This is a genomic window from Massilia sp. TSP1-1-2 (assembly GCF_049896185.1).
Taxonomy (GTDB): domain Bacteria; phylum Pseudomonadota; class Gammaproteobacteria; order Burkholderiales; family Burkholderiaceae_D; genus Telluria_A.
Genome location: NZ_JAFCTU010000006.1, coordinates 115344 through 230686, shown reverse-complemented (window position 1 = coordinate 230686; position 115343 = coordinate 115344). Strand labels below are relative to the sequence as shown.

Genomic DNA, 115343 nt, shown 5'->3' with positions numbered 1-115343 from the left:
TGATCGAAGCGTGCGCGCTTGGCAAACCGGTGCTGACCGGCCCGCACACTTTCAATTTCGAGCTGGTGACGCAGCAGGCGATCGCGGCCGGCGGCGCGGTATGCGTGGCCGATGCGACCGAGTTAGTTACCAAAACTCGTCAACTGCTGGTGGACGACGCGGCGCGCAAGGGCATGGGCGAGCACGCGGCGGCCTTTGCCGAGCGTCACCGGGGCGCGACAGCGCGCACAGTTGGTTTGCTGCGACACATGATTTTCTGACCACTGGTACCATGGCTCCACAATAAAAAGAGGGGATTGTCATGTCGTGGTTTGATCAGAGAACGCAGCTCGGCGACGGTTCACCCGTTGGCGGGCCCCTGCGGCGCGAAAGCGTCGCCAGCACCGCAGTGCGTGGCGACGCGCCTGACTCCGGTGCGCCCGTCGCCGGCCCCGCGCCGCGCGCCGAGGAACTGCATTTCAAGGTACGCTATGCGCTGCCCGAGTACATCAGCTTCATGTGGCAGCACGCCGGCTACCTGATTCGCCGGCGCCGCATCGGGCGCCTGCCCACCTGGTGGCTGCTCGCCAAAAGCACGGCGGCTGCCGCCATGCACTTTGTGGTGCAGGGCCGCTCGCGCCACCTGTATGACTTCCAGATCGACGTTCACGGCATCATCCGCACCAGTAACTCCGGCGTCACGCTGGTGCCGTGGGCGGACGTGAGCGCGATTCGCCGCTATTCGCGCGGCTACATGATGGTCCTAAAGCGCGGCACGCTGCCGATTCCGTTTCGCTGCCTGTCGGGCGCGCAGGCGGGCGTGATGGATGTCTTCGCAGCCGCCATCCGGCCGGCGCGCGGTGCAAGGCCGCTGCGCTAGTGTCCTGAGTTGGAAGTTCGTTACTAATAAATGTTCCGAAATCGCCGAGAGACAAGGAACAAAAGCGGAGCAAGGCCGAGGCATTGCGAGCATTTTTGACGCAGTATCGCGGGGATTCTCGGGATATTTATATAACGAACTTCCAACTCGGGACACTAGGGAAGCACTGATTAATTCATGAGGGCGGACTCGGCCGTGAAAAAAGACGCCCTGCGGCGTTGCAAATTCTCGCAATAGCTAGCTATTGCTGCGAATTTGCGCCTTGCTGGCCGCCTTTTTCACTGGCCGATTCCATCCCTCAGAATAAATCAGTGCTTCCCTAGCTGAAAAGCACGGGCAACTCCTGCGAGCGCGCGCGCAGCGCCTCCTTGGCGCCGTCGTAGTCGGGATAGACCGATGCCACGGTCGCCCAGAAGCGCGGGCTGTGGTTCATTTCGCGCAGGTGGGCCAGTTCGTGCGCCACCACATAGTCGATCAGCGGCAGCGAAAAATGCACCAGACGCCAGTTCAGGCGAATGCTGCCGCCCACCGTGCATGAACCCCAGCGCGTGCCGGCCGACGACAAGGTCAGCGCGCTGTAGTTCACGCCGAGCAGGATCGCGTAGTGGGCGAGCCGCTCGGTGAAAATACGCGAAGCCTCGTCGCGGTACCAGATCTTGACACGCTCCTTGAGCTGCCACTCCTGCAAGCCCTGCACCACCCCCACGCGCAGCACGCGCGCCGGTTCGTCATAGATGCAGTGGCTGCGCGCGGCGCTTTCAAGCCGCAGCGTGATGGCGTGGCCCAGGTAGGGCAGCTGCGCGCCGTCGACCCACTGCACGGGCGCTTTTTCATGGCGCAGCGCGCGCCGTTGGCAGCGTTCCTCAAGCTTGGTCAGGATCCAGCGCTGCTTGGCGCGGATGGCATTGTCGATTTCCACGAGGGTGATGCGCTTGGGCGCAGTCACGCGCAGGCCCTTGTCGTCGATCATGAAGCCGATCGAGCGCCGGGTGGAGCGGCGCAGTTCGAATTCGAGGCTGTGGGCGCCGAGCTGGATGCGGCGCAGTGGAATGCCGTTTGGCTCGCGCGGCGGGGCAGGGGGCGCGGTGACGGTGGGCGCGGTGACGGTGGGCGGGGTGACGGTGGGCGAGGTAACGGCGGGCGGGGTGACAGCGGGCGCAGTGACAATGGGTACGGTGACAGGCGGCGCCCTGAACAACGGCTGCGGCGGCGCCGCCTTGGGCGCCGGTTCGAGCGCGGCAAAGAAGTCTTGCGCGAACAGCTCAAGTTGCGAGCCGTTGATCTTGGGTGACGTCATGTTCTGTTGCGGTGTCGATGCTCGGATCAGGGCGCCAACTTCGCTCAGCCAGCGCTGTAGACGCGGGGCGAAATGACGCGCATTTCTGATTCTATCCACTTTTCCACCTCTTGCATCATGCTGTCAGCGGTGTGGCCATCCGGGGAGATCGGTTTGCCGATCGAGACGGTGATCACACCAGGACGTTTCAGGAAAGACTTCTTGGGCCAGCACTCGCCTGAATTATGCGCGATCGGGATGACCACCGTGTTGGTTTCTACCGCCAGCCGGGTGCCGCCGCTTTTGTATTTGCCCTTTTCGCCGACCGGGATGCGGGTGCCTTCCGGGAACATGATAATCCATTGGCCGTCCACCAGCCTGCGTTTGCCGATTTCAACCACATGCTTGAAGGCGTTCTTGCCATCCTTGCGGTCGATCGGGATCATGCGCAGCAAATACATGGCCCAGCCGAAGAAGGGGATGTACATGATTTCCTTCTTGAAAACGTAGACCAGCGGGCGTGTCAGGTTAGGCAGCAGGAAGATGGTTTCCCATGCCGACTGGTGCTTCGAGAGCACGATCGCCGGCGCGTCCGGCAGGTTTTCGCGGCCCTTGAATTCGTAGCGGATGCCGCAGATGACCTTGGCGCACCAGATGATGAAAACGTTCCAGCGCGACGTCACCCAGAAGCGCTTGTTGTACGGCAGCGGCGCGGCCAAAAAGCAGATACAGGCCCAGACGACGGTGGCCACGATCATCACAAGCATGAACAGCAGGGAACGCAGGAACAGGGTGAAATTACGCAAAAGAGTCTCCGGGTACGGCGCTAAACATGGGAAGGGGGTCAGATCGAAAAATGGGCCGCATGCGCGCCCGTCTTGAGCAGGTCGGCGACCATGGCGGCCAGGTCGGGAAAAATCTGGGTGCCGGGCGGCAGCCCGCCGGTCTCGGATGTCTTCTGGCCCTTGCCCGTCAAGACCAGGTAGGGCGCGCAGCCGCTGATGAAACCGGCCTGCAGGTCGCGCAGCGAGTCGCCCACCGTCGGCACGCCCTTCAGGCTGATCTTGAAGCGTTTCGAGATCTCCTCGAACATGCCCGGCTTGGGTTTGCGGCAGTCGCAGTTGTCAATCGCCGCATGCGGGCAAAAGAAAATGGCGTCGATGTCGGCGCCCACCTGCTGCGCCGCCGTGTGCATCTTGTGATGGATCGCGTTGAGCGTGCGCATGTCGAACAGTTCGCGCGCAATGCCGGACTGGTTCGACGCCACCACCACCCGGTAGCCGGCCTGGTTCAGCTGGGCGATCGCCTCGAGCGAACCGGGGATCGGAATCCACTCGGCCGGCGACTTGATGAAGTCGGGCGAGTCGTGGTTGATGACGCCGTCGCGGTCGAGGATGATCATCTTCATGCTTGGATCCTCAGGCTGCCAGCTTGGATATGTCGGCCACGCGGTTCATCATCGCGTGCAGCGACGAGAGCAGCGCCAGGCGGTTGTTGCGCAGTTCCACGTCGTCCGCCATCACCATCACCCCGTTGAAAAACGCGTCCACGTCGTCGCGCAGCTGCGCCAGCGTCTTGAGTGCGGCGGCAAAGTCGCGCGCGGCAAAGGCGGCGTCGACCTGTGGCCGCACGCGCGTCACGGCCGCGTACAGGGTTTTCTCCGCCTCTTCGTGCAGCAGGGACTCGGACACGGCGCCAATGGCCACCTCGGTCTTTTTGAGGATGTTGGTGATGCGCTTGTTGGCGGCGGCCAGCGACACGCTCTCGGGCAGCGCCGCAAAGGCCTTTACCGCATCGAGCCGCTCGACGATGTCGTGCAGGCGGTCCAGGTCGTCGACCAGCACCGCTTCGACTTCATTCGGTGAAAAACCGCGCTCGCGCAAAATGCCGCGCATGCGGTCGATCATGAAGGCGCGTACGTCCTTGACGGGATCGGTAAAGCCGGCGATGCCGGTGAAATTGGCGGCAGTGAGCGCAAGCAGCTGCGAGATCGACACGTCGATCCGCTTTTCAACCAGCATGCGCAGCACGCCCAGTGCATGGCGGCGCAGCGCGAACGGATCTTTTTCACCCGTTGGCTGCAGGCCGATGCCCCAGATGCCCACCAGCGTTTCGAACTTGTCGGCCAGCGCCACGGCGGTGCCGGTATTGGTGGACGGCAGCGCGTCGCCCGCAAAGCGCGGCTGATAGTGTTCGGTGGCGGTCAGGGCCACTTCGTCGCTCTCGCCGTCGTGGCGCGCGTAGTAGGTGCCCATGATGCCTTGCAGCTCGGGGAATTCGCCCACCATGTCGGTCAGCAGGTCGGCCTTGGATAGCAGCGCGCCGCGTTCTGCCAGCGCGACGTCAAATCCAAGTTCGCGCGCAATGGCGCCGGCCAGCGCCACCACGCGCTTGGAGCGCGCAGCCTGGGTGCCCAGCTTGTTGTGATAGACGACGTTTTCCAGCAGCGGCAGGCGCGCTTCAAGCGACTTTTTCTTGTCCTGCTCAAAGAAGAACTTGGCGTCCGACAGGCGCGGGCGCACCACGCGCTCATTGCCCCCGATGATGTGCTGCGGCTCGTCGGTGGCGATGTTCGAGACGATCAGAAAGCGCGAACGCAGCTTGCCGGCGGCGTCGGTCAGCGCAAAATACTTTTGATTGGTCTGCATGGTCAGGATCAGGCATTCCTGCGGCACGGCCAGAAATTCTTCTTCAAAGTGGCACTCGTAGACCACCGGCCATTCCACCAGCGCGGACACTTCCTCGAGCAGCGCTTCGGGCATCAAGACCTGGTCGGCGCCGGCTTTGGCCAGCAGCGAGGCGCGGATTTTTTCCTTGCGCACGTCCATGTGGGCGATGACCTTGCCTTCATTTTCCAGCGTGCCGGCGTACTGCTCCGCGTGCGCAATGGACAGGTCTTCGCCGTCGGTCAGGAAGCGGTGGCCGAGCGTGACGTTGCCGGCCTGAAGGCCCAGCAGCGTCAGCGGCACGACGGCGTCGCCATGCAGTGCCACCAGCTTGTGCGCCGGACGCACGAACTGCACCGTGGTGCCGTCGGGGCGCTGGTAACTCATCAGCTTGGGAATGGGTAGCTTGGCCCCCGCTTCTTCCAGCGCGCCTTGCAGGCCGGTGATCAGCGCGCTGCCGGCCACGCTGCGGGTGTAGAACAGGCTTTCGGCCTTGCCGTCGACGGCGCGCTCGAGTGCGGCGATGTCCAGGTCGGCCAGGCCCATGGCGGCCAGCTTTTTGGCCAGCGGCGCGGTGCCCTGGCCGGCGGCGTCCAGCGCCACGGAGACGGGCAGTACTTTTTCGCGCACCGATTTGTCCGGCGAGACGCTGCGCACCTGAGTGATGGAGACGGCCAGCCGGCGCGGCGTGGCGTAGGCGGTGGCAACGCTGCCTTCATCGAGGAAGTCGCGCGCCTTGAGGCCGTTATTCACGCCCGCGGCGAACGCGGCGCCCAGTTTGATGAGCGCCTTGGGCGGCAGTTCTTCGGTCAGCAGTTCGACAAGTAAGGTGTGGTTCATGTTTTTCTTCTGTTCGTTCAGGCGGCGATGATCGCTTTGGGGGCCATCGGGAAACCGAGCTTTTCGCGCGAGTCGTAATAGGCCTGCGCGACCAGGCGCGACAAGGTGCGCACGCGGCCGATGTAGGCGGCGCGTTCGGTCACCGAGATGGCGCCGCGCGCGTCCAGCATATTGAAGCTGTGCGAGGCCTTCATGATCTGCTCGTAGGCCGGCAGCGTGAGCTGCAGTGCGATCAGGCGCTTGGCTTCCGACTCGTGGTTGGCAAACTGGGCGAACAGCAGGTCGGTATTGGCGTGCTCGAAGTTGTAGGTCGACTGCTCCACTTCATTCTGGTGGTAGACGTCGCCGTAAGTCAGGTGCTTGGTGACGCCGTCTTCCATCCATTCGGTCCATACCAGGTCGTACACGTTCTCGACCCCCTGCAAGTACATCGCCAGGCGCTCGATGCCATAAGTGATCTCACCGAGCACCGGCTTGCAATCGAGCCCGCCCACTTGCTGGAAGTAGGTGAACTGGGTCACTTCCATCCCGTTCAGCCACACTTCCCAGCCCAGGCCCCAGGCGCCCAGCGTCGGGCTTTCCCAGTCGTCTTCCACGAAGCGCACATCATTTTTTTGCAGGTCCAGGCCCAGCGCCTGCAGTGAGCCCAGGTACAGGTCCAGGATGTTTTCCGGCGCCGGCTTCAAGACCACCTGGTACTGGTAATAGTGCTGCAGGCGGTTCGGGTTTTCGCCATAGCGGCCATCCTTGGGGCGGCGCGACGGCTGCACGTAGGCGGCGCGCCAGTGCTCCGGGCCGATCGCGCGCAAGAAGGTACCGGTGTGGAAAGTGCCGGCGCCAACTTCCATGTCGTAAGGCTGGAGCAGGGCGCATCCCTGCTTGTCCCAGTAGGATTGCAAGGTCAGGATAATTTGTTGGAATGTGAGCATCTTGGGTGCTGCCGCGCGCGCAAAGGCGCGCAAGCAAAAGTGGGTTTGCTAAAACGACCAATTTTAGCGGGTTTTGGCCCGGTACTGGGCCGCTTTGGCGACTTAGGTGGCCACTACGGTGGCAACGATGTCACTTTTGTCCGGTTTTTGCGTACTTTCGGCCCGACCACCATGCAGCGCCGATCGCCAGCGCAGCGAGCAGCAGCATCGTGTAGTTGCCAAAGCGGATGAAAGGCGTCATGCCTCCCATGCCTTGCACCGTCGCGGCCAGCGTGCCTTGCGTGTAGTTGGGGAGCGCCGCGACCACTTTGCCGCGGCCATCGATATATGCCGTAGCGCCGCTGTTGGTGGCGCGCAGCATCGGGCGCCCGGTTTCGATGGCGCGCATCTGCGAAATTTGCAAGTGCTGCGGGATGGCGACCGATTCGCCGAACCAGGCCAGGTTCGATACATTGAGCAAGATCGTGGCGGGGCGCGCGGCGCTGCGCAGCTGCAGCGCGATCTCTTCGCCAAACACGTCTTCGTAGCAGATATTGGGCAGCACCAGCTGGTCCTTGACCGCGAACGCAGGCTGCACCGATGCGCCGCGCGTCATGTCGCCAAGGGGAATTTGCATCATGTCGACAAACCAGCGAAAGCCGGCCGGCACGAATTCGCCGAACGGCACCAGATGCTGCTTGTCGAAGCGGTAGGCCTGGCCGGTCGGGCTGTAACCCTTGATGCTGTTGGCGTACATGCGCGGCCCGTCCGAAATCGGAATCCCGTACAGCAGGTGGCTGCCGGTGGTGTTGGCGTACTGTTCGAGCGAAGGCAGGTAATCGGGCGGTAGATTTTCGGGCAGGGGCAAGGCTGTTTCGGGCAGCGCGATCAGGTCGGCGCGCCCGGCCAGCACCAGGCTGCGGTACATGGCGATGGCACCGGCGACCTGCTCTTTGTCGAACTTGTCTTGTTGCGGCACATTGCCTTGCACCAGGCGCACCGTGATCGGCTGGCCTTGCGGCTGCGTCCACTGCACGTAAGTGAGGCCAAAGCCGGCGGCCATGGTTGCGGCCAGCACGCCAGCGCCCAGCATGCGCCACTTTTGCGTCAGCATGGCGATGCAGCTGGCGCACAGCGCCACGATGACGCCCACGCCGTACACGCCGACCAGCGGCGCGTAGCCGGCCAGCGGGCTGTTGTTATGCGCGTAGCCGGAAGCGACCCACGGAAAGCCGGTCATGACCCAGCCGCGCATCCACTCCGACAGGCCCCAGGCGACCGGCAAAATCAGCAGTAAAAAGCTCTTGACGGGCAGCGTCATGCGGCGCCGCAGCCAGGTCGAAACGCCGGTGGCAAAGGCGCTGAACAAGCCCATGTACAGGCCCAGCAGGCACACCGCGCCCACCGCCATGGGGCCGGGAATGTTGCCGAAGCGGTTCATGGTGATGTACAGCCAGTGCATGCCGGCGACCGACCAGCCAAAGCCGAAGGCCCAGCCGATCAAGGTGCTGCGCCGAATATTGGTGTCCATGCCGACCTGGTAGAACAGGAAGGCGAGCGAGAGTATTTCGACCGGCCACCAGCCGAAGGGGGCGAACGAAAACACGCTCGCCGCGCCGGCCAAGGCGGCAAACAGCATCGGCAGCGCGGTGGTGCGCGGCGCGCGTGGCGCGGCCGGATCGCGCGCGGTAGAACGACGCCACCGCATCAGTCGCGTTCGTCTTCGGCCAGGGGCAGTTTTTCTACCAGCAGCACGTGGACCTGGCGCGCGTCGGCGCGCAAGACCTCGAAGCGCAGGTGGGCGATGTCGAACACGTCGCCCTTGTGCGGCATGCGGCCAAGGTGATTGGCGACCAGGCCGCCGATGGTGTCGACGTCGTCCTCGGGCAGGCTGGTGCCAAGTTCCTCGTTGAACTGGGCCAGTTCGGTGAGGGCCTTGATGCGCCAGCGGGGGCCGAGCTGGCCTTCCTTGATCGAGAGGATATTGTCTTCTTCCTCGTCGAAGTCGTATTCGTCTTCGATGTCGCCGACGATCTGTTCGAGCACGTCTTCGATCGTGATCAGGCCGGCCACGCCGCTGTATTCGTCCACCACGATCGCCATGTGATTGTGGTTGGCGCGAAAGTCGCGCAGCAGCACGTTCAGGCGTTTCGATTCGGGGATGAAGATCGCGGGGCGCAGCATGTCGCGCACGTCGAAGGTTTCTTCGGCGTAGTAGCGCAGCAAGTCCTTGGCCAGCAGGATGCCGATCACCTTGTCGCGTTCGCCCTCGATGGCGGGAAAGCGCGAGTGCGCCGTTGCGAGCACCTGGGGCATCCATTCCTCGATCGGCTTGGAAATGTCGATGACATCCATCTGCGAGCGCGGCACCATGATGTCGCGCGCGGACAGGTCCGAGACCTGGAACACGCCTTCGATCATCGACAGGGCGTCGGCGTCGATCAGGTTGCGTTCGTGGGCGTCGTGCAGCACTTCGAGCAGCTCGGCGCGGTTTTCTGGCTCGGGGGAGATCAGTGCGGTCAGGCGTTCAAACAGTGACCGGTGGGTCTTGGCGTCGGGACGGACGTCATAAGAGTGCTCTGGCATAGTTGGCGTGAGCCGTTGTTGCAATAGGCATAGGATACACCAAAAGTGGATTTGCCCGCTTTTTAGCGGGATTGAGCGCGTTTTTCGGGAAGCCCGCACGATGTCGTGGCGCCATCGGTGCGGATGCCAAAAAAATAATGTTGGTAAGCAAGCGCGGCGCGGAGATAATGGACGCTTGGTAATTACGTGAAGCTGCCGCCCGATGAATGACGAAACTTTCCTCGAACGCCACGGAACCTTGCTGGTCCTGTTCCTGTGCGTGCTGATCCCCCTGGTCCTGTTCGGCTTGCTGGCCGACGAGGTGGCCGACAAGCATCCCTTCTGGTTCGACCAGCCGATCATGGCCGCCCTGCATGCGCGTTCCACGCCGCTGTTCGACAGCATCATGCTGGGCGCCAGCATTGCAGGGTCCACCTACGGCTTGCTGCCGTTTAATCTGGCCATTTTCGGCTTCTGCGTGTGGCGCCGCAAGATGCATGCAGCGACCTTCTGGGTGCTGGCCACCGGCGGCGCCTTGCTGCTCAATTTGCTGGCGAAAGAATTTTTCCAGCGTACCCGGCCAAGTTTCTGGCAGTCGATCGCACCGGAAAATTCGTTCAGTTTTCCAAGCGGGCACGCCATGTGTTCGATGGCCACGGCGGCCGCACTAGTGGTGCTGTTCCGACGCTCCCAGTGGCGCGCCCATGTGACGGCCATTGCGGTGTTGTTCGTGCTGATGGTGGGGATGTCGCGGCCCTACCTGGGCGTGCATTTTCCGTCGGATATTCTGGCGGGGTGGACGGCGGCGCTGGCGTGGGTGGTGGGGCTGGCGCTCAGCGGGGCGCATGCGCGCCGCTGGCGTGAAGGGCGCTTGGTGGGGTGAGGGCGCGGCGACCAAATAGAACCAATGCAGGTGGCAGATTACTCGGCGTACGGATCCGCGTAACCCATCGCCGCAAGAATGTCGCGCTCCAACTGCTCCATCTCCTGCGCCTGGTCGTCGTCATCATGGTCGTAACCTTGCGCGTGCAGCACCCCATGCACGATCAAGTGCGCGGCATGCTCCTCGAGCGTCTTTTTCTGCTCGGTCGATTCCTGTTCCAGCACGTCGGTGCACAAGATGATATCGGCGCGGGTCGGCTCATCGTCGGCCAACTCCTCGCCCTCGTTATAGGCAAAGGTCAGCACATTGGTCGCGTAATCCTTGTTGCGATAATCGCGATTGAGCAGCCGCCCTTCTTCAGCGTCGACAAAGCGCACGGTCAGTTCGGCCGGCCCCAGCAAGGCCGCCTGCACCCAGCGCCGCACCTTCTGGCGCGTGACCGATTCCTGCAGTCGGGCGTCCGGGTACTGGACGGACAAGGACAGCTTATTTTTTATGGACATTTTTGGCGCCGGGTTTGGGCAGTGCGGCCAGTTCTTCGATTGATGCTGCCGTTTCATAGGCGTCGACAATGCGCGCCACCAGCGGGTGGCGCACCACGTCAACACTGGTGAACTGGGTAAAGGCGATCCCGCGCACGTCCTTGAGCACATGCACGGCGTCGATCAAGCCGCTCCTTTGCGTCTTGTGCAGGTCAACCTGGGTCACGTCGCCGGTCACTACTGCCTTGCTGCCAAAGCCGATCCGGGTCAGGAACATTTTCATTTGTTCGACCGTCGTGTTCTGCGCTTCGTCCAGGATCACAAAAGCGTGGTTCAACGTGCGCCCGCGCATGTAGGCCAGGGGCGCAATCTCGATGACCTGTTTTTCAAACATTTTTTGAGTCCGGTCAAAGCCGAGCAGGTCGTACAGCGCGTCGTACAGCGGGCGCAAATAGGGATCGACCTTTTGCGCCAGGTCGCCCGGCAGAAAGCCCAGGCGCTCGCCTGCTTCCACGGCGGGGCGGGTCAGGATGATGCGCTTGACGGCGTCGCGTTCGAGCGCGTCAACCGCGCAGGCGACGGCCAGGTAGGTCTTGCCGGTACCGGCCGGCCCCACGCCAAAGGCGATGTCGTGCTCGAGGATCGCGCGCAGGTAGGCGATCTGGTGCGGGGTGCGCCCGCGCAGGTCGCTGCGCCGCGTTTTCAGGATCGGGCTGCTGATCTCGATCTCGGGCAGGTTGCCGACGGGCTGGTTGTTGTCGCTCTCGGTCTGGGCGTGGGCGTACAGGCCGGTGCGCTGTTCAACCAGCGCCAGCTGCACTTCTTCGATCGGGATGATCTTGTTGGCGACGGCGTAAAAGCGATCGAGAATCTCGACCGCGCGCGCGGCGTTGCTGCCGCTGACGATGAATTTTTCACCGCGCCGGAAGATCGTGACGTCCAGCGCCGCTGAAATCTGGCGCAGGTTTTCGTCCAGCGGCCCACACAGGTGGGCTAGGCGCGTGTTGTCGAGCGGCTCTGGGATGAAATATTCGGGCTGGGTGGGGATCTTGTTTTTCAACTGGCTTGTGCAATCGTATCAAGGCGGGCGACGAGCTCGCCACGCAGGGTGTAATTGAAGCTTTCGGTGATGCGCACGTCAACCATCTGCCCGGTCAGCGCGCCGGCGCTACCGGCGGCGAAGTTGACGACCCGGTTATTTTCGGTGCGTCCCTGGAGCTCGGCGGCGTCCTTCTTGGACGGTCCCTCGACCAGGATGCGCTGCACGGTGCCAACCATCGCCGCGCTGTACTTGCGCGTGTTGGCGTCAATTGCCGCCTGCAGCCGTTGCAGGCGCGCCAGTTTGATGTCGTGCGGCGTGTCGTCTTCGAGGCTGGCGGCGGGCGTGCCCGGGCGCTTGCTGAAAATGAAGCTGTAGCTGGTGTCAAAGCCGACGTCGGCGATCAGTGTCATCATCGCTTCAAAGTCAGCCTCGCTCTCGCCGGGAAAACCGACGATGAAGTCCGATGAGATCGACATGTTCGGGCGCACCGCGCGGATGCGGCGGATGATGGACTTGTATTCCAGGCCCGTGTAGCCGCGCTTCATGGCGCCGAGCACCTTGTCGGAGCCGTGCTGCGCGGGCAGGTACAAGTGGTCCACCAGTTGCGGGATCCGGGCGTAGGCGTCGATCAGGCGCTGCGTGAATTCCTTCGGGTGGCTGGTCACGAAGCGGATCCGTTCGACGCCGGGAATGTCGGCCACGTATTCGAGCAGCAGCGCGAAGTCGGCAATCTCGCCGCCTTCCATGACGCCGCGAAAGGCGTTCACGTTCTGGCCGAGCAGCGTGATTTCCTTGACCCCTTGTGCGGCCAGGCCGGCCACTTCTGCCAGCACGTCCTCGAAGCGGCGCGAGACTTCTTCGCCGCGGGTGTAGGGCACCACGCAGTAACTGCAGTATTTGCTGCAGCCTTCCATGATCGAGACAAAGGCTGATGCGCCGTCGACCTTGGCCGGCGGCAGGTGGTCGAATTTTTCGATTTCGGGAAAGCTGATGTCGACCTGGGCGTCGCCGCTGGCGCGCCGCGCGCGGATCAGGTGCGGCAGGCGGTGCAGCGTCTGCGGCCCGAACACCAGGTCAACATACGGCGCACGCTTGACGATCGCCGCGCCTTCCTGCGAAGCCACGCAGCCGCCCACGCCGATCAGCAGATCGGGTTTCAGCAGCTTGAGTTCGCGCAGGCGGCCCAGGTCGGAAAATACTTTTTCCTGCGCCTTTTCGCGCACCGAGCAGGTGTTGAGCAAAATGACATCGGCGTCTTCGGCAGTGTCGGTGCGCACCATGTCGCTCGATGCGCCGAGCACGTCCGCCATCTTGTCCGAGTCGTACTCGTTCATCTGGCAGCCGAAGGTCTTGATGAATACTTTTTTCTGCATGGAGTGCGTTTCTTTGAGCGAATGACAAGGCGGGACGCCAGTTTATCGTAAATTGCAGCGGCGGTCGAAAAACAGATCCTGAAGCGGGCGTACGGAAGAGAGATCTCGCCAATAAAAAACCTGGTTTTCGGTTGTGCATTGCTTGCAGCTATTACTGCCGGGAATGACTAACACTTTTTAAATTGTGCGCTGCTTGTTTCTCCTTGTAAATCAACGAGTTCCGAATGTATCTTCCAGAGCAAAATTAAAAGGAAAAAACTCTTGCGTGCGCCACAAATTGTCCCCATGTGGTGAAATGACGATGTGACAAGCTTTCCAACAGATAGCTTGATTCTAAACAATGAGCGATATGCGCGAGTAAGTTGTACTTAAGGCATATGAGTCTAGCGGGTTGTTTGGGACCGGGTTGGTTGGGGGCGAGTGGCGCAGAGCGCATACGAACCGGACGCGTTCCCTTACAGGGTTTTTTAGATTCATTTTGTTAAATTTTGCCGTAGGGGCGATGTTCCGGGAACTTATTAAGATGAAACATGGTCTTTAGTAAGTTCGTGATCGGCATTATTTCAACCAACACACCACGAGGTAAATCATGGCACACCATGCTCTTGCATCACAGGAAAGCTACAATCCGAACCACCTGCTCGACATTCTGCTAGGCAAGATGCAGCTGAAGAACGATGCCGCGCTGTCGCGCATGCTCGAAGTCGCGCCACCGGTCATCAGCAAGATCCGCCACCACCGCTTGCCGGTCGGCGCCTCGCTGCTGATCCGCATGCACGAAGTAACCGGCATGAGCATTCGCGACCTGCGCGACCTGATGGGCGATCGCCGCACCAAGTATCGTCTGTCGGACGCCCAGGGCCGTCCAAAGCCAACGGAAGAGAAGGCGGCAACCGACCCTTCAACCACCGGTAACTATGCGCATTAATTGCCCGGGCATGAAGGCGACGCCGCTCATGCCTGTCCAGCAATGCCACTGATACCGCCTTTTCACCCGGTGTAAAAGGCGGGCGTCAGCCCATCAGTATCAGCGTGATTTCCTCGAACTGCAGCTCGGTTTCGCGGAACACGTGCAACCACGCTTCTTCGTTCAATCCCATTGCGGTCCATGCGGCCGATGACACCTCGGGCGCCAGCTCATCTTCTTCCCCGGCAATATCGAGGGCATGAACGATGGCGTTGGCCACGTGAACGATCGACGCCAGCAAACCTGCACCCGGCGCGTCCGGGTCATGGTGATGCGCGATCGCCAGCCGCATCGTCTCTGAAAAATTCCAGTGCTCCGCCAGCGCCATGCCCGCCTGCACATGGTCCACGCCCATGACTGCGCGTTCTGCGTCCAGCACGGCGCTGTCGTTCAGGTCGCGGTAAGCCATGACGGCGCTGTATTGGGCCGGGTAGGTGCTCACCAGCACCAGCCGGCCTATGTCGTGCAGCAAGCCTGCAGTAAAAGCGTAATCCTGGTTAAAGCGTACGCGCCGCGCAATCACCTTGCAGCAGGCGGCCGACGCAATCGAATGGCGCCAGAACGCCTGGTCATTGAAGAGCGGGCATTGGCCTTCGGCAAAGCAGCCCGTGACGGCGGCCGCCGTGATCAGGTTGCGCGTGGTCTGGAAACCGAGGAAGGTGATCGCTTGCTGGATCGTGGTCACTTTGACCTGCAGCCCATAGAGCGACGAATTGGCCAGGCGCAGCGTCTTGGCCGTCAGCGCCGAGTCGTGCGACACTTTTTTGGCCAGCACGGAAATGTCGATGTCGTCCTGGTCGATGGCGCTCAGCAATTCCATGACGACCGCCGGCAGCGAAGGCAAGTCTTCCAGGTTCCTGACCATGTCGTCGATGGCAATGGGGCTCATGGCGCGATCTCCCGCTCGAGGCGGTAGTCAAGCATGTAGCGTCGCAAAATGCCGGTGGCCCAGTCATCGTGATTATCGGGATCGTTCTTGCGAAACAGTTTAGCCAGGCGGCGCTCGATGGTGCTGTGGTCAAGCCGGTCCTGCGCGCCGGGGGCGGCGTCGCCGCACAGCACGGCCAGCATGTCGATCCCGTGGCTGGGCAGCAAGGCGATGGTCTTGGCCGTCAGGACGGCGCCCTGGGGCAGCAATACCTGACCTTGGCGGTCCAGCAAGTCGTCCGATAAAATCATTCCTGGCTTGACGTCTGTCAGCGCCAGGTGCTGGTAAGCTGCGCTCATGCCGGCCTCCTGTGGTTAGTCAGATATTACCATCGCAAAACGGCGCTGTCCTGCTGCCAGGAATCTTTTGATATCTTGCCATTGCGCAGTGCTTACCGTACATTGGGCCTGCCGCGATCGGAGCGGGGAGCGTGGTTCGGGGGAGTGTCGATGTTCAGTATTCAAAACCGGCTAAAACTGCTGTTCGTCGTGATCGTCACGCTCGTGCTTGCCATTTCCGGCAGCTATACCCAATATTCGCTCGGCAAGGACTTGGAAGCGAGCAACCAGCGCTTGCGCCAGGGTGTGCTGACGCGCTTGCAGATCAGCCTACCCTCGGCGCTGTGGGACCTCGACAAATCCAAGGTCGATAGCATTGTGGACGCGGAAATGTTGCCGCCTGAAGTGGTAGCGATCCGCGTCTACGACACTTCGGTCGGCCTGTTCGCCGGCAAGCTGCGCACGCCCAAGGGCCAGCTGTTACCGGTCGAGCAGCAGCCGGAGCCTGCCGGTACTCCCGTGGAAGCCATTCTTGTGTTCCAGGACGGCGGTTTGGCCAGTGCATCGATCAAGCCTGTGTCAGTAGGCAAGGTTGTCATCAACTTCAGCCGGGCACAAATCGACGCGGCCCTGGCGTCGGAACTGATGCGCAAAGTGCTTGAAGTACTGCTGCTCGACATCTTCCTGGTGCTGGCGCTATCGCTGTCGCTGCGCATGGTGTTCGAGCCGCTCAAACAATTGCGTGATGGCTTGTTCGACCTGGCCACGCGCGGCACCGATGAAGTGGAAGAGTTGCCCGACAACCGGCGCGACGAGCTCGGCGACGTGATCCGCGGCTTCAATCAAATCCAGCGCCGCCTGAAGTCCACCATTGTCCGCATCCGCGAAGCCGAGGATGCGGCCCGCCGTTCCGCGCTGCAAACGGCAACGGCGCTGCAAGACTTGCGCCAGACCCAGGAGTCGCTGCTGCAGGCCGAGCGCCTGGCGTCGCTGGGCAGCCTGGTGGCCGGCGTGGCGCATGAAATCAATACGCCGGTGGGCATCGCGCTGACCAGCGCCTCGGTGCTCAAGGCCGCCACCGACGAGATCCTGGAAGCGGTCAATACGGTTGGCCTGAAAAAATCGGCGATCTTGCGCTACCTCGACACTGCCAGTGAAAGCGCGCGCTTGATCATGAACAATGCTTACCGCGCCGCGCACCTGATCCACAGCTTCAAGCAGATCGCGGTGGACCAGACCAGCGAGGCGCGCCGCCCTTTTGGGCTGAAGGACTATATCGAGGAGATCGTTTCCAGCCTGCAGCCGAAACTGAAAAAAACCCCGATCAAGCTGGTGTTGAACTGCTCGCCGGAAATCGTGCTCGACAGCTATCCGGGCGCCTTTGCGCAAGTCATCACCAACCTCACGCTCAATTGCGTGGAGCACGCTTTCGAGCCGGATGCGCCCGGCAAAATCGAGATCAGCGCGCGCCTGGACGGTGACATTGTCGAGCTGCACGTCAGGGATGACGGCAAGGGCATTGCCCCCGATGTGCTGGACCGCATTTTCGATCCTTTCTTCACGACGCGCCGGGGGCAGGGTGGTACCGGACTCGGGCTCAATATCGTCTACAACCTGATCGTCAAGCAATTTGCCGGCACCATCGCCGTGGCCAGCACGGTGGGCGAAGGCACCCATTTCACACTGCGCATTGCCCGCGTGACGGCGCAGGAAGCGGCGGGCGCGGCCACCTTGTCGGGAGTGGGGCAGGCGGTGGCGGCGCGTGTTCGCGTACCCGATTGAGAAGCGCCAAGCACGAACGAAAAATCTATTGTATTCTCGGCATGCCTCAAAAACACCGATCGAGACCTTGCGCGAACCCCTTTTCGCGTCATTACCTTGCAAAGGATCATCATGAAACTGTATTTCAGCCCCGGTGCCTGTTCCCTCTCCCCCCACATCATCCTGCACGAATCAGGCTTGCCGCATACGATCGAGAAGGTCGACCTGGGTAGCAAGAAGACCGCGTCCGGGGCAGATTACGCCGCCATCAACCCCAAGGGCTATGTTCCCGCGCTCGAAACCGACGATGGCGTGCTGCTGACCGAAGGCCCTGCCATCGTGCAGTACCTGGCCGACCAGGTCCCGGCCAAGAACCTGGCGCCGGCAGCGGGCAGCATCGAGCGCTATCAGATGATGAGCTGGCTTAACTTTATCGGCACTGAAATCCACAAGAATTACAGCCTGCTGTTCAACCCGGCAGGCTCGGATGAATCCAAGCAAAACGCCAGGGCCAACCTGACCAAGCGCTACGGCTATGTCGAGCGCATGCTCGAAGGCCGCGAGTACCTCGTTGGCACCGGTTTCAGCGTGGCCGACGGCTATCTGTTCGTTGTCACCAACTGGGCCGGCATGCTGAAAGTCGACCTGTCGGCGTTCCCCAATATTGCCGCGTTCCAGAAGCGGATCGCATCCCGTCCCGCCGTGCAAGCGGCTATGAAAGCCGAAGGCCTCCTCAATTGACCAACCAAGAAAGACCTGCCATGACCTTGATCAAGCGCGCCTTGTGCGCAAGCCTGATGCTGCTGGGCTCGACCGCGTTTGCGGCCGGGACCGCAGATGCCCCTGCCGCCGTCCGTCTGTACGCAATGGATTGCGGCACCATTGCCGTCTCGGACATTTCCGTGTTCAGCCCTGGCGTTGACGCCGGCCAGAAAAAGACGCTGACCGATTCCTGCTACGTGATCGTGCATCCGAAAGGCGTGCTGATGTGGGATACGGGCTTGAGCGACGAACTGGCCGCCATGCCCGACGGTAAACAACTCGGCAAGGAATTTCATGGCAGCCTGAAAAAGACAGTCGCCGCGCAACTGAAGGAAGCCGGCATCGCCCCCGAAAAGGTGACTTTCCTGGGCCTGTCGCACATGCACTTTGACCACATTGGCAACGTGGGCCTGTTCCCGAGAGCGACGCTGCTGATGCAAAAGGAAGAGCTCGCTTTAGCGTTTGGTCCGGACGCGGCCAAGTTCGGCAATGACCCCAAGAATTACCCGACGCTTGCGGCCAACCCGCGCCAGGAACTGACGGGCGACCATGATGTGTTTGGCGACGGTTCGGTCGTCATCAAGCGCGCCATCGGGCATACGCCGGGGCACCAGTCTTTGTTCGTCAAGCTGAAAAAAACCGGCAACGTGGTGTTGTCGGGCGACCTGGCGCACTTTACCAAAAACTGGGAAAACCGCCGCGTGCCATCGTTTAACTTTGATAAGGAAACGTCGCTCAAGTCGATGAACGAGATGGCGGCGTTCATCAAGGAAAACAAGGCGCAGTTCTGGATCCAGCACGACCTGGAGCAAAACCAGAAGCTCAAGCACGCGCCAAAGTTTTACGAATAACTGCGCATGTCACACTGGTGCCGTTCAGTGCAAACTGGACGGCGTTTTTTTTCGCCGTGTTCTTTCACGTGCGCTTACTTGAATTTTTCATCGTTGTCGCGGCTGGCGCGGTAACTGATCAGCACCAGACCTACCAGCATCATCAGCACGACATCGGGCTCGGGCAATTCCGGCAGGTGCCAGCCAGGCGTGACGGCCGGGCCGGGCACGGCGGCCAGCGCAGGACGCTGTTGCGCCACCGCGCTGCTGGCAACTTCCTCAAGTGCACAGGCGGGCGCAACCACTGTACACGCCAGCGCCAGCACGGCAAACATTGCGACAGTTTTCATGACAATCTCCCGTGTTGCAATGCAATAAATATCGCAGCGTCCAGCGAGCAAACCACATCTTTATTTAACCATGCCGGGCTGCGGCGGGCCATCGGGATTCGATTGAATGTCTGGTATTTTCGCCGTTCGTTTCCATGCGTGAAAAGCACGGCGCGTCATGCATGCCACCCATTAAATATATCCGTCTCGCAAGGTTTAAGGATCCTCTAACGATCGGCCTTTACCATGCATGAGTGAACTGCTTGTTGCCGCAGCCGCTACCCAGCGGTCCAGGCAAGGACCTTTTGGCAGCTTGATAACGATACGATTGTCGAGTTGTCTACAGCTGTTGCGTCGCAAAATTTTTTCGACATTTCTTGGTATACCTCCATTTTTTTTGACGGTATAGTCTTCATATTCTTATTGCCTTCAAGCACTAAACTGATGGCAAATGGTCCATGACTGGCTATTGCGCCAACATGTACCCGAACGTAGAGCGACATCGATTGAAGTCCATGGATTGCGGCTCCCATGCTATCGAACGCCGCTGTTTTTGCCAGGCTTAACCTATGCCGCGCAAAACTTACGCTGTTTGACCAGAGCGCAACCATCATTCATAAAGTATCGATATGCCCAACCTTTCCAAACTCCAGATTGCCTTCAAGAATGTCTATGTGCGGCTCGCCGCCGCGCTGCTGCTTGCACTGATGGTCGGCCTGGCAATCTACAAATCCGACGTGCCGCAAGACCCGAGCCCACTCGTGCACTCGCAGGATATTTCCCGCATCACCGCGCTGGCGGCCGACAAGGCTCGCCTGGAATATCTGCTCGTGGCCAAACCGCTGTCGGAGTCGCCGCGCTATGTGTTCAAGTTCAAGGATGCGCCGCAATTGCACGTGGTCAAGGTGCCCAGTACCTCGCACCTGAGCCTGGAGCGCGAAGTCTTGCTCAAGAATGCCATTCCGTATTCGATCGCCAAGGATGACTTTTTGGAATCGCACAAGGCCGTCCTCCTCGATGAAGGCCAGAACCCGGCCACCGCCGAGGCACTCGCGTTTCTGAAACGCCACGCCCTCGACATTTTCGTGATCCTGCTCATTGCCTATGCGATTAAGTTCGGTATCCCGGGCATGGGCATGAGCGCGGCCGTCATCATGCCCGACAAGCTCAAGGGCAGCATGGATGACCTGATCGGCATGGAGGACATCAAGCAGGAAGTGCTGCACCTTGAAGACATGATCCGCAACCGCAGCGAGTACAAGTCGCACAATATCGACAAGCCATTCAACGTGATGCTGACTGGACCTGCCGGCACCGGCAAGACCAAGCTCGTTGGCTACCTGGCCAAAAAGCTCAACGTGCCGCTGATCCAGGCTTCCGGGTCGGCGCTGGAATCGGGATACGTGGGCGGCGGCTCCAAGGCGCTCAACGCGCTTTACCGCAAGGCGTGCGCACGCGGCAGCTGCATCATTTTCCTTGATGAAGCGCAAACCTTGTTCATGCCGCGCGGGCGCGGTGAAAAAAAATGGGAAGACGACACGGCTAATACGCTGCTGGGCCTGCTCGACGGGGTTAAAAGCGACAAGGGCGCGGGCGTGATTTGGGTGGTGGCGTCCAATTTTGATGATGCCTCGTCGGAAATGGATGAAGCGATGCTGCGCCGGTTTTCCGTGAAGATCAATTTCCGCTTGCCGAACAAGGGTGAGCGCGGACAGCTGCTCAAGAGTTTCCTTGGCCGCAAGAAAGATGGCCTGGTTGACTGGAATGATCTTGATCTCGGTCAAGTCGCCGAAATGACCGCCAACCTCAGTCCTGCCTTGCTGGAAACGGTTGTCGAGCGCGCCAGCATGATTTCGATCCAGGAAAAAGCGATCATCAATACCGACCTGATGTTCCGCGCCTTTGAGCGCGCCACGCTGGGCTTGACCGACCGCGCCACCACGGCGGAAAAGCACAAGCAGCGCGAGCGCGTTGCCTTGCATGAGCTGGGGCATTTCTTCATGCAGATCGATCCTTACCTGCGCCAGGGCCTGTCGCTGGCCGAGGTAAAGGAAAAGTCGCACTTGCTTAAGATTAGTACCGAATCGGTGTCGAAGCTTGGCGCGCTGGGCTATGTGTTGCAGTCGGGCGATGATGTGTCGCTGCGCACGCTTGAAGAGCTGGAGCAGGATGTCATCCAGCTGTACGGCGGCGTGGCGGCGGAAGAATTGTTTTACGGCGCGCGGGGTATCTCCGTGGGCAGCCAGAACGATATCGAAAAGGCGACCAAGATGCTCAATCTGATGGTCAATCGGCTCTCGATGTATTCCCGTTCCAAGATCGATTACACGCAGCTCAAGCAGGAGGGCGGCGGCGAGCGCACGGTACGCCAGGTCGAAGAAAAATCCGACGAGCTTTACACCTACACGCTGGGCGCGATTCGCGATTACAAGGCGGTGATCGAGTCGATCAAGGATACGCTGCTCGAGCAGTACGTGCTGTCCAAGGATGCCGTGTTTGCCTTGCTCGAAGAACGGCATGACATGCTGATGGCGCACATTGCGCTGCCGCGCCTGAAGCTGTGCGGCGACGCCATGGCCGTTTGAGCAAGCGCCGGTCGCGCCGGCCCTGACGTCTGCCAACGTTCAGTGGCCGGGTTTTAACTCATCAAGCACATGGCGCGCCATATTGCGCGCCAGCTCCTGCTCTCCCATCAGCACCATCCCCACATTTTCCGACCGCAGCAATTGCGCCTCCTGCTCGTTGTGACTGCGCACCAAGGTCTTGATCGCCGGATTGAGCGCGCGCGCAGTCTGGATCATCGCCCGCACATGAAAGGTGTCGGGCGTGGCAATCACCAGCAATGCCGCATTGGCGATATGCGCCTGGATCAGCACGGCGGGATCGGCGGCATTGCCCGCCACCGCCGCAATATCACGCCAGCGCGACATCGGCGACAAAGCCCGGCGTGGCAGGGCCGATCAGGATGCCGGCCGCCAGGTAGCCAACCAGCACCGGCAGCTTGAGGCGCACGGCGAGCATGCCGAAGATAAGGCCGAAGCCAAGCGCGGCGGCGATGGTGGTGATCAGGCTGATGTTATGGGGCATGCGCTGGCGCTCCTGATGATGGCCGATGCACCAGTATAGGCGAGAGCGACGGCCGGCGAGAGCTACGGCAGGCGAGATCTATGGCAGGCGAAATCTATAGCAGGCGAGATCTATGGCAGGCGAGCGCTATGGCACCGTGGCCAGGGCAAGCAAGACCTTGCGCACCGACGCGCGCACCGCCATGAACTGTTCGCGCCGTTCGGCCTTGCTCAGGCGGAACAGCATCAAGCCTTCGATCTGGGCCACCATCAGGATGGCGCGCTGCATGTATTCGTCGTCGCCGATGGCCGGGTTCAAGCCGCGAATCAGATTGAAGATGGCCTTGCGTTCGCGCCCCAGCATCTTGTCCATCAGGCGCGAAGCGAATTCGTTGCGCGAAGCTAGCGCCCACAGCTCGAAAAAGATCGCGTGCGTGACCGGGTCGGATATTTCTTCCAGAAACATGTCGCAGGTCGACAAGAACTTGTCGATGCGCGAGGCGCTCGTCATGGCCGCCGAGATCGAATCCATCTTGGATTGGAACAAGTTCATTGTGTACAGCAGCAGCGCTTCGAGCAGCGCATCCTTGCTCTGGTAATAGTGCTGCACGTTGGACAGGCTCATCCCCGTTTCCGCCGCCACCTTACGCATCGACAAACCCGCGTAGCCTTCCGCCGCCAGCAAGCCGCGCGCTGCCCGCAGGATGTCGTGCGCCCGTCCCAGCCCCTTTTCAGTGGTGCTGGACGACTTGTTTTTGAGCGAAGTAGGCGTGGTCGGCATGGGCAACATTATCGCATGGGGCTTTAATAAATAGTACGAGTGACCTATAATTGCCAAGTCTAGGTCGAATGACCTAATTAACCAATCTACACTGTGCAATCCTTCAGGAGCCGACAATGAGCCGCAAAGTCTTTGTAACGGGCGTGGGCATGATCCCGTTCGCCAAGCCGGGCAGTAGCGCCCCCTATGACGAGATGGGCGCCCTGGCAACGCGTGCGGCCCTCGCCGACGCGGGCGTGGCCTACGACGATATCGAGCAAGCCTACGCCGGCTATGTATATGGCGACTCGACCAGCGGCCAGAAGGCCCTGTACCAGGTCGGCCTGACCGGCATCCCCATCGTCAACGTCAACAACAACTGTTCCACCGGCTCCACGGCGCTGTTCCTGGCGCGCCAGGCGATCGCCAGCGGCGCCGCCGAATGCGTGCTGGTGCTCGGCTTCGAGCAGATGAGCCCCGGCGCGCTCGGCTCCGTGTTCAACGACCGTCCCAGCCCGTTCGACCCGTTCGACGCCGTCACCGACAAGCTCGTTGGCATGCCCGACATTCCGCTCGCGCTGCGCTACTTTGGCGGCGCCGGCTTGCAGCACATGAAAAAATACGGCACGCCGTTCGACGCCTTTGCCAAGGTCCGGGCCAAGGCCAGCCGCCACGCCGTGAACAATCCGCTGGCACTGTTTCGCAAGGAGGTGAGCACCCAGGACGTGCTTGACGCGCCGATGATCTGGCCCGGCGTGATGACGCGCTTGATGGCCTGCCCGCCCACCTGCGGCGCGGCCGCCGCGGTGCTGGTGTCGGAAGATTTTGCGAAAAAGCACGGCTTGAAAGCCGACGTCTACATCGCCGCACAAGCCATGACGACCGACCGCGCCAGTACCTTCGAGTCGGACGACATGATGCGCGTGGTCGGCTACGACATGAGCCAGGCGGCTGCGGCCAAGGTCTACGCCGAGGCCGGCATCGGCCCCGATCAACTGGACGTCGTCGAATTGCACGACTGCTTCGCCCAGAATGAATTGATCACCTACGAAGCGCTGGGCCTGTGCCCGGAGGGCGGCGCCGACAAATTCATCAGCGATGGCGACAATACCTACGGCGGCAAGGTCGTCACCAATCCATCCGGCGGCCTGCTCTCTAAAGGCCATCCGCTGGGCGCCACCGGCCTGGCACAGTGCTACGAACTGACGCACCAGCTGCGCGCCACGGCCGGCGCCCGGCAAGTGGCAGGTGCGCGCGTCGCGCTCCAGCACAACCTGGGCCTGGGCGGCGCCTGCGTGGTTACCATGTATCGGGCGGCATGATGAGCAGCACCTACAACGTCACGGGAACATCGGCCTGGATGACGGACGAGCTGGAAGGCTTTCGCGATGCTGTGCGGCGCTTTGTCGGCAGCGAGATCACGCCGCACCAGGAGCGCTGGCGCAAGCAGCAGCACGTCGACCGCGCGCTGTGGAACAAGGGCGGCGAGATGGGCATCCTGTGCGCCGACATCCCCGAACAATACGGCGGCTCGGGCGGCAATTTTGCGCACCAGTCGATCGTGTTCGAGGAACTTGGCTACGCGGGCGACATGTCCTTCGGCATCCATGTGCATGCCATCGTGGCACACTACATCCTGAACCAGGGCACCGAGGCGCAGAAACTTAAGTACCTGCCCAGGCTGGCCAGCGGCGAAATGGTTGCCGCCATCGCCATGTCCGAGCCCGGCGCGGGGTCAGACCTCAAGGGCATTCGCACCACCGCCGTCAAGGATGGCGACGGCTACAGCGTGAACGGCTCCAAGACCTTCATATCGAACGGCTACCTGGCCGACCTGGTCGTCGTCGTGGTCAAGACCGATCTTGACGCGGGCCACAAGGGTGTCTCGCTGCTGCTGCTTGAAACCAAGGACAATCCGGGTTTTCGGGTTGGCCGCATCCTGGAAAAAGTAGGGCAGAAAGGGCAGGACACCTGCGAGCTGTTTTTCGATAACGCCCGCGTACCGTCTGAAAACGTGCTGGGCGGCGTCGAGGGCAAGGGTTTTGCCCAGCTGATGACGGAGCTGCCGTACGAGCGCACCATCCTGGGCGTGGCGGGCGTGGCCGCGATTGAACGCGCGCTGCAGCTGACGGTCGACTACACGCGCGAGCGCAAGGCTTTCGGCCAGGCGCTCATCGACATGCAAAACACCCGCTTCGTGCTGGCCGAGGTCAAGACCGAGGCGACGGTGGCGCGCATCTTCATCGACCGCTGCATCGAAGACACCATTGCCGGGCGCATGGACACGGTGCGTGCCTCGATGGCCAAGTACTGGATCTCGGACCTGCAGTGCAAGGTGATCGACCAGTGCGTGCAGCTGTTCGGCGGTTACGGCTACATGCTGGAATACCCGATCGCGCAAATGTACGTGGACGCGCGGGTGCAGCGAATCTACGGCGGCGCCAACGAAATCATGAAAGAAATCATTGCGCGCTCATTGTAAGGGGAACCCATGACCGGACCGCTTGCAGGGATGCGCGTGGTGGAGATGGTCGGTCTCGGGCCCTGCCCGTTCGCCGCCATGATGCTGGCCGACATGGGCGCCGAAGTGATCCGCATCGACCGCAAGGCGGTGCCGGGCGCGCCCAATCCCTTCCCCATGCTGGGCACCCGCTACGACGTGATGGCGCGCGGGCGCCGTTCGCTCGCGCTTGACCTCAAGCAGCCGGCGGCAAAGGAAGTTGTGCTGCGCCTGCTGGACAAGGCCGACATCGTCATCGAGGGCTTCCGCCCGGGGGTGATGGAGCGGCTTGGCCTGGGGCCGGACGTATGCCATGCCCGCAATGCGGCGCTGGTGTATGGGCGCATCACCGGCTGGGGCCAGCATGGCCCGCTGGCGCAGGCTGCGGGGCACGACATCAATTACGTGGCGCTGACCGGCATGCTGCACGCCATGGGCCGCGCCGATGCGCCGCCGACGCCGCCCTTAAACCTGGTGGGCGACTTTGGCGGCGGAGCCATGATGCTGGCCTTTGGCGTGGTCTGCGCGGTGCTGGAAGCGCGCAAGTCGGGCCGGGGGCAGGTGGTGGACGCCGCCATGACCGACGGTGCGGCGCTGCTGGGCGCCATGATGTACGGCTTGCGCGCGCATGGCAGCTGGAGCGACCAGCGCGGCGCCAACATGCTGGACGGCGGCGCGCACTACTACGACACCTACGCCTGCGCCGACGGCAAGTTCATCTCGATTGGCGCGATCGAGCCGCAGTTCTACGCGCTGCTGCTCAAGCTGGCCGGCATCGACGACCCGGCCTTCGACGCCCAGATGGATGCCGCGCTGTGGCCGTCGCTCACCGAAAAAATCGCCGCCGTGTTCCTCACGCGCGAGCGCGACAGCTGGTGCCACCTGATGGAAGGCACCGACGCCTGCTTCGCACCCGTGCTCGACATGGCCGAGGCGCCGCGCCACCCGCACAACGTCGCGCGCGCGACCTTTGCCGACGTCGGCGGGGTGGTGCAGCCGGCCCCCGCACCGCGCTTTAGCCGCACCGCGCCCGAAATCGGCATCATGCCGGCGATACCCGGCCAGCACAGCGCCGCGGTGCTGGGCGACTGGGGCTGGTCGCAGGCCGACGTGGCGGCGCTGGCGCAGCAGGGCGTGATCTGATGGCGCGTGCACCAAAGCGCCTGCGCGAGGAGTAGTATGGGTGCATCAACAACGCCAGGGAGCCGCCATGGAAGACGTACATCGCACAGGACTGCTGGGCATGCTGGAAATCGAGGAAGTGCCGGGCCGCGACCTGTTCATGGTCGGGCGCTACCTTGATCCGATCGAAGCGCACCTGGCGCGCGGCTGCCTGGTCGCGGCCGGCATTCCCGCCGTGGTCGCGGACGACAATATGTCAAACCAGCCCATGGTGCCCGTGATGGGCGGGGTGCGGGTGCTGGTGCCGGAGTCGTTCATCCAGCAGTCGCAGGAAGTGCTCGCTGCCCTGGCGCGCGGAGATTACGCGCTCGGCGACGACGCCGACGTCGGGCCAGCCGAGTAACGGACAGCATTGCTATTCGTGTTCGGGGTATCGCTTCGCCCTATCTGCCTATCAAAAGCGCCGCCTTGCGGGTTTAAACGCGTCGAAAATTTTGATTTATTCACGACCTCGTAGGGCGGAAAAGCCCGTAGGGCGCATTCCGCCATGAGCCGTCGAGACGCTTGGCGGAATGCGCCCTTCAGCTTTTCTCGCGGGGGCGCCGAGCCCCAACCTCTGTCGGCCCTTTTCGCGCCACTGCCGCGTACCGAGCAAAATAACCTGCAGCTGCCTTACAAAATTTTCCGTCATCCCATGCTCCAGCAACGGCTGGTCCGCCGGTAAATCAAGAATATCAATCGCCGCCGCCAGCAAGGTCATCACGATCAATCCGCACACCATCTGCAAACGCGCCGTCGGCAACTCCTCGTACAGCCTATTTCCTACCGCCGTTTCGCCAGTGCGAGTGCGAGCTGGCGCTCAATCACATCGCGGACATCGTGTCCGCACAGCGCCTTGAGCGTCTCACATACCGCATCAGATCGCAGGAAGGTCGTCTGAGCCGTTGTGGGCCGAAAGTCGCTGGCGTCGGTGAGCATCCACGTTTCAAGTTTGTCGCGCAAATACGCGCGGATGTCCAGATTTGCCATGGGCGCTATCCGGGCGACCGCTTCGATGACATTCCAGGCTCCGTTTTCCACCAAGGCGCATCAGCGGCGGCCAGTCCTGCGGACTCGAAAAATGCGTGCAAGCGGTGCTCAAGGGGATGACGGCGCCGTGCCTTGAAACCATCAGCATGGCCAGTTTTTTTACGTTGGGCGCCGGGTCGGCCAGCGCCATCGCCGCGATGTCGTCCTTGCTCGTATTGTCAAGTTTAAGCCAGGCGGTATAGGCGGCTGCACGCATGCGGATGCTCGGGTGTGCAGTGAACGCACGCACCGCTGCAGCGTCATCGGGATGCCGCATGCCTCCCAGCGCGACCACGCAAATCTGGAGTACAGTTGCCGTCGCCGTACCTGCTGCCAGCACCTGCTGGTACGGAGCGGGAGTGTCAAGCTGGTGAGTGATGAGGTAGGAGATCGCCGCGCCCCGCACCGCCGATTGGCGATCAAAGGTGGGCCAGCGCTGTCTCGCGCTTGACGTCGCTGGCCGGACCCCCGAGCACGGCGCTCAAACCAATGGCCCGCACAGCGCCGAATGCCGACCGCAGCATCGCTTGGTAGAGCGCCGGCCGGGTCTCGGCCGGGAGCAGGGAAATCATTGCCGCAGCCTCGTACATCATGACAATATCGCTTCGCGATGCGAATGCTGCGGCGATCAAGTGTGCGGCATCTGAAGGGGCATGCCTGTGCATGATCTGGAAACAGGCGCGTGCGACTTTTGCGTCCGTGCTGCCAATGCCTTCTAACAGGACCTTTGGTGTCAGCTGGGCGATCAGGGCGCGCTCGAACGTATTGACCCACGCCGTGTGATCGTGGCGGCCTGCCTTGCGCAGGTGGACGATCGCGGGGGCGAGGGCGAGCATGGCCTGCGGCGCTGTGGTGGGCAGCAGGGTAATGAGCGCTGCACGGGCTGCGTCCCGAACCTGGGGCACCCAGTCATTGAGACGCGCGGCAATAGAGGGCAAGAGCTCCACGTGGCGAAGCGTGACAGCGCGCGCGATTGCGCCCTGCCGCGTGTAGCCGGAATAGTCGGCCATTGCGGCCGTCAGATCTGGAACCGAATTGCCGGGGGCTGACGCATCGAGGCGCGCGCGCACGGGGACCGGGGCGGTTTCGCCGGTTCCCATTTTTCCAAACAAGAGTGCGATGATGTTCATGCGGGCAGATCGCCTCGCGACGGTTTTTCGCGCCACTGCCCGGCACCGAGCAGAATAAGCTGCAGCTGCTGCACAAAATTCTCCGTCATCTCATGCTCCAGCAACGGCTGGTCCGCCGGCAAATCAAGAATATCAATCGCCGCCGCCAGCATGGTCATCACGATCAATCCGCACACCATCTGCAAACGCGCCGTCGGCAACTCCTTGTACAGCCCCAAGTCCCGGAAATCCTGCGCCATCTCGTTGGTGAAGTGCGTCACATCGCGGCGAATCGCCACGCGCAGTACGCGGCTGCCGCCCGAACGCTCGCTTGAAATGAACAGAAACACCAGCCGATTCGCCTTCACATACTGCTGGTACACCTGCACCGAGCGGCGCAAGATGTCGCCCTTGGACGGGTCGACCTGGCGCGCCTCGCGCAGCAGCCGGCGCAGCGTGATGCCCATTTCCTCGACCAGTTCCAGCCCCAGATTCTCGGGGCTGGCAAAGTGGCGGTAAAAGGCATTGGGCACCATGCCTGCCTGGCGCGCGATCTCGCGCAGCGAAATGCTGGTAAAGCTGCGCCCTTCGCCCACCAGCGTGAGCGCCGCGTGCAGCAGCGCCCTGTGGGAGACGGCCTTGCGTTCGCTACGGCTGTGGACGTCAAGTCGCTGCAAGTCAATATCTGGATTGGGCATGTTGTTCAGTGTGTACGGGTGTTACCGCATTTTACACGTGCGATTGAGGGGCAAACCTCTAAATCCCCGCCAACTTCTTGACTTTGAGTGTACGACTGTACACAATATGATCTGTTGAGATAAAGCAGGGGTTCCAATGACATCGATCCGCAATGCACTTACCAGCCTGGCTGACATGTTCGCCTACCCGCTGCGCCATTCGCACTACCTGGAGCTGGTCAACCCGCTGTGGACCGAGCACGTGCTCAAGGCGCGTGTGGTCGGCGTGCAGGACGAAACAGCCGACACGCGCACGCTGACGCTGCGCCCGGGGCGCGGTTGGCGCAGCCACCGCGCCGGGCAGTTCGTGCGCCTGGGCGTGCCGATTGACGGTCAGCGCCATACCCGCACCTATTCGATTTCGTCGGCCCCGGCGCGCGAGGACGGCTGCATCACCGTCACCGTCAAGACGGTTGACGGCGGGCGCGTCTCGCAGCATCTGGCGCGCCGCGTGGTGGTGGGTGAATACCTGCCGCTGGGCGAGCCGCAGGGCGAATTCGTGCTGCCCGAATCGATGCCGGTGCACCCGCTGTTCATTACCGGCGGCAGCGGCATCACTCCGGTCATGAGTATGCTGCGCAGCTACGTGCTCGAATACGACGTCATTCCCGACACGGTGCACATGCACTACGCGCCACATGTTCAGGACGTGATCTTTGGCGCCGAACTGGGCGAACTGCAGGCCAGCCAGAAGCACTACCAGCTGCACAAGTACTACACCCGCGCCAGTGCGCAGGAGGCCAGCGTCCACTTCAGCGCGCAGCAGTTGGAGCGCGCCTGTCCCGACTGGCGCGAGCGCGAAGTGTGGGCCTGCGGCCCGGCCGCTATGCTCGACGCGGTCGAGGCGCACTGGGAACAGGCGGGCCTTGCGCGCCAGTTGCACACCGAGCGCTTTCACGCCAGGGTGGCGCCGCTGCCGGGGGCCGGCGTGAAGGCCGGGCGCGTGTGGTTTGCCGCCAGCGGCGTACAAGCGCAGTCGGACGGCGCCACCGTTCTATTGCGCGTGGCTGAAGACGCGGGCTTAAATCCTCCGCACGGCTGCCGCATGGGCATCTGCCACGGCTGCAACACAACCTTGGTCAGCGGCTGCGTGCGCGACTCGCGCACGGGTTCCTTGATCAGCGAAGCGGGCGACACCGTGCAGGTATGCGTGTGCACCGCCGTCGGCGACGTCGAACTCGCGCTGTAAATCATTTAACAGGAAACCACCATGTCGATACCCGCCCACCTGACGCTTGACGACATCGCCGGCTTTGGCCGCGAGATTGAAGCGATCCGCAATGAAGTGATGGACAGCCGCGGCGAGCGCGATGCGCGCTACATCTACCGCCTGATCAAGGTCCAGCGCAGCCTGGCGCTGGGCGCGCGCGTTGTCATCTACGCCAGCCTGGCGCTGCTGCCGCAATGGGGCCACGCCTTGGCCCTCTGGCAGCTGTTCTGGCCCGTGATCGGGCTTGGCACGCTGATGCTGGGCTGCGCCAAGATCCTCGAGAACATGGAGATCGGCCACAATATCTCGCATGCCCAGTGGGACTGGCTGCGCGACCCGGCGATCCAGTCGGGCAGCTGGGAATGGGACCACGTGTGCCCGTCGGACCAGTGGAAGCACTCGCATAATGTGAAGCACCATACCTGGACCAATGTGTTCGGCAAGGATGCCGACGTGGGCGGCTACGGCTTGCTGCGCCTGTTCTCGAACCAGCGCTGGAAGCCGTTCAACCTGGGCAATCCGGTGTATGCGCTGCTGCTGGCGCTGCTGTTCGAATGGGGCATCGCCATCCAGGAACTGGAACTGGGGCGCGTTCTGTCGGGCCGCATGACGTGGGCCAGCATCGGCCCGATGTGGCGCAAGACGCGCGCCAAAATGGGGCGCCAGATCCTCAAGGACTATATCCTGTTCCCGCTGCTGGCCGGCCCCTTCTTTTTGTATGTGTGCGGCGCCAATGCGACCGCCAATGTGATCCGCAATCTGTGGACTTACCTGATCATTTTTTGCGGCCACTTCCCGATGGACGTGCACGTGTTCACCAAGGAGGAAGTGGAGAACGAAACGCGGCAGCACTGGTATGTGCGCCAGCTGCTCGGTTCCTGCAATATCGGCGGCGGCAAGCTGTTTCATATCATGAGCGGCAACCTCAGTCACCAGATCGAACATCACCTGTTCCCCGACATGCCGAGCAACCGCTACCCGGAAGTGGCGCCGCGCGTGCGCGCGCTGTGCGCGCGCTACAAACTGCCGTACAACAGCGGCTCGCTCACGCGCCAGTTTGGCACCACGGTATTGCGCATCCTGCGCATGACTTTTCCCGGTTACAGCCCGCTGCTTGACGGGCCGCCGCCGGTACGCGTCAAGGTAGCCTTATAACAGACTGTCGCCGGGATAAAACGCGATGCTGTCGCGCCCGGCCTTTTTGGCCAGGTACATGGCCGCGTCGGCATGCTTGAGCAGCAAATCGGCGCTGCTGCCATGCTGCGGGTAGACACTCACGCCGATGCTGCAGGTGGCGCTAAAGAGTGCATCGCCCAGCATGATCGGTTCGGCCAGCACCTTTTGAATTTTCGCCAGCATTTCGCCGATATGCAGGCAGGTGCGCGCAAAGGCGTCGCTGCCGGCGTCGCAGCTGTGCAACGAGATGAGCACGAACTCGTCGCCGCCCAAACGCGCCACGGTGTCGCACTTGCGCACGCATGATTGCATGCGCGCCGCCACTGACTTGAGCAGGACGTCGCCGGCTTCATGGCCTTGCGTGTCGTTGATGAACTTGAGCCGGTCCAGGTCAAGGAAGGCGACCGCCATCAAAAACCTGCCCCGTTCAGCCAGCGCCAGCGCCTGGCCCATGCGGTCCATCAGCATGCGCCGGTTGGGCAGGCCGGTGAGCGCGTCGTGGCTGGCCATGCGCTCGAGTTTTTCTTCGGAGTCGCGCGCCTTGGTGATGTCGCTCATTGTAAAGACGAAATGCGTGGCGCGCCCCGCCATGTCGCGCACCGGCGCGACCCGCACCTCGTTCCAGAACTTGCCCTTGTCCTTGCGCGCGCTGTGCAGCACGGCGCGCCCGTCGCGCTGCTCGCGCATGGCCAGCAACAGCGCTTGCGGCCCGGCGTGGTCGGCGGGGTCGTCATCATCATGCGCCAGCAAGCGCTCAATGCCGCCGGCAGTCGCTTCGTCGAACGAGAACCCGGTGATCCGTTCAAAGGACGGGTTCACGTACACCACCGGGTTGCCAGGCTTGAGGCAACTGGTGATGACGATCGCGTCCAGGCTCGATTCGATGGCCCGGTTGCGCAGGCGGATTGCCTCGTCGGCGGCCACGCGCAAGGTGACGTCGCGCGACATGCCAACGATGCCGATCACCTGCCCGCCTTCATCCTTGACCGGCACCTTGGTGGTCGAGAACCAGCGGTGCACGCCGTTGTGGTTGACGTTTTCCTCGAGCTGGTCGACCAGGGCGGTGCCGGAGTCGATGATGGCCTGCTCGTCGTCGTAAAACTGGCGGCCGCATTCGCCGGGGAACAGCTGCAAGTCCGATTTGCCGAGCAGGTCGTCGGGCGACGCCACGCCGATGCAGTCGGCGCTAGCGTTGTTGGCAAGAACAAAGCAGCCGGTCGTGTCCTTGACGTAGATCTGGTCGGGCATATTGTCGATCAGGGTGCGCAGCAGGCTGCGCTCGTCGGCCACGTGGCGCGCCAGCGACAGGCGCGCGCCGATGCCGGCCCTGAGCGCCGCGTTCTCGGCCTCGAGTGCGGCAATGCGCGCCAGCGCAGCGTCCAAAGCCGTCTGCGCGTCGGGCGGGTTGTCGATGGGCTGCTCGGATGGTCCGCTGTGCACGCGTGGGTCCCTCAAAAATGGTGCCTGATCGGCAAGTAGTATGCAGTGGTGCAATTGCAGGGCTGCTCAAGAATGAGCGATTTTGGTATAAATCGCAAGTGCCGCAAAGCAAACGTACGCTTGCGGGGTCTGGTCCATCAGCCACCCCGGCCCAGGCGCTCGATCAGATCAAACAGCGCCATCCCCGCCAGCATCGCCGCAGAAAAAATGAGGGGCTTGGCGCCACCGCTGGCGGGCGAGGCCAGCGCCGGGCCCGGGCAGTAGCCGGCCAGGCCCCAGCCGGCGCCAAAGGCGAGGCTGCCCAGCACCAGGCGGCAGTCGATATCGTCCCTTTACGGCAAACGCATGACGTCGCCGAGCAGCGACTTGTCGCGCTTGGACGCGAAGCGGAACGCAATTAGCCCGATCAGGATCGCGCCGCCCATGACGAAGCCGAGCGAAGGATCCCAGCGGCCGGCCAGGTCGAGAAAACCGATGACCTTGGACGGATCGGTCATGCCGGAAATAATCAGGCCTATGCCGAACAGCAATCCGGCCGGCAGCGCGATGATGATATGCACGGTGTGCCCCTTATCCAATATCGTAGCGAACGAGAAAGACGGTAGCCAAGCCGGCCCCCATGAAAGCGAGCGTGGCGGCCAGCGAACGGAGCGAACGGAGCGAACGGAGCGACAGGCGCGACAGACCGCACACGCCGTGCCCGCTGGTGTAGCCTGAGCCGTAGCGGGTGCCCAGGCTGACCAGCAAGCCGCCCAGGATGCCGCTGATGCCCGCAATGCGGCCGTTAAACAGGATCAGCAGCGATGCCGCCAGGCCGATCAAGGCGCCGCCGGCCAGCGAGGCCCACGGCGTGAAGTTTGGCCAATCGATCATCATGTTGTTGCTCCTTCGGCGGTGGCACAATACAGCTGGGACAGCACCTGCATGACTGCCAGCGCTTCGGCACTGGCCATGCTGTAAAAAATTTGCTTGCCTTCGCGGCGGGTTGTGACCAGCGCTTCGTCGCGCAGCACGGCCAACTGCTGGGAAAGTGTGGGCTGTTGAATTCCCGAAATGCTTTCCAGCTCGCCCACGCACAGCGGCCCTTGCGTGAGCTGGCACAGCAACAGCAGCCGGTCGCGGTTGGCGAGTACCTTGAACAGGGTGCAGGCGCGGGTTGCCGCTGCCTGCATGGCGGCGGGGTCGAGCTGGGCGAGGTCGTTCATTGTCGGGCCTGTCCTTGGGGCGTAATGCGCAGAGATATTATCTAATCACACAGAATATAATTCAATAGATTAATGGCGGGCTGGTGGGCGCTCGGCGGCGATGGTTCGAGGAGGCGCCAGGGCGCGTCGACAGCCGCGTGGGGGGAAGGATTTGGCCGCAGGGCGCGGCAAGTGCGCGTAGCGGCCAGGTGTGCCAATTGCCGCAGCGCGGCCGTTGCCGGCGCGAGCCGCGCAGGTGGATAGGTCGTCCCGATTACCTGTACTGGCGCGGCGCGGCCGTCATTTTTTGATAACCCGTGGTTTATCGTCCGGCAGGGCAAGTGCGAATCCCGAACGGCAGATACGCGGGACAAAAGCGGAAGATGCCGGTCGCCAGCGGGACGACGCCGATCCAGCCCCAGGCGCCGATCGCGCCGAACAGTGTTGCGCCGATCAGGCCCAGTCCGGCGGCGATGCGCAAGGCGCGGTCCACATTACCTACATTGGTTTTCATGATGTTCCTTGGTGCTGGTGATGGGTGTGTCAGTGGCGCGCGGCGTTGCGCGCGGGAGCCGGGGCGTGGTCCAGGTCCGGTTTGCGCCACGGATCGATGTGCGTCATGAGCGAGAGCACGCGATGCCGTTCCATTACGTTGCGGCGCGCCGCCACAGCAATGTCATGCCCGGCTTCGACCGGGATCGCGGCGTCCACCTCGAGATGGGCGTCGACCACGATCATGTCGCCCATCTTGCGGGTGCGCACGTCGTGCACGCCCATCACGCCCGGGGTAGCGGTCAGCGTGGCGATGATCGCCTTCAGTTCCTGTTCGTCGACGCCGCGGTCCATCAATTCATGCAGGGCGTCCCACGCGAAGCTCGAACCCATCTTGATGATCATCAGGCCGACGACCAGCGCGGCGATCGGGTCGAGCAGCGGATAGCCGGCCAGGTTACCGGCGATTCCGATGCCTACTACCAGCGACGAGGCTGCGTCTGAGCGGGCATGCCAGGCATTGGCGACGAGCATGCTCGACTTGACTCGGGTGGCAATCCGCAGCATGTAGCGAAACAGGATTTCCTTGGACACCAGGGCCACCGCAGCGACGCCGAGCGCGACCGCGTGGACCACCGGGATATCGTGCGGGTTTTGCAGCTTGTCGATGGCCGACCAGGCCATGCCGGCGCCGACGGCCAGCAGCAGGGCGCCCACCACCAGGGAAGCCGCGTTTTCGAAGCGTTGATGGCCGTAGGGGTGTTCGGCATCGGCTTCCTTGGCGCCGTGGTGGCTGGCAAAGAGCACCACGAAATCGGCCACCAGGTCAGAGAGCGAATGGATGCCGTCGGCCACCAGGCCCTGCGATTTGGCGAGCACGCCGACGGTGATCTGCACGCCGCTCAGCGCGATGTTGACCGCTACGCTGACCCAGGTGCTGCGCGAGGCGGCGGCGGTGCGCTCGGCCGGGGTGTGAGCTTGGTCTTCGGGATCGTCGACAGGGACGTTAAAGTCGGTCAAAGGCACCTCGGTAACACGGTCGCGCTGCGCGGGCCTTCATTTTGGCAGCATCCTGCGCAAGGTGTCGTCGCGCAAAAAATAATGGTGATACAAGGCGGCCGCCGCATGCAGGCCGACGAGGACATAGCCGAGCGTCGCGATGGTCTCATGGATTTCCTTGATCGACTCCGCCAGGTCCTTGCTCTGGCTCAGCAGCGGGGGAAGATGCAGGCCGAAGAAGGGGATGGTCGACCCTTTGGCACTGAGGATGAGCCAGCCCAGTAGCGGCATGGCCAGCATGAAGATATACAGCGCTGCCTTCATCAGCGTGGCGCCGGTAGTTTGCCAAGCGGCGGGGGAGGGCGAAATTGCGGGGGCGGGGCCGCGCAGGTGGACCGCCAGGCGCAGCGAGGCGAGCACGAGCACCGACAGGCCGAGCATGTAGTGCCAGGTTTTCATGGCGTCGCGCTCGGCGCTGCCTTTCGGGAAATAGCCGCGCAGTTCCATGCTCAGGTAGACCGCGACCAGCAGCACGAGCATCAGCCAGTGCAGGCTGATCGCTAGCCAGCCGTAGCGTGCAGGACTGTTTCTCCAATTCATACTTGCTCCAGAATCATTATGCCAGATGAGGTAAATCGCGGCGAAGTCGCGACAGTCTGACTTGCCCGCGCGCGACTACCTGTAGCAAGTGTAGCCAGTGTAGTGAGGGCTAGTCACAAAATCGTTGATGTGCGTCAAATTATACGGGCTGGGACTGAGGCAGGAACCCGTGCGCAAAAAGCCGCAGGTCAACGGTTTGTTGGACGACGCTAACTCCAGCGCAGGAAACTTGGATGCTGCAAATCTATGAGCCAAGCGTGAATGGCACGAACGGCCAGTTCACGCGGCAACACCAGTTCGCTCGACGGGGTGTAAATTGAGCCGTCGTCATCTTTAAATGAGATGGTATTACTATTCGCGGAAATGCTGTCGGGATCGCTCGCATCATGTGAACGATGCTCACCTATTCGTGCAACGGCATATGCCCCAGAACACCATAAGCAAAAGTCGCCCAAGCTATCGGTATCATGCCAAACTGAAGCTTCGATTAGACAGTCACGGTCGGTGGGAATACCAATCCAAGTAGCGGCCGCATTTCCTGAACTAAACGTCTCAGTCACCGGCACTGGGCTGGGGGTGAACCGGATGATCGTTAGTTCGTATTGTCGGCCACTGGAACGTTCCAATACCTCTTCTTTAGCGGAAATGATCCTGCAGAAAATGTGGAAGAAGCTACGGAGGATCTGAGGAAGCGTTTTCTTGCTCATTTAGTTTCTTTGTATATGTGTCCCGGCCGCTCCTGGCCGGTCACTGCCGAGTGTACTCGACGGCACGACAGGGCCAAACGGCTCGGTAGCTCCGCCCCGAATTAGTCATTAGGCACAGTGCATCGAAAGCTCAAAAGCACTTCCCGCCTCACCGGGACGCCAGCCCTGCTGAAGCGCCAGTCCAATGGCGCGCTCTACGATGGGGGGAGAGATAACGCCGGCTGGGGGTTTGCATGCATGAAAGGAAGTATGGATGCAAAAAAGTTGGGAGGTAAATGAATCCAAACGACCAAAAAACAAAAAACCCGCATTCTCACAGGGAGAGATGCGGGTTTCTGTACGTCACTGGACTTCTTGAAACGTGTTCTTGGTGGTGATAGGTGGACTGTAATTGTGGCTTGAAAGCCGCATGTATGCTTAGTCCGGTGCGTTTAGATATCCGATCTGCCCCTAAACATGCCCCGAAAAGTGTTTTCAACGAGCTGGCCAAGCTAGCTATAAGAGACATTAGCTTTGTTAAGAGGTGTTTTGGCGCCTCCCATAGTAGACATGAAGCCTTTAGGTCGTTATTATTTGGCAATAATGCAAGGGGGGGCTTTGTGAGATTCGGATGGAAAACGCGGGTTGGTCTAGTGCTGTCAGCAGTTTGGGTCTGCCTTGTCATTTTGGTCGCGGACGACAATCGCAGCGGTGAAGTCTTGGGGCTCGGGGTCCTTCCGCTCGTTATCCTCTGGGGTCTCGTCTGGGCGGTTGCGGGCTGGCGCGCACAACGCCCGATAAAGTCTGAGATGCCAGAAGCGACGGTTCTGGAAGCGAAACGGAAACGGCGCCATCGTATTCGAACTTTTATAGCGGTCGTAGCGGTCCTAGCAATCGGTTTGTTCGCCGCTACCTGGCAGTTTCACGTTGCGGACAACGAAGCCGGCGGAAACGCTATTTCGTACTGGTTCGGCGAGTGGCTGGTTTACGGCCTCTTCGCATACATGTTGTTCCGCCTTACTCCCCGGCTGCCTCCCGGATACGGCGCCGTACTGGCAGCCCTCGTTGTGGTGGGCGGGGTCAACTACAAGAGTTACGCAACGATCAGAGAAGACCGCCATGCGCTTCTTTCATTGGCGAAGGCGGCCCCGCTCATAAACAAAATGCGGTCCGGCGTACTGGTTAGCGATCAGGAGGTCAAAGATGCTCAGGTCGGAATGATAGAGCCAATAATGCTGGCGGAGGCGGCCTACAGCCGCGACGTGTTAGCGACCACCGCTACATACACTAAAACAATTTCCGGTCTCCATCCAGAACTGATGCTCACGCCTACGTCGCTGGCATCAGCAAGCCTACGGGTCCAAACCCGTGCAACTTTGGAGGTGTGGAAGCAGGCTACCGCCGATTACAAGAATCAGTTGGATGCAGCTACCGCCCGTGGCAAGCTCGGTATTCGGGCGGCGCAGTTACAGTTGCCCGTTGCCATGGCGGCATCGGCTGCAAGCGGGTTCGATGAGTCGTCAGCCCAACTCAGTACCTATCTCGACGCACTCGTCAGTTCCGAAACGGAAGCCAGCGGCACGGTCGAGGGTATTCTCGACTTGATGGACGCCAGCCCGGGCGGTTACGCTGTCGACAAGGGGCCGCCGGTTAACCTGTTGTTCAATGACGAAGCGACTCTGGCGCGTTACCGTCAGTTGGTAAATGCAATGGTGACAGCGAGCCAGCGTGATACGGAAGCGCGGGCTCGCCTGCTCAACTACCAATCTGATAGTACCAAGGAGTTGACTGACCTTTTGAAGCACTGAGGCCGCGACAAACATGTGGGCTGTTGAGGGCACTCAGTTCTTGCCGATGGTGCGGGTAGCTAGCAGCGTGGCCAACTATCAAGGGGGCCTCTCCAAATCCGAGGTCAATGGTCAAGTTTGACACAGGGGCGCGCGGGCCCGGAGGCAGCTTTTGTTTTCTCGAAAATCTCTATAGACGTGTCATTTGGATTTTGATGCCAGTTTGTGAATCGCTGCGATATCGTGTTTGCACGTGCGGCTGCTTTCCTTTGCTTGCGACAGAATGGAAGCAACCTCTTTTTTGAGCGTCAGCATTTGCCTATTGAGTGATCTGGGCTTGTTAGCGTTGCGACTGCTGCGCGCCTTGCCTACGGCCGTCCGAGGGCCTGTGGACCGGTCCCATGGTGTCCATGTAGAGATTTGTATTGCCTGCCTCGCCCTACGCTCCGGCGTCCATCCGTTGGCCATGCTTAGCCTCCAATAGTTCGTTTGATTGATTCGATGGTCTTCCGCGCGCACGCGCACGCGGGGATATTGTGGGTTAGCGATAAAGCGAAGAATACGGAGCGGTGTCCAGTAGGTGGGGCGTAGGCTTTTCAGCCCCCCTCCCGCCCTCCCTCGCCTGCGCGCGTAATGGTCGCTTTATCGTCGCCATTGTTCACTTGCTGCTGATACGCGACATTTTGCTGGCGAACGAAGGTTGCCGCTTTGGGATGCTTCACTTCGGCCAGCGTTTCCAGCGTCGCGCGACATTGTGCCTGCGCCTTGAAGGCCAGCCGTAAATATGTCTCGGTCGCGCTTAGGTGTTCGCCCATGTTCAGCGCGGCCCGTCTCGCCAGCTCATTGAACACGGTGTCGAGCGTCGCCGCCTGCGCGGTCAATGTCGCTTCCACGTCGGACAAGTCGCCGGCCTTCACCCTGGCGATCTTGTCCCGCATCACGCCGACGGCTTCCGATAACTCGACTACGCCAAACGATCCCTGCGCGAAGTTCGATGACGTGACGGCATTGGCGACGGTGGACGATAGTCCGAGTTCTGCTTTCTGGCGTTCGCGGGTTTTTCCATCCTCCTGCGTGACCGTCAGCACATTGGCCTTCGCTGGCGCTGGTGCTAGTGCGGTCAATTTGCGCTTGGTCGTGCTTGCCATAATGTTCGTGCCTTTCATTTGCTCGTTGCCATCCTCGTGCCTTGCTTCCGGTAGGAGATGGTAAATCTATAGAGGTGTACACGTGGCGTACCAGACGAAGGCCAAAAACAGGCCATTTAGGTACACCTGGCGTACCTAAACGGCTTGTTTGTTCATGCGCCTAGTACACGTGGTGTACCTAAATCGCCATTTTTCATCGCGGTAGGTACACGTGGCGTACTGGGCGCTTTTTTTCAAGCGGCTTCGGCGGATCAAGCCAGCCGTTCAGCGGTCGCGTGCCCTTGGCGCTTCGCCATGTCCAGCGCACCGCGTTTCTCGATCTGGCGTAGTACGTCCAGGATGACCGGCGCTTTGATTTCTGCGATAGGGTGCCTGCCGATCAGTGGGAACACGTCCACCTCCAGCCGGTGCAGGATGTTGGTGGCGGTGCGGTCCTGCCACGAAGCGAGCTTGTTGGAGTGCCATTCACGTGCGACGGCTTCAAAGGTATTCGCCGCCACGGTCGCCTTTTGCTGCTTCTCGATGCGCTTGGCCTGCGCCGGGTCCACGCCGACCGCCATCTGCTTGCGCGCCGTGTCGCGTTTGGCGCGGGCATCGGCAAGTGATACCTCATCGTAGGCACCAAAGGCGAGCCGGCTTTCTTTGCCGCTTGCCTGCTTGAACTTCATGCGCCACAGTTTCGCGCCGGTCGGCATCACTTCCAGGTATAGCCCGCCGCCATCGGCCAGCTTGTAGGCCTTGTCGCGCGGCTTGGCGTTCTTGATCGCTTTGTCAGCAAGGGGTAGGACGATTTTGGGCATTTTTTGGGGCATCCAATCTTAGGGGCATCGTTCAGACCCCCAAGACTGCCCCCAAAAAACATAGGTGTCAATGGGCAAACTTTGGCACTACAGGCGTAAAAAAACCCCTAAGCGTTTGATTTCTTAGGGGTTTTTAGGCGAACATCGTTGATGTTTGCCATGTCTTTGGTGGTGATAGGTGGACTTGAACCACCGACCCCAGCATTATGAATGCTGTGCTCTAACCAACTGAGCTATATCACCCAACAGGCGAGCATTATAGGCACCACATTTAAACCTGTCAAGCGGTTCGCGTTACAAGCTTTTTCTGGCAGCAATGTGGGCCAGCATCTTCCCCGCCGTATTGTCAGCCAAACAATCAATCACGAGCCGATCGGGCATCGAACGCAGCCACGTAAGCTGGCGCTTGGCAAGCTGGCGCGTGGCGATGATAACGGTCTCGCGCAGGCCGGCGCGGTCGATCACGCCATCCAGATAGTCCCACGTCTGCCGATAGCCCACGCAGCGCATCGACGGCAGCGCCGGTTGCAGGTCGCCGCGCGCGCGCAGGCGCGCCACCTCGGCCACGATGCCGCTTTCGTCGCTGGCGCCGAGCATCTGGTCGAAGCGATTTGCAATGCGCCGGTGCAGCACGCTGCGGTCCGACGGCTCCAGGCCGAACGACAGCAATTCGAACGGCAGCGCAAGCTTGGGGCGCCCCAGCAGCAGCTCCGACATCGGCCGGCCCGACAGCGCGATGATCTCCAGCGCGCGGTTGATGCGCTGGGCGTCGTTGGGCGCCAGGCGCTCGGCCGTCACCGGGTCGAGTGCGCGCAGCTTGTCGTGCATGCCCGGCCAGCCGATGCGCGCCGCTTCTGCTTCAATCTCGGCGCGCAGGGCCACGTCCGCAGTCGGCAGGTCGTCCAGGCCTTCGCTCAAGCCCTTGTAGTACATCATGGTGCCGCCCACCAGCAGCGCCAGCTTGCCGCGCGCGTTGATTTCGGCCACCAGGCGCAGCGTGTCGATGCGGAACTGGGCCACCGAATACGACTCGGTCGGGTCGATGATGTCGATCAGGTGGTGCGGCGCGCTGGCCAGTTCTTCGGCACTTGGCTTGGCCGTGCCAATGTCCATGCCACGGTAGACCAGCGCCGAATCGACCGAGATGATTTCGGCCGGGAGCTCGCGCGCGATCGCCAGCGCGGCGGCGGTCTTGCCCGACGCGGTCGGGCCCATGATGGCAACGGCGAGCGGCTTCATGACGCCACCGCCGCCGGGTGCAGCGCCAGCAGGCGCACCGAGACAAAAATGCTGGCGCCCAGCGTGCAGGCGATCGCCGCCAGCGGGTACAGCGTGCCGTTGTAGGTGGCGCCAACCGCCGTGCCGACGACGAAAGCGACGCACATGTAGAGCGCCCCCATCAAGCCGGCGGCGGTGCCGGCCTGCTGCGGAAACGGCGTGACCGAACCGGATTGCGAGACCGGGAAATTGACGCCGTGCGCGAGCATCGTCAGGAACATGGCGCCGGTGACCAGCGCCCAGTGGGCCAGCCCAAAGCCGGCGGCGGCCAGGAACAGCGCGCCGGCGCCCACCGACAGCGTGCTGCCGATGCGCAGCGTGACGGCAGGGCCGAACGTAGGCAGCAGGCGCCGGCACACGATAGTGCCCGTCATGTAGCCCGACACGCCAAACGCAAAACAGTAGCCGAACCATTCGGTGGGCACCTGCAAAATGCGGATCAGGACCGGCGACGAACCCGAGATGAAAGCGAAGATCGAACCGTACGACAGTGCGCCCGGCAGTGCATGGGCCCAGAATTGGCGCGAACCGAGCACCAGGCGCCAGTTGGCGGCCAGCCCGGCAAGTTCGGTGGCGCGCGCATCTTTGTGCTCGTTGGTTTCGGGCAGGCGCAGGATGACGGCGGCCAGCACTGCGCTTGACAGCAGCGTGAGGGCGACAAAGGCGGCGCGCCAGCCGAACGTCACCTGCAGGTAGGAGCCGAGGATGGGGCCAGTGAGCGGCGCCAGCGCCAGCCAGGTGCTGACACGGGCGATCACGCGCACGCTGTCGGCCGGCGCGTACGCGTCGCGCACGATCGCGCGCGCGATGATGATGGCCGAGCAGCAGCCCAGTGCCTGCACGAAGCGCGCCGCGATCAACAGTTCAATGGAAGGCGCAAAGGCGCACAGAAGGCTGGCCACGACGTACAGGCCCAGGCCCCAGATGACGACCGGGCGCCGCCCGTAACGGTCCGACAAAGGGCCGATAACCAGTTGCGCCAGCCCGAAGGCGATCACGAACATCGACAGCGTCAGCTGCACGGTTGCCATGGGCGCGCCAAACACGCTGCCCAGGCTGGGGAGCGAGGCCAGGTACAGGTCGGTGGAGAGCGGCTGCAGCATCAGGAAACACGCCACCAGCAGCAGGATGGGGGCGTGCGCGTACCGCGCCAGAGGTTGGATCGCGCCGCTAGTCTGGTTCATCACTGGCCGCGCAGGAACAGCTTGTCGAGCGCGGAGATCTCCAGCTGGACCCAGGTCGGGCGCCCGTGGTTGCACTGGTCGGCGCGCTCGGTCGACTCCATCTGGCGCAGCAGCGCGTTCATCTCCGGCACCGACAAGATACGGTTGGCGCGCACCGCCGTGTGGCAGGCGAGGGTGCCCAGCAGCTCGTTGCGCCGCTCGACCAGCACGCGCGAGCCGCCAAACTCGCGCACGTCGCGCAGCACGTCGCGCGCCAGGGTCTGGGCGTCGGCGTTCTTGAGCAGCGTGGGCACCGAGCGCACCGCCAGCGTGGTGGGCGACAGGGCCGCGATGTCAAAGCCGAGTGCCTTGAGCGTTTCCTGGTTTTCCTGGGCGGTGCCCACTTCCACGGCGTCAGCGTAAAAGGTGACGGGAATCAGCAGCGACTGGACCTGCATGTCGTGGCCGTCGGCGCGCGCGTCGAGCGCGTTCTTGATCTGCTCGTAGAGGATGCGCTCGTGCGCGGCGTGCATGTCGACCAGCACCAGGCCCTTGGTGTTCTGGGCCAGGATGTAAATGCCGTGCAGCTGGGCCAGCGCGAAGCCGAGCGGGAACTCGTCGCTCGACATGCCCTGGGCCGGCGCGCTGTAGGGCGTGACCGGTGCGCCGGCGGCGAACAGGGCGCCGTAGCTGTTCGTGGTTTGTGCCACGCCGGCGCCGTCGTGCCGGTTGGCGCTCGCGTAGGGCGAGGGCGAAAAGGTGGCCGGGTAGCCCGTCGCGAGCTGGGCGCCAAAGGTGGTTTGCTCGTGCTCGCGGCGCCAGGAACCGGGATTGGCGGCATTGGCGGTATTGGCGCCATTGGCGCCGCCGTTGACGTCGGCGGCCGGCAGCGGCGCGGGGGCGGTGCCAAAGTTGGTGGCCGACGTCAGCGCCAGCGCGCGCTGCACAGCGTGGAACACGAACTGGTGCACCGAGCGGCTGTCGCGAAAGCGCACTTCGATCTTGGATGGATGGACGTTGACGTCGACCAGCGCCGGGTCAAGGTCGAGCGCCAGCACGTAGGAGGGAAAGCGGTCGCCGTGCAGCACGTCCTGGTAGGCGGCGCGCACCGCGTGCACCAGCAGCTTGTCGCGCACGTAGCGGCCATTGACGTAAAAGAACTGGCCGTCGGCGCGTGCCTTGGACGCCGTGGGCAGGCCCGCGAAGCCGTGCACGCGCAAGGGGCCGGCCGATTCATCGATCGGCAAGCGCGCCTCGGCAAAGTCATTGCCCAAAATGTGGGCGCTGCGCTTGGCCATGGCGCACACGTTCCACTGGTCGATGGTGCGGCCGTTGTGCGACAGCGAAAACGCGACGTCAGGGCGCGCCAGCGCGATGCGGCGCACCACTTCGGCGCAGTGGCCGTATTCGGTCTGTTCGGACTTGAGAAACTTGCGCCGCGCCGGCGTATTGAAATACAGGTCCTGCACGTCGATGGTGGTGCCCTGCGCGCCCGACGACGGGGCGACCGTGCCGTGATGGGAGCCGACGATTTCCCATGCGTGTGGCGCGTCGGCCGTGCGCGAGGTGACCGTGACGGCGGCGACGGCCGCGATCGAGGCCAGCGCTTCGCCGCGAAAGCCGAGCGTGGCGACGTTTTCCAGGTCGGTCAGGGAAGCGATTTTTGATGTGGCGTGGCGAGCCAGCGCGAGCGGCAACTGCTCGGGGGCGATGCCGCGGCCATTGTCGGTGATGGCGATGCGTTTTACGCCGCCTTCTTCCAGGCGCACGGTGATCTGGGTGGCGCCCGCGTCGAGCGCGTTTTCCAGCAATTCCTTGACCACGGCGGAAGGGCGTTCGACGACCTCGCCGGCGGCAATTTGCGAAATTAACTGATCGGGAAGAGCCTGGATGGGGCGATGGGCGAGGACAGAATTCATCAACGAATTATATCGCTTGCGGCTTGTTCCTAAAATAAACGTCGTGGGGTGGATGCAATCGGTCGACGGCAAGTGTCGCGTGGGTGCATGCACTTGGCCGATTGCATCCGCCCGATGGAAAACGCCCTCGTGGTCCCGGCTTTGCGCCCTCGTAGGGCGGATGCAATTCGCCGAAGGCATGCGTTACGTTGATGCATGCAATTGGCCGATTGCATCCGCCCAACGAAAAGCGCCGTCGTGATCCCGGCTTTGCGCCCTCGTAGGGCGGATGCAATCGGCCGAAGGCATGCGTTACGTTGATGCATGCATTGGCGGATTGCATCCGCCCTACGAAAGCCGGCTATTGTTGTTCGCGCACGGGGATGGGGGCGTTGCACAGATCGATGTAGCCGGCCGCGACCTTGGTCCACGGGCCGCCGCGGTTGCGCTGCGCTTCGACTGCGGCCTTGAAGGCGGTGCTGTCGGTGCGCATCACTTCAAATTTTGCGCGCTCGGCCACCGGCACGTCGGCCGCCACCTTCACCGACAGGATCGGCACGTTCTGCTCGGGCTTGTCGTAAAAGCCCATCGGCGCACTGCCGCGCGGCAGCGTCGAGAGCAGCGGCATGCCCGACACCACGCGCCCGACCACGGTAATGTTGCGGTCCAGGTGGCGCGGGGCATGTCCGATCACGGCGTACAGCGCCGAGCCGCCGCCACTGTCGGCGTCATTGTCGCGCCCCACGCCCACCATGCCGTAGCAGTGCGTCAGCCACGCTTGCCCGCTCCTTTGGTCGCGCGCGGATGGAAAACCGTTCGAGTGGCCCACCTGCGGCGCGTAGCCGTCGCGGTCGGGCAGGCGGGTAAAGTCCTTGTCGTTTTTGATCGGCACCGTGAATTCGCCCTTGAGCGTGGCTTTTGCCGTTTTCATCGGTTTTGGATGCTTTTCGTCCGGGTCGCCCCATTGCGCCACCCAGTTGTCCTGCGAGCGCAAGATTACCAAGCCGTCGAAATAATGCTCGCGCACGAGCGTCTTGATATTGGCCACGTGGTTGGGCGCAAAGGTCGGCGCCAGCTCGATGATCACGCGCCCCAGCGCGGTTTGCATGTACAGCGTGTTTTCCGGGTCCAGCGCACGCCAGTCGCCCGGCTTCGATTGCTTGATGATGTCAGCCACGGTGGCCTTGGGCTTGAGCTCAGCGTTGGTCTGCGCCGCAGCGCTCTCGACTGCGCCCGCCTGACCCATCACCAGCATGCCGAGCGCGGCGGCCAGCAGCATTGCTGGGCTCCGATTGTTCATGATGTGCATTGTTCTGTCTCCGTCGGGCACGCCCGGGCTTGGCGTGCGGGAATTGTAAGCCGGAACCCACCGCCAAAGTGCGCCGTGGCGTGCGTTTTGTGCAGTAGCGAAGATGGTATGATGCGGCGCTACCACTTAGGAACTCTATGGATCTGATGGAAATCGTCAACTTGATCATGAAAGTTGACTTGAAGACGCTGTTGGCCAACTACGGCATCTATGTGTACGTGGTGTTGTTTGCGATCATTTTCAGCGAAACGGGCCTGGTGGTTCTGTTCTTTTTTCCCGGGGACACGCTGCTGTTCATCGCGGGCGCGTTTTGCGCCACCGGCGAAATGAACATCTGGCTGCTCAACGCGCTCCTCATTACCGCCGCCGTCACCGGCAATACGCTCAATTACTGGATCGGTTCGCGCATCGGCCAGCGGGTTTTCACGCACGATTACCGCTGGATCAACAAGGATGCCTTGCGCCGCACCCATGATTTTTTCGAGAAACACGGCGGCAAGACCATCATCCTGGCGCGCTTTGTGCCGGTGGTGCGCACCTTCGCGCCGTTCGTGGCGGGCGTGTCCAAGATGACGCCCTGGCGCTTCCAGATGTTCAATTTTGCCGGCGCATCGGCCTGGGTCGCCCTCTTGACCACCGCCGGCTATTTCTTCGGCGGCGTTCCTGTGATTCGCGACAACCTGACCACGATCGTGCTGATCGGCGTGGCGGCGGCCGTGGTCCCGGTCGCGCTGGGCGGCTTGTACAAATTCGGCCGCAAGATGATGGCAAAATAAGCAGGCGCAGGTCCGCGCCCGGCAAGGGCGCGGAACATTCTCCAAAATATTCAAGTTTCGGGCGGCCCGCGCCGATACCAGACTGTACTTTCTATATCTGGAGCCTCATGCGTCATCTGATTGCCCTGTTCGTTTGCAGCCTGGTCGCCACTGCGGCGTGCGCGAACGATCCCATTGCGCCGGCGGCCAAAGTGGCCACGCCTTCCATCAAGCCGGGGCTGCCCGCGATCAAGCCGGCCGTGGCCGCGCCGTCCGCACCGGCCGCCACTTCCACGGCCGCCGCGCAAGCCGCCAGGGAAGACGAGGCCGAAGCGGAGCTGTCGTCCAAAATCGCCGCGCGCCTGGCCGCCATGCGGGCCAATCAGGTTGCCCGCGCCGCTGCCGTTGCCAAGGCGCGCAAGGCGGCCGAAGCGCGCCGCAAGGATGTGGCAGTTGCTCGCGTGGAGGCGCCGCCCGCCGTCAAGCCGTATCCGGGCGAGCACTGGTCGTACGAAGGCGAGACGGGGCCGGCCAACTGGGGCCGCAACCCCGCCTGGACCAAGTGCGGCGTTGGCACGCGCCAGTCGCCGATTGACCTGCGCGACGGCATGAAGGTCGATCTAGAACCCATCGTCTTCGACTACCGGCCGTCGTCCTTTAACGTCATCGACAACGGTCACACCATCCAGGTCAACGTCGGCGCGGGCAATATCATCGCGCTTGGGGGGCGTTCTTACGAACTGCTGCAGTTCCACTTCCATCGTCCGTCCGAAGAGCGCGTCAACGGCAAGGGCTTCGAGATGGTGGTCCACCTGGAGCACAAGGATAGCGAAGGCAAGCTGGCGGTGGTGGCCGTGCTGCTGGAACGGGGCAAGGCACAGAACCTGATCCAGACCGTATGGAACAACCTGCCGCTGGAAAAAAACGACACCGTCACGCCATCGATCGTGCTCAACGTGGCCGACCTGCTGCCGGCCCGGCGTGACTACTTTACCTATATGGGTTCGCTCACCTCGCCGCCGTGCACGGAGGGCGTGCTGTGGATGGTAATGAAGGAGCCGGTGCAGGCGTCACCGGCGCAGATGGCGCTCTTTAGCCGCCTGTATCCCCTTAACGCGCGCCCGATCCAGGCCAGTTCGGGGCGCGTGGTCAAGGAATCGAACTAGTCGTCCGAACTAGCCGTCCGAAGTTGATCCCGGAACCTGGCGCAAAGCCGAGCTCGGATCACGCTTTTCGTAGGGCGGATGCAATCCGCCAAGTGCATGCGTCGACGTAACGCATGCCTTCGGCCGATTGCATCCGCCCTACGAATTAGCCTTCCGAACTAGCGGTCACCTGGTGCTCGCCGCGCCAGGCGGCGCCGGCTGGCAAGCTGGCCGGCACGATCAGGGCCGGCTCGATGCACACAAAACGCCTGTAGTCGGCGTCGTCCATGTCCGCCAGCGCCGCCGTGTCGGCCGCGCCCGGGTTCCAGATCACGGCGTCGCGAAAGCCTGACTGGGTCAGCCTGAGCGTGCCGGCGCCGTGCGCGAGCGTGATGCCGGCCGTGGCGTCGCGGTAGATGCGGTCCAGTTTGTCGGTGATGCGCAGCGCGCCCGCTTCGACGCCCTTGATGCGCACCGCTTCGATTGCGTCCACCAGAAAATACGTATGCAGCGCGGCCGAGAACGCGAACTCGTCGTCGCCGGTATTGCGCACGTCCAGGCTCAGGTTCAGCGTCGGGCCCTGCAAGGCCACCGTCAGGCGCAGCTCGAAGCCGTGCTCCCACGCCGCCGCTATCGCCGGGGTCAGGTCGGGGCGGGTCAGCACGAACACGGCAAAAATACCATGCTCGCCCTCACCACTGTCGGCCAGGCGCCACGTGGAAACGCGCGCAAAGCCGTGCCGCATGCCGTCGCCGCGCTCGGCGAACTGGGGGAAGATGACGGGCACGCCGCCGCGAATGGCGCGGCTGCCGTCGCGCGCGGAGCGCTCGCTGCAAAACAGCTTTTCGGCGCCGTCGGCACTGGTCCAGGAAACGAGGTGGGCGCCGTACAGCGTGACGATGGCGCACGCGCCGTCGGCGCTGGTCAGCTGCACGGCCGGCAGGGCGCCCCAGGTGGTCATGGTGATTGCGTTCATATCGATGTGCTCAGCTCAGGCGGCCCTTGGCCAGTGGAGGATTTTTCGAAAAATAGCGCTTGATACCCTTGGTGATGGCGTTGGCGATTTCATCCTGGTAGCCGTTGTCGCGCAGCTTGGCTTCTTCTTCCGGGTTCGAGATGAAGGCCGTTTCGATCAGGATCGAGGGAATGTCGGGCGCTTTGAGCACCGCAAAGCCGGCCTGTTCGACCGCGCCCTTGTGCAGCTTGGCGATGCCGCCGATTTCGCTCAGTACCGCGCGCCCCAGCTTCATGCTGTCGTTGATCTGGGCCGTCGTCGACAGGTCCAGCAGCACGCTGGCCAGTTGCGCGTCCTGGCCTTTCATGTTGACTCCGCCAATGGCGTCGGCCAGGTTTTCCTTGTTGGCCAGCCAGCGCGCCGCGCTCGAGGTGGCGCCTTTTTCGGACAGCACGAACACCGACGAGCCGCGCGCGGAGGGTGCGATAAAGGCGTCGGCGTGCAGCGAGACGAACAGGTCGGCCTGCACCTTGCGCGCCTTGTCGACGCGGGTGCCGAGCGGGACGAAAAAGTCGCCGTCGCGCGTGAGCATGACGCGGATGTTGGGCTGCTCTTCAAGCTTGAATTTGAGGCGCTTGGCAATGGCCAGCACGATGTCTTTTTCACGCGTGCCTTGCGCACCGATGGCGCCCGGGTCTTCGCCGCCGTGGCCAGGGTCGAGCGCGATGGTGATCATGCGCGTTACATTGGCGCCGGCGGCCGGGTTGGGCACGGCGGGAGCCTGAGCAACGGCGGGCGCGGACGGCGCGGCTGGCGCAGGTGTTGGCGCCGCGCCGGGTTTGATGGTGGCAACCGGCGGCGAGGCGGGCAGCGCGGGCGCGGGCGGCGCCACGGTGGCCGGCACGGCCGCCACCTGCGGGTCGGTGCCCGGCGCGCCCTGCGCCCAATCACCTTTTTCGATCATGGCGGCGATCGGGTCGACCGCCTTGATCGGATACAGGTCGAATATCAGGCGGTGGTTATAGGTGCCCACGGGCGCCAGCGTAAACACCTGCGGCTTGATTTCTTCCTTCAGGTCGAACACCAGGCGCACCACGTTGGGCCGGTTCTGGCCCACGCGCACCTGCTTGATGTACGGGTCGTTGGAGGCGATCTTGGCGACCAGGCCCTTGAGGGTAGGATTGAGTTCGAGCCCTTCAATGTCGACCACCAGGCGCTGCGGGTCGGGCACGGTGAAGTGCGTCGCCTTCAGGTCGGTGTCGTTTTCCAGCGTGACGCGGGTGTAGTCGGCGGCCGGCCAGACCCGTACCGCGAGAATTTGCGCGGCGGCGGCAGGCAGCACCGGCAGCACCGACAGCAGCAGCGTGCCGCCGGCCTTGAGCACCGTGCGCCGCGTGACGGGGCCGGCAATTAAAGGTTCGGGGCGAATTTGAGGCGGTCGAGGCATAGCAAACCCAGGTCGGACAACGCTTGCAATTCTACATCACGACCCGCGCCCGCCACGCTCAACCGGACATTCAAATCGGGCGGCGGCAGCACTGGCTCGGCTTTTTCGGGCCATTCGACGATGCAGATGTTGGCCGCATTGAAGTCTTCGCGAAAGCCGGCGTCGAGAAACTCTTCGGCGCTCGACATGCGGTACAGGTCGAAGTGGATCACGCTGACCGCGGCCCCGTCCAGTACGATGCTGTAGGGCTCGGACAGCGTGTAAGTCGGACTCTTGACGTGGCCCACGTGCCCCGCCGCGTGCAGCAGGGCGCGCGTGAGGGCGGTTTTGCCGGCGCCCAGGTCGCCGTGCAGATGGATCGCCAGGCCGGGAACAAGCGCGCGCGCCAGGGCCGCGCCCAGGGCGGCGGTGCCGGCTTCGTCGTGCAGGTGGGCTGTAAAATGGCGCATCGAATAAAATGTCGTTTGAAATAATCAGGGGTGTGCGCCCGGTACGGCGCAGTGTCAACCAGGCGTCATTGTAAACCACCGGTCCCAGCATGCAGCCTTCCCAACCAGATTTGCCAGAGCTCGCCCGCCGCATCAAGCAGTGGGGCGTTGAACTCGGCTTTGCCGAAGTGCGCATTGCCGACGTCGATCTGCGCCACGCCGAAGCGGGCTTGCAAGCCTGGCTGGACGCCGGGCGTCACGGCGAGATGGATTATATGGCAAGCCATGGCATGAAGCGCGCGCGGCCTGGCGAACTGGTGCCGGGCACCGTGCGCGTGATTTGCGCGCGCATGGATTATCTGCCGGCCACCACGCTAGAGGGCTGGCGCGAGCACGAAACGGCGCGCCTGGCCGATCCGCAGGCGGCCGTGGTGTCGGTGTATGCACGCGGGCGCGATTATCACAAGGTGTTGCGCAGCCGGCTGCAGCAGCTGGCCGAGCGCATCGGCGGCGTGACCGGGGAATATGGGTTCAGGGTATTTACCGATTCGGCGCCCGTAATGGAGTTGCCGCTGGCCGAAAAGGCGGGCCTGGGCTGGCGCGGCAAGCACACGCTGATGCTCAGCCGCGAAGCGGGGTCGATGTTTTTTCTGGGCGAAATCCTGGTCGATATTGCGCTGCCGGTGGACGCGCCGGCCAGCGCGCATTGCGGCGCCTGCCAGGCGTGCATCGACGTCTGCCCGACCCAGGCCATCCTCGGGCCCGGCAGGCTGGATGCGCGGCGCTGCATTTCCTACCTGACGATTGAACTGAAAAGCAGCATCCCGCTGGAACTGCGGCCGCTGATCGGCAACCGGGTGTATGGCTGCGATGATTGCCAGACGGTGTGCCCGTGGAATAAATTCGCGCAGCGGGCGGTGGTGCCCGACTTTGAGGAGCGCAACGGCCTGGGCGGCGCGGAACTGGTGGCGCTGTTCGCCTGGAGCGCCGAGGAATTCGATCTCCGTCTGGAGGGCAGCCCGATCCGGCGCATCGGGCACGAGCGCTGGCTGCGCAATATTGCCGTGGCGCTGGGGAATGCGGCTGGTCAGTGCAGGGGTGATGCGGGTATTCTGGCGGCCTTGGGGGCGCGGGCGGAACATCCGTCGGCGATGGTGCGGGAGCATGTGCAGTGGGCGTTGGAATGCCATGCCGGTGAGCGGGCTGATTTACTACAACATTAAGCTGCATCGTCCTGGCCCACGCTGGTGTTGCAGAACGTTTTGCAACCCTTTGACTGCGCATACAATCGCGACATTGGGCAACCCGAGAACCTAAACAACATCGTCCTCGCGTACGCGAGGACGAGGTGGATGTGCTGCACTGTCAGCCCACTTATTGGAAGGTTTCTTGTCAACATGGGACGTTCGCGTGATGGCCAAAACTGCCCTGCGCCGCCCAGTTAAATCCGCTTGAGCCGCACCGCCGACCAGTCCGCATCCATGGAAATGAGCGCCACCCCGGTCACGCCGCGTGCGCTGGCGTACTCGTAGATCACGTCGCGGTTCAGGTCGGTTGCCTTGGGCGCGGATTGCTTGAGAAACGCAATCCACAGCGACCCTTTTTCGCCCAGCCTGGCCAGCGCCGCCTCCCACCATTTGTCGAGCTCGGCCTCGCTGAGCGCGAATACCAGCACCGCATCAGCTTCGGCCTCGTCAACGCCGATCATGTCTTGCGGCAGTTGATCAACCAGGCTTTGGTGGGCGCCGCCGTTGAAGATGGCCAGCGACTTGGCAGTCTTCAAGTACATCTTGTCAGCAATCGTCTTGTCGCTCATAAGTGCCTTCGAAGCAAGGGTAGGGTTGCATGGGCCGCGCCCGCGCGCTGTCGCCTCCATTACCATCGGATCGTTAAAACGGCTGAAGGTTCTCGACTATTTGAGCAAGCCCGCCAGTTCGACCGCCGTCTTTACTTCCATCTTGTCAAAAATATGGGCGCGGTGCACTTCGACGGTGCGCATGCTGATGCCCAGCTTGTCTGCCACGACCTTGTTCATCATGCCTGCCAAAATCAGCTCGAGCACTTCGCGTTCGCGCGCCGACAGCGTTGCCAGGCGCGCCTGCACCTGCGCCGCAACGCCGGCCGCGCGCGAGGCGGCCATGGCCTGGTCGACGCGGTCCATCAGCTCGTTGTCATTGAAGGGTTTTTCAAAAAAATCAAAGGCGCCCCGTTTCAGCGTATCAACCGCCATCGGCACGTCGCCGTGGCCGGTCAGGAAAATGACCGGCAGGCGCGCCGTCAGGCCGCGCGCGCGCAACTGGTCGAACACGCCCACGCCGTTGATGTCGGGCATGCGCACGTCGAGCAGCAGGCAGTCGCCGTCCGGGTCGAAACCGTTGTGTGGACCATCCAGGCCATCGAGGCCGTCCAAAAAATTCCTGGCGCCCGCGTAACTGCGGGCCTTGATGTTGCGCGACTGCGCCAGCCAGGCGAGGGCGTCACGGATGACTTCCTCATCGTCCACGATGTGCAGCATGCTTGTCTCCCTTATTTTTAGTGTGTGCGGGCAAGGAAAAACTGAATATCGTCCCGCCGTCGGGATTGTCCCGGTGGCTGAGCGTGCCTCCATGGAATTCGACAGCGGTGCGGCAGATCGACAGTCCCATACCCATGCCTTCGGCCTTGGTCGAAAAGAAGGGCGAAAAGAGCCTGCCGGCCACTTCGGCGCTGATGCCGTGGCCGTGGTCGCTAACGGCAACGCGGACCTGGTCTTGCTCAATCGCAGCGTCGATGCGCAAGATGCGCCGCTCGGGAGCGACATCCTGCATCGCTTCGATGGCGTTGCGCGTGAGGTTCAGCAAAACTTGTTCGAGCATCATGCGGTCGGCGCTGACCTGGGGCAAGCCGGGTGCGATGCCGGTGCGAATGGCGACAAAATACTTGCGCGCCTGCAGTTCGATCAGCGTGGAAATACCGTCTACCAAACCGGCAATGTCGATCAGCTGGCGCTCCGGCGCGCGTTGTTTGACAAACTGGTGCACGCTGCGGATGATCTGGCCGGCGCGCTGCGCCTGCACGCCGGCTTTTTCCAGCGCCGGCAGCAGCAGCGCCGCGTCCACCGCGCTGCCGTCGGCAGCGGCGCGCGCAAGCAGGTTCAGCGCGCCCGTGGTGTAGCTGGAAATGGCGGCCAGCGGCTGGTTCAGTTCGTGCGCCAGCATCGACGAGATTTCGCCCATGGTCGCCAGGCGCGCGCTCGCCTGCAGTTTTTCCTGCTGCTGGCGGTTCAGTTCCTCGACGCGCTTGCGGTCGGAAATATCGAGGATCGAACCCATCCAGCCGGTCTGGCGCCCTTCGCTGTCAACCAGCGGCGCCTCGAAAATGAGCACCGGGATGCGCTCGCCGTCGGCGCGCCGGAAGGTGGTTTCAAATTGCGGCGTGACGTGCCCGCTCAAGACCTTATTGAGCCGCTGCTGGTATTCGGCCATCGCTTCCGGCGCCCAGTAGGGCATGGGCGGCGCTTTGCCGACCAGTTCTTCGGGCGGCAAGCCCACCAACTGGCAAAAGGCCGGGTTGACATAAGTGACGCGCCCTTCAAGGTCGCGCGCGCGCAAACCGGTGACGAGCGAATTTTCCATGGCGGTGCGAAACGCCATCTGCTGGCACAGTGCGCCTTCGGCGGCCAGGCGGCGCGCAATGTGGCGCCACAGTGCAATCAGGCTGACCAGCAAACCCAGCGCCAGCGCGATCACGGAGCCAACCAGCAGGTTGGGCAACAGGCGCGGCAGGTCCTTGACGCTGTCAGTTGCCAGGCGCACGTTGGCGCCGGGCAGGTCCAGCTCGCGCTTGTGGGTGTACACGCCGCGCCCCGGTCCGGCCGCGGCGCGCTGGGCCAGGACGGCGTCGTCGCGGTTGATCAGCGAGGTGACGTTGTCTTGCGCGAACCACCAGGGCACGGTTTCGTCGAGCAGCGCCTTGAGGCTGTAGGTGGCCACCAGGCTGCCGGCAAAGCGTTCGTTGCGGATGCGCGGCAAGTGGTAGTCGATCAGATTCTGGCCGGCCGCATACGGCTCGCTGTAGCGCCCGCGCCCCGTCTTGCGCGCCAGTTCGGCCGCGTTGCGCGACGGTTCTGCCAGCGTGGCCGGCAATTCCGGGCCGCTGGTCAGCAGCGCGCGGCCCTGTTCGTCGAGCACGGCCAGACGCAGCAGTTCGTGGCTGTTCTTGCGCATCTGGTCCATGCGCGCCTGCACGGTGGCGGTGGCCGTGCCGGGGCGTGCAAGGTCGGCGGCGATGCCCGTGAAAGCGTCTTCGTTGCGGCTTAGTTCGAAGCGTACCGCCTGCTCGACCCACAAGGTGTCGGCAATCAGTTGCTCCTGGCGTTCGTTGTTTTCCATCTGGCGCGCTTGCCATGGCAGCCAGAACAGCACGGCAAGAAACAGGCAGACCAGCAACAGTGGCAGCAGCCAGCGCCACAGGCTGCCGAGGCGGAGGGGGCGCGCGAGCAGGGCATGGTTTTTCATGCTGAAAGCGTGTTGTATTGTCAACGAGATGCCTATTGTGGAGTTCCACACTTGCAGTGCAAAATGGCAAGGGGCCAGACTACGCCCAATCATAATGGACTTTCAGAGACCGGAGATAATATGCACGTAAGGAAGTTGCAAGCGCTGGCCGTCGGTTTGGCCGCAGCGATCAGTTTCAACGCCTGGGCCCAAAGTCCGATCATTATCAAATTTAGCCATGTGGTGGCCACCGATACGCCCAAGGGCCAGGCGGCGGAGCGGTTCAAGGCCCTGGCCGAAAAGGCCACCAATGGCCGCGTCAAGGTTGAGGTCTATCCGAACAGCCAGCTGTACAAGGACAAGGAAGAACTCGAGGCCCTGCAGCTGGGCGCGGTGCAGATGCTGGCCCCGTCGCTGGCCAAGTTCGGTCCGCTTGGCGTCAAGGAATTCGAAGTATTCGATCTGCCGTACCTGTTCCCGAACAAGGAAGCGCTGTACCGCGTGACCGAAGGGCCGGTCGGGAAAAGCCTGTTCGCCAAGCTCGACGCCAAGGGCATCGTCGGCCTGGCGTATTGGGACAATGGTTTCAAGGTAATGTCGGCCAACAAGCCGCTGTTGATGCCGGCCGACTTCAAGGGCCTCAAGCTGCGCATCCAGTCGTCCAAGGTGCTCGACGCGCAAATGCGCGCGCTGGGCGCCAATCCGCAAGTGCTGGCCTTTTCCGAGGTCTACCAGGCGCTGCAGACCGGCGTGGTCGATGGGACCGAGAACCCGCCGTCAAATATGTATACGCAAAAAATGCATGAGGTGCAAAAGCACGTCACCGTGTCGAACCACGGTTACCTGGGCTACGCCGTCATCGTCAACAAGAAATTCTGGGATGGCTTGCCGGCCGACATACGCAGCAGCCTGGCCAAAGCCATGGCGGAGGCAACCACCTATGAAAAAGCCATTGCCCAGCGCGACAACAACATGGCGCTGGACGCGATCCGTAAGTCCGGCAAGACCACCATCCACATGCAGACGGCCCAGGAGCAGGCCGCCTGGCGCGCCGCGCTGACGCCGGTGCACAAGGATATGGAAGGGCGGGTCGGCAAGGAGTTGCTGGGCGCCATTACCGCCGCGGCTAAATAAGCGGCCAAATACGTCGTCAAACGAGCAGCGTTTCACTATCGATAGCCGCGCATTCTCTTGCGCGGCAATTTTTGTGCGCCTGACGCACATCTTTTGCCCGGGAGTGCCATGAAATTGCTCGATCACCTGGAGGAGTGGTTGATCGCCACCCTGATGGGCGCGGCCACGCTGGTGGTGTTTGTCGCGGTGGTGCACCGCTATCTGTCGGGCCTGGCGATACCGGGCGTGCAGGATTACTTGATCAGCCTAAATACCAGCTGGGCGCAGGAATTGTGCATTTTCATGTTTGTCTGGATGGCCAAGTTCGGCGCCGCCTACGGCGTGCGCACGGTATGGCGAAAAAATAGTTCGCCGGCCTTGGTGTATGACTGACTGCCTGCCCGTCGGATGAACGAAATTCGTCGATCAGAAGCGGCAAAAAACTTACAAAAGCAGATGCGCCTGTATTTTTTTTGCCGCAATGTGGCGTCCCTGAGCCAATTTCGGACATTTTTGCGATCTCTTCCATTGCAGCGTTATTGATAGGTACTTCATGAAAATCCTCGATCATTTAGAGGAATGGCTGATCGCCACCCTGATGGGCGCAGCCACACTGGTCGTCTTCCTCGCGGTGGTGCATCGGTATCTGTCGGGGCTAGCCATCCCCGGCGTGCAGGATTACCTGATCAGCCTAAACACTAGCTGGGCCCAGGAACTGTGCATCTTCATGTTCATCTGGATGGCTAAATTCGGTGCGGCATACGGCGCGCGCACTGGAATACATATCGGGGTCGATGTGCTAGTCAACCGCATGAATGCCCGCTGGCGAGGGCGCTTCATCGTGTTCAGCTTGCTGGCCGGAGCCGTCTTCACAGGAGTAATTGGGACACTGGGCGCCTATCTGATCTGGCACCTGTCGCCGGACCAAACGTCCGAAGTGCTGGAAATTCAGATGCGATTTGTGTACATGTGCGTTCCGCTGGGCTCTGGGCTGATGTGTTTTCGCTTCCTACAAGTGATGGTGAATTTTATCCGGACCGGGGACGTTCCGCGCCACGACGTCGCCCATGTTGAAGGACTCGACGATGAAATCAATGCCGCGCGCATTGGAGATAAGCCATGAACGCCGCCATCATTTTCATCCTGCTGATCTTGCTTATCCTGACGGGCATGCCGATCTCCATTGCGCTTGGCCTGACCGTGCTTACGTTCTTCGTCACCATGACCAGCGTGCCGATCGAGGCAGTGGCTATGAAGCTGTTCACGGGCATCGAAAAATTCGAGATCATGGCAATTCCTTTCTTCATCTTGGCGGGCAATTTCCTGACCCATGGCGGGGTGGCCAGGCGCATGATCCGCTTCGCCACCGCCATGGTCGGGCATTGGCACGGCGGGCTGGCACTGGCCGGCGTGCTGGCCTGCGCACTATTTGCCGCCGTGTCGGGCTCGAGCCCGGCCACTGTGGTGGCGATCGGCTCCATCATCCTGCCGGCGATGGTCGCGCAAGGCTATCCCAAGGCGTTCGGGGCCGGCGTGATCACCACCTCGGGCGCGCTGGGCATCCTGATTCCACCCTCGATCGTGATGGTTATGTATTCGGTGACCACCAACACCTCGGTTGGCAAGCTGTTCATGGCGGGCGTGGTGCCGGGCCTGCTGCTCGCGTTTTTTCTGGGCTTGACGACTTGGTTCCTGGCGCGCAAGCACGGTTATCCACGCATGAAAAAAGCCAGCTGGGGCGAGCGCTGGTCGACCTTCCGCGAAAGCATTTGGGGCCTGATGTTGATCGTGGTAGTGATGGGCGGCATCTACAGCGGCAAGTTCACGCCGACCGAAGCGGCCGCCATGGCTGCGGTATATGCCTTCTTCATCGCCGTATTCGTCTACAAGGACTTGAAGCTGAGCCAGATTCCGAAAGTCTTGCTCGACTCCGCATCACTATCGGCAATGCTCCTCTACATCATCACGAACGCCATGCTGTTCTCGTTTTTGATGACCAGTGAAAATATTCCGCAACAAATGGCTACCTGGATCACGGGGCAGGGAATGGGTGTGATCAGCTTCCTGCTAGTCGTCAATGTCCTACTACTAGTGGCCGGAAATTTCATGGAGCCGTCGTCGATCGTGCTCATCATGGCGCCCATCCTGTTCCCAGTCGCGGTCACGCTGGGCATCGATCCGGTCCATTTCGGGATCATGATGGTGGTGAACATGGAGGTAGGAATGTGCCATCCACCCGTGGGCCTGAACCTGTACGTGGCGTCGAGTATTACCAATATGGGCATCTCAGAACTAACCTTGGCCGTGCTGCCTTGGCTGTGCACGATGCTAGCATTTTTGGCGCTGGTCACGTACGTACCACAGATTTCGCTATGGCTGCCCAATCTGGTCTACCACTAATGCATTGCGCCCCGCAAACAGTGCAAAGTGCGCGCTGCTTCGACAATAGGCCGGGCCAAGCTACCAGAAGCGGTCAGCCCACTTCATCAGGGCCAGCCCCAGCGGTGACCCGCCAAGTTAACACTTGCACTGTTGTAGACTGCCACCGCGTTTTCCAGAAGTCTTGGCCTTGGTCGTCCGGGTAGCCAAAATCAAGGTCTAGGACAGTGACTCCGGCGCGCGCCGAGAACCCGGCAGTGAAGGCTAGCGTGATCCGTTTAAGCATTTCTCGCGTACAGTAAAGCGTCAAATCCAGCCGTGGCGGTTGATCGTTGTCCATAGAAAGCGAAGCATACCCTTCGACCTCCTCTGGAACTTTTTCCCAGCGGTCCTGCAACATGCGCGGGGGATTAGAATCGTCACGAATTTCAATGTCCCCAAGCACAGCCACGTTGGGGTTAATACCAAGCCGGGCCTTCCCCTCAAAATTCAATTCTACTTTTCCGCCATACCGGCCTGCCAGCATTGGAGTGAGGCGCAAATTCCAGGAGTCGACCCGGCCCCTAGAGGGTTGGGTGCGGCGACCAGGCCGGTCCCATTCCAGACGTTGTTCTACTGAAGGTGACTTTTGAGCGGGCTTGCTACCAAAAAACACAGGGGCTCCAATTCTTCTGATTTAAGCGCTAATGCAGCGACGGCTAGAATAGCCATGTTCAGCGTATATGTTCCATCGAGTGCAAGCCATTGTAAGTGGCGGACATCCATCTACACACTGAGAATAACGGAAGAGATGTGTTCATTATTCAATCGGTGCGAAGTGAACATTTTTCGGTACGTGGGACTAGTGCATATAGGGACGCACTTGGATGCCCCCGCGATCGTTAATTATTCAGTAGTCGGTCACCGCGCACCCACGTGGGCGCCAGAAAAATCACTTTTCGCAGCGAAGACTCAGGGCCATACGGCTGCAGACGGAAGTGCCCACGTCGCAGGTGGGGCGATAACTCGCCGTGGGGTGGATGCACAAAGCCGGCCGGGCCGATGACGACACGGTCGTAAAGCCGCATGACTTTACGCGACAGCTTGGCCGCCTTTCGTGAACCCCGTTGCACCAGCTGGGCCAGCGTAGCGCTGTACTGGCGCTCTTCGACCTGGTGGGCGCCAGGCTGCTGCATATAGAAAAACACCTTAGCGACCGATTGTGCGATTGACACCAAGTGCGGCTCAAGCTCGGCGTTTTGACAGGCCCGCCGGATCTGCGCCAGGACGGATTCGTTCTCATCATGAAACACCAGCTCGATCGTACGCAGTGAGTAGATACCGGCTGCGGGAAGCAGGAAAACGCACACGAGATCGATCGACCTCGTGTTCTGGTTGCGCCCGTCAAAAACGTATACTCCAGTTAGACGGCGCTTGTGTGACTGCTGATGTTCTGGTGCAGATACTAGCCCGTCCTGAAAGATTTGCCCGAAGCGCAAAAAGCATGCTGGAGCAGGCGCTCGAAACAGGTTGACGGGCAAGTCTTCGCCGATATCGGAGTGGACTAACAACTGCTCCAGCGCAGGAGTGGACTCAATAAGGATGTGCTGCCGACTCCAGAACATCAATGGCGCCGCGCCCATCGTGATGACAGCGGTTTCGCCGCGCTCGCCGCCGGCGATTGCCGCGCGCCCCTTTTGCCAGCCGGGGTCCCCTTGCAAGGCGTGTCTAAACAAACCTATTGCGTCATCCAGGCGGCACTGGACACTGTTCATCCAGTCATTCATCGCCGCAGCCCCGCGCCCGTCAGGGTACTTGGACAACCAGGTTTGCCAAGCCTCGACCAGCCCCGTGTTTCGTGCGCCGACCGGCTGCGGCAGCGACGTAGGCAAAACAGACGCCCTCAAACTATCAAACAGTGCTACGGCTTTTTCAATATGTAGGGACACGCCAGCGCACTCACGTGGTCGACGTGCCGAACTGATGCTAGACTGCGGTTGCATTGCTCGCGCCGATCAGCTTGCAGCCGCAATCCGTGACGCAGTTCTCTACCGCAACCGCGATTCTACCAACCGTAACGGTGGCATGGGCGGTAATGATTTTGTTGACGTCGATTCGCGACCGCATCATCACTTCGACGAAATCAAGCTGGCGCCGCACGCGGTCAGATCACCGTGATAGGCAAAGGGAAGTCCTATATGTTTGGCGCCTTTACCATCAGGTGTGATGGCATAGTCGCCCTTACATTTGGGGCAGTGTGTCATATCCCCTTGCAATGCTGCGGGGATACCCATCACGGTCGATCCAGACGCGGTGATGACATGGCCTCCATGCGTGGTGCTATCGTTTAGGCGGATGACGCCGCGTCCTTCATGTTTCATATCTGGCCTCTATCGAGTAAATCAAGGCTTTGCAGGCTTACTTGCCGTGCTTGCTGTCGGCCCCGGCAGTATGTCGCCAGCGGGTTCGACGGCCGGTTTGACCGGCTTGGGCAAATGGGAAACATACGATCCCTCCGGCGCTCCTGGCACCTTGACGCGGAATTTTAGGCCAGACAGGAGTTTGTCCCACAAGGCCACTGCCTCATCGTCGCTGACAGATGCCACCTTGGCCGCGCCAACCGCATTGTGTTCAACCTTGGTAAACATGACGGCGCCGAATTCTGATGGGTTAGCCACATCTTTTGGTGTGCCTACAAACGCCCACTCGAAGTCGTGTACCCCGTCCTTGCGTCTAATTAATGATTCTTCCCCGTGCCAATGGTTCACGTCCCGCTTGCCTTCACGAAGGACAGTACGGCTTGGGTAACTCAGCCCTTGATCTTTTTTCGCCCCAGCGATACGGGCCAACAAAGACAGCTCGCCTCTTTGTGACTTTTCAAATTCGGCGGCAGGCGTATCGGCGTAGGCATCCTTGTTGGAACTTATCGAAAACGTTACGTCCGGCAGGCTTGGCAGGTAAATGCCCGCGTTGGACATTTCCTGCTCTGCGTACAAATTTTCCGCCATGAAGCCGTGCCGGAAGCAGTAACCGGGTTCGTCAGGAACTTCGTCTGGCATGCGCGGACGAACATTTTTAGCATGGACAGCCTGTCTTAATGCAGTCATTTCCTCCGTATCCTTTTCTCCAACGGCATCACCTAGAACGAACGTCAGGTCCCCCTTGTTCACATAGGTGTTAAAGAAATGGAGTCCATATTTTTTAGCCGTATCGTCGTCGTAATAACGGACCTGCCAGCTATTCTTGATCGGACCTTCCCCGTCATATGTAATCTCAGCGGTTTTATCCTTCTCTTTGATTTTAGCGATATCCGCTGCTACTCGCAGTTTGAGAGCGTCCAGCCCACCGCTGATGACGTTTATGTCGCCATTGCTCGGGATTAGCTCCGCCTCCTGCGGTACTTCCAGTGCATAGCGCCCGAAGCAGACAAGTTTGGTTTTGATAAAGAGCGCCTGCAGGCGCACGCTGAGTTTGACAGGTTCGGGCAGCGCTTTCTTTTTGTAGGAATAGCTGTGTGAATAGGCTGGCAGCAAGACCAGAGCGAGCAGGGCAACGCGGCAATATTGCCAAGCTTGTTCCGGTGCGCGTGGGATCATTGGCCTAAGGTGCTATAGGATGAGTAGGCGCCGCAGGTGTGGCCGTTGCCGGATCGAGTAGATCGTAGCCAGCAGGTTTGTGGGCCGGGTTGACCGGCTTGGGCAAATGGGGAAAATACGATCCCTCCGGCGCTCCTGGTACCTTGACACGGAATTTTAGTCCGGATAGCAGTTTGTCCCACAAGGCCACCGCCTCATCGTCGCTGACAGATGCCACCTTGGCCGCGCCAACCGTATTGTGCTCAACTTTGGTGAACATGACGGCGCCGAATTCTGACGGGTTGGCGACATCTTTTGGTGTGCCAACAAACGCCCACTCGAAGTCGTGTACCCCGTCCTTGCGTCTAATTAATGATTCTTCCCCGTGCCAATGGTTCACATCGCGCTTGCCTTCACGAAGGACAGTACGGCTTGGGTAACTCATCCCTTGATCTTTTTTCGCCCCGGCGATACGGGCCAGCAAAGACAGCTCGCCTCTTTGTGACTTTTCAAATTCGGCGGCCGGCGTATCGGCGTAGGCATCCTTGTTTGAGCTGATTGAAAACGTGACGTCCGGCAGGCTTGGCAAGTAGATACCGACCGCTATCATTTCTTGATCAGCGTACAGTTTGTCCGGCAGGAAAGCGTGCTGTATACAAAAGCCAGGTTCGTCGGGGACTTCGCCAGGTGCGAGAAGGCGGAGCTTTTTCGCACGCGCAAGCTCTCGGGCGGCTGCCAATTCTTCGTTGCTGCCCTTGTCAACAGAGCCACCAAGGATAAAATTCAAGTTCCCTTGATTCACGTAGGTTTTAAAAAAAATATCCCCATCTTTTTTATCATATTCATCTTCGTAATATCGGATCTGCCAACTTCCCGCTATTGGCCCGTCCCCACTAAATTTAATTTCCGAAGTATTTTCTTTCTGTTTTATTTGGGCAATATCTATCGATACACGGCGCTTGATTGCCTCCGGTCCCCCCTCGAAAACTTTGATGGTCGAAGGAAACGAAATGCTCCCCACGATTAATTGTGCTTCCTGGGGCACTTCCAATGCATAGCGACCGAAGCAGACCAGCTTAGTTTTGGCAAAAAGCGCCTGCATACGCTCACTGAGTTTGACTGATTCGGGCACGGCTTTCTCCTTGTACGAGTAGTTTGGTGAACAGGCTTGCATTAAGACAAGCATGAGTAGCGCGGCGCGATAAAATGACTGTTTTCCTGAAAATGACATAAAATTGGCCTAAGCCCATTTGGCGGTTTTTGCGATCTGGACGATCGAATACAGCATTGACGCCATAACCTGCGGATCAGCATAACTCCCCTGGTGCTCATACCCTTTACCTGTTTGCCCATGTGTAAAGAGGGTACCCTTGATGTGTTTGGCAGAGCGCTCCGAAGGAACAGTTTCATCGCCAAGGGCGTTGACTTTCAACAATTTCAGAGTTAAAACTTGTGGCCCGGCCTGAACAGTAAGTGTACGTATCATATCGTCAGTCAGCAATATCCAGCTCTCCGGTGGCGGTAAGGGGATCGGTTGGCCCTTAGTGTCGACGCCCCCTTTTATAACTTGAAACACAATTTCGCCGTAAGTTAGATGATTCGGCGATGCGCAAAAGCTGGCATAGGAGTTAGTTGGATGGAAAGTGTCATTGATCGAGTCGAGGAAATGAGTCGCTTTTTTTAGGCGATTGTAAACCTTTTCAATTCCACCCCCATTTTCTTTTGAAACGCGTCCCGGATTCACCCACTGAGGATTAATCAACCGCCACCATGCAGTAGCGGGTTTCAAATAAATATCGGCCAACGTCGTACCGTTTCCACGCGGCCAGCTCCACAAGGTCTTGTTGGAACCATCGACAACTTTTAGCCATTCCTTTCCGTAGCCCGACGCAGGCAACATTTCCATCGGTGCGGGTGCGTTGGCGAGAATAGCTGTTGCATGTTGGCCATTCTGACCGAGAACTTTTTCTAGGTAATGGGCTGCGGGACCTCCGCCCTCTTCCTGGAAGCCAAAGCGCATGCGCTTGTATGCCGCTGCTGCCCCGAGCGTTGGCATCACGTTATGATAAACGCCGAGCAGCTTAATTTCCGGGTCATTCATCAGATTGCCATAATCCGGATGCATCAACGCGCGGCTCAGTAACCCTCCCATGCTATGGGTGACGAGAATAATTTCATTGCACTTGAAGCCCCGCTTCTGATATCCCTTGACGAGTCCACGAATACGTTCAGCGATGATCTTGGCGGACTCTCCATTGCTTTTAATAAAATTGTAGCCCATCGCATGTACCGGATACCAGCACGGTGCAATCTTTATAAGATCGCTTTCCACAATGGGCGCCCCTGATGAGGCGCCTAAACCCTTAGGATCTCCCATAAGGTAGGGATTAATTCTCCAACCCATTAAGGGGCCGGGTTGAGTAGTGCCCGGCATCACCGGATTAGCTTGCCAGTGAGCAGTTGGCGTGCCTTTCCAAGGTTTGTTTTCCGTGTATAGAATGTTGTTGAGGAATCTTTCTGCTGTTTTTAACATTTCCCCATACGGACCTTCAAAAAGAACTTCGCTCCATCCGCGCCAACGCGCTATCTGCGCAGGCGTGTGATGATTTTTGTGCGTTCGTGCAAATTCAGTGCTCTCTGCCGCCGATGAAAAAGATACATAGCGACCGAGCAAAGGTGGAATCGGATTCAGACCGTCTGGAACATTTTTTGCGCGCGCATCAGCGGCTAAGGTTTCTTTTCCTTGCGGGTCAAATCGGTCGTTACTTTCGGTATAGTGGTAATACTCGACCTCCGTTTCCGTTGGATCGAAAACAAGCTGCCGCTGCGCTGGGGAGGCATTCTTAAACCAACCGCCATAGTCTGAGCCAGTCATGACATCGACTGCACCGAGATCTTCAGGGCGCCACGCACGGTTGTCGGGGCGCTTCAATTCATCTTGCCGCACCTTGCTCATACGCAGGTTACTGCCCATGACTCCAGGTAGAAAGATGACCGGAATTACTTTGCCGGGCGGCATGGTTACATCATGTCGTGCTGTGTCATCAGTTGCGGTCATAGAAACTGTATATTCGGCCCACCCCCCCACGCCTTGAGAAAATTGTCCCTCATGGTTTCCGTTCTCGTTGAGATTTTTCTTGTCACTCATGGAAGTCCGCCTTTATAACGGATGGTATAGCTGTCCATGCCCGCTCCTTTTTGTAATGAGGTAGTGCCACTAGCAGTGGTCTTGCCATTGATGAGGTGACCATCCTCGTGGATCAACTCATAAGCGATATCCGGGGCCAGTTTTCTGTCGGTGTGCAGTAAGCGGACTTCCTGATCGAACCGAGTGGTCGATCGTTCATTGATCGATTGCGAAAGACTTTTTGGTGCCAAGGTTTCCAGATTGCCGTTAAACAAAACTGGTGACTGGGTCAGAAATTGCGTCAAGTTACTAATTTCGAGCACGCTATTTCCGCCATGCAGACGCACGCCTTTTTTGCCGCGAATCTCCACCCAGTCCGATTCGCTGAGCAACGCGAGAACTTTGTTGGCGATAATTTCCACCTCATCACTCTGGGCTTGAATTTGCACCTTACCCGCCGCCGCGATCAATTTCATTCCGGCCTTGTAGACAAACAACCGGAATGTTTTGCCAATGCTGGCAAACAGGCCGTCACGACTAGTAATCGATAAGCTTTTTCCGGTGGTGATTGCCGTGTGCTGTTGGCTGGCAATGTGCGTGCTCTGTGCCGTCGTTAGCTCGATTCCGGCGGGACTGGCCAGCACCAAGTGCGGTTCGGACAGCTCAGGGAAAGGTCCTTTGCCTGCACCCGTGAGTGCATCATTCTGGCCTTGAATGGCTACCGTTACATCGGCTTGCTGCCCCGTATTTTCTTGCGCTCCGTGCTTTTGCGCCAATTTTGCCAGCGCGTCATGTTGGTCGCACGCACTGGCCAGACGTTGCACCGTCTCGCCCATATCCTTGATATGCGAGGCCGCGTTCGGACGAGCTTCGGTGGTGAGCAGCATGCCCTGACCTGCACGCGCCACGCCCCATGCATCGGTGGCAAGTTCCCAACCTTCACCACGATCGTCCTTGCGCCCGCCCGTGTCGTCGATCCGGGTGATGCTACCCAACGAGAGCTGAGTTGATGCGTGATCGCTTTTGAGCTGCGCCTGAATCTTTTCGTTAGTGTCATCCAGGATTAGATGGTTGCTGCGCCCCCCGGCTGCATTGCCGCCGTTGGGCGCTAGCTCACGACTGCGCAACCCCGTCAATGCTTGCTGGGTGGCCAATTCCCAGGGTGGCATGTTACGCTCGTTATATACGCTGCCGGTGATGATCGGACGGTCTGGGTTTCCGTCCAGCCACATGACAATACATTCTGACCCGACTCTCGGAATGGCCGCAGCACCCAATTCGGCGCCAGCCCATTGGCTTGCAACGCGCACCCATGCCGAACTACGTTCGTCGCGGTTGCCAATGCGGTCCCAATGGAACTGCACGCGGATGCGCCCGTATTCATCCGTGTGAATGCTGTCGGGGCCGGAAGGGCCCACCACGGTCGCCGTTTGCGGGGCCAGTATGCGCGTTGTGGTGCTGTTGAAATCGCGACCTGGACGCCACGGCACGCTCTTGCGTGTGCAAATCATCCGATTGCGGTAGTGCGGCGCGATGTCGGCCTGCTGGAAATAGTTGTTGCTCGCAGTGTGGTGCACCGACAGGATCAGGAATTGATTGTCGGCGGCTTGGTTGTTGCCAAACGGGGTATAGGTGAAATGGTCGAGCAGCCGCGCGAACCTGCCTGGCAGCACATAACGGTTGTTGCCAGCCGCCTCGACGTATTTGCTGGCGCCCTCGAATTCCTCCATGCGGCGCTTGCCCAGCGCATCACCGTCGCTCCAGTTCTTGAAGCCATAGGCGCCCACGTATTCGTAAGATTCAATCTCGGGCACGGCGCCCTGTTTGGCCAGCGTCGGCACGGTGATATCGGTCGAGCGAGGATTCTTGAAATCGTATCCGCTCAAAGCAACGCTGGACGGCGCGAGCACACGCACTGGCGACCATTCGTCGACCGCGTCTTCTTCGGTGATGCCGCCATGGCGTTGAAAGCGGATTTCACCGACCCCGTCCATCAACGCTGCAGCGGTGGAGTCATCGGTCACCACCAGTTGGTGACCCTCGACAGTATGCTCATACCAGTACAGCAAGCCTGCAGCTTCCCAGCGCCGGCTCAGATAATTAAAGTCGGTCTCATCGAACTGGCACGCGTCGGTCATGGTCGGGTCTTCGCCAGACACGCGCCAGTCCCAGTTCGACACGGATGAATAGTCCGCAAAAACATTGTCGGTCTGTTCGCGCAAGGTCTTGCCGTGAAACAGATAGTTGTCTTTGCGCAGACTCAGGTACTTCAGCCAAGGACCGAGCTTCGCTTCGTAAAATGTGATGTTGCCGTCGGATTTTTTGCGCTTAAAGCTGAACACGTAGCCGGTGAAATAACGCAGGCTGCCATCCCCCCGCACCAGCTCGATGCGAAGCAGTTTGCCCTGCATGTCTTTCAGCGGCACGCAGGCGTCGTCGCAGAGCAGCTCTACGGTAAATTCAAAGTCGCGCGACAGGCTCTCGACCGCATCAAGCTGGTTGACCAGAAACTGCGCCGATGGGGAATCGTTTTGCGGAAAGGCCAAGCGCAAGATGCGGTTGTGCTGGCGGCCCTGCAACAGGTCGGTAATCGAGCGAATGACGTTGTTCATTCCGTGTCCTGTGATATCCCGTGCGGCCTTGACTGGCAGAAAATCACGGTAAACGGCAATTGTATCAAAAAATCAACTTCCAAGGCGAACTCAACAAAGCATCGTAGCTAGCGCGCAACGAATACCAAGTCGATAGATCAAAGAACGACCACATCAAAAACTGGCGCCATCTCCAACTTCGCTCTATACCGTGCTCCTGTTGAAGCGCGGCGCTGCACACTCCGGGCGTCAAGTGGGACCTAATGGCCGAGCTGTGACAACTAACGTCGAGTGCACTGGAAAATTCATGGCTGCGATTGGGTATCAACCCTGCCCACGCTGTTCACGTTGGCAGGCCATGACGGGAAAATACGCGATACACGGAGGCGCGGCCAACACCAAGCCGTCGCGCGATTTCTGCGGCACCCAACTTCTCCTCTTCGCGCAGGCGCCGGACCTCGACGGAATCGACCGATGGCTTGCGCCCATGGTAGGCGCCGCGCGCCTTGGCGGCGGCGATCCCTTCCAGCTGGCGCTCGCGTCGGAGGTTGGTTTCGAATTCTGCGAACACGCTCAGCATGTCCAGGAATGCCTTGCCCGCCGCGCTGCAGGTGTCAATCGGCTGTTCCGTAGCCTTGAGGGTGACGCCTCGCTCCTTCAGCGTGTGCACAATGTCCTGCAGATCTTTGATGCTGCGCGCCAGGCGATCAATCCTTGTCACGACCAGCGTGTCGCCTCGCCTCAGGAAATCTAGCAGCGTCGCGAGCTCCGTTCGGCCAGCGCGGCTGGTGCCGCTCGCCTTCTCGGCCCGCACTACATCGCAGCCGGCGGCGCGAAGCGCCTGTTCTTGGAGCGCGAAGTCCTGCTCGCTGCTGGAAACGCGGGCATATCCGTAGAGCGCCATGGTTTGTCTCGTTAGGCTTTAGACCCTTCAAAATTATTACGTGATAGCCAAGGAGGCAACTCTACGTCCGAAGTGCTTGAAATCCAGATGCGCTATGTGTACCTGTGCCTGCCGCTGGGCTCCTGGCTGATGTGCTTTCGTTTCCTGCAGGTGATGGTGCATTTCCTGCGCACGGGCGAGCTGCCGCGCCATGATCCGGCCCACGTTGAAGGCTTGGACGACGAGATCAACGCCGCCCGCGCTGGAGAGAAAGCATGAACGCCGCCATCATTTTCCTGCTGCTGATCTTGCTGATGCTGACCGGCATGCCGATCTCCATTTCGCTGGGCCTGACGGTGCTCGTGTTTTTCGTGACCATGACCAGTGTGCCGATCGAGGCGGTGGCCATGAAACTGTTCACGGGCATCGAAAAGTTCGAGATCATGGCGATTCCCTTCTTTATATTGGCGGGCAATTTCCTCACGCATGGCGGGGTGGCCAAGCGCATGATCCGCTTTGCCAGCGCCATGGTGGGCCATTGGCACGGCGGGCTGGCGCTGGCCGGCGTGCTCGCTTGCGCGCTGTTTGCCGCGGTCTCCGGTTCCAGCCCGGCCACGGTGGTGGCGATCGGTTCGATCGTCCTGCCGGCCATGGTCGCGCAGGGTTATCCCAAGGCGTTCGGCGCCGGCGTGATCACCACTTCCGGCGCGCTCGGCATCCTGATTCCGCCGTCGATCGTGATGGTCATGTATTCGGTGACCACCAATACTTCGGTCGGCAAGCTGTTCATGGCCGGCGTGGTGCCGGGCCTGATGCTGGCGTTCTTCCTGGGCTTGACGACCTGGTTTTTGGCGCGCAAGCATGGCTACCCGCGCATGAAAAAGGCGAGTTGGGGCGAGCGCTGGTCAACCTTTCGCGAGAGCATCTGGGGCTTAATGCTGATCGTGGTGGTGATGGGCGGCATTTACAGCGGCAAGTTCACGCCTACCGAAGCGGCCGCGATGGCGGCCATGTATGCCTTTTTCATTGCCGTGTTCGTCTACAAGGACTTGAAGCTGAGCCAGATTCCTAAGGTCTTGCTCGATTCGGCGTCACTGTCGGCAATGCTGCTCTACATCATCACGAACGCCATGCTGTTCTCGTTCCTGATGACCAGCGAAAATATTCCCCAGCAAATGGCGGCCTGGATTACCGGGCAGGGCATGGGCGTGGTCAGCTTCCTGCTGGTGGTCAATATCCTGCTGCTGGTGGCGGGCAACTTCATGGAACCGTCGTCGATCGTGCTGATCATGGCGCCCATCCTGTTCCCGGTCGCGGTGACGCTGGGCATCGATCCGGTGCACTTCGGAATCTTGATCGTGGTGAACATGGAAGTGGGCATGTGCCATCCGCCGGTCGGCTTGAACTTGTATGTGGCGTCCGGGATTACCAATATGGGCATTTCGGAACTGACCGTCGCGGTGCTGCCGTGGCTGTTGACGATGCTCGCGTTCCTGGCGCTGGTGACGTATGTGCCTCAGATTTCGCTATGGCTGCCGAACCTGGTCTACAACTGAGAAAGGGCGGCCGTACCGCCGGCCGAGAATGGCACCGATGATCACCCCTCCAAGCCCTTGCTCGACCAATGCCCAGCAAAAATCGAGCGGCAGCGCCAAGTAGGGAAAGGCATATACCCCGAACAGGACCAGGCTGTACGGCATGAGCCAGCCGACGCCGGCCAGCATGCCGAAGCGGGCGTTGGTCCAGGTAGTCGGCCGCGTGCCATAAAACAGGCGCCGGTGAACCAGGGTCATGCACAGCGCCAGGAAAACATAGCCGGCGAAGACGAGGGGGAGGTTGGGTGGCGTGCGAAGCGCCGGGCCGGCAAGGTGCTGGGCAATAAAGGCGTGCGCGAGCACGCCCGTGTAGAGGCCGGCCAGCGAAAACATCGCAAGGGCCGAGACGGCAACGGCCAGGAGGATAGGTTTCATGAGGAAGGCCTTGTAGGGATGCATTGCCGGAGATGGCGAGGTGAATCTTGTCGTATTGACGCAGATAAAGGAAGTGTATGATATGCATCCCGCCTATTCAATTCTGCATAGCCGATCCGGAAGCCGTCCATGTCTCCTCCGCTTGCCAGCCTTGACTGGAATTTGCTCAATGTCTTCATGCATCTGGTCGACGCGGGATCGTTGTCCAAGGCGGCACGGTCCTCCGGTATGAGCCAGCCCACCCTGAGTCGCCAGATTTCCACTTTGGAACAACAGTTGGGGATTATCTTGTTTGACCGTTCGTCACGGGGCATGCAGTTGACCGTCGCGGGGCGGCAATTGGTTGAGCGGGCCGGCCGAATGCGGCACGAGGCCGGTGCGATTGCGCGCGCAGCCCAGGCCATCAGTGACGAGGTGGCCGGAACGGTTCGCCTTGCCGCTAGCGAATTGACCGCTGTGCACATCTTGCCGCCAATTTTGACGGACATTCGGCGCCGCCATCCAGCAATCGAATTCGAAGTACTGGCCAGCAATGACATCGCCAACTTGCTGGAACGTGAAGCGGACATTGCCATCCGGATGGCCGCCCCCGGCCAGGGTGAACTGGTGGCACGCAAAGTAGGCCAATTGGAAATGGGAATTTATGCCCACCGATCCTATCTCGACCTGCGCGGGACGCCGCACACGCTGGAACAGTTGCTGGAATGCGACTTGATCGGGTTCGATCGCGATGACAGCTTGCGCCGTGGCTTGCTGGCGGCCGGTGCGGCCAAGGACCGGCTACGCTTCGCCTTCCGTTCCGATAGCCACGACGTGTGCTGGCAGATGGTGCGCTCCGGCTTCGGTTGCGGCTTCGTAACAAAGCTTGTTGCCGCGACCGATACCGATGTGGTGCGTCTGATGCCGTCGGCGGCGGTGCCTCCTCTGCCGGTCTGGCTGACCGTGCATCGGGAAGTGCGTTCGAGCCGGCGCCTGCGCCTAGTGTACGATGCGCTGGCGCTGGCGTTGGCAACATTGACGATTGCCACCGCTTGACGCACAGCAGCGCTACGGCACGGCGTCCTAAGACGCACGTACCACAGATTGCGTTCCGGTTGTCACATATAAATTGCAAGTAATTAAATTTCAATCTCCGTGCCATAAATGCCACAATTTCCCTTTTTAAATAAGTTATGATGAGCACCGTCCCAGCACCACCATGGTGCACAACGTGGTGCACGGCGCAGTACAGAATTAGGCAGTTTGGGGAGTAGTAAGATAAGAGCACGGTAGTTCATACCGGAGAAATATCGAGGAGACACGCGTTTTACAGAATGCTGTTGGTACATGCCAAACGGCCGGAAACGTGAACAAAATTTGGAACGCACCGCAAGGTGCGTTTTTTTTCGTCCGTCGAAAAGCGGGCGAGTAAGCTTTGCGGCCGTCTGCGCTACACTGTCACTGATGAACCCTACGCAAGGCAGCAACATTTTCTCGGCCATCGTCGCCGCCCCCTTCGGCGCGATCGGCATTCGCATCGATGCGGGGATCGTCACCGAACTGGTGTATCTGCCGCCCCATTTCGGTGAAAAAGCGGCGACCGATGCGGTAGCCGACATCGTTGCGCGCCAGCTTGAAAACTACCTGTGCGACGCCGATTTCCCCTTCACTTTTCCCTTGCCGGAAGTGGGCAGCGCGTTCCAGCGCAAAGTGTGGGCGGCGATTGCTTCCATCCCGCGCGGCACGGTGCGTACCTACGGCCAGGTCGCCAAGCACACCGGTTCTGCGCCGCGCGCGGTGGGGCAGGCGTGCGGCGCCAACTGGTTCCCGCTGGTCATTCCCTGCCACCGGGTGACGGCTGCGGGCGGACTGGGCGGCTTTGCGCAGAGCGACGATGAAAACGGCTTTCAGCTGAGCGTCAAGCGCTGGCTGCTGGCCCATGAAGGCGTCAACCATTCCCCATGGCAGCAGCAGACAATCTTCGGTTGATCGACGAATTTTGCGACAACCTTTGGCTCGAACAAGGGTTGGCCAAGAATTCGCTCGACGCGTACCGGCGCGACATGCGCATGTTCGCGCGCTGGCTCGAAGTCACGCGGCCCGGGCGCGACAGCCTGCACGCGGTGCAGGGACACGACCTGAATGCGTATTTTGCCGACCGCCACGCCGAGTCGAAGCCCAGTTCCTCGAACCGGCGCCTGTCGGTGCTCAAGCGCTTTTACCAGTTGGCGCTGCGCCAGCGCGCCATTGCCGCCGACCCCTGCCTGAAGCTGGTGTCGGCCAAGCAAGCCGTGCGCTTCGTGCATACCTTGAGCGAGGCCCAGGTCGAGGCGCTGCTGGCCGCGCCCGACGTGGCCACGCCGCTGGGTTTGCGCGAACGCACCATGCTCGAGCTGATGTACGCCAGCGGCTTGCGCGTGTCGGAACTGGTGACGCTGAAAGTTGTCGAACTGAGCTTAAACGATGGCGTGCTGCGCATCACGGGCAAGGGGGCCAAGACGCGCCTGGTGCCTTTCGGCCAGGTGGCGCGCGAATGGATCGAGCGCTATCTGCGCGACGCGCGCGGCCTCATCCTCAATGGCCAAATGGACGACGCGCTGTTCGTGACGGCGCGCGGTGCTCCGATGACGCGCCAAATGTTCTGGGTAATAATCAAAAAACATGCCGCGCGGGCCGGGATTACCGCTCCGCTGTCGCCCCATACACTGCGGCATGCCTTTGCGACGCACTTGCTCAATCACGGTGCCGACTTGCGCGTTGTGCAACTTCTGCTCGGGCACGCGGATATTTCGACGACACAAATCTATACCCATGTTGCGCGCGAGCGCATGAAACAGCTGCACGCCAAACACCATCCACGTGGTTAATTCAAATGCGACAGGGCTATCTGCGTCATAATGGTGCCGTAATACTCATTATCGACAGACAAACAAAGAGGTGATTCATGGCTAAAACTAATTTTTCGTACGAAAAGCGGCAGCGGGAATTAGAAAAGAAGAAAAAGGCCGAAGAAAAAGCCCGTAAGAAGCAAGACGCGAAAAATTCGCCAGGCGGCGAGGAAGGCAGCGCGCCCGAGGGCGACGAGGCTGAAGAAGCGGCGCCGAGGGCGAGCGATCCCGTTTAAAAGCACTGTCAGTGTGGCGCCGAGCTCCGGTTGGGGCAAGCGCCTTGGTATCCCAGGCTTGGCGACATCCGCGGCCTTCTTGTCCAGTACCCCATCGAACATCGTTCTCGCCAACGCGGTAACCCATGGAACGCTTGCTTTTAGCAAATGTTCTTCGGGTTCCCGCGCCGGCGCGCAACCCTTGGGCGATCGATCAGGCGACCTCCAGTTTTTGCTCCTCGAATGATTCCTCGTGCGCTTCGTCATCGCCTTTCAGATAGCGCGCCACGCGCTTTCCCAGGCGGTCCAGGTAGGTGTAGGCCACCGGCACCACGACCAGCGTCAGCAGCGTCGAAGTAATCACGCCGCCGATCACCGCGCGCCCCATCGGCGCTTGCAGTTCGCCCCCTTCGCCCAGGCCGATTGCCATCGGCAACATGCCGAAAATCATCGCCAGGGTCGTCATCAGGATCGGCCGCAGACGCACTTGGCCGGCGTCCATGATGGCGTCGAACTGGTTCTTGCCTTCGCGCTGACCATGGTTGGTAAAGTCCACCAGCAAAATCGCGTTTTTGGTCACCAGCCCCATCAGCATGATGATGCCGATGACCGAGAAAATATTCATCGTGCTGCCGGTAATGAACAAGGCGAGCACGACGCCGATCAGCGACAGCGGCAGCGACACCATGATGGCGATTGGCTGCAAAAAGCTGCCGAATTGCGAGGCCAGCACCAGGTAGATGAAGATCACCGCCACCCCCAGCGCAGCGCCGGCCGCGCCCAGCGTTTCCGCCATTTCTTCCGCATCGCCGCCGATGTCGAAGCGCACGCCTTCGGGCAAGTCGAAGGCCTTGATGATCTTTTGCACGTCTTCATGCACGTCGCCGTTCGGGCGCCCTTCGACCGCCGCCATGACCGCCACCCGGCGTTCGAGCGACTGGCGCTTGAGTACTTGCGGGCTGGTCGAGGGCACGAACTCGACGATCTGGCCGAGTGGCACCATGACCGGGTTACCGGCCGCGTCGCGCCGGCTCGAGGCCACCGACAGATCGGCCAAGTCGGCAATTTTCTGGCGACCAGACTTGGGCAGTTGCACGTTGATGTCGTAGTTTTGGCCGTCCGGCGCCAGCCAGCGGCTAATCTGATCGCCAGCCACAAAGGGCCGCAGGGCAGCACCGACTTGCTGGATCGATACGCCGAGGTCGCTTGCCAATTCATTATTGATCTTGACCACGGTGGCCGGATTGGCGCCTTCCTGGCTGTATTCGATATCCGTGACGCCTTTTACTGCGCGCATCTTGTCCATCAGCTTGTGCGCAACGGTATCGAGCTTGCCCTCGTCCGACCCCATGATATTGATGCGCACTGGTTTCCAGCCCACCGACATGCTGATGCCGGCAATTGGGGTCAAGCGGTCGCGCAGCACGGTTTCCATTTCCTGCTGCGAACGGCGCTTGCCCTTCTTGAGGTCGGTCAGCTTGATGTTCACTTGCGCCGTGTTGCGCCCGTCCCACGTGCCTACGTTGACCATAATGCTGTCGACTTCCTTAAATTCCCGCAACGCCGCTTCGATCTGGCGCACCTTGCCGTCGGTGTATTCCAGGCTGGAGCCGACCGCCGTCTTGAAGCGCATCTGGATGTAGCCATTGTCGGTCTGCGGCATCATTTCACTGCCGAGCGAACCCATCAGGGCGATGCTGCCGGCAAACAGTGCAAAGGCAATTGCCAGCGTCGCCTTGCGCCAGTTCAGCGCCACCGCCAGCACTGTGCCGTACCACACGTGCATGCGGTCGATGCCATGTTCGATTCTTTCCATGCCGCGGCCCAGCCACGGCAGGTACTTGAAGCGATTCTTGACCGGATCGCGCCACACTGACGAGAGCATGGGATCGAGTGTGAAGCTCACGAACAGCGAGACCATCACGGCCACTGCGACGGTGATGCCGAACTGCAGGAAAAAGCGCCCGATGATGCCTTCCATGAAGGCTACCGGCACGAACACGGCAACAATCGCAAAGGTCGTGGCCATTACGGCCAAGCCGATTTCATTGGTGCCGTCGTAGGCGGCGCGCAAATGGCTTTTGCCCATCGCCAAGTGGCGTACGATGTTTTCGCGCACCACAATGGCGTCATCGATCAGCAGGCCGATGCACAGCGACAAGGCCATGAGCGTTAGGAAGTTGAGCGTGAAACCGAAAGCTTGCATGGCAATAAAACTGGCCAGCACCGAAATAGGTAGCGTCAGGCCGGTGATGATGGTGCTGCGCCATGAGTGCAAAAACAGGAATACGATGATCATCGTCAGCAGCGCACCTTCGAGGATGGTGTGCTTGACGCTGGTGAGCTGACTTTCGACGCGCTCGGACTGGTCTTCGATGACCTTGATCTTGACGTCGGCAGGAATCACCGTGGCCAGTTTCGCCAGCACATCGCGCACGCCTTTGCCCACTTCCACGACATTGGCGCCTTGCACCTTCGTCACTTCGAGTGTAATGGCGCGCATGCCGTCGATGCGCGATATCGACGTTTCTTCCTGCTCGCCATCGATCACCTCGGCCACCTGCTCCAGATACACTGGGCCGTTGGCATGGCGCGCCACGATAATCTTGTTGAAGCCGCGCGTATCCTTGATCTTGCCTTCTATGCGCACCAGGCGTTCGCTGGCGCCGTAGCTGATATTGCCGGCTGGAAGGTTGGCATTGGTTTGCTGGATGGCGCGCAATACTTCGTCAACCCCGACATTGTTGCTGGTCAGTGCATCGGGCCTGACATTGATCAGGATCTGGCGGTTGGTCTTGCCGTTCACCCGCACCTGGCCCACGCCCGGTACCGCTTGCAAGCGCTTGACGATGACTTGCTCGGTGAGCGTCGACAAATCGCGCATGCTGCGCGTTGCCGATTTCAGGCTCATCTCCACCACCGGCTGGGCATTGTCGCCTTCCCACTGCAGCACCAGCGGTTCCTTGGCATCCTTGGGGAAGGACGGGCGCACGCGTGCCACCTTGTCGCGAATATCGATCATGGCGCGCTCGGCATTGACCGACAGTTGCAGTTCGACTTGGATGCCGGCGCGGCCTTCCCAGGCATTTGAATTGATGCGCTTGACGCCGCTGACGGTATTGAGCGCGTCCTCGAGCGGTCGCACGATGTCGTTTTCCACCTGCTCGGGGGAGGCGCCGGGGTAGGCCACTTCGACCCATGCCACCGGAATTTCGACGTTCGGCATTGCTTCCACGCCCAGCCGCTTGTAGGCAAACAGGCCGATCACCACAATGGCCACCATGATCATGGTGGCAAACACGGGGTTCTTGATACTGGTCTTGGTGATCCACATGGCTTATTCCTTCGCGCCGGCGGCTGCAACTCTGACGGCAGCTGCGGGCACACCCGGCAGCTTGACCTTGGCGCCCGGCTTGACGCCATCGAGCGCGCCGACCACGACGGTGGCGCCGGCGTCCAGGCCGCCGGTAATTTCGGCGTAGCCTTCATCGTCATTGCGCATGCCCAGCGTCACTTTCTGTGCGACCACCTTGTTGCCGACAATCTGGTAGACCACGTCCGTATTGTTTTCCTTGCGCAACGCGGCCAGCGGCACCAGCGGCACGACGGCCGATTTTTGCGTGGTGATATTACCCTTGGCAAACATGCCGCCGCTCAACGCACCGTCGGCATTGTCGACGCTGATATACACCAGCATCGAGCGCGAACCCATTTCCGTGGTCGGATTGATCCGCGCGACCTTGCCGGAAAAATCGCGCCCCGGATAGCCGTCGACCTTGAACTGGACATCTTGCCCCACTTTAATGCGGGGAATGTCGGACGCCGGCACTTGCGCTTCCAGCGTCAACTGTTTGAGGTTGACGATCGTAAACACCGGCATGTCGGGCGCGAGCTTTTCACCGGCTTGCACATGGCGCTTGCTGACGATGCCCGACAGCGGCGCGCGGATCGCCGTGTCGGCCAGTGCGTTGCGCGCCAGTTGCACCTGGGCCTGGGCCGCCTTGACGCCGGCCTGGGCCAGTTCGACCGAGTTCTGGGTCGTGTCGTAAGCTTGCTGCGAAATATAGTTTTGCTTGAGTAGCGCGCCGCTGTTCTGGTTATTCTTGCGCGCCAGCGCCAGGCGCGCATTTGCTTCGTCAAGCAGGGCTTGCTGTTGCGACAGGCGGGCGCTCGGATCGGACTGCTCGAGGCGGGCCAGCACTTGCCCCGCAGTCACGGCAGTGCCTTCACGGATGCTGGACTCCACCACCAGGCCCGACACCTTGGACTTGACGGTGGCTTGCGCAATGGGGGTCAAGGACCCGGACAGCGGCAAGCCGACGCTGAGTGCGCGCGCCTGTACCGCAGCGATGTCGCCTTTGGACAATTCATAGACATCGATTTTCGGCTTGCCGTCGGCGCCCTGCGCCAGGTCCGGCTTGGGCGGCGCGCTCGGCGCGCGCAGCGCGAACCAGCCGCCACCGGCCAGCGCCAGCACCGCCAGCGCGATCGCCGCGACTTTCCAGCGCTGGCGGCGCACGGTGCTCTGGACGGGGGCGCGGGGCAGGTTGTCGATTTTCATGGTCGTGTTTTTTCTTGGTTGGCAAAGTAGCAGGCGGAAATGCGGGGCGCTTGTGCTCCGCCTTGAAAACAAGATGGGGCCTCAGGCGCATGGTGACACTATAGAAAAGACGGGTTCGCGCCGCCTGTGAAATGTGACAGGACGCCGTTTTGCTGTGATGAACTGCAAACCGGCCCGACAAAACGCAATCCGTACGGGCAGGAAATACGTGGTCAGAATCCTGTTTGCGCGTTCGCAAACGGCCCATCAAACCCATAGACAAAAATGGGTAGACCAAGAGCATGCGCTGTGCATCGTCTTCTGTATTACTGTCGTGAAGGGAAGTTCCGTGAGTGCTGACACACCTGCCGTGCCATCTGTTTTTGAGCCTGATGGACCGGGGCGCGAGGCCCTCGATACCCTGTATCGATTCGTCGCCGCCCTCGAATTGACGCCGACCGTGGCGGTGCACAGCATCGACCGCGACGGCCTGGTGCGCTTCTGGAACCACAGTTGCGAAAATGCATTTGGCATTGCCGCGCGCGACGCCTTGGGGCGACCGCTCACGCAGCTGATCTCGCACCCGGAGCGCCAGGAAGAGTTCGCCTCCACGCTGGAAGCGATCTGGGTAGCGCGCAAGTCGCCGCCCCCGCGCGACTGGCTGGTGCAGCGCCCGGACGGCCAAAGGCGCTGGATGTATTCCACCCATTTTCCCGTGCTGCGCAATGGCGAGCCACAGCAAATTTTCTGCATGGAAGTGGACATCAGCAAACGCAAGGTCGACGAGCAGGCGCTGATCGACGCCGGCACCAATTTTCGCCAACTGTTCGAGCGTTCCAACGATGCCATCGTTTTAATTGAAGGCAATGCCATCATCGACGCCAACCCGGCCTCGCTCAAACTGTTTCGCTGCGCCGACAAAAATGGGCTGGTCGGCAAGACGCTGCTCGATTTTTCGCCGCCCAACCAACCGTCGGGCGATTCGTCGATCATGGCCGACGCGACGCAGTCGGCGCAGAACTTTATTGACGGCAACCGGCGCTACGAATGGGAGTTTCGCTTGCCCGACGGCAGTGCATTCTGGGCCGAGGTGCTGCTGACCTCGGTCACGCTGGACCACGAATTTTTGTCGTATGCCGTGCTGCGCGACATCTCCGCGCGCAAGGCCACCGAGACCACACTGCACATGGCGGCCCAGGTATTCGAGAACAGCCGCGACGCCATCGCCATCACCGACCGCGCCCACCGCGTGCTGGCGGTCAACCACGCGTTCACCGTCATCACCGGCATTGCGGCGCTCGACATTGTCGGCGCCGAACTGCCCAACTTGCGCACCGGCGCCCACGAACCGAGCTTTTACCAGCAAATCTGGGATTACGTGGCCGCCAACGACCACTGGGAAGGCGAAGTCTGGAGCGAGCGCAAGGGGGGCGAAGAATACCCGGTATGGGTAGCCCTGACCGCCATTCGCGACAGCGACGACCAGGTCTGCAACTTCATGGCCATCCTGTCCGACATCACCGACCGCAAGCGCATCGAAGAGCGCCACCGCCACCTGGCCGAGCATGATTTCCTGACCGACCTGCCGAACCGCGTGCTGTTCCTCGACCGCCTGCACCAGGCCCTGGCGGCGGCGCGCCGCCAGCATACCAAGGTGGCCGTCATGTTTGTCGACCTGGACCGCTTCAAGGGCATCAACGACAGCTTCGGCCACCACGTGGGCGACGCCGTGCTCAAGGAAGTGGCGGCCCGGCTGACCGGCTGCGTGCGCGGCGTGGACACCGTCAGCCGCCAGGGCGGCGACGAATTCGTCGTGATCCTGGCCGACATCGGCGGCGCCGACCAGGCCGCGCACGTGGCCGGCAGCGTGATGCAGGCGGTGGCCCAGCCGGTGCAGCATGGCGATGGCATCAAGGTCAGCCTGTCGGTATCGATCGGGATCAGCATCTACCCGGGCGACGGCGAAGATCTTGATACACTTTTAAAGCATGCCGACATAGCGATGTATCATGCCAAACAGAACGGGCGCAATGCCTTCAGCTTTTTTAATGCGGAAATGAACGCGCACGTGATCGAACGCGCGCAGATGGAAAAAGCCTTGCGCCAGGCGCTCGCCAACCAGGAGTTCGAGCTTGCCTATCAGCCAGAAATTAACATCGCCAGCGGCATGGCGATCGGCGTCGAAGCGCTGCTGCGCTGGCGCCACCCGGAGCGCGGGCTGCTGCTGCCTGCCGAGTTCATGGCGGTGGCCGAGGAATCGGGTCTGATGCTTCCCATCGGCGACTGGGTGCTGCGCAAGGCGTGCCGCCAAGCGGCCGTCTGGCGCGATGCCGGCGTGCCGGTGGTAATGGCGGTCAACCTGTCCACGGTGCAATTTATGCACGACCATCTGGTCGAGAGCGTTGATGCGGCGCTCGCTGCGTCTGGTCTGGAGCCAGCTTACCTGGACCTGGAAATTACCGAAGACGTCATCATGAGCAACAATGAAAAAGCCATCGCCACCGTGAAAGCGCTGCGCGAGCGCGGCATCGGACTGACCATCGACGACTTTGGCACCGGCTTTTCAAGCCTGAGCTACCTGCGCCGCTTTCCGCTGTCCAAGCTCAAGATCGACCGTTCCTTCGTCGACGACATCACGCGCCAACCTGCCGACGCGGCCATCATTCTCGCCATCATCGCGGTGGCGCGCAGCCTCAAGCTGCGCGTGATCGCCGAAGGCGTCGAAACGGCCGAACAGCTGCGCTTTTTGCAGCAGCACGGCTGCGACGCCTACCAGGGCTACTACGCTAGCATGGCCATGCCGGAACCGGATCTCACACGCCGCCATCGCTAAGGCCGCGCGTCTCGTCGAACAGGCGGATGCGCGCCAGCACTTGCCCGTGGTCGGACGCTGCGGGCAGTTCGAGCACCACGTGGTCGTTCAGATAGACCACGTCGACCACTTCGCCGATCGCGTTGGGCAAGGCCGGGTTGAATTCCTCGGACACTAAAATGTGGTCGATGGTGGTGTAGTTGCCGTCGTGGAGCATTGAAAACCCCACATGGCGCAGGTGGTCCTGGCGCTGTTGCAGCTGGTAGGCGTCAAACAGGCGGCCCGACATGGGCGTGCCCACGCCCAGCACGATGGTGGTGGTGACGGCGTCGGCCACGTCATTGAAGTCGCCCAGCACGATTTGCGCGCGCTTGTTGTTGCGCGCCATAGTGGTCAGCAGCACGCGCAGCGCCACCGCTTCGGTCCCGCGCCGCACCAGCGAACGCAGGCAAGCCATGCCGAACAGCAGCGGATCTTCGCTGTTGTCGCCGTTGCGGTAGTCAGGCCGCTTGCTCTTCAGATGCACCACGACCACGTCGACCGCTACGTCGGGCGAGACCACCACCGCCGCATGGATCACGGCGCGTGAAAACTGTTCGGCGTCGCGCGTGCCGTCTGCCAGCGCCACGCCCGCCGGATAATCGCCCAGCGCCACGCCGGGCGCGGCCAGCGGCAGGCGCGACACCAGCGCCACCGACGGCGTGAGCCGTTCGGCGGCCGGGTCCGGGTCGAAGCCGACGTGGACGGCGTCGCGGTAAAGGCGCGTGCGCGCCAGCGCTTCGCGCAGCGCCGCCTGCGAAAAAATTTCCTGGAAACCGATCACGTCGGCGTCGAGCAAGTCGATCTGGCGCGCAGTCCAGTCGAGCTTGGCTTCATATTCCTCGGCCGTGGCGGGCAGCAGGTTGTCATACAGTTGCACGCCGGGCGGGGCAAGGTTGTAGGCATTGAAGGTGGCAAAGCGGATTTCTTGCTGCATAATAAGAACTCCTCATTGAGTCTTTAGCGTATCACGCATGGCAAAGAAAGAGCATATTTCCGAAACACAGGCCACGCAGTTCCTGCGCAAACAGGGCGTGGCGTTCAGCGAACACCCTTATGCCTACGAGGAAAAGGGCGGCACCAAGGTGTCCGCGCGCGAACTGGGCGTGCCCGAACACGACGTCATCAAGACGCTGGTGATGCAGGACGCCGCCGCGCGTCCGTTGATCGTGCTGATGCATGGCGACTGCAAGGTGTCGACCAAGAACCTGGCGCGCGCTATCGGCTGCAAGTCGGTCGAGCCGTGCAAGCCGGAAGTGGCCCAGCGCCATTCCGGCTACCAGGTAGGGGGCACGTCGCCGTTTGGCACGCGCAAGGTGCTGCCGGTGTATGTCGAGGAAAGCATCCTGGCTTTGCCGACCATCTACATCAACGGCGGACGGCGCGGCTACCTGGTGGGGATTGCGCCCCAGGTGCTGGTCGCGCAACTGGGCGCCAGGGCGGTCAACTGCGCGCTGGCCGAGTGATGGTGTATATTCTCGTCCCGGCGCCCGGAGAACCGGGCATTCCAATCACGTAGCAGAGAGAGCGCATGTACACTGTCCTTTTCACCATCGTCGCCTACCTGATCGGCTCCATTTCGTTTGCCGTGGTGATGAGCCATGCCTTTGGCCTGTCCGACCCGCGCACCTATGGTTCCAAGAACCCGGGCGCCACCAATGTGCTGCGCAGCGGTAACAAGAAGGCGGCCATCGCTACCCTGATCGGCGACGCGGCCAAGGGTTGGTTCGCGGTCTGGCTGGCCGAGCGCCTGGCCGACCAGTTCGGCGTGGGCGAGTTGGGCATTGCGCTGGTGGCGCTGGCGGTGTTCCTGGGGCACTTGTATCCCATCTTCTTTCGCTTTGTCGGCGGCAAGGGTGTCGCCACCGCGCTGGGCGTGCTGCTTGGCCTGAACCCATGGCTGGGCCTGGCCACGCTGATCACCTGGCTGGTGATTGCCTATGCCTTCCGCTATTCGTCGCTGGCGGCGCTGGTGGCGGCGCTGTTCGCGCCGTTTTACTTCGGCCTGCTGTTCGGTATCGACCAACTTGAAAAGCTGCTGGCCGTCATCATCATGAGCGCCCTGCTGCTGTTTCGCCATCGCAGCAACATCGCCAACCTGTTGGCAGGCAAGGAAAGCAAGTTGGGCAGCAAGGCTGCCAGCGCCAAACCAGTGGCGAAAAAACACTAGGCAGGCGACGGGTTTCGGCTGCAGGCTCTAAAATGGGCCATCCATCCTTGATAGGCGCCGCCGTGACCCAACTCAGAATCGACTTTGTATCCGACATTTCCTGCCCGTGGTGCGTGATCGGGCTTAAATCGCTCGAACAGGCGCTGGCCAACGTGGCCGACGTTGCCAGTGCCGACCTGCACTTCCATCCCTTTGAACTGAACCCGCAGATGGCGCCGGAAGGCGAAGACATCGGCGAGCATCTTGCGCGCAAGTATGGGGCGACCGAAGAGCAGAGCGCCAAGACGCGCGCGATGATCCGCGAGCGCGGCGCCGAACTGGGCTTTGAATTCGCCATGGACAAGCGCAGCCGCATCTATAACACCTTTGATGCGCATCGCCTGCTGCATTGGGCCGAGCTGCAAGGCCGCCAGCGCGAGCTGAAAATGGCGCTGTTCGAAGCCTATTTTACCCATGGCGACAATCCCGGTTCGCATGAAGTGCTCACGCGCGTGGCGCAAGAAGTGGGGCTCGATGCGACCGAGGCAGCCGAAGTGCTGGCCACCGGTGCGTATGAGGAAGAAGTGCGCGAGCAGGAAGAATTTTTCCAGCGGCAAGGGATCAGCGCTGTGCCGGCCATCATCATCAATCAGAAACATTTGATCTCGGGCGGGCAGCCGCCAGAGGTGTTCGAAAAGGCCCTGCGCCAGATTGCGGCGCAAAGCGCCGAATAAGGTCAAGCACCCGGTGCCCTTTTGGTGCAGTGCACACAAAAGGTGCCGCGTGTCGCCATCTTGAAGACCGTAGCGCCATTTTTTCATCCATTTTCCCTCCTTGCCTGCTGGCACGGCCCTTGCTGAGTAGTTCACAACGGCGGACGCGTTTGCGCCCGCTTCCGACAGTGACTACTGCTAGCGAACGAGGGAAGAATGCAAATCGACGACTCCACCAATGTGATCCGCCGCAGCCTCATCAAGGCCGGCGCCGCCGCATCGCTGACCGGCCTGGCCAGCGGCGGCGTGTTTGCCGCCGGCTCGGACAAGCCGGAAAAGGAAGAAGTCAAAATCGGCTTCATTCCGCTGACCGACTGCGCGTCGGTCGTCATGGCCTCGGTACTGGGCTTTGACAAAAAATACGGCATCAAGATCGTGCTGTCGAAAGAATCATCGTGGGCCAGCGTGCGCGACAAGCTCGTCAATGGCGAGCTCGACGCCGCCCATGTACTGTATGGCTTGATCTACGGCGTGCAGATGGGCATTGGCGGGGCCAAGAAGGACATGGCCATCCTGATGAACCTGAACCATAACGGCCAGGCCATCACCCTGTCGAAAAAAGTGGCCGACAAGGGCGGCGTGGACGGCGCCTCGCTGGCCAGGCTGATGCAGACGGACAAGCGCGAGTATTCCTTCGCCCAGACTTTTCCAACCGGCACCCACGCCATGTGGCTGTACTACTGGCTGGCCAGCTACGGCATCAACCCGATGAAGGACGCCAAGGTCATCACCGTGCCGCCGCCGCAAATGGTGGCCAACATGCGCGTCGGTAACATGGACGGTTTTTGCGTGGGCGAACCGTGGAACCACCGCGCCATTGTCGATGGTGTGGGCATTACTGCGGCCACCACCCAAGACATCTGGAAAGACCACCCCGAAAAAACGCTGGGCACCACGCTCGACTGGGCCACGCAGCACCCGAATACGGCGCGCGCGCTGATCGCCGCCGTGCTCGACGCCAGCAAGTGGATCGATGCGGGTCTGGTCAACAAGACCAAGATGGCTGAGACCATTGCCGCCAAGTCTTACGTGAACACCACGGTGGACGTCATCAACCAACGCATTTTAGGCCGTTACCAGAACGGGCTCGGGCGCACCTGGGACGATCCGAACTACATGAAGTTCTACAACGATGGCTTGGTCAACTATCCCTTCGTGTCCGACGGCATGTGGTTCATGACCCAGCACAAGCGCTGGGGCTTGCTCAAGGGCGAAGTGGACTACCTGGGCACGGCGAGCAAGGTCAACCAGACCAAGCTGTACGCGGAAGGCGCCGCCTTGGCCAAGGTGGCCGTGCCCAAGTCGCCGATGCGTTCGGTGAAGATGATCGACGGCACCGTTTGGGACGGCAAGAATCCCAAAGCCTACGCCGACGCCTTCAAGATCAAAGCCTGAAAGACAAGGAGAGCGCAATGAGTGCAGTGCTGGAGAGTGACATGAGCATGCCGGTGGGTACGCCGGTGAATACGCCAATGCAAGAAACCGTGCTCGAACGCCCGGCGCGCAGCAAGCGCCTGGCCGCCAAGGGCGTCAAGCTTTCCAACGGAAACTCGCGCGGGCGCGCCCTTGCGGTGGCCGTGATGCCGCCGCTGCTGGGCCTGGGCATCCTGTTGCTGCTGTGGGAAATTCTATCGGTGAGCAATACCAGTTTTCCATCTCCGAAAGTCACCTTCCTGGAAGCGGTCAAGATGTTTTCCGATCCGTTCTACAGCAACGGGCCGAACGACCAGGGCATTGGCTGGAACATTCTGGCCTCGCTGAAGCGCGTGGGCGTCGGCTTTGGCTTGGCGGCGCTGGTGGGCATTCCGCTCGGCTTCATGATCGGCCGCTTCACATTTTTGGCGGGCATGTTCAATCCGATTGTCAGCCTGCTCAAGCCAGTCTCGCCGCTGGCCTGGTTGCCGATTGGCTTGCTGGTGTTCAAGGCGGCCGATCCCGCCGCCATCTGGTCGATTTTCATTTGCTCGATCTGGCCGATGATCATCAACACGGCCGCCGGCGTGCAACGCGTGCCGCAAGACTACATGAACGTGGCGCGCGTGCTGCAACTGTCGGAATGGAAGATTTTCACCAAGATCTTGCTGCCATCGGTGCTGCCCTACATGCTGACCGGCGTGCGCCTGGCGATCGGCACGGCCTGGCTGGTGATCGTCGCGGCCGAGATGCTGACCGGCGGCGTAGGAATCGGCTTTTGGGTGTGGGATGAGTGGAACAACCTGAACGTGGCGCATATCGTGATTGCCATCGTGGTGATCGGCGTGGTCGGCCTGATCCTGGAGCAGGCGCTCGTTGCGCTCGCAAAAACTTTCACCTATGAAGAAGCGGGAACCTGACATGAGCAAAAAATTCATCGAAGTGCAGAACGCGGAAATGGTGTTCGACACGCGCAAGGGCAGTTTTCACGCGCTTACCAGGGTCAATCTGGCGGTGGAGCAGGGCGAGTTCATCACGCTGATCGGCCACTCCGGCTGCGGCAAGTCCACACTGCTCAACTTGCTGGCAGGTTTGACGACGGCGACCGAAGGCGCGCTGATCTGCGCCGGGCGCGAAATTGCGGGCCCCTCGCCCGAGCGCGCGGTAGTGTTCCAGAACCATTCCCTGCTGCCATGGCTGACCTGTTTCGAGAACGTCTACCTGGCCGTCGAAAAAGTGTTCGCTGCCAAGGAATCCACGGCGCAATTGCGCGAGCGAACAGCGGCGGCGCTGGCGCTGGTCGGCTTGACGGCGGCCAGCGCCAAGCGCCCGAATGAAATCTCGGGCGGCATGAAGCAACGCGTGGGCATTGCGCGTGCCTTGTCGATGGAGCCGAAAGTGTTGCTGATGGACGAGCCCTTCGGCGCGCTCGACGCGCTCACGCGTGCTCACTTGCAAGATGAGTTGATGGCCATTGTCGCCAAGACCGGTTCGACGGTCGTGATGGTGACGCATGATGTGGATGAAGCGGTGCTGCTGTCAGACCGGATCGTAATGATGACCAATGGCCCTGCGGCCACGATCGGCGACATCGTCCAGGTCAGACTGGCCCGCCCGCGCGACCGGGTGGCGTTGGCGCATGACGTGCTGTACGTGGAATACCGCACGCGCGTGCTGGAGTTTTTGTATCACCGGCAAGCTAGGCCGCACAAAGATGCGGCCTAGCGTGGCGCGCGAGGCTGGTCTGTACGGGCACGCGTGGAGTCGGCGAGCCTCGTTAGCCCAAAAGGATTTTTACTCAAGCGCACGATAAGATGGCCTATATCGATATCGTCCAAGGACCGTCCCGCCTCTGACCAGTGACTCAGGGTTGGTCTGAAATACGTTACTGTGCTACAACAACGCCGGCACAGTTCAACGCTAGCGTCGCCAAGCTAAAAACGCCAGGGATGATCTGAATACCTTTCGTCCATGTTACAACTACATTTTCCAGATGATACTCACGCTTGCCATCGAATAGCATCCATTCGTCTTCGTCCGCTTGATAGATTGCCAGCGTTCGCCGCGACAAGCCACCCTGAGATAGGGTTATAACGTTGGCGCCAACGCCATCCGGAGCTGGCTCTTCGGCGCGTACTTTACGAATGGCAGCAGTCACGCCTGTAGAACGGTCCAATTCGAAAGACATCGGTGCCCAGATCGCCCCAGTAGTCAGGTTTGCTAAAGAAACGATACTTCCTACGCATTCAGAAGAATCAATGCTCTGTTTTGTTTGCATTCACAACTCCTGCTTCCGTCAGAATTACGCCTCATCGACCAAGCTGAGGCACTGATAGTTCCCGACGATATCTTGAAATGCCACAGCGGCCCTTGTGATCGCATAGGCATCGCCTGTTCACCCAGCCATCGGTCAAGCGCATGAACAACATCGCCTCGCCTCGCCGCCTTCGCCAGAACGATGTAACGCTGCTGTAATGCCGCCCCTTTTGCGACAGCCGACACAATGTTATAGTCCCAGCAATATGACCCCGGACCAGTCCCCCCTTCCGCCCAGCGCCACAGCCCTGCCGTCCGACGGCCGCGTGGTGCTTGACGCTGGCATGCTCAAACAGCTGCGCAAGGCGCGGGCCCTGAGCCAAGAGGCACTGGCCGAGCTGTGCTTTACCAGCCAGCTGTGTGTGTCAATCGCCTCCATCAAACGCGCCGAGACGGGCAAGGCCGTCTTGTACCGCACGGCGCGCCACCTTGCCGCGATTTTCGCGGTCGACGTGGAAGACCTGCGCAACCCGGCCAATGCGCCAAATCGCGAGAGCGCCATCCCGCGCGACGACCCGGTGCGCTACGTCATTGAACTGCACATTGGCCTGAACACCCCTGCCAGCGATGCCACGCGCGAAACGCTCGATGCGCTGGTGCGTCAGTTCGGTGGGCGCACGGAGGCACCCGGCGCGCAACACATCACCGCCATCTTCGGCATCCCGCAGGCCTACAGCAGCGACGCCGAACGCGCCATGCGCTGCGCCCTCGAAATCAGCCTGCAATTGGCGCCCACGGTTGCCACCAGCATGGCGCTGCGCCTGGCGCGCTGGGAAGACGGGCGCGCCCCCGACGCCGTCCTGCAGGCCGACGCGCGCGCCACGGGCCAAAGCTGCGGCGCGATCCACGTAGCGCTCGAGCTGGTCTCGCAACTGACCGGCATTTTTGTGTTCGACGCCGCGCCCCAAGGTGGCGGCTACCAGACCTTTTCCCGCCTCGCCGACCAGGCGCACGCGCCCGCGCCAATGATCGGGCGCTATATCGAAACGGGCCAGTTCAAAGGGTTGATCGAGTTCGCGCAGCAGTACCAGAGCGGCCACGTGATTTACCTGCGCGGCATGGCCGGCATCGGCAAGAGCCGGCTGACGCAGGAATTCATTGCCATCGCGCGCCAGAACCAGTTCGCATGCCACGCCTGCGAGGTGCGCGACTTTGGCGCCGACAGCGCGTTGGCGCCGCTGGGCCAATTGGTGCGCAGCCTGTTTGGCCCCGCCGACACGCCTGAAGCCCTGGCGCGCGCCATCGCCGCCACCGTGGCGCAGCTCAAGCTGCCGGCTGAATGGACCATGTTCTACTGCGCGCTGACGGGCGCCCCGATGGACGCAGGCCAGCGCGCGCTCGACGCGGCCATGACGGCCGAGGCGCGTGATCGAGCAATCCTGAACGCCGTGCAAACGCTGATCGTGCGCAGCTCGATGCTCACCGCCCTGATGCTCAGCGTGGAAGACATCCACTGGGGCGACAGCCATCTGTTCGCCGCCCTCGGCGCGCTGATCGCCCACACGCGCGAAGCGAGCGTGGTGTGGGTACTCACCTCGCGCATTGAACACGATCCGCTCGAGTCGCAGCTGCGCGCGCACCTGGCCGACATTGCCCTGTCGGTGTTCGAACTGGCGCCCCTGAACGCGCGCGAAGCCGACGTGCTGGCCGACCAGTACGCCAACCTGGAACCGGCCTGGCGCCGCCGCTGCGTCGCGCGCGCGCAAGGCAACCCCTTGTTCCTGACCCAGCTGCTGACCAGTCCCGGCATTGCGCTGCCCGACAGCCTGCGCCACCTGGTCCAGGCGCGCGTGGACGCGCTCGAACCGCTGCACCGCGCCGCGCTGCGCCTGGCGGCCGTGATCGGCAACCGCTTCGAACTGGGCATGCTGCGCCAGGCCCTGGCGCAGCCCGACTACCTGCCCGAGGCGGCCGGGCGCCACTGCCTGGTGCGACCCTGCGGGCAGGGCAGCTACATGTTCGTGCACGACCTGGTCATGCATTGCATCTACGACGCCATCGACGCGCAGCAGCGGCGCCTGTTGCACCGCACCGTGGCCGACCTGTACCGCGACACCGACCGCGCCCTATGCGCCCATCACCTGTGGCGCTGCGACGATCCGGCCGCTTTCGAGATGGCGCTGGCGGCCCTGCGCGACAAGCTGGCCGCGCGCCAGTTCGACGCCGCGCTGGAACTGAGCGCACAGTGGCAAAGCGAGCACCCGGACAGCTTTGCGCTGGCGCTGCTGCACGCGCATGCCCTGAGCGGCGCGGGATTGACGCCGCGGGCGCGCCAGTCTTACCAGGGCGCGCTGGCGTTGGCCGCCGGCGCGTCCGACAAGATCGAGGCGGCGCTGGGCCTGGCGACCAGCCTGAATATTCTTGAGCAGCTCGACGAGGAAGAGCGCCTGCTCGACGCCATGCTGCCGCTGGCGCGGGGCATGGGCGCCGACGCTTCGCTGGCCAAGCTGCTCTACTTGAAGGGCAATATCTACTTCCCACGCGGGAACTACAACGCGTGCCGCCAGTATCACGAACAAGCAGTCGTGCACGCGCGCGCCGGCGCCAGCGTGGAAACCGAAATCCGCGCCCTCAGCGGCGTGGCCGACTCTTACTACGCGCAGGGCTACATGCGCCAGGCCGAGGCCCTGTTTGGCCAGTGTCTGGCCATGTGCGAGCGCGACGGCCTGGTCCAGCTGGACCCGGGTAACCGCAGCGCGCTGGCCTCGACCCGGCTGTACCTGGGCCAGAGCGCGGCGGCCCGCACCGGCGCGCGCGCGGCGGCGCTGCTGGCGCGCCGGCTGGGCAACCAGCGCGCCGAAATCGTGGCGCGCCTGACCGCCGGCTGGGTGCTGCTGGCCGGCGGCCAGCTGGACGAAGCCAAAGAGGAAGTGGCCGCCGGCCTGGCGCTGAGCCGGGCCATGGGCGCGGCCCGCTTCGAGCCGTTTTTGATGGAGAGCATGGCGCGTATTGCATGGCTGCAAGGCGATGTCGTGCTGGCGCAGCAACAGATTGGCTGGGCCGCCGCCGAGGTTGAACGCTTGCAGCTGCAAGGTTTCATCGGTCCGTGGGTGATGGGTACGCTGGCGCTGCTGACTGACGACGCCGCCGTGCGCGAGCAGGCGCTGCGCCTGGGCAACGCCTACCTGCGCCAGGACTGCGTGGCGCACAATGGCTTGCGCTTCCTGGTGGCGGCGGCCGAGGTGGCGCTGATCGCGGGCGACGCGCCAGCGGCGCTGGCCTTTGCCGGGCGACTGGCCGCCCAGACCAGGGGCGAGCCCTGCGCCTGGGTCGAACACCACGTTGCGCTGCTCACGCAATTCGCGCGCTGGCTGAACGCGCCCGACGACAGCGCTCGCGCCGCACTCATCGAGCTGCACCGGCACAGCGGCGAACTAGGCTTCGCGCTCGCCACGCCCCGCCTGCACGACGCGCTGCTGCGCCTCGCCTGACCTTTTCCCTCCCAACCCAAGGAATACCATGGATACTCCCCCGCGCGGACGCGCTGCTGCCCAGGCCCAGCTGACGCTGGCCGATGCCAAGCTCGATCTGCTGGCCGCGCTCGACCCGCTGCTGATCCTGTCGGTGCGCGAACCGTGCTTTGCCGCCGTGGTCGGGCACACCCTGCAAAACAAGATCGATACCTGGCCGCTGCTGGACCAGTTCAACATCCAGGACCGGATCATCGCCACGCTCGATTACGCTTTTCCCGAGCAGCTCGAAGTCGAGGACGACTTCTGCTGCTACCTGCGCGACAATCAATATGACCTGAGCCACTGCTTTGCGATGACCGAAGTGGGAACCTTGAGCGAGACCGGTTTTACGCCCGACCCCAGCGTGCAAAAACTGCTCGCGTACACGATTCCCAACACCTTGCACGAAATTAACCTGATGCCCAAGCCCATGGACAGTGGGCATGTGCTGGAAAAGCTGGCCGCCAGCGTGGCCTGGCTGCGCAACGCTTGGCAAGCCACGGGCAACCCGGGCGGGCGCATCTACATCAACATCGTCGACCTGATGGATACTTTCATGGCCGATCGCGACTATGCGCTCGACGTGCTCGAGTTGCTGGCCACGCTGCCGGTCGATGGCCTCTCCTTCGAAGATGGACGCGGCAGCTTTTTCCCGTTCCAGGTGGGCGCCGTGGTGGCCGCCGCCAAGGCCGTGCTGGCGCCGGGCCAGGCCATTTTGTTCCACTGCCATAGCGGCAACGGCATGGATAACGCCTCGGTGATCGAAGCACTGCTGCAGGGCGCAAACGGCTACTGGGGCGGCATGGAACGAACCTCGTCGACCATCGGTCACGCCAGCGTCGGCGAGCTGGTTGCCAACCTGGTGCGCGCCGGCAACCCGAACATGGCGCGCCGCTTCTCGCTGCCCGACTTGCTGCCGGTGTCGGCCAAAATGTACTCCATCAACAACAACCTGCCTGACGCACCCGACGACTGGCCAATTGCCGGCTACGACGCCTACCGCACCGTGCTGTCGGACTTTACCCAGACCGACCGGCGCAAGATGGACTTGCCGCCGCAAGTCATCGGCGGCACCGGGCAATTCCGGATCGCGCCGGTGGGCAGCGATATTTCCGTGGTGCAAGAGCGAGTGTATGAGGTGGTGCGCGTAAAAATCGAACGCGACCTGGCGCGCCAGATGATTTTGCTAATGCGCGCCGACCTGCGCCAGGGTCTGCGCATCGTCTACGACGAGCCTGAACAGCTCACACGGCTGTACCGGCGCGCGCTGCTCGCCACCACTGAACCAGCTTGACGCTACCCCCGGTGCGCATTGTCATGATGCGCACCTTTTTGGCCGGTTTTCCTTGCCAAAAAGTCATATTCCTCTGCATTTTCCTGCCGCATTGTCTCGCTAAAACACCAATCCACGGCAACTGTCGCTGAGCCGACACGAACCGGCGCCACGCCGGTATCAGTGCGGTATCAGATGGCCGCACCGCCGTTGTGCCCGCTTTATTCCCTTTAGAATGACGTAAGAATAAATTTTAGACAACAATTTTATTGTATAAGGTCTGGCATAAAAGCAAGGACTTCCGATCATTTTTGTTGTGCTGGAGGCATTTTAAATAAGCAAATGGCTATGAAATAGTTATTGTGCATAAAGCATTGCTTTATACTGCGCGATTGAAAAAAAGGAAATGTATGGCAACGATGATTTTTTACCAGAAACCGACCGCGCTGAACCGCGAACGCCACCGCAACCTCAAGCTCGATGCGAGCGCGGGCAACTTTTCCTTTGCCGAAAAGACCAATTCGGTCCTGATCGCCGCTACCGAAATCGTCGATGCCGCCTTGAGTTATCCGGTTGTCTTCGTCGGCAAGGCTGGCGGACCGTTCACACTGGCCGCCATGGTCGGCCTGAACGACCAGGAAAACCTGTACGTGGACGCCAATGGCCAATGGGAAGCGGACTGCTATCTGCCCGCCTTCGTGCGCCGCTACCCGTTCGTGCTGGCCGAGGGCGACGGCGAGGGCGCCGACCTGACGGTCTGCGTCGACGAATCGTTTGTCGGCCTGAATGAGGAAACGGGCGAAGCGCTGTTCGACGCCGACGGCACGGAAGCGCCGCTGCTGACCGGCGCCGTCGATTTCCTGCGCCTGTTCCACATCGAAATGCAGAACACCAACGCTTTTGCCGCCCGCCTGGCGGAGCTGGACTTGCTGACCCAGAAGACGATCGAAGTGCAGCGCGACGGCAAAAAGCAGCTGGTCGAGGGCATTTTTATTATCGACCAGGAAAAGCTGATGAAGCTCGATGACGTCACACTGCTGCACCTTCTGCGCAATGGCGACATGAGCCTGATCCACGCCCATCTGTTCTCCCTCAAGCATGTGCCGCGCCTGGCTGCACGCCTCGACCGCCGCACCAGCGCCGCCACGCAAGCGGCCACTGAGGCAGCTCAATCGCTGCTCGAAAGCATGCCCGCAGCGCCGACCGTGATGTAGCCCCGCCTTCAACGCCAGCAATACGGCGCGCTCGCTCCCGCAAGGGCCGCTCGCCCATCCCATCCCGTCCCATCCCGGCCGGGCAGGCGCCTCGCGCCTGCCCGGGCAATCAACACATTTACAGGAACGCCCCATGTCCATCTTGTCGAAGACTCTCCAAGCCGCAAACCCACGTCGCTGGCAGCTGTACCGCGCCCGGCCGTCGGCGCTGTTCATGGCCTTGCTGACAGTATTCGGCAATTCGATCGGCATGGCGTACGCGCAAAACACCATCGTGCCCAAGGGGACCACGGCCACCCAGCTGACCGTTTCCGGCAACGTGACCAACATCACCACCGGCACCATCCACGGCAAGACGGCGCTCAATGCCTTCAACCTGTTCCAGGTGGGGCAAAACAATACGGTCAACCTGGTGGTGCCCACCAATGCGACCCACCTGGTCAACCTGGTCACGGACGCCCCGGTCCAGGTCAACGGCATCGTCAACAGCCTGAAGGATGGACGCATCGGCGGCAATGTCGTGTTTGCCGATCCGTACGGCATGATCGTCGGCGCTTCCGGCGCGCTGAACGTGGGCAGCCTGCTGGTGACGACACCGAGCCGCCAGTTCCTTGACGGCGTGATCGGCACCGATGGCAGCATCGATGCGCTGGCCGTCAGCACGCTGGTCAGCGGCAACGCACCGGCCTCCGGCCTGGGCGCGATCCGCATCGATGGCCAGGTCAATGCACGCGACATGATCCGCCTGCAAGGCGCGGCGGTTTCCATCAACGGCGCCTTGCGCGCCGGCGCCGAAGTGGCGCACCAGAGCGCCTTCCTGGGCGCCGTCAACAGCACCGGCATCGACGCCGGCGTGGCGCTGGTCGAGACGGCTGGCGTGATCGAAATCCAGGCCAGCGGCAGCGTGGCGCTGGCCGGTACCGTCGCGGTCGACGGCAAGGCCGGCATGGCCGGCAAGATCACCGTGCGCGCGGACCAGGATATTGACGTCGCGAGCGGGGCGCTGGTGTCGGCGCGCGGCCTGGGTCTGGACGCCAACGGCGGCAACATCGTCGTGTTCGCGCAGAACAATGCCACGCTGGCGGGCGGCGCGACCATCGACGCGGGTGCCGGCGCTACCGGCGACGGCGGCTTTCTCGAGTTCAGCGCCAAGAAGGATCTGGCGATTCGCGGCGGCAAGCTGGCCGCAGGCGCGCTCGGCGGCCTGGGCGGGACCATCCTGATCGACCCGGAAAACCTGCTGTACGAGGGCGCCGGCTTTGACGACTTCAACGGCAACTCCGGCGTCAATTATGTGCTCCAGGCCGACAAATCGATCGTGCTCAAGAACGTGTTTATCTCCACGCGGCGCCTGGCGGGCAACGCCACACCGGATCGCGGCAACGTGATGAGTGCGCTCTCGTCCCAGGCATCAGGCAATATCACGCTAACCGCGCCTTCCATCACGCTCAAGGACAGCACGCTGGTGGCCAATTCGGGCGACAAAGCCACCACCACGTCCGGCGTGGTCTTGCTCAAGGCTGAAGCGAGCAAAACTGCGCCCCAGCTGGGCCTGGTGGACCTGGGAACCGGCATCACGCTCGAGAACTCGACTATCAAGGGCGACTCGGTTGAACTGTCCGCCAAGACCACCGTCGACAGCCGCCACGTGTATGTGGGCGACTCGGTAGTCGGGCTTGCGCAGGGCCTGGCCCGTACCGGCGCATCGGCTATCCTGAAAGTGTCCGGCGTGCCGCTTGACGCTGAGCTGATCTATTCGGACGTGCGCGCCGACGCCACGGTGCGCATCGGCACGGGCAGCGTGCTGGAGGCGCGCAGCAAGGTATTGTTGAGCGCCGCCACGCTGACCCAGGCCGGCATCGAACAGGCCGCGCCCGCCAGCGGCTCGACCGGCTCGTCCTCGTTCGGCATTGGCGCGGCCTATGTCAGCAACCAGTCCAAGGCCCAGGTCATCGTCGAAAGCGGCGCGCGCATCAAGGCGGCCGACCTGACCATCGATGCGCACAACCAGGCCAAGGTGGTGGCCCAGATCAAGGCGCCCCACGCCACCAAGCCGGACAACAACGACGTATCCGTGGCGCTGTCCTACACCAAGGCCGAGATCGACGCCATCGCGCGCGTGGACGCCGGCGCCACGCTGGACGTGTCGGGCAAGCTGGCGCTGGGTGCCACCAACGCCGGCAGCTACACCAACAACGCGGAAGTGGAGACCGGCACCCAGGGCCTGGCCGCTGCCGCCGTCGCCTACGCGCTGCACAATTCGCACGCCGCCGCCACGCTGGGCGCCAACGTGGCCGACGCCAGCACGGTGTCGGTGATCGCCGTCAACGACGTGCAAAAAGATATCGTGACGGCCAAGTCGTCGGTCGGCGCCTCCGGTACCGACGCCATCGCCAACCAGGCTGCCGCGCAAACCATCGGCAAGGCCGAAACCGCCATGTATGGCTTCCTTGGTCTTGGCAACATCATGCCGAGCAAGGACCTGGCGCCTGCCAGCGCCCAGGAATCGAACGCGTTCCGCCTGGGCGGCGCGATTGCCATGTCCACCAGCCGTCACACGGCGGACGCGGTGATCGGCAATGGCAGCGTGGTGCACGCCACCGGTTCGATCGCCGTGGCCAGCCGCCTGCTGGCGGCCGACGTCAAGATCAGCGCCACCTCGGCGGCCGTGTCGCAGTCGGCGGCCAAAGAGTCCGGCGGCGCCAAGAGTGCGTTTTCGGCCGGCCTGTCGTTTGGCAACTTCACCCATGAAGCGAACGCCACGGTGGGCGAAAACGCGCTGCTGACGGCGCCGCGCATTGGCGTTTCCGCCAATACCCTGGTGCCGATCCGCCCAAGTTCGTTCTTCGATCCGGTCGCCACGCTGGAACCGTTTACCCGCTGGACCACCTGGGAAAACCTGCGCACCACCTACGTCAACCTGGACCTGACGACCGACGTCTTCAACGGCCAGTCCTCGGCCAAGGCCAGCGGCGACGGCAGCGAAGACGCCAAAGGCATCTACGGTTCGCTCAACCTGCTGACCTTTAACGACCATGCGCGCAGCGAAGTGATGGCCGGCGCCCGGCTCAATGTGAGCGGCATGTACAACGCGGCAGTCGCGCCGTGGAGCGCGAGCATCAAGGTCGACCCGGCCCGTCCCGAGCAAAAATTCGACTTCACCCAGGCCGTGACGGTACGCGCCGACTACGACGCCACCTACCTGTTCATGGCCGGCCGCCTGCCGGGCGGCAGCAGCGCCACGGGCCTGGGCGCCTCGATCGGCCAGACTACGCTCAACAACACGACCGCTGCGGTGATCCGCGAAGGCGTCGTGATCGAAGGCATCAAGGAATCGGCCAGCGGCACGCCGGGTGCGCGCACCTGGAGCGTGGACGAGCGCGGCGCCGCCGACAGCGTTGCGGTGCAGGCAACCAGCAAGGAGCGCATCATTTCGCTGGCCATGGCCGGCGGCGGCGGCGCCACCTTCGGCTTGAACGGTACGCTGGTGATGAGCGAAGTCAACAGCAATGCGCTGGCGCTGGTGGACGATGAAGCGACCATTCGCAGCAAGGCCTTGACGCTGTCCTCCAGCGTGGAACCGGTGCTGTGGACCGCTGGTGGAGGCTTGAGCCACGCCTCCACCGCCAGCGTTGGCGTGGGCATCGCGATCAACCGCGTGGACACCAGTTCGCGCGCCGAAGTCGCCGACAACGACAGTACCGCCGTCAACGCGCCGCGCGCCAGCACGCGCAACGTGACCGGCGCCGCGCTGGACGTGCGCGCACTCGCGGTCGAGGCGCGCAGCGGCGGCGCCGTCAACGCGCTGGCGATCGCCGGCAGCGTGGCCAAGAACAGCAGCGACCCGAAGCCGGGCATCATCGACAAGATCAAGGAAAAATACAATTACGTGCTCGACAACACGGCGGACGCGGTCAACAAGCTGACGCTGACCGACGCGCCGGCCAAGCCGGCCGGGGCCCAGAAGAGCAAGGAAGAGCCGAGCTTCGCCTTTGCGGGCGCGGGCAGTGCATCGGCCAACGCGGCCAAGATGCGCACCAGCGCCCTGGTGGCCAACGTCAACCTCGACCAGGCTTCCACCACGCCAGCGCCTGGGCCAGCCTCGCTGGTAGTGCGCGCCGTGTCCGACGCCGACGTGCTGGCCGCCAGCGGCTCGGCCGCGCTGGCCCTGGGTGGCGCCACCTCGAACACCAGCAGCAGCGCCATTGCCGGCGCGGTTGCCGTCAACCAGGTCGGCAACGGCACCAGCGCGCTGTTGAAGAACACCCACGTCACGGGCGCCGGCGACGTCAAGATCCAGGCCTTGACCGGCGGCGAGCAGCTGGCCATCGCGCTGGCCATGGCGGTCAACAGCAGCAGCAAGGAAACCACCACATCCAACCAGCTGGTGGGCTCCATCTCGATCACGACCTCGCTCTACGACGACGCCGACAAGAGCATGAATTTCGCGCACGCGGGCGTGGCCGACGCCAGCATCGAAGCGGACGACAGCGCCCCCGCCAACGCTGAAGTGACCGCCTACAACCGCAGCTTTATCGGCACCGGCGGCGGCTCGCTGGCAGTCAAGATCTCCCGCAACGCGGAGGAAAAAGGCGTGGCCGCCGGTCTGGCCGTCAGTTTTGCCAACGTCAGCGCGGACGTCAGCAGCACCATCGATCACGCCACTGTCAAGAACTTCAAGCAGCTTGACGTCAAAGCGTTCAACGCCACGGAAATTGCCAGTGGCGCCGCCTTTATCGCCGCCTCCAACGCGCCCGATGGCAACAGCATTAGCGGCTCGACCGTCATTTCGATGGTCGACAGCACCACCCGCGCCACCATCGGCGGCGACTCCGACGTGGGCGTGACGGGCAACGTGACGGTGCTGGCCACCGATGCCGGCGCGAACGAAGCCTACGAACTGCTGATCAACCCTGACGGCAAGCGCAAAAACGCGGTCAAGGGGCTGGACTATTGCGGCGGCCAGACCAGCGCCGTCGTCACCCCGGCCGGCAGCTGTATCACCGCGGTTGCAGGCAATGTGATGCTCACCGGCGGCAACAACATGGGCGCATCGGCCGGCTACAGCCAGATCAAGAGCGAACTGCGCGCCAGCATCGACAACGCCAGCGTGACGGCCAGCGGCCCCGGCGCCGGCATTGACGTGGCGGCCAGTTCGACGGCGCGCCTGACCACGATTGCGGCGGGCGTGGGCGTGTCCAAGAAAGCGGCCGGCACCGGCTCGTTCTCGGTCAACTACATCGACCAGAACGTCACGGCCAGCGTCGGCAATGCGGGTGCGGGCGCCAGCAACACGGCCAATACGACGCTGGTGGCCGACAATGTGCACGTCGGCGCGTCCGACAAATCCGTCATTGCCACCATGGCCGGCGCAATCGCACTGGGCAAGGAGAACGCGGTGGGCGGCGCCCTGACGCTCAACGACAGTTCCGGCGACGTGCTGGCCAAAGTCGATCACGCCACCATCCACGCGGCCAAGGCGCTTGCCGTCAACGCGGACTCCGGGGCGGACATCAAGTCGCTGGCCGTCAGCGGCGTGGGTTCCAGCGGCGACGCCGTGGGCGCCGCACTGGCGCTCAATTTCATCGCCAACCAGACCGATGCCACGGTCGGCCACAGCGCGCTCGACAGCGGCACTGCAGGCGGCGCTTCAAGTGGAAACGCGGTGACCATCAGCGCGGCCGACAAGTCGGCCATTTTGTCGGGCAGCGGCGCGGCCGTGCTGGGCATGAAGTCCGGCGTGGGCGGCGCCTTTTCGTTCAACAGCATCGACAACGGCGCGCGCGCCACGCTCGACGCCTCCAGCGTAACGCAGGCCAATACGCTCAGCGTGACCGGCGCGCTCGACTCGAACATTCGCAGCGCCGCGATCTCGGTCGGCGTGGGCGTCAAGGATCTTGGCGTATCCGGCTCGGTCACGCTGAACTGGATCGGCACCGGCTCCGGCAACGTAGCCGGCGCCGCCATTACCGCTTCGTACCTTACGTTGACGGGCGCCAGCGCCACCACCACCATCAAGGCCACGGACGAATCGCGCATTGAAACGCTGGCCGGCGCGGTCGCCGGCGGCAAGGACGCCGGCATCGGCGCCGCCGTGGCCGACAACAAGATCGCCACTGCCGTCACCGCCCGCGTCGACGACAGCGCCGTGCATGGCGCGCGCGCAGTAACTGTCGCCGGCGAGAGCACGGCGGCGATCACGTCGGGCTCGGTCGCCGGAGCACTCGGCGGCAACGGCGGCCTGGGCGGCTCGGCTTCGAGCAACCGCATCGACAACCAGACCTTCGCCACGCTCTCGAACGCGCAGGTCGATGGCGGCAACGCCACCGTGCGCGTCACCGCGCATGACGCGGCGAGCATCGATTCGCTGGCCGGCACTGCGGCGGCGGGCGGCACCGCCGCCGTGGGCGCGGCGCTGGCCGTCAACCTGATCGGCGTCACGCCCGGCCATGCGCATACGGCGCAGGCCAGCGTCACCGGCAAAAAGAGCAGCAGCGCGGGCCTGGCGGTCAAGGACTTGCTGGTCTCGGCCGACTCGGCAAGCACCATCAATACCAAGGCTGCCGCCGGCGCGGCGGCCGGCACCGGCGCGCTTGCAGGTTCCGTGGTCACCAACATCGTGGCCAAGAACGCCAAGGCCTTCATCAGCGACGGCGCCAAGGTCAGCGCCGCCAACAATATCGGCGTGCTGGCCTTTAACAATGACCAGGCGTCGGTCTTTGCCGGCGCCATTGCGGTCGGCGGCAACGGCAGCCTGGGCGTGTCGGCGGTATTTAACCAGATGGATGGCGTTACCAGCGCCGCCGTGACGGGCGCGGCAACCGAAGTGGACGCGCGCGGCGCCGACGCCGGCAAGACGGTGGAAGTCAATAGCGGCGAACTGGCCAGCGCACCGGACGTGGGCAGCATCGGCGCGCCGCGCACCAGCGCCTTCAACCTGGATGAAACCAAGTTGCAGGTACGGGGCCTGGCCGTCAACGCCGCGGCGCACCAGAGCGTCAACAACATTGCCGCCACCTTGTCGGTCAGCGGCGGTGGCTCGGTCGCCATGGTGCCCGTGATTAATCTGATGGGCGGCGAGACGGCGGCCTTCATCACCGACGCCAAAGTCAATACGGGCAGTCCCGTGGCGCTGGCCGGCGCCGACGTCAACGTGCTCGCTTCCAGCCACGGCTACGCGGGCAATTTCGCAGCCGGCGGCTCGGGCGGCGTGGGCGCCGCCACCGGTGCGGCCACGGCCAACAAGACCAGCCGCAGCACCCAGGCCTATGTGAAAGACGCCACCATCGGCGTGGCCGCCGTGCGCGACGTGGCCGGCGCGCCCGTCGGCACCCCGATCTACCCGACCAATCCCGGCGCCACCGACGGCGACACCGTATTCCCAATCTTGACCACCACCACGCACACGCTCACGCTCGCCCCGAGCGTGGGCGCGGTCACGGTGCAAGCGCGCGCCTCGCAAAGCGCGGTCGACATCGTGGGCGGCTTTGCGGTCGGCGGCGCGGGGCTGGCAGCCACTGGCGCCGTCACCATTTTCGGCAGCACCACCGATGCCTTCCTCGAAGGCGGGCAGGTCGTCGCCGCCAAACTGGCGGTCGACGCCAAGAGCCGCAGCGCCTACAACTCGCTGGCGCTGACCGGCGCCGGCGGCGGCGTGGGCGTTGGCGCAGCATTTGGCGTGGGCATCAGCGACAGCACCACGCGCGCCTGGGTCGGCGTGAAAAACGCGACCACGCGCAGCACGGCGCTGATGCTGGGCGGCGACCTGGCAGTTGCGGCGCTGACCGACAACACCTTTAACAGCGCCGTGCTGAGCGGCTCGGCCGCCGGGCTTGCCGCGGTGGCGGGCAGCGTCGACGTCACCCTGGTCAAGAACCGCACCGAAGCGGGCGTCTACCACGTCGCCATGAGCGAGCAGGCACCAGCCACGGTGGTGCAGCCGGTCACGTCGGCCATGCTGGCCGAGCCGGCGCCGGGCACCGGTTTTACGCGCACCATCACCACCGACCGCACTGGGTCGGGCCGCCTGGCCGCAGGGCCGGGCGCGGTCTCGGTCACGGCCACGGAAACCATGACGATCAAGCCGAACATCGGCGCGGCCAGCGTGTCGGCCACCCTTGGCGCCGGCACCTCGGCCAATGTGGTAATCGTTAAGAGCGCGGTGACCAGTGAAATCATCGACAGCGCGATTGTCTCCTCAGGCACCGTCAAGGTCGACGCCAGCAGCACCAAGACGATCGACATGGCGGCGCGCACGGTGGCCGGCGGCGGCAGCGTCGGCATCGGCGGCTCGCTCGGCCTGATCGTACTGGGCAGCGGCAATACGGGCGGCGCCAACAGCGAACTGGACAAGGATGGTAACGGCACCTTGAGCCAGGTCAGCACCTTTGCCAGCACGCCCTCCTCGCAAGAGCGCGGCGGCGATCCGGCCCAGCGCAGCGGACCGGGTTATGACGTCAAGGCCAGTGTCAACGACACCAAGGCCGATGCCGTCACCGCCCGCATCGTGGGCGGCGTGGTCAATGCGAATGCGGTCGTGGTCAAGGCCAACGCCCTGACCTCGACCAAGATCGTGTCGGGCGCGGCCACCGTGGGCGGCCTGCTCGGCGCCGGCGGCGCGGTCGGCGTGGCGCGCGTCTACAGCACGGTCGACGCTTCGCTCACGCAAGCGAGCGTCACGGCCGCGAAGATCGACGTCACGGCCTTCACCGGCGACGGCGCGGCCGGTGGGGCGGCGCGCGTGACCACCGTGGCGGGTGCGGCCGGCCTGGTGGGCCTGGGCGCAGCAGTGTCCGACGCAAAAATCGAAAACAGCGTCAGCGCCAAGGCTGACGGCAACTTCACCGGCAACGGCAGCAATGCCATGACGGTGCTCGCCAGCGACGATTCGACCGTTGCCGCCGACGGCCTGGGCGCGGCGGTTGGCGCAGCCGCTGTCGGCGTGGTCATCAGCACGGCCGACAAGGGCAGCGACGTGCGCAGCGAGGTAGGAGACAACACCAGCGTGGCCGGCTACAGCCAGCTGGCGGTCACGGCTGCTGCACAAAAGCGCGCCAACAATGACAAGACGGTGCAGGCCACTGCCGTGGGCGCTGCCGGCGGCTTGCTGCTGGCCGGCTCAGGCGCGCAGGCGAATGCCACCAATACCACCGGCGTGCGCGCGCTGGTTGGCAACAACGTCAAGCTGCCCGATGGGAATATCACCATCGCGGCAACCAATACCAGCAGCCAGCATGCCAAGGCCGAAGGCTATGCCGGCGCTGGTTTGTTCGCCGCCAGCGGCGCGGTGGCGCATGCGAGCTCGGGCCAGCAGGACGGTGCAAAAATGACGACCGTGGCCAGCATTGGCGACAACGCCAGCACCGGCAGCACGCGCAAAGGCTTCCTGTCCGTGATGGCCACCGGTGAAGACCTGACCACGTCCACGGCAATTGCCGCAGCCGGCGGCGTGGTGGCCGGCAATGCCTCGGTCGCGACCACGGCCGATTACGCCGACACCAGCGCCACGCTGGGCGCGGGCGGCAAGCTGCACACCAGTTCGCTGACGCTGGCTGCCAACCATATCGAAAGCCACCTGGCGCAAGCCAATTCGCTGAACGCCTCCGCATTTGGCGGCAGCGGCGCCAATACCACCAACAACGCCGGATCGACGGTCGCGGCGCGCATCGGCGCCGGCACCAGCATCGCGGCCACGAACGCAGTGCTGGTACGCGCCGACAATATGTTCTACACCGCCGCAGGCAACAACGAAAGCGCCTCTGGCGCCGGCGGCGGCGTGGCCAACGGCGCCGCGGCCGGCAGCAGCAGCACCATCGTGGCCGACACCAAGGTGGCGCTGGCCGACGACGTGAGCATCAGCAGCGGCCCGGGCACCGACGCCAATCCGTACAGCCTGGAAATTGTCGCCAGCAATCAGGTCAGCATGTCGGACAAGGTGGTCCTGAAAACCGGCGGCCTGCTGGCCGGCGCGGGGGTCAGTTCGGCCATCGTTGCCACGCTGGACAATGACGTGACGATCGGACGCGGCAACCAGCTCTCCAGTCTGGGCAGCCTGGGCATCGGTTCCTACACCAGCGCTGCGGCCAGCGCGGTGGCCCTGGTCGAAACCCACGGCCTGGCCGTGGTCGGCAGCGCGAACGCGCTCACTGACTTGGGCTCGACCCAGAACGTGACGATCAAGGGTAGTAGCGGCACCCGCAACACCTTGATCAGTTCGTTCGGCAATATTGACATTACGGCCGGCAATGATCCTACCGGCGCCTTTAACACGCTACTGACCGGTAACGCCAGCGGCCAAGCCTACGTCAACGGCCTGATCGCCGTGCCGAAAGCGTCGGCCACGACCAACTTGAGGAGCGACGCCAGCCTCGCCATCGACGCCGGCGCCACGGTGCAAAGCGCCCAAAACGCGACCATTGGCGCCTACCAGGGCCGCCCGATTGCGACCGCCAACGGCACCGGACGTGGTTTCGCGCTCGGCTTCATTCCCGTCACGGCCGGCAAGAGCACCGTGAGCACGCCGTCCAGCGCGCGCGTGGTGATGGATGGTACGGTCAACGCCGGCATCTATCACGACCTGACCATCGTGATTCCCGACTGTAAGGATGCGGGCATCTTTTGCAGCCAGATCAATATTTCGGCCGACAGTGCACCGACGACCGCCACTTTCGAGCGCTGGTTCGACAGCAGTGCCTATATCAAAGACAACTTCAAGGCGACCGCCGCGCGCGATACGATGCTCGCCGGCGTGTCGGCCACGCCGGTTGGCGCCGTCAAGCTCGGCGCGCTGTACGCCGCCGGCGGTACCGTTACCGTCAACGCCAGCGACTTGAGCGGCAGCGGGAAGCTCGTCTCGCATGGCGCACCGAAAATCGAAGTCATCAACTACAGCCCGAACTACCTGGTGGTCGGTTCCGCCACGATTCCCAATACCCCGGGCGGCCAGATCCTGTTCTCGGGCACCGCCGGGCGTGCCTCGGCGAGCAACATGACGCTGACCGAAACGGGCAAGGATGGCGCACCAGTCATCATCCTCGACAACCGCTTCGGCGCCACCGTGCAAAGCGACCTGTATGGCCCTGCAATGATGCTGATGGGTGCGGTCAACAATCTGGGCGGAGCAGTGCGCATCAGCAACCTGATGGGGTCGGTCGGCCAGACCGGCCAGATCCTTGGCCAGCAAGTGAACCTGACCGCGCCCAGGGGCGCGTACGCCGTCGACATGGCCGGCGACGAGCCGTTTTACGCAGGCGCGAATCCGTATGCCGAGTGGCAGAAGAGCATGATCTGGCCGGGCGGCAATCCATCGGTCGCCGCGCCGCGCCCCGACCTGGCCATCGCTTTCGTTGCCAGCTCCGAAAAAGGGGCGTGGAACTACAACTCCGACGATGCCTTCAACCGCAGCTTCGTGCACCAGGCCGGCGCCGCGCTGGGGAGCAACTACAGCGACATTTATTACGGCAGCGGCTTTCGCAACCAGGATTCGGCCGAGGTGGCCAATTCGCTCAGCCCGATCGGCCGGTCGATCCCCATTTCCGAACTGGAGAATTCTTACATTCCCATGGTCAAGCGTGAAACCTTGCACACCGAAATGGACTACAGCAAAGCTGACTTGACGGGCAGCGCGGCCAGCGCCAAGATTTTCGGCGGGACCGTCTCGATCACGGCCAAGTACATCGATGTCAACGGCGGCATCATCGCCGGCCAGCCGACCGACTGGTCGCTCGGGCTGGGCGGCAATTTGACAAACTTCCTCAACGAGTCGACGTATCGCTACTACGCCTTCGGGACCAGCCATTTAATCAAGATTCCGGATGAGTTAGTGAGCGGGCTGAAGGCGGGCGATAAAACCATCGGTGCTGAATTTAACGTCTTGACCAGGCAGATCACGGTCAAGAATGTGAGCGCGTCGTCGGGCGGCGGTTCGGTGTCCTTGAACGGCAATATCATCAGCACCAACAAGTTGGGCAACATTCACGTCAATGGCGGCTTCGGCAAAGTCAACGTGAGCAACGATACGCCATTTGCGCTGGTGATCCAGGATGTCAATGCGGGCAGTTCGGCCGTGATGGCGGGCGCCGTCGGCAAGATCGACATTACCAATACCGCGCTCGACGCGTCCAACAACCATTATTTGTATACCTACGACCCGGCCGTGGGCATGAAAATGTACCGCGGTGCGGCGTGGACCAAGGGACAGGACTTGGCCTATGTCGGCAGCAGCGCGTCGGCGTCGGCCGAGTTTGCGCCGGTCAAGAACATGCGCTGGGAGTGGAAACAGAATGCTTCGCTGGCGCGCACCATCGGGTATGTCAATGATGGCTGGGTTGTGACGGCGACCAACTGGCAATTTAACGGCGACCGCAATAATCCATGGTCTGCTCCCGAAGGCAAGCTGGTGCAGGGCGCGTCCGGCGCTGCCGACTTCATCCAGGATATTACCGGCTACAGTACCAAGCAGGGCACCTCGTTCGGCTATGGCGGCTGCGACGGCTACAACAATCACGGCGGTTGCAACTACGGCTTCCTGCAGACCGAACAATATTCAAACGGCATCTGGCGCGCGCGCTGGAACTACAATCACGTCAATACGGCCACGTTGCAAATGACCAGTTCGGTCAGGGCGGACAATCCGATCCGGATCGATTTTTCGGGCAACACGGTGGGCGAAGTCAACATCGCGTCGGCATACGCACCGGTCTATCTGGCCGGCGCCATCATCAATCCGGGCGGCGCGACCAGCATCTCGACCGGCGGCGCCTTGACCCAGGGCGCGCGCGGCACGCTCAGCACGCACGACCTGACGCTCAACGGCGGGGCCGGCGTGGGAACCGCCAGCAAGGCGATCAGCGCCAGCCTGTCGACTGGCGGCACGCTCAACGCCAGCACGGCCAACGGCGGCGTGTACCTGGACCTGGCGTCCGGTGCGCGCATCGGCCAGGTGAGCGCGGGCGGCAACAACGGTGTCAACGATGTCGTGATCCAGGCCAGCGGCACGCTGTCGGCCTTGCCGCTCGCTTCGGGCAGCGCGAATATCAGCGGCAGCAACGTTACGCTGAGCAGCGAACTGGGCGCCGTGGGCGCGCTGAACGCGCCAATGGTCATCAACGCCAGGGGTAATCCCGGCATCAACGGTGCCATCGGCGGCGTCGTCAATGTCGGCGCGCTGCAAGACATCGGCCTGCGTCAGATCGGCGGCGACTTGCTGGTGGGGACGATTGCATCCAGAGGCAACGGCGACATCGGCATCGACGTCACCGCCGGGACCATGTACGATGCGCGCGGCCAGACCCCGGCCAGTACGCTGAGCAAGGAGCAGGTGCAAGATGCCTGGAAGTCGCTCAAGCTGACGGCGGCGCTGGGCGCCGAGACCGGCACCGCCAACGACGCTTCGGTGCGCGCGCTGGCCGGCGCCGTCAGCCAGGAATACAAGAACTACTGGGGCTTGCGCAAGCGCGGCACGGTGGACGCGAACCACATGCTTACGCTGGACGCCGCCAACCTCGAAGCGCTGCGTGCCGCAGCGCCGGCGGGGGCGAGCGATGCCCAGGTGCAGGCCATGGCCAACGACATGTTCCAGGCCAGCCGCACCCGGCTGGCAGATTCGCTGGCCGACAACGGCAAGTACGGCAGCCAGTGGGAGTCGGCGCCTGATTTTAGCCAGCGCTACAACCTGGGCTTCGCCTTCCAGGCGTCGGCCGAGCAAATCGGCGCGCTGACCGCGCGCGCCCAGTGGGATGAAAACCAGCTGTCGTACTCGATCAGCAAGGCGGCGCTGGAACCGGCCGCGCAGCAGCAAGTGGGCGCGGCCAGCGCCAACATCGTCGGCCACGCGGTGACGATCAACACCAGCGCCGCCGTGGGCAAGCTGGCGCCGGCGGTGTACGTGTCGGTGGCAGACCTGCAAAGCGGCAATTTGCTCGACGTCCAGAAAGCGGCGCTGGGCATCGCCAAGGCGCCGGGCGACGTGCGGGTGCGCGGCAAGGATATGTACGGCAACGCCGCTGTTTACGACTTCGGCACGCTTCCCGGCGCGACCATGGACGGCTTCGAGATCGCCCAGATCTCGCCGCTGTTCATCGATGCGACCGCCGCCATTAACATCAATGCCAAGGCCGGCACCGTGTTCCTGCAGGGCACGGGCGTGAACCGCGACCTGAGCATCGACCACATCGTCGCCACCGGCGACGTGCGCCTGACTGCGCCCGAGAGCATCACCGCCGCCGGTAGCGGCGTGCAGATCGATACCAACGGCAACCTGCGCCTGTCGGCGGCCAGCGGCGACCTCGGTTCCGCGCTCAAGCCGCTGGTTTACCGCGCCGCCGGCATCTTACAAGTGGCCACCGCCGGCAATTCGGCGTACTTGACCACTCATACGGGCGACATGCGAATTGGCGCCCTGGCCGCCCGCAACACCGTCAGCCTGAATGCCACCGGCGGCAGCATCCTGGCCGATAACTTCAATGCCGGCCTGACTATCCAGGGACAGGACCTGGTGCTCAATGCGGCCGGCAGCCTCGGAGCGCCGACCAACCCGCTGCGCCTGAAAGTGAGCGGGCCCGCAGGCGTGGCCGGCAGCGTGAATGGCCATGCCGGCGACAGTATTTTTCTGTATAGCCCGCAGGCCGCTTCGATGCTGTCGATTGCCAAGCTGGACGCCAACAAGCGCATGCACGTGCAAGCCGAGGGCGACCTGAGCGCTGACGAATTGCACACCGGCGGCGCGCTCGTCGTCGAGGCGCGCGATGTAACGATTGATAACGCCACTGCGCGAACGATCAGCATCAATGCCAACGGTGACCTGGCGCTTGCCGGCGACCTGATCGCGAGCCAGACGCTGGACCTGGCAAGCGCCAGCCTGGCCATGGGCGCCGGCAGCGCCGCTGCGGCCGGTTCCGACGTCACCATCACCACCTTGCAGGGCGATGCGGCGCTGGCGACCGTGCGGGGCGCCAATGTCCGCATCGACGCTGCCGGGGGTATCGCGGCAGTGCGGGGTGGCGACAATGTCGTGGCAACGGCACCGTTTGGTGCGGTGACGCTGAACGCCGCCGCCATTGGCGACGGCGCGGCCCGCGTGCAGGTGGCAGCGCCCGATCTGTCGGCCAGGAGCCGCAGCGGCGACCTGTGGCTGGGCCTGAACGGCGACACCCGCGTCTCGTTGCTCGAGGCGGCGGGCGGGCAGATCGACGTGCTGGCCAACGCCAGCATCGACGCCCAGAAAATCGGCGGCCGCGCGGTCCAGGTGATGGCCGCCGGCACGCTGCATGCGGGATCGGTGTATGCCGGCAATGGCGCCCTGCGCCTGGGTGCAGGCGGTGCTGTTTCCGTCACTAACTTGAACGCTGCAGGTTCCGCCGTCATCGACAGCGGCCTGGGCACCTACCTCGACCAGGTCTTCGTTGGCAATGCGCTGACCGTGAACGCGGGCGCGCAAGTGGCCATCACGAACGGCCGGGCCGGTGGAAATGTCATCCTCCGAGGCGACGGCGTCACGCTCGGCATGCTGGGCGCAGGTGCTGATGTGGCAATCGCGAGTGACGGCGCGCTGCGCGCCGATGAACTCGAGGCGGGCAAACAGATATCGCTCGACGTTGCCGGCGACGCCAACCTGATTGTGGCAAAGGCCGGGGACCGCTTCGACCTGCAAGCGAACAGCGCAACGTTCAAGCAGATCACGGCCAAGGGCGACGCCAGGCTGGCCGCCACCGGTGGCAATCTGAACGGCAAGGTGCTGGACAGCCGCGCGCTGACGGCGTCAGCCACGGGCGAAATCCGCCTCGACCAGGTCAAGGCACGCGGCAACGCCACACTCGCCAGCGGTGGCGAGCTGATCGTCGGTAAACTGGACGGGCTCGGCAACACGGAACTGCATGCGGGCAGCCATGCCGGCCTGGGATCCTTGAAAGCGGCAGGCGACCTGCTGGTCAATGCAACAGGCGTGGCCAGCATCGGGACCGCCAACGCAGGCGGCAAGCTTGACCTGTACGCCGGTGCGGCCGCTTTCGGCACCATCACTGTTGGTGGCAAGGCAAGCCTGATCACCATGGGCGGCAGCTTGAGCGGCAACACGCTCAACGTGCTGGACGACACATTCGTCCAGACCGGCACTGGCGCGACATTGCGAACAGTGCGGGTTGGTAATGCCGGCACCTTATCGGATCTGGACATCCGCAGCGGCGGCAAGCTGGCCATGACGGACGCTGCGGCAAGCCGGGATGCTTCCCTGCGCGCCGGCTCGCTTGCGCTTGGCAAGATTGCTACCGGACGCGACCTGCTGATTACGGCCGGCGGCGACGCTGACCTGACAACCGCCAATGCGGGACGCAACGTGCTCTTGCATGCCAATGCAGCGACCTTCGACGCCATCACGGCAGGCGGCAACGCGGTGCTGATCACGGGCGGCGGCAAGCTGGCGGGCAACAACCTGAGCGCCGCTACACTGGCCGCCATGGCCGGCGGCGACGCCAGCCTGGTGAATGTCGCCATCGGCGGCGCGGCGGGCATCGGCACCGGCGGCGCGCTGGACATCAATCAACTGACCGCACTGGGCGACACCAGCCTGGCTGCCGGTACCACGGCCACGCTGCAGACCGTCACGGTTGGCAACGCCGGCGCGCTGGCGGACCTGACCGTCACCAGCGGGGGCGCGCTCGCGCTCAAGCGCGGCACGGCAAGCCGGGATGCTGCGCTACGTGGCCGCGCGATGGCGCTGGGCAGCATCGACACCGGGCGCGACCTGCTGATCGCGGCGACCGGCGCTGTGACGCTGGAGACGGCCACCGCCGGCGCCAACGTTGGCTTGCGCGCCGGGGCGGCGGCATTTAATACGATCACGGCTGGCGCCAACGCCAGCCTGGTCACGACCGCCGGCAACCTGACCGGCAAGCGCCTGAAAGCTGGCAGCGTGACGGCCTCGGTCAGTCAAGACGGCATGCTGGAGCGGGCAGACATTGGCAGCAGCACCGCCATTGCGGCGGGCGGCGCGCTGGACATTGTTTCGCTGGCATCGCTTGGCAATGCGGATTTGAGCGCCGGCGGCAGCGCTACGCTTGGCACGGTCCGGGTGGGCGAGACCGGCACCGCGTCCAGCCTGACCGTTGACAGCGGCGGCAAGCTGTCGCTGGATTTGGGGAACGCGAGCGGCGACGTGGCTTTGCGCGGCGCTTCGCTGGCGCTGGGCAGCGTCACGGCAGGGCGCGACATGCAACTCGACGCACGCGTCAGTGCCGAGGCAGGGCAGTTGGACGCCGGACGCAATCTGGCTGCAAGCGTGGCGAACGACGCTGCGCTGGCGCAGGTACGCGTTGGTGGCACCACCAGCGTCTTCACCGGCGGCGCGCTGGAGATCGGCACGCTGGTCTCGAATGGTGACGCCAGCTTGGCATCAGGCACCGGCGCCACGCTTGGCAACGTTGAAGTCGGCACGTCGGCTGCGCTGTCGAACCTGGTCGCCGCCAGCGGCGCGGATATGTCGCTGCACACCGCAACGGTGAGCGGCGATGTTGCGCTGCGCGGCGCTTCGCTCGCGCTGGGCAGCGTCACGGCAGGACGCGACATGCAGCTCGCTGCGCGCGCCAATGTCGCGGCAACCCAGCTCGACGCAGGACGCAACATGCTCGCAACTGTGGCGGCCGATGCCGCGCTGAACCAGGTCAGCGTCGGCGGCACCACCAGCGTTACCACCGGCGGCGCGCTTGACATCGTCACGCTGGTCTCGATCGGCGACACTAGCCTGGCATCAGGCACCAGCGCTACGCTGGGCAATGTCGAAGTCGGCGATGCCGCTGCGCTGTCGAACCTGGTTGTTGCCAGCGGCGCCGACATGTCGGTGCGGTCCGCCATGGTGAGCGGCGACGTGGCCTTGCGCGGCACTTCGCTCGCGCTTGGCAGCGTCACGGCAGGAGGCGACATGCAACTCGATGCGCGTACCAATCTGAATGCCGGCCAGCTCGATGCCGCAGGCAATCTGCTGGCAACGGTGGCGGGCGATGCAATGCTGAACCAGGTACGCTCCGGCGGCACCACCAGCGTTTCCACCGGCGGCGCTCTTGATATCGTCGCGCTGGTCTCAAACGGCGACGCCACCCTGACATCAGGCACCAGCGCCACGCTCGGCAACGTCGAAGTTGGCACGCCGGCTGCGTTGTCGAACCTGGTGGTTGCCAGCGGCACCGACATGTCGGTGCAAACTGCCAAGGCGAGCGGCAATGCTGCGCTGCGCGGCACTTCGCTCGTGCTGGGCAGCGTCACGGCAGGGCGCGACATGCAACTCGATGCACGCGCCAATCTGAAAGCGGACCAGCTCGATGCGGCAGGCAATCTGCTGACAACGGTGGGAGCCGATGCGGCGCTAAATCAGGTACGCTCCGGCGGCGCCACCAGCGTTGCCACTGGCGGCGCGCTGGATATCGTTGCGCTGGTCTCGAACGGCGACGCCAGCCTGACAGCAGGCACCAGCGCCACGGTTGGCCAAGTCGAAGTTGGCACGCCGGCTGCGTTGTCGAACCTGGTTGTTGCCAGCGGCGCCGACATGTCGGTGCAAACTGCCAAGGCGAGCGGCAATGCTGCGCTGCGCGGCACTTCGCTCGTGCTGGGCAGCGTCACTGCAGGGCGCGACATGCAACTCGACGCACGTACCAATCTGAAAGCAAGCCAGCTGGATGCCGCAGGCAATCTGCTGGCAACGGTGGCGGGCGACGCAGCACTGGCACAGGTACGCTCCGGCGGCACCACCAGCGTTGCCACCGGCGGCGCACTGGACATCGTCACGCTGGCGTCAGGTGGCGACGCCCGCCTGGCATCGGGCACCAGCGCCACGCTCGGCAATGTCGCAGTCGGCATGGCGGCTGCACTGTCGGACCTGGCCATTGTCAGCGGCGGCAAGCTGTCGTTGCAAACTGCCAAAGTGAGCCGTGACATGCAGATTGACACGGGCGGCGACATCGCCGCTGGACAGATCGACGTGGCACGCAAGCTGCGCTCGAACGCGGCGCTCGACACCGGCATGACGCGCGTGCAAGTTGGCGGCACGGCCGACATTGCCACTGGCGGCGCGCTGGCGATCGGTACGCTCGGCGCCGTCGGCGACACCAGCCTTGCCGCCGGTTCGACCGCTGCGCTTAGCGCCATCGCCGTCGGCCAGAACTTGACGGCGAAAAGCGGCGGCGACATGTCGCTCGACACCGTCAAGGCGGGCCTGGACGTTTCCCTGCGCAGCGCCGCCCTCACGGCCGGCAGTATCACGGCTGGGCGCACGCTGAAAGCCACCGCTTTGGCCGATGCACGCCTGGGCCAGGTGCAGGTGGGCGGCACCACCGCCATCGTCACCGGCGGCGCGCTCGACATCGTCAAGCTTGCGTCGCTCGGCGACACGCGGCTGGGCGCCGGCACGACCGCGCACCTGGGCACTGTCCGTGTCGGCGACGCCGGGCAGTTGTCGGACCTTGCGGTCACCAGCGTTGGCAACATGGCGCTCAACGATGGCACCGCAAGCCGCGACATCGACATCGATACCAGCGGCACGTTTGCCACCGAGTTACTTGGCGCCGGACGCGACCTGCGCATCCGCGCACTGGGCAACGCAACGCTGACCACGGCCAGTGCCGGCAAGGACCTGGACCTGCGCGCCAACGGCGCCAGTTTCGGCGCCATTACGGCAGGCGGCAATGCCCGCCTTGCGGCAACCGGCGGCAACCTGACGGGCAGCCTGCTGCGCGCCGATGCGCTGCAGGCCACGGCCGCGATTGACGCCACGCTCACGCAAGTGCAGATTGGCGGTGCGGCAGACGTCAAGACCGGCGCCGCCCTGCGCATCGGCACGCTGGACGCACTGGGCGCGACCAGTCTGGACGCCGGCACCAGCGCCACGCTGGGCAGCGTGAAGACCGGCGACGCCGGCCACCTTGCCAGCCTTGGCGTCACGGCAGGCACGCTGCTCACCGCCGGCACGCTGGACGCCAGCGGCGACGTGCAGCTGCATGCCAGCAGCATGGCGCTAGGGGCGGTGGCAGCGGGCGCCGACCTGGGCCTGCACACCGTCACCGGCGAGGCGGCCTACAACCGCCTGGCCGCCGGGCAGGATGTCACGGCGAAGATCGCCAGCCAGCTCAAGGGCGGCAGCGGCAGCGTGTTGACGGCTGCGCGCGACGTGCGCGTGGGCGCGGGCAGCTTCAGCTTCGACGAAGTGAACGCCGGGCGTGACGTCGTGATCGACCCGGTGGGCGACCTGCTTGGTAACCGGATCGGCGCGGGCGCGTCCATGTTCATCCGTTCCAGCGGCACCATCAATGCGGCGCGCCTGCAAGCGTATGACGCGATCGACTTCGAGGCTGAAAAAGGCATCAAGGTTGGATCGCTGCAGGCCGCGTCCATCACTGCCAGCACCGCAGGCAACCTGACCATGAACGCCGCCGTCAACTGGGGCAAGATGCGCCTGGGTGCCGGTTCCATGGACGTGAACATCGTCAGCCAGGGCGGTCCGAACCTGGAACTGGACGTGACGGGTTACCGCGGCGGGGTAGCCGACTACGTCAGGCTGAACATCGATGCGCAAAGCGGCACGACCTTCCCGCGTCTGCGCGCACGCAATGCCAGCATCACCAGCAATGCGGAGCGCAACACCATCGTGGCCGGCTATGTAAATGGCACGATGCGCTATGTGACGCCGTCGGGTGAGTTCTACATGAACAATGTGAACCCGACGTCGGTAGCCGGTGCCGTGGTGCAGATGTACCAGCCGGCGTTCGGTTTTGCGCTGGAACAGAACGGCGTGTACTACCAGACCGATGCCTACGTCACCCAATATGCACCGCAGTACCGGGTGATGGCGCCGAACCACCACGAAAGCCGTAGCTACAGCGGCATCATGGCCTTTGGCGTCAGCGCCGCGCGCGACATTGGCCGCATGCAGGAGACGCTGCGGCGCACTCCCGGCACGGCCCATGAGCCGGCGGCATCGTGCCCGGCGCCAGAGGCCAAGGACACCATCGATATCGAATCGGTGAATGCGGGCGTGAACTGGGGCATTGAACTGACATCCTTAATCAATACAGCAAACTAACAATGAATCAATCAACTATGAATACCAGCAGGTCCGTACCCGTTGTCTTGTTCCCACGCCGCCAGCATCGGCTGGCCGCCATGCTGGCCGTGCTCTGGGTGGCCGCGCCGGCCTGGT

89 protein-coding genes, 1 tRNA gene and 4 pseudogenes (2 of these 94 cut by a window edge) are annotated in these 115343 nt (G+C 62.4%); 40 read left to right on the top strand and 54 right to left on the bottom strand.

Annotated features, from left to right (window positions below):
• Together waaA and ACP7BV_RS07775 are read left to right on the top strand one after the other, a co-directional pair.
• A protein-coding gene (gene waaA, locus ACP7BV_RS07780) for a lipid IV(A) 3-deoxy-D-manno-octulosonic acid transferase (RefSeq protein ID WP_426103209.1) crosses the window boundary here: on the top strand, positions 1-260 show its 3' portion. 1003 nt of this gene lie to the left of the window's left edge; the window shows 260 of its 1263 coding nt (coding positions 1004-1263); its start codon lies off the left edge, out of view; it ends in the stop codon at positions 258-260.
• A 41-nt stretch (positions 261-301) separates the two neighbouring features.
• Positions 302-859: a YcxB family protein gene (locus ACP7BV_RS07775; RefSeq protein WP_426103207.1), complete on the top strand. Its 558-nt coding sequence runs from the start codon at positions 302-304 to the stop codon at positions 857-859.
• 319 nt (positions 860-1178) lie between these two features.
• Here ACP7BV_RS07775 and ACP7BV_RS07770 read toward each other — a convergent pair whose 3' ends face one another.
• The 7 genes from ACP7BV_RS07770 to ACP7BV_RS07740 all read right to left on the bottom strand — a co-directional run bounded on the left by ACP7BV_RS07770 (position 1179) and on the right by ACP7BV_RS07740 (position 9135).
• Positions 1179-2156 carry a M48 family metallopeptidase gene (locus tag ACP7BV_RS07770; protein WP_426103205.1) on the bottom strand — a complete coding sequence of 326 codons (978 nt, stop codon included), beginning with the start codon at positions 2154-2156 and terminating at the stop codon, positions 1179-1181.
• Between the two features lie 44 nt (positions 2157-2200).
• Positions 2201-2941 carry a lysophospholipid acyltransferase family protein gene (locus tag ACP7BV_RS07765; RefSeq protein ID WP_426103202.1) on the bottom strand — a complete coding sequence of 247 codons (741 nt, stop codon included), beginning with the start codon at positions 2939-2941 and terminating at the stop codon, positions 2201-2203.
• Positions 2942-2979: 38 nt separating this feature from the next.
• Positions 2980-3543: a D-glycero-beta-D-manno-heptose 1,7-bisphosphate 7-phosphatase gene (gene gmhB / locus ACP7BV_RS07760; RefSeq protein ID WP_426103200.1), complete on the bottom strand. Its 564-nt coding sequence runs from the start codon at positions 3541-3543 to the stop codon at positions 2980-2982.
• Positions 3544-3553: 10 nt separating this feature from the next.
• Complete coding sequence (gene glyS, locus ACP7BV_RS07755) at positions 3554-5641, bottom strand: glycine--tRNA ligase subunit beta (protein WP_426103198.1); 2088 nt, start codon at positions 5639-5641, stop codon at positions 3554-3556.
• 17 nt (positions 5642-5658) lie between these two features.
• Positions 5659-6570: a glycine--tRNA ligase subunit alpha gene (gene glyQ / locus ACP7BV_RS07750; protein ID WP_426103196.1), complete on the bottom strand. Its 912-nt coding sequence runs from the start codon at positions 6568-6570 to the stop codon at positions 5659-5661.
• 130 nt (positions 6571-6700) lie between these two features.
• Positions 6701-8257, bottom strand: a complete 1557-nt coding sequence (gene lnt / locus ACP7BV_RS07745) for an apolipoprotein N-acyltransferase (RefSeq protein WP_426103194.1) — start codon at positions 8255-8257, stop codon at positions 6701-6703.
• Positions 8257-9135 carry an HlyC/CorC family transporter gene (locus ACP7BV_RS07740; protein WP_426103192.1) on the bottom strand — a complete coding sequence of 293 codons (879 nt, stop codon included), beginning with the start codon at positions 9133-9135 and terminating at the stop codon, positions 8257-8259. The genes lnt and ACP7BV_RS07740 overlap by 1 nt, the downstream gene beginning before the upstream one ends.
• A gap of 202 nt (positions 9136-9337) precedes the next feature.
• Between ACP7BV_RS07740 and ACP7BV_RS07735 the strand changes: the two genes are divergently transcribed.
• On the top strand, positions 9338-9997 hold the full coding sequence (locus ACP7BV_RS07735; RefSeq protein WP_426103190.1) for a phosphatase PAP2 family protein: 660 nt from the start codon (positions 9338-9340) through the stop codon (positions 9995-9997).
• Between the two features lie 38 nt (positions 9998-10035).
• Here ACP7BV_RS07735 and ybeY read toward each other — a convergent pair whose 3' ends face one another.
• Genes ybeY through miaB form a run of 3 tightly spaced genes read right to left on the bottom strand, consistent with a single transcriptional unit; the run spans position 10036 to position 12894 of the window.
• Positions 10036-10500, bottom strand: coding sequence for an rRNA maturation RNase YbeY (gene ybeY / locus ACP7BV_RS07730; protein WP_426103188.1), 465 nt, complete (start codon positions 10498-10500; stop codon positions 10036-10038).
• Complete coding sequence (locus ACP7BV_RS07725) at positions 10484-11539, bottom strand: PhoH family protein (protein WP_426103186.1); 1056 nt, start codon at positions 11537-11539, stop codon at positions 10484-10486. The genes ybeY and ACP7BV_RS07725 overlap by 17 nt, the downstream gene beginning before the upstream one ends.
• Positions 11536-12894: a tRNA (N6-isopentenyl adenosine(37)-C2)-methylthiotransferase MiaB gene (miaB, locus tag ACP7BV_RS07720; protein WP_426103184.1), complete on the bottom strand. Its 1359-nt coding sequence runs from the start codon at positions 12892-12894 to the stop codon at positions 11536-11538. Before miaB ends, ACP7BV_RS07725 begins: the two co-directional genes overlap by 4 nt.
• 589 nt (positions 12895-13483) lie before the next feature.
• Here miaB and ACP7BV_RS07715 point away from each other — a divergent pair.
• Entirely contained in the window at positions 13484-13822 is a 339-nt protein-coding gene (locus tag ACP7BV_RS07715) for a hypothetical protein (RefSeq protein WP_426103182.1), read from the top strand.
• Between the two features lie 85 nt (positions 13823-13907).
• On the opposite strand, the gene ACP7BV_RS07710 is transcribed toward ACP7BV_RS07715, so the two are convergent.
• Both ACP7BV_RS07710 and ACP7BV_RS07705 read right to left on the bottom strand, forming a co-directional pair.
• On the bottom strand, positions 13908-14750 hold the full coding sequence (locus ACP7BV_RS07710) for an HDOD domain-containing protein (RefSeq protein WP_426103180.1): 843 nt from the start codon (positions 14748-14750) through the stop codon (positions 13908-13910).
• Positions 14747-15088 (bottom strand): hypothetical protein, encoded by a 342-nt coding sequence (locus ACP7BV_RS07705; protein ID WP_426103178.1) that lies wholly within the window; start codon positions 15086-15088, stop codon positions 14747-14749. The genes ACP7BV_RS07710 and ACP7BV_RS07705 overlap by 4 nt, the downstream gene beginning before the upstream one ends.
• A 150-nt stretch (positions 15089-15238) precedes the next feature.
• On the opposite strand from ACP7BV_RS07705, the gene ACP7BV_RS07700 reads away from it, so the two are divergent.
• The 3 genes from ACP7BV_RS07700 to ACP7BV_RS07690 all read left to right on the top strand — a co-directional run bounded on the left by ACP7BV_RS07700 (position 15239) and on the right by ACP7BV_RS07690 (position 18441).
• Positions 15239-16849: a sensor histidine kinase gene (locus tag ACP7BV_RS07700; RefSeq protein WP_426103176.1), complete on the top strand. Its 1611-nt coding sequence runs from the start codon at positions 15239-15241 to the stop codon at positions 16847-16849.
• A gap of 111 nt (positions 16850-16960) precedes the next feature.
• Positions 16961-17569 (top strand): glutathione transferase GstA, encoded by a 609-nt coding sequence (gene gstA / locus ACP7BV_RS07695; protein ID WP_426103174.1) that lies wholly within the window; start codon positions 16961-16963, stop codon positions 17567-17569.
• Positions 17570-17589: 20 nt separating this feature from the next.
• Entirely contained in the window at positions 17590-18441 is an 852-nt protein-coding gene (locus tag ACP7BV_RS07690) for an N-acyl homoserine lactonase family protein (RefSeq protein WP_426103172.1), read from the top strand.
• A 74-nt stretch (positions 18442-18515) separates the two neighbouring features.
• On the opposite strand, the gene ACP7BV_RS07685 is transcribed toward ACP7BV_RS07690, so the two are convergent.
• Complete coding sequence (locus ACP7BV_RS07685) at positions 18516-18770, bottom strand: hypothetical protein (RefSeq protein WP_426103170.1); 255 nt, start codon at positions 18768-18770, stop codon at positions 18516-18518.
• Positions 18771-19378: 608 nt separating this feature from the next.
• Between ACP7BV_RS07685 and ACP7BV_RS07680 the strand changes: the two genes are divergently transcribed.
• Entirely contained in the window at positions 19379-21334 is a 1956-nt protein-coding gene (locus ACP7BV_RS07680) for an AAA family ATPase (RefSeq protein ID WP_426103168.1), read from the top strand.
• 39 nt (positions 21335-21373) lie between these two features.
• Here ACP7BV_RS07680 and ACP7BV_RS07675 read toward each other — a convergent pair.
• The 3 genes and pseudogenes from ACP7BV_RS07675 to ACP7BV_RS07665 all read right to left on the bottom strand — a co-directional run.
• Positions 21374-21673, bottom strand: a pseudogene (locus ACP7BV_RS07675) (NAD-binding protein); the annotation flags it as partial.
• A complete protein-coding gene (locus ACP7BV_RS07670; RefSeq protein ID WP_426103166.1) occupies positions 21663-21836 on the bottom strand; it encodes a hypothetical protein in 174 nt (57 codons plus the stop codon). The pseudogene ACP7BV_RS07675 and the gene ACP7BV_RS07670, both read right to left, overlap by 11 nt.
• Before the next feature lie 126 nt (positions 21837-21962).
• Entirely contained in the window at positions 21963-22595 is a 633-nt protein-coding gene (locus ACP7BV_RS07665) for a TetR/AcrR family transcriptional regulator (protein WP_426103164.1), read from the bottom strand.
• 116 nt (positions 22596-22711) lie between these two features.
• Here ACP7BV_RS07665 and ACP7BV_RS07660 point away from each other — a divergent pair, with 116 nt between their 5' ends.
• From ACP7BV_RS07660 to ACP7BV_RS07645, 4 genes are all read left to right on the top strand, one after another.
• The gene (locus ACP7BV_RS07660; protein ID WP_426103162.1) at positions 22712-23896 is read left to right on the top strand and encodes a lipid-transfer protein; all 1185 of its coding nucleotides are present in this window, start codon (positions 22712-22714) and stop codon (positions 23894-23896) included.
• Positions 23893-25056, top strand: coding sequence for an acyl-CoA dehydrogenase family protein (locus tag ACP7BV_RS07655; protein ID WP_426103160.1), 1164 nt, complete (start codon positions 23893-23895; stop codon positions 25054-25056). The genes ACP7BV_RS07660 and ACP7BV_RS07655 overlap by 4 nt, the downstream gene beginning before the upstream one ends.
• 9 nt (positions 25057-25065) lie before the next feature.
• Positions 25066-26217 (top strand): CaiB/BaiF CoA transferase family protein, encoded by a 1152-nt coding sequence (locus ACP7BV_RS07650; protein ID WP_426103158.1) that lies wholly within the window; start codon positions 25066-25068, stop codon positions 26215-26217.
• A gap of 67 nt (positions 26218-26284) precedes the next feature.
• Complete coding sequence (locus ACP7BV_RS07645; RefSeq protein WP_426103156.1) at positions 26285-26599, top strand: DUF2007 domain-containing protein; 315 nt, start codon at positions 26285-26287, stop codon at positions 26597-26599.
• Between the two features lie 96 nt (positions 26600-26695).
• Here the strand turns inward: ACP7BV_RS07645 and ACP7BV_RS07640 are convergent, their stop codons facing one another.
• The 4 genes from ACP7BV_RS07640 to ACP7BV_RS07625 form a co-directional block, all read right to left on the bottom strand.
• On the bottom strand, positions 26696-26959 hold the full coding sequence (locus ACP7BV_RS07640; RefSeq protein ID WP_426103154.1) for a hypothetical protein: 264 nt from the start codon (positions 26957-26959) through the stop codon (positions 26696-26698).
• Positions 26960-27018: 59 nt separating this feature from the next.
• A complete protein-coding gene (locus ACP7BV_RS07635; RefSeq protein ID WP_426103152.1) occupies positions 27019-27225 on the bottom strand; it encodes a hypothetical protein in 207 nt (68 codons plus the stop codon).
• 458 nt (positions 27226-27683) lie between these two features.
• Complete coding sequence (locus ACP7BV_RS07630; protein WP_426103150.1) at positions 27684-28394, bottom strand: hypothetical protein; 711 nt, start codon at positions 28392-28394, stop codon at positions 27684-27686.
• On the bottom strand, positions 28391-29071 hold the full coding sequence (locus tag ACP7BV_RS07625) for a TetR family transcriptional regulator (RefSeq protein ID WP_426103148.1): 681 nt from the start codon (positions 29069-29071) through the stop codon (positions 28391-28393). The genes ACP7BV_RS07630 and ACP7BV_RS07625 overlap by 4 nt, the downstream gene beginning before the upstream one ends.
• Before the next feature lie 136 nt (positions 29072-29207).
• Here ACP7BV_RS07625 and ACP7BV_RS07620 point away from each other — a divergent pair, with 136 nt between their 5' ends.
• Positions 29208-30299 (top strand): ferredoxin reductase, encoded by a 1092-nt coding sequence (locus ACP7BV_RS07620; RefSeq protein WP_426103146.1) that lies wholly within the window; start codon positions 29208-29210, stop codon positions 30297-30299.
• 21 nt (positions 30300-30320) lie between these two features.
• Entirely contained in the window at positions 30321-31475 is a 1155-nt protein-coding gene (locus ACP7BV_RS07615; RefSeq protein ID WP_426103144.1) for a fatty acid desaturase family protein, read from the top strand.
• Here the strand turns inward: ACP7BV_RS07615 and ACP7BV_RS07610 are convergent.
• The 8 genes and pseudogenes from ACP7BV_RS07610 to ACP7BV_RS07575 form a co-directional block, all read right to left on the bottom strand.
• Positions 31470-32936, bottom strand: coding sequence for a diguanylate cyclase domain-containing protein (locus tag ACP7BV_RS07610; protein WP_426103142.1), 1467 nt, complete (start codon positions 32934-32936; stop codon positions 31470-31472). The two genes, ACP7BV_RS07615 and ACP7BV_RS07610, sit on opposite strands and share 6 nt — an antisense overlap.
• Before the next feature lie 137 nt (positions 32937-33073).
• Positions 33074-33496 (bottom strand): annotated as a pseudogene (locus ACP7BV_RS07605) (YeeE/YedE family protein).
• A 10-nt stretch (positions 33497-33506) separates the two neighbouring features.
• Positions 33507-33812 (bottom strand): YeeE/YedE family protein, encoded by a 306-nt coding sequence (locus tag ACP7BV_RS07600; RefSeq protein ID WP_426103140.1) that lies wholly within the window; start codon positions 33810-33812, stop codon positions 33507-33509.
• Positions 33809-34141, bottom strand: a complete 333-nt coding sequence (locus ACP7BV_RS07595) for an ArsR/SmtB family transcription factor (RefSeq protein WP_426103138.1) — start codon at positions 34139-34141, stop codon at positions 33809-33811. The genes ACP7BV_RS07600 and ACP7BV_RS07595 overlap by 4 nt, the downstream gene beginning before the upstream one ends.
• 301 nt (positions 34142-34442) lie before the next feature.
• Complete coding sequence (locus ACP7BV_RS07590; protein ID WP_426103136.1) at positions 34443-34634, bottom strand: YgaP family membrane protein; 192 nt, start codon at positions 34632-34634, stop codon at positions 34443-34445.
• A 29-nt stretch (positions 34635-34663) separates the two neighbouring features.
• A complete protein-coding gene (locus ACP7BV_RS07585; RefSeq protein ID WP_426103134.1) occupies positions 34664-35632 on the bottom strand; it encodes a cation diffusion facilitator family transporter in 969 nt (322 codons plus the stop codon).
• Between the two features lie 36 nt (positions 35633-35668).
• Entirely contained in the window at positions 35669-36211 is a 543-nt protein-coding gene (locus tag ACP7BV_RS07580) for a cytochrome b (RefSeq protein WP_426103132.1), read from the bottom strand.
• A 209-nt stretch (positions 36212-36420) separates the two neighbouring features.
• Positions 36421-36918 (bottom strand): hypothetical protein, encoded by a 498-nt coding sequence (locus ACP7BV_RS07575; RefSeq protein ID WP_426103130.1) that lies wholly within the window; start codon positions 36916-36918, stop codon positions 36421-36423.
• 878 nt (positions 36919-37796) lie between these two features.
• Between ACP7BV_RS07575 and ACP7BV_RS07570 the strand changes: the two genes are divergently transcribed.
• Positions 37797-38705, top strand: a complete 909-nt coding sequence (locus ACP7BV_RS07570) for a hypothetical protein (RefSeq protein ID WP_426103128.1) — start codon at positions 37797-37799, stop codon at positions 38703-38705.
• 575 nt (positions 38706-39280) lie between these two features.
• Here the strand turns inward: ACP7BV_RS07570 and ACP7BV_RS07565 are convergent.
• The 7 genes from ACP7BV_RS07565 to ACP7BV_RS07535 form a co-directional block, all read right to left on the bottom strand.
• Positions 39281-39850 carry a hypothetical protein gene (locus tag ACP7BV_RS07565; RefSeq protein WP_426103126.1) on the bottom strand — a complete coding sequence of 190 codons (570 nt, stop codon included), beginning with the start codon at positions 39848-39850 and terminating at the stop codon, positions 39281-39283.
• 233 nt (positions 39851-40083) lie between these two features.
• Complete coding sequence (locus ACP7BV_RS07560) at positions 40084-40632, bottom strand: tyrosine-type recombinase/integrase (protein ID WP_426103124.1); 549 nt, start codon at positions 40630-40632, stop codon at positions 40084-40086.
• Between the two features lie 166 nt (positions 40633-40798).
• Positions 40799-40875, bottom strand: a tRNA-Met gene (locus ACP7BV_RS07555).
• A 51-nt stretch (positions 40876-40926) separates the two neighbouring features.
• On the bottom strand, positions 40927-41871 hold the full coding sequence (miaA, locus tag ACP7BV_RS07550; protein WP_426103122.1) for a tRNA (adenosine(37)-N6)-dimethylallyltransferase MiaA: 945 nt from the start codon (positions 41869-41871) through the stop codon (positions 40927-40929).
• Complete coding sequence (locus ACP7BV_RS07545) at positions 41868-43094, bottom strand: multidrug effflux MFS transporter (protein ID WP_426103120.1); 1227 nt, start codon at positions 43092-43094, stop codon at positions 41868-41870. The genes miaA and ACP7BV_RS07545 overlap by 4 nt, the downstream gene beginning before the upstream one ends.
• Complete coding sequence (gene mutL, locus ACP7BV_RS07540; RefSeq protein ID WP_426103119.1) at positions 43094-44992, bottom strand: DNA mismatch repair endonuclease MutL; 1899 nt, start codon at positions 44990-44992, stop codon at positions 43094-43096. Before mutL ends, ACP7BV_RS07545 begins: the two co-directional genes overlap by 1 nt.
• Positions 44993-45332: 340 nt before the next feature.
• Positions 45333-46271: a peptidylprolyl isomerase gene (locus ACP7BV_RS07535; RefSeq protein ID WP_426103117.1), complete on the bottom strand. Its 939-nt coding sequence runs from the start codon at positions 46269-46271 to the stop codon at positions 45333-45335.
• Positions 46272-46417: 146 nt separating this feature from the next.
• Here ACP7BV_RS07535 and ACP7BV_RS07530 point away from each other — a divergent pair, with 146 nt between their 5' ends.
• Both ACP7BV_RS07530 and ACP7BV_RS07525 read left to right on the top strand, forming a co-directional pair.
• Positions 46418-47056 carry a VTT domain-containing protein gene (locus tag ACP7BV_RS07530; protein WP_426103115.1) on the top strand — a complete coding sequence of 213 codons (639 nt, stop codon included), beginning with the start codon at positions 46418-46420 and terminating at the stop codon, positions 47054-47056.
• 107 nt (positions 47057-47163) lie between these two features.
• Positions 47164-48201: a carbonic anhydrase gene (locus ACP7BV_RS07525; protein WP_426103113.1), complete on the top strand. Its 1038-nt coding sequence runs from the start codon at positions 47164-47166 to the stop codon at positions 48199-48201.
• A gap of 145 nt (positions 48202-48346) precedes the next feature.
• Here the strand turns inward: ACP7BV_RS07525 and ACP7BV_RS07520 are convergent, their stop codons facing one another.
• Genes ACP7BV_RS07520 through tsaE form a run of 3 tightly spaced genes read right to left on the bottom strand, consistent with a single transcriptional unit; the run spans position 48347 to position 51031 of the window.
• On the bottom strand, positions 48347-49156 hold the full coding sequence (locus tag ACP7BV_RS07520) for a D-hexose-6-phosphate mutarotase (RefSeq protein ID WP_426103111.1): 810 nt from the start codon (positions 49154-49156) through the stop codon (positions 48347-48349).
• A gap of 10 nt (positions 49157-49166) precedes the next feature.
• A complete protein-coding gene (locus ACP7BV_RS07515; RefSeq protein WP_426103109.1) occupies positions 49167-50582 on the bottom strand; it encodes an N-acetylmuramoyl-L-alanine amidase in 1416 nt (471 codons plus the stop codon).
• Entirely contained in the window at positions 50546-51031 is a 486-nt protein-coding gene (tsaE, locus tag ACP7BV_RS07510; RefSeq protein ID WP_426103107.1) for a tRNA (adenosine(37)-N6)-threonylcarbamoyltransferase complex ATPase subunit type 1 TsaE, read from the bottom strand. The genes ACP7BV_RS07515 and tsaE overlap by 37 nt, the downstream gene beginning before the upstream one ends.
• Positions 51032-51120: 89 nt before the next feature.
• Between tsaE and queG the strand changes: the two genes are divergently transcribed.
• Positions 51121-52233 (top strand): tRNA epoxyqueuosine(34) reductase QueG, encoded by a 1113-nt coding sequence (gene queG, locus ACP7BV_RS07505; protein WP_426103105.1) that lies wholly within the window; start codon positions 51121-51123, stop codon positions 52231-52233.
• 218 nt (positions 52234-52451) lie between these two features.
• On the opposite strand, the gene ACP7BV_RS07500 is transcribed toward queG, so the two are convergent.
• The 3 genes from ACP7BV_RS07500 to ACP7BV_RS07490 all read right to left on the bottom strand — a co-directional run bounded on the left by ACP7BV_RS07500 (position 52452) and on the right by ACP7BV_RS07490 (position 55506).
• Entirely contained in the window at positions 52452-52826 is a 375-nt protein-coding gene (locus ACP7BV_RS07500; protein WP_426103103.1) for a DUF3052 family protein, read from the bottom strand.
• 96 nt (positions 52827-52922) lie between these two features.
• The gene (locus ACP7BV_RS07495) at positions 52923-53525 is read right to left on the bottom strand and encodes a response regulator transcription factor (RefSeq protein ID WP_426103101.1); all 603 of its coding nucleotides are present in this window, start codon (positions 53523-53525) and stop codon (positions 52923-52925) included.
• Positions 53503-55506, bottom strand: a complete 2004-nt coding sequence (locus ACP7BV_RS07490) for a PAS domain S-box protein (RefSeq protein WP_426103099.1) — start codon at positions 55504-55506, stop codon at positions 53503-53505. The genes ACP7BV_RS07495 and ACP7BV_RS07490 overlap by 23 nt, the downstream gene beginning before the upstream one ends.
• 120 nt (positions 55507-55626) lie before the next feature.
• On the opposite strand from ACP7BV_RS07490, the gene ACP7BV_RS07485 reads away from it, so the two are divergent.
• From ACP7BV_RS07485 to ACP7BV_RS07470, 4 genes and pseudogenes are all read left to right on the top strand, one after another.
• Positions 55627-56619, top strand: a complete 993-nt coding sequence (locus tag ACP7BV_RS07485; protein ID WP_426103097.1) for a TRAP transporter substrate-binding protein — start codon at positions 55627-55629, stop codon at positions 56617-56619.
• 108 nt (positions 56620-56727) lie between these two features.
• Positions 56728-56949: pseudogene (locus ACP7BV_RS07480) on the top strand (TRAP transporter small permease); the annotation flags it as partial.
• A gap of 202 nt (positions 56950-57151) precedes the next feature.
• A complete protein-coding gene (locus ACP7BV_RS07475; protein WP_426103095.1) occupies positions 57152-57721 on the top strand; it encodes a TRAP transporter small permease in 570 nt (189 codons plus the stop codon).
• A complete protein-coding gene (locus tag ACP7BV_RS07470; RefSeq protein WP_426103093.1) occupies positions 57718-58998 on the top strand; it encodes a TRAP transporter large permease in 1281 nt (426 codons plus the stop codon). Before ACP7BV_RS07475 ends, ACP7BV_RS07470 begins: the two co-directional genes overlap by 4 nt.
• A 73-nt stretch (positions 58999-59071) precedes the next feature.
• Here the strand turns inward: ACP7BV_RS07470 and ACP7BV_RS07465 are convergent, their stop codons facing one another.
• The 8 genes from ACP7BV_RS07465 to ACP7BV_RS07430 all read right to left on the bottom strand — a co-directional run bounded on the left by ACP7BV_RS07465 (position 59072) and on the right by ACP7BV_RS07430 (position 69153).
• Entirely contained in the window at positions 59072-59632 is a 561-nt protein-coding gene (locus ACP7BV_RS07465; RefSeq protein ID WP_426103091.1) for a hypothetical protein, read from the bottom strand.
• Between the two features lie 226 nt (positions 59633-59858).
• Positions 59859-60905: a hypothetical protein gene (locus ACP7BV_RS07460; RefSeq protein WP_426103089.1), complete on the bottom strand. Its 1047-nt coding sequence runs from the start codon at positions 60903-60905 to the stop codon at positions 59859-59861.
• Between the two features lie 180 nt (positions 60906-61085).
• A complete protein-coding gene (locus ACP7BV_RS07455; protein ID WP_426103087.1) occupies positions 61086-61337 on the bottom strand; it encodes a PAAR domain-containing protein in 252 nt (83 codons plus the stop codon).
• Positions 61338-61358: 21 nt separating this feature from the next.
• On the bottom strand, positions 61359-62552 hold the full coding sequence (locus ACP7BV_RS07450) for a T6SS immunity protein Tli4 family protein (protein WP_426103085.1): 1194 nt from the start codon (positions 62550-62552) through the stop codon (positions 61359-61361).
• 4 nt (positions 62553-62556) lie between these two features.
• On the bottom strand, positions 62557-63762 hold the full coding sequence (locus ACP7BV_RS07445; RefSeq protein ID WP_426103083.1) for a T6SS immunity protein Tli4 family protein: 1206 nt from the start codon (positions 63760-63762) through the stop codon (positions 62557-62559).
• Between the two features lie 9 nt (positions 63763-63771).
• Positions 63772-65679 (bottom strand): esterase/lipase family protein, encoded by a 1908-nt coding sequence (locus ACP7BV_RS07440; RefSeq protein ID WP_426103081.1) that lies wholly within the window; start codon positions 65677-65679, stop codon positions 63772-63774.
• Positions 65676-68270: a type VI secretion system Vgr family protein gene (locus ACP7BV_RS07435; RefSeq protein WP_426103079.1), complete on the bottom strand. Its 2595-nt coding sequence runs from the start codon at positions 68268-68270 to the stop codon at positions 65676-65678. The genes ACP7BV_RS07440 and ACP7BV_RS07435 overlap by 4 nt, the downstream gene beginning before the upstream one ends.
• 322 nt (positions 68271-68592) lie before the next feature.
• On the bottom strand, positions 68593-69153 hold the full coding sequence (locus ACP7BV_RS07430) for a recombinase family protein (protein WP_426103077.1): 561 nt from the start codon (positions 69151-69153) through the stop codon (positions 68593-68595).
• A gap of 57 nt (positions 69154-69210) precedes the next feature.
• Between ACP7BV_RS07430 and ACP7BV_RS07425 the strand changes: the two are divergent.
• Both ACP7BV_RS07425 and ACP7BV_RS07420 read left to right on the top strand, forming a co-directional pair.
• A pseudogene (locus tag ACP7BV_RS07425) lies at positions 69211-69411 on the top strand (TRAP transporter small permease); the annotation flags it as partial.
• Positions 69408-70688 (top strand): TRAP transporter large permease, encoded by a 1281-nt coding sequence (locus ACP7BV_RS07420; RefSeq protein ID WP_426103075.1) that lies wholly within the window; start codon positions 69408-69410, stop codon positions 70686-70688. The pseudogene ACP7BV_RS07425 and the gene ACP7BV_RS07420, both read left to right, overlap by 4 nt.
• On the opposite strand, the gene ACP7BV_RS07415 is transcribed toward ACP7BV_RS07420, so the two are convergent.
• Complete coding sequence (locus tag ACP7BV_RS07415) at positions 70659-71102, bottom strand: hypothetical protein (protein ID WP_426103073.1); 444 nt, start codon at positions 71100-71102, stop codon at positions 70659-70661. The two genes, ACP7BV_RS07420 and ACP7BV_RS07415, sit on opposite strands and share 30 nt — an antisense overlap.
• Before the next feature lie 129 nt (positions 71103-71231).
• Between ACP7BV_RS07415 and ACP7BV_RS07410 the strand changes: the two genes are divergently transcribed.
• The 4 genes from ACP7BV_RS07410 to ACP7BV_RS07395 all read left to right on the top strand — a co-directional run bounded on the left by ACP7BV_RS07410 (position 71232) and on the right by ACP7BV_RS07395 (position 74205).
• Positions 71232-72137: a LysR family transcriptional regulator gene (locus tag ACP7BV_RS07410; protein ID WP_426103071.1), complete on the top strand. Its 906-nt coding sequence runs from the start codon at positions 71232-71234 to the stop codon at positions 72135-72137.
• Between the two features lie 408 nt (positions 72138-72545).
• Positions 72546-73070, top strand: a complete 525-nt coding sequence (locus ACP7BV_RS07405) for a methylated-DNA--[protein]-cysteine S-methyltransferase (RefSeq protein WP_426103069.1) — start codon at positions 72546-72548, stop codon at positions 73068-73070.
• Positions 73043-73948 (top strand): site-specific tyrosine recombinase XerD, encoded by a 906-nt coding sequence (xerD, locus tag ACP7BV_RS07400; RefSeq protein ID WP_426103067.1) that lies wholly within the window; start codon positions 73043-73045, stop codon positions 73946-73948. The genes ACP7BV_RS07405 and xerD overlap by 28 nt, the downstream gene beginning before the upstream one ends.
• A gap of 77 nt (positions 73949-74025) precedes the next feature.
• Entirely contained in the window at positions 74026-74205 is a 180-nt protein-coding gene (locus ACP7BV_RS07395) for a hypothetical protein (RefSeq protein ID WP_426103065.1), read from the top strand.
• Positions 74206-74398: 193 nt separating this feature from the next.
• Here ACP7BV_RS07395 and ACP7BV_RS07390 read toward each other — a convergent pair whose 3' ends face one another.
• Positions 74399-77518, bottom strand: a complete 3120-nt coding sequence (locus ACP7BV_RS07390) for an efflux RND transporter permease subunit (RefSeq protein WP_426103063.1) — start codon at positions 77516-77518, stop codon at positions 74399-74401.
• A gap of 3 nt (positions 77519-77521) precedes the next feature.
• Entirely contained in the window at positions 77522-78745 is a 1224-nt protein-coding gene (locus ACP7BV_RS07385) for an efflux RND transporter periplasmic adaptor subunit (RefSeq protein WP_426103061.1), read from the bottom strand.
• Positions 78746-79073: 328 nt separating this feature from the next.
• On the opposite strand from ACP7BV_RS07385, the gene ACP7BV_RS07380 reads away from it, so the two are divergent.
• Positions 79074-81557 (top strand): sensor domain-containing protein, encoded by a 2484-nt coding sequence (locus ACP7BV_RS07380; protein WP_426103059.1) that lies wholly within the window; start codon positions 79074-79076, stop codon positions 81555-81557.
• Here the strand turns inward: ACP7BV_RS07380 and ACP7BV_RS07375 are convergent.
• Entirely contained in the window at positions 81538-82512 is a 975-nt protein-coding gene (locus ACP7BV_RS07375; protein WP_426103057.1) for an endonuclease/exonuclease/phosphatase family protein, read from the bottom strand. The two genes, ACP7BV_RS07380 and ACP7BV_RS07375, sit on opposite strands and share 20 nt — an antisense overlap.
• Positions 82513-82549: 37 nt before the next feature.
• On the opposite strand from ACP7BV_RS07375, the gene ACP7BV_RS07370 reads away from it, so the two are divergent.
• The 6 genes from ACP7BV_RS07370 (at position 82550) to ACP7BV_RS07345 (ending at position 87635) form a co-directional block, all read left to right on the top strand.
• Positions 82550-83041, top strand: coding sequence for an aminoacyl-tRNA deacylase (locus ACP7BV_RS07370; RefSeq protein ID WP_426103055.1), 492 nt, complete (start codon positions 82550-82552; stop codon positions 83039-83041).
• A gap of 65 nt (positions 83042-83106) precedes the next feature.
• A complete protein-coding gene (gene plsY, locus ACP7BV_RS07365) occupies positions 83107-83745 on the top strand; it encodes a glycerol-3-phosphate 1-O-acyltransferase PlsY (protein WP_426103053.1) in 639 nt (212 codons plus the stop codon).
• A 32-nt stretch (positions 83746-83777) separates the two neighbouring features.
• Positions 83778-84458 (top strand): DsbA family oxidoreductase, encoded by a 681-nt coding sequence (locus tag ACP7BV_RS07360; protein WP_426103051.1) that lies wholly within the window; start codon positions 83778-83780, stop codon positions 84456-84458.
• A 195-nt stretch (positions 84459-84653) separates the two neighbouring features.
• The gene (locus ACP7BV_RS07355; RefSeq protein WP_426103049.1) at positions 84654-85892 is read left to right on the top strand and encodes a CmpA/NrtA family ABC transporter substrate-binding protein; all 1239 of its coding nucleotides are present in this window, start codon (positions 84654-84656) and stop codon (positions 85890-85892) included.
• Positions 85893-85909: 17 nt separating this feature from the next.
• Positions 85910-86830 (top strand): nitrate ABC transporter permease, encoded by a 921-nt coding sequence (gene ntrB / locus ACP7BV_RS07350; RefSeq protein ID WP_426103047.1) that lies wholly within the window; start codon positions 85910-85912, stop codon positions 86828-86830.
• A gap of 1 nt (position 86831) precedes the next feature.
• Positions 86832-87635, top strand: a complete 804-nt coding sequence (locus ACP7BV_RS07345; RefSeq protein WP_426103045.1) for an ABC transporter ATP-binding protein — start codon at positions 86832-86834, stop codon at positions 87633-87635.
• Positions 87636-87795: 160 nt separating this feature from the next.
• On the opposite strand, the gene ACP7BV_RS07340 is transcribed toward ACP7BV_RS07345, so the two are convergent.
• Complete coding sequence (locus ACP7BV_RS07340; protein WP_426103043.1) at positions 87796-88188, bottom strand: hypothetical protein; 393 nt, start codon at positions 88186-88188, stop codon at positions 87796-87798.
• A 244-nt stretch (positions 88189-88432) separates the two neighbouring features.
• On the opposite strand from ACP7BV_RS07340, the gene ACP7BV_RS07335 reads away from it, so the two are divergent.
• From ACP7BV_RS07335 to ACP7BV_RS07315, 5 genes are all read left to right on the top strand, one after another.
• Positions 88433-91657, top strand: coding sequence for an ATP-binding protein (locus ACP7BV_RS07335; RefSeq protein WP_426103041.1), 3225 nt, complete (start codon positions 88433-88435; stop codon positions 91655-91657).
• A 28-nt stretch (positions 91658-91685) separates the two neighbouring features.
• Positions 91686-92972, top strand: a complete 1287-nt coding sequence (locus ACP7BV_RS07330) for a hypothetical protein (protein WP_426103039.1) — start codon at positions 91686-91688, stop codon at positions 92970-92972.
• A 389-nt stretch (positions 92973-93361) separates the two neighbouring features.
• Positions 93362-94165: a SapC family protein gene (locus tag ACP7BV_RS07325; RefSeq protein ID WP_426103037.1), complete on the top strand. Its 804-nt coding sequence runs from the start codon at positions 93362-93364 to the stop codon at positions 94163-94165.
• 133 nt (positions 94166-94298) lie between these two features.
• Complete coding sequence (locus ACP7BV_RS07320; protein WP_426103035.1) at positions 94299-115226, top strand: leukotoxin LktA family filamentous adhesin; 20928 nt, start codon at positions 94299-94301, stop codon at positions 115224-115226.
• A 2-nt stretch (positions 115227-115228) separates the two neighbouring features.
• On the top strand, positions 115229-115343 hold the 5' portion of the coding sequence (locus tag ACP7BV_RS07315; protein WP_426103033.1) for a ShlB/FhaC/HecB family hemolysin secretion/activation protein. Its footprint extends 1556 nt past the window's final position; 115 of the gene's 1671 nt are visible here — the first part of the coding sequence; its start codon is at positions 115229-115231; its stop codon lies off the right edge, out of view.

What these genes read in the sequence shown, in the direction of transcription:
- ACP7BV_RS07655 (WP_426103160.1), top strand. Translation starts at nt 23,893, where the DNA reads ATGATGAGCAGCACCTACAACGTCACGGGAACATCGGCCTGGATGACG.
- ACP7BV_RS07395 (WP_426103065.1), top strand. Translation starts at nt 74,026, where the DNA reads ATGGCTAAAACTAATTTTTCGTACGAAAAGCGGCAGCGGGAATTAGAA.
- miaB (WP_426103184.1), bottom strand. Translation starts at nt 12,894, where the DNA reads ATGCAGAAAAAAGTATTCATCAAGACCTTCGGCTGCCAGATGAACGAG.
- ACP7BV_RS07330 (WP_426103039.1), top strand. Translation starts at nt 91,686, where the DNA reads ATGGATACTCCCCCGCGCGGACGCGCTGCTGCCCAGGCCCAGCTGACG.
- ACP7BV_RS07680 (WP_426103168.1), top strand. Translation starts at nt 19,379, where the DNA reads ATGCCCAACCTTTCCAAACTCCAGATTGCCTTCAAGAATGTCTATGTG.
- lnt (WP_426103194.1), bottom strand. Translation starts at nt 8,257, where the DNA reads ATGCGGTGGCGTCGTTCTACCGCGCGCGATCCGGCCGCGCCACGCGCG.
- ntrB (WP_426103047.1), top strand. Translation starts at nt 85,910, where the DNA reads ATGAGTGCAGTGCTGGAGAGTGACATGAGCATGCCGGTGGGTACGCCG.
- ybeY (WP_426103188.1), bottom strand. Translation starts at nt 10,500, where the DNA reads ATGTCCATAAAAAATAAGCTGTCCTTGTCCGTCCAGTACCCGGACGCC.
- ACP7BV_RS07485 (WP_426103097.1), top strand. Translation starts at nt 55,627, where the DNA reads ATGCACGTAAGGAAGTTGCAAGCGCTGGCCGTCGGTTTGGCCGCAGCG.
- tsaE (WP_426103107.1), bottom strand. Translation starts at nt 51,031, where the DNA reads ATGCGCCATTTTACAGCCCACCTGCACGACGAAGCCGGCACCGCCGCC.
- miaA (WP_426103122.1), bottom strand. Translation starts at nt 41,871, where the DNA reads ATGAAGCCGCTCGCCGTTGCCATCATGGGCCCGACCGCGTCGGGCAAG.
- ACP7BV_RS07685 (WP_426103170.1), bottom strand. Translation starts at nt 18,770, where the DNA reads ATGAAAACTGTCGCAATGTTTGCCGTGCTGGCGCTGGCGTGTACAGTG.
- ACP7BV_RS07560 (WP_426103124.1), bottom strand. Translation starts at nt 40,632, where the DNA reads ATGCCCAAAATCGTCCTACCCCTTGCTGACAAAGCGATCAAGAACGCC.
- ACP7BV_RS07705 (WP_426103178.1), bottom strand. Translation starts at nt 15,088, where the DNA reads ATGAGCGCAGCTTACCAGCACCTGGCGCTGACAGACGTCAAGCCAGGA.
- ACP7BV_RS07385 (WP_426103061.1), bottom strand. Translation starts at nt 78,745, where the DNA reads ATGAAAATCGACAACCTGCCCCGCGCCCCCGTCCAGAGCACCGTGCGC.
- glyQ (WP_426103196.1), bottom strand. Translation starts at nt 6,570, where the DNA reads ATGCTCACATTCCAACAAATTATCCTGACCTTGCAATCCTACTGGGAC.
- ACP7BV_RS07670 (WP_426103166.1), bottom strand. Translation starts at nt 21,836, where the DNA reads ATGCCCCATAACATCAGCCTGATCACCACCATCGCCGCCGCGCTTGGC.
- ACP7BV_RS07565 (WP_426103126.1), bottom strand. Translation starts at nt 39,850, where the DNA reads ATGAAAGGCACGAACATTATGGCAAGCACGACCAAGCGCAAATTGACC.
- ACP7BV_RS07335 (WP_426103041.1), top strand. Translation starts at nt 88,433, where the DNA reads ATGACCCCGGACCAGTCCCCCCTTCCGCCCAGCGCCACAGCCCTGCCG.
- ACP7BV_RS07600 (WP_426103140.1), bottom strand. Translation starts at nt 33,812, where the DNA reads ATGATGATCGATTGGCCAAACTTCACGCCGTGGGCCTCGCTGGCCGGC.
- ACP7BV_RS07415 (WP_426103073.1), bottom strand. Translation starts at nt 71,102, where the DNA reads ATGAAACCTATCCTCCTGGCCGTTGCCGTCTCGGCCCTTGCGATGTTT.
- xerD (WP_426103067.1), top strand. Translation starts at nt 73,043, where the DNA reads ATGGCAGCAGCAGACAATCTTCGGTTGATCGACGAATTTTGCGACAAC.
- ACP7BV_RS07515 (WP_426103109.1), bottom strand. Translation starts at nt 50,582, where the DNA reads ATGCCTCGACCGCCTCAAATTCGCCCCGAACCTTTAATTGCCGGCCCC.
- ACP7BV_RS07630 (WP_426103150.1), bottom strand. Translation starts at nt 28,394, where the DNA reads ATGAACATCATCGCACTCTTGTTTGGAAAAATGGGAACCGGCGAAACC.
- plsY (WP_426103053.1), top strand. Translation starts at nt 83,107, where the DNA reads ATGTACACTGTCCTTTTCACCATCGTCGCCTACCTGATCGGCTCCATT.
- ACP7BV_RS07595 (WP_426103138.1), bottom strand. Translation starts at nt 34,141, where the DNA reads ATGAACGACCTCGCCCAGCTCGACCCCGCCGCCATGCAGGCAGCGGCA.
- ACP7BV_RS07715 (WP_426103182.1), top strand. Translation starts at nt 13,484, where the DNA reads ATGGCACACCATGCTCTTGCATCACAGGAAAGCTACAATCCGAACCAC.
- ACP7BV_RS07475 (WP_426103095.1), top strand. Translation starts at nt 57,152, where the DNA reads ATGAAAATCCTCGATCATTTAGAGGAATGGCTGATCGCCACCCTGATG.
- ACP7BV_RS07500 (WP_426103103.1), bottom strand. Translation starts at nt 52,826, where the DNA reads ATGAGCGACAAGACGATTGCTGACAAGATGTACTTGAAGACTGCCAAG.
- ACP7BV_RS07645 (WP_426103156.1), top strand. Translation starts at nt 26,285, where the DNA reads ATGGAAGACGTACATCGCACAGGACTGCTGGGCATGCTGGAAATCGAG.
- ACP7BV_RS07625 (WP_426103148.1), bottom strand. Translation starts at nt 29,071, where the DNA reads ATGCCCAATCCAGATATTGACTTGCAGCGACTTGACGTCCACAGCCGT.
- queG (WP_426103105.1), top strand. Translation starts at nt 51,121, where the DNA reads ATGCAGCCTTCCCAACCAGATTTGCCAGAGCTCGCCCGCCGCATCAAG.
- ACP7BV_RS07340 (WP_426103043.1), bottom strand. Translation starts at nt 88,188, where the DNA reads ATGCAAACAAAACAGAGCATTGATTCTTCTGAATGCGTAGGAAGTATC.
- ACP7BV_RS07345 (WP_426103045.1), top strand. Translation starts at nt 86,832, where the DNA reads ATGAGCAAAAAATTCATCGAAGTGCAGAACGCGGAAATGGTGTTCGAC.
- ACP7BV_RS07770 (WP_426103205.1), bottom strand. Translation starts at nt 2,156, where the DNA reads ATGACGTCACCCAAGATCAACGGCTCGCAACTTGAGCTGTTCGCGCAA.
- ACP7BV_RS07535 (WP_426103117.1), bottom strand. Translation starts at nt 46,271, where the DNA reads ATGAACAATCGGAGCCCAGCAATGCTGCTGGCCGCCGCGCTCGGCATG.
- ACP7BV_RS07575 (WP_426103130.1), bottom strand. Translation starts at nt 36,918, where the DNA reads ATGAGCAAGAAAACGCTTCCTCAGATCCTCCGTAGCTTCTTCCACATT.
- ACP7BV_RS07490 (WP_426103099.1), bottom strand. Translation starts at nt 55,506, where the DNA reads ATGAAAAACCATGCCCTGCTCGCGCGCCCCCTCCGCCTCGGCAGCCTG.
- ACP7BV_RS07665 (WP_426103164.1), bottom strand. Translation starts at nt 22,595, where the DNA reads ATGCCGACCACGCCTACTTCGCTCAAAAACAAGTCGTCCAGCACCACT.
- ACP7BV_RS07370 (WP_426103055.1), top strand. Translation starts at nt 82,550, where the DNA reads ATGGCAAAGAAAGAGCATATTTCCGAAACACAGGCCACGCAGTTCCTG.
- ACP7BV_RS07440 (WP_426103081.1), bottom strand. Translation starts at nt 65,679, where the DNA reads ATGAGTGACAAGAAAAATCTCAACGAGAACGGAAACCATGAGGGACAA.
- ACP7BV_RS07545 (WP_426103120.1), bottom strand. Translation starts at nt 43,094, where the DNA reads ATGAACCAGACTAGCGGCGCGATCCAACCTCTGGCGCGGTACGCGCAC.
- ACP7BV_RS07495 (WP_426103101.1), bottom strand. Translation starts at nt 53,525, where the DNA reads ATGCTGCACATCGTGGACGATGAGGAAGTCATCCGTGACGCCCTCGCC.
- ACP7BV_RS07445 (WP_426103083.1), bottom strand. Translation starts at nt 63,762, where the DNA reads ATGTCATTTTCAGGAAAACAGTCATTTTATCGCGCCGCGCTACTCATG.
- ACP7BV_RS07710 (WP_426103180.1), bottom strand. Translation starts at nt 14,750, where the DNA reads ATGAGCCCCATTGCCATCGACGACATGGTCAGGAACCTGGAAGACTTG.
- ACP7BV_RS07450 (WP_426103085.1), bottom strand. Translation starts at nt 62,552, where the DNA reads ATGATCCCACGCGCACCGGAACAAGCTTGGCAATATTGCCGCGTTGCC.
- ACP7BV_RS07660 (WP_426103162.1), top strand. Translation starts at nt 22,712, where the DNA reads ATGAGCCGCAAAGTCTTTGTAACGGGCGTGGGCATGATCCCGTTCGCC.
- mutL (WP_426103119.1), bottom strand. Translation starts at nt 44,992, where the DNA reads ATGAATTCTGTCCTCGCCCATCGCCCCATCCAGGCTCTTCCCGATCAG.
- ACP7BV_RS07735 (WP_426103190.1), top strand. Translation starts at nt 9,338, where the DNA reads ATGAATGACGAAACTTTCCTCGAACGCCACGGAACCTTGCTGGTCCTG.
- ACP7BV_RS07530 (WP_426103115.1), top strand. Translation starts at nt 46,418, where the DNA reads ATGGATCTGATGGAAATCGTCAACTTGATCATGAAAGTTGACTTGAAG.
- glyS (WP_426103198.1), bottom strand. Translation starts at nt 5,641, where the DNA reads ATGAACCACACCTTACTTGTCGAACTGCTGACCGAAGAACTGCCGCCC.
- ACP7BV_RS07590 (WP_426103136.1), bottom strand. Translation starts at nt 34,634, where the DNA reads ATGAAAACCAATGTAGGTAATGTGGACCGCGCCTTGCGCATCGCCGCC.
- ACP7BV_RS07430 (WP_426103077.1), bottom strand. Translation starts at nt 69,153, where the DNA reads ATGGCGCTCTACGGATATGCCCGCGTTTCCAGCAGCGAGCAGGACTTC.
- ACP7BV_RS07360 (WP_426103051.1), top strand. Translation starts at nt 83,778, where the DNA reads ATGGGCCATCCATCCTTGATAGGCGCCGCCGTGACCCAACTCAGAATC.
- ACP7BV_RS07455 (WP_426103087.1), bottom strand. Translation starts at nt 61,337, where the DNA reads ATGAAACATGAAGGACGCGGCGTCATCCGCCTAAACGATAGCACCACG.
- ACP7BV_RS07635 (WP_426103152.1), bottom strand. Translation starts at nt 27,225, where the DNA reads ATGGCAAATCTGGACATCCGCGCGTATTTGCGCGACAAACTTGAAACG.
- ACP7BV_RS07525 (WP_426103113.1), top strand. Translation starts at nt 47,164, where the DNA reads ATGCGTCATCTGATTGCCCTGTTCGTTTGCAGCCTGGTCGCCACTGCG.
- ACP7BV_RS07410 (WP_426103071.1), top strand. Translation starts at nt 71,232, where the DNA reads ATGTCTCCTCCGCTTGCCAGCCTTGACTGGAATTTGCTCAATGTCTTC.
- ACP7BV_RS07320 (WP_426103035.1), top strand. Translation starts at nt 94,299, where the DNA reads ATGTCCATCTTGTCGAAGACTCTCCAAGCCGCAAACCCACGTCGCTGG.
- ACP7BV_RS07650 (WP_426103158.1), top strand. Translation starts at nt 25,066, where the DNA reads ATGACCGGACCGCTTGCAGGGATGCGCGTGGTGGAGATGGTCGGTCTC.
- ACP7BV_RS07420 (WP_426103075.1), top strand. Translation starts at nt 69,408, where the DNA reads ATGAACGCCGCCATCATTTTCCTGCTGCTGATCTTGCTGATGCTGACC.
- ACP7BV_RS07700 (WP_426103176.1), top strand. Translation starts at nt 15,239, where the DNA reads ATGTTCAGTATTCAAAACCGGCTAAAACTGCTGTTCGTCGTGATCGTC.
- ACP7BV_RS07435 (WP_426103079.1), bottom strand. Translation starts at nt 68,270, where the DNA reads ATGAACAACGTCATTCGCTCGATTACCGACCTGTTGCAGGGCCGCCAG.
- ACP7BV_RS07355 (WP_426103049.1), top strand. Translation starts at nt 84,654, where the DNA reads ATGCAAATCGACGACTCCACCAATGTGATCCGCCGCAGCCTCATCAAG.
- gstA (WP_426103174.1), top strand. Translation starts at nt 16,961, where the DNA reads ATGAAACTGTATTTCAGCCCCGGTGCCTGTTCCCTCTCCCCCCACATC.
- ACP7BV_RS07325 (WP_426103037.1), top strand. Translation starts at nt 93,362, where the DNA reads ATGGCAACGATGATTTTTTACCAGAAACCGACCGCGCTGAACCGCGAA.
- ACP7BV_RS07375 (WP_426103057.1), bottom strand. Translation starts at nt 82,512, where the DNA reads ATGCAGCAAGAAATCCGCTTTGCCACCTTCAATGCCTACAACCTTGCC.
- ACP7BV_RS07690 (WP_426103172.1), top strand. Translation starts at nt 17,590, where the DNA reads ATGACCTTGATCAAGCGCGCCTTGTGCGCAAGCCTGATGCTGCTGGGC.
- ACP7BV_RS07580 (WP_426103132.1), bottom strand. Translation starts at nt 36,211, where the DNA reads ATGAATTGGAGAAACAGTCCTGCACGCTACGGCTGGCTAGCGATCAGC.
- ACP7BV_RS07615 (WP_426103144.1), top strand. Translation starts at nt 30,321, where the DNA reads ATGTCGATACCCGCCCACCTGACGCTTGACGACATCGCCGGCTTTGGC.
- ACP7BV_RS07520 (WP_426103111.1), bottom strand. Translation starts at nt 49,156, where the DNA reads ATGAACGCAATCACCATGACCACCTGGGGCGCCCTGCCGGCCGTGCAG.
- gmhB (WP_426103200.1), bottom strand. Translation starts at nt 3,543, where the DNA reads ATGAAGATGATCATCCTCGACCGCGACGGCGTCATCAACCACGACTCG.
- ACP7BV_RS07470 (WP_426103093.1), top strand. Translation starts at nt 57,718, where the DNA reads ATGAACGCCGCCATCATTTTCATCCTGCTGATCTTGCTTATCCTGACG.
- ACP7BV_RS07390 (WP_426103063.1), bottom strand. Translation starts at nt 77,518, where the DNA reads ATGTGGATCACCAAGACCAGTATCAAGAACCCCGTGTTTGCCACCATG.
- ACP7BV_RS07405 (WP_426103069.1), top strand. Translation starts at nt 72,546, where the DNA reads ATGAACCCTACGCAAGGCAGCAACATTTTCTCGGCCATCGTCGCCGCC.
- ACP7BV_RS07740 (WP_426103192.1), bottom strand. Translation starts at nt 9,135, where the DNA reads ATGCCAGAGCACTCTTATGACGTCCGTCCCGACGCCAAGACCCACCGG.
- ACP7BV_RS07775 (WP_426103207.1), top strand. Translation starts at nt 302, where the DNA reads ATGTCGTGGTTTGATCAGAGAACGCAGCTCGGCGACGGTTCACCCGTT.
- ACP7BV_RS07620 (WP_426103146.1), top strand. Translation starts at nt 29,208, where the DNA reads ATGACATCGATCCGCAATGCACTTACCAGCCTGGCTGACATGTTCGCC.